General features: G+C 58.6%; 88 protein-coding genes, 3 tRNA genes, 1 pseudogene and 2 riboswitches (1 of these 94 running past the window's edge). Of the genes and pseudogenes, 57 read left to right on the forward strand and 35 right to left on the reverse strand.

Annotated features, from left to right (window positions below):
- The first annotated feature begins 176 nt into the window (after positions 1 to 176).
- Positions 177 to 524, forward strand: a complete 348-nt coding sequence (locus tag HMPREF2927_RS02175; RefSeq protein ID WP_070685138.1) for a hypothetical protein — start codon at positions 177 to 179, stop codon at positions 522 to 524.
- 88 nt (positions 525 to 612) lie between these two features.
- Here HMPREF2927_RS02175 and HMPREF2927_RS02180 read toward each other — a convergent pair whose 3' ends face one another.
- Positions 613 to 1,359 (reverse strand): hypothetical protein, encoded by a 747-nt coding sequence (locus HMPREF2927_RS02180; protein ID WP_070685139.1) that lies wholly within the window; start codon positions 1,357 to 1,359, stop codon positions 613 to 615.
- A 311-nt stretch (positions 1,360 to 1,670) separates the two neighbouring features.
- On the opposite strand from HMPREF2927_RS02180, the gene HMPREF2927_RS02185 reads away from it, so the two are divergent.
- Both HMPREF2927_RS02185 and HMPREF2927_RS02190 read left to right on the forward strand, forming a co-directional pair.
- A complete protein-coding gene (locus tag HMPREF2927_RS02185; RefSeq protein WP_070685140.1) occupies positions 1,671 to 2,234 on the forward strand; it encodes a hypothetical protein in 564 nt (187 codons plus the stop codon).
- 326 nt (positions 2,235 to 2,560) lie between these two features.
- Positions 2,561 to 3,226 (forward strand): hypothetical protein, encoded by a 666-nt coding sequence (locus HMPREF2927_RS02190; protein WP_070685142.1) that lies wholly within the window; start codon positions 2,561 to 2,563, stop codon positions 3,224 to 3,226.
- Positions 3,227 to 3,337: 111 nt separating this feature from the next.
- Here HMPREF2927_RS02190 and pdxT read toward each other — a convergent pair whose 3' ends face one another.
- Positions 3,338 to 3,976 carry a pyridoxal 5'-phosphate synthase glutaminase subunit PdxT gene (gene pdxT, locus HMPREF2927_RS02195; RefSeq protein ID WP_049350439.1) on the reverse strand — a complete coding sequence of 213 codons (639 nt, stop codon included), beginning with the start codon at positions 3,974 to 3,976 and terminating at the stop codon, positions 3,338 to 3,340.
- A gap of 108 nt (positions 3,977 to 4,084) precedes the next feature.
- The gene (gene pdxS, locus HMPREF2927_RS02200; protein WP_070685144.1) at positions 4,085 to 4,990 is read right to left on the reverse strand and encodes a pyridoxal 5'-phosphate synthase lyase subunit PdxS; all 906 of its coding nucleotides are present in this window, start codon (positions 4,988 to 4,990) and stop codon (positions 4,085 to 4,087) included.
- Between the two features lie 435 nt (positions 4,991 to 5,425).
- Between pdxS and HMPREF2927_RS02205 the strand changes: the two genes are divergently transcribed.
- Complete coding sequence (locus HMPREF2927_RS02205) at positions 5,426 to 7,066, forward strand: Na+/H+ antiporter (protein WP_070685146.1); 1,641 nt, start codon at positions 5,426 to 5,428, stop codon at positions 7,064 to 7,066.
- Positions 7,067 to 7,276: 210 nt separating this feature from the next.
- Positions 7,277 to 8,809 (forward strand): MATE family efflux transporter, encoded by a 1,533-nt coding sequence (locus HMPREF2927_RS02210; protein WP_070685148.1) that lies wholly within the window; start codon positions 7,277 to 7,279, stop codon positions 8,807 to 8,809.
- 89 nt (positions 8,810 to 8,898) lie between these two features.
- Here the strand turns inward: HMPREF2927_RS02210 and nadE are convergent, their stop codons facing one another.
- The gene (gene nadE, locus HMPREF2927_RS02215) at positions 8,899 to 9,732 is read right to left on the reverse strand and encodes an ammonia-dependent NAD(+) synthetase (protein ID WP_070685149.1); all 834 of its coding nucleotides are present in this window, start codon (positions 9,730 to 9,732) and stop codon (positions 8,899 to 8,901) included.
- A 288-nt stretch (positions 9,733 to 10,020) separates the two neighbouring features.
- Between nadE and HMPREF2927_RS02220 the strand changes: the two genes are divergently transcribed.
- Complete coding sequence (locus HMPREF2927_RS02220) at positions 10,021 to 10,323, forward strand: recombinase (protein WP_070685151.1); 303 nt, start codon at positions 10,021 to 10,023, stop codon at positions 10,321 to 10,323.
- A gap of 119 nt (positions 10,324 to 10,442) precedes the next feature.
- Here HMPREF2927_RS02220 and HMPREF2927_RS08890 read toward each other — a convergent pair whose 3' ends face one another.
- From HMPREF2927_RS08890 to HMPREF2927_RS02240, 5 genes are all read right to left on the reverse strand, one after another.
- A complete protein-coding gene (locus HMPREF2927_RS08890) occupies positions 10,443 to 10,838 on the reverse strand; it encodes a type II toxin-antitoxin system death-on-curing family toxin (RefSeq protein ID WP_083311145.1) in 396 nt (131 codons plus the stop codon).
- A complete protein-coding gene (locus HMPREF2927_RS02225; protein ID WP_070685154.1) occupies positions 10,838 to 11,101 on the reverse strand; it encodes a type II toxin-antitoxin system Phd/YefM family antitoxin in 264 nt (87 codons plus the stop codon). Before HMPREF2927_RS02225 ends, HMPREF2927_RS08890 begins: the two co-directional genes overlap by 1 nt.
- Positions 11,102 to 11,230: 129 nt before the next feature.
- Positions 11,231 to 15,271 (reverse strand): S8 family serine peptidase, encoded by a 4,041-nt coding sequence (locus HMPREF2927_RS02230; RefSeq protein ID WP_070685156.1) that lies wholly within the window; start codon positions 15,269 to 15,271, stop codon positions 11,231 to 11,233.
- A gap of 387 nt (positions 15,272 to 15,658) precedes the next feature.
- Positions 15,659 to 19,645 (reverse strand): S8 family serine peptidase, encoded by a 3,987-nt coding sequence (locus HMPREF2927_RS02235; RefSeq protein WP_070685161.1) that lies wholly within the window; start codon positions 19,643 to 19,645, stop codon positions 15,659 to 15,661.
- A gap of 245 nt (positions 19,646 to 19,890) precedes the next feature.
- The gene (locus tag HMPREF2927_RS02240; RefSeq protein ID WP_371441153.1) at positions 19,891 to 23,838 is read right to left on the reverse strand and encodes a S8 family serine peptidase; all 3,948 of its coding nucleotides are present in this window, start codon (positions 23,836 to 23,838) and stop codon (positions 19,891 to 19,893) included.
- A gap of 528 nt (positions 23,839 to 24,366) precedes the next feature.
- Here HMPREF2927_RS02240 and HMPREF2927_RS02245 point away from each other — a divergent pair.
- The 7 genes from HMPREF2927_RS02245 (at position 24,367) to HMPREF2927_RS02270 (ending at position 30,313) form a co-directional block, all read left to right on the forward strand.
- On the forward strand, positions 24,367 to 24,927 hold the full coding sequence (locus HMPREF2927_RS02245) for a hypothetical protein (protein ID WP_246827327.1): 561 nt from the start codon (positions 24,367 to 24,369) through the stop codon (positions 24,925 to 24,927).
- The gene (locus HMPREF2927_RS02250; protein WP_141754867.1) at positions 24,840 to 25,604 is read left to right on the forward strand and encodes a hypothetical protein; all 765 of its coding nucleotides are present in this window, start codon (positions 24,840 to 24,842) and stop codon (positions 25,602 to 25,604) included. The genes HMPREF2927_RS02245 and HMPREF2927_RS02250 overlap by 88 nt, the downstream gene beginning before the upstream one ends.
- A 151-nt stretch (positions 25,605 to 25,755) precedes the next feature.
- The gene (locus tag HMPREF2927_RS09205; protein ID WP_246827328.1) at positions 25,756 to 26,331 is read left to right on the forward strand and encodes a hypothetical protein; all 576 of its coding nucleotides are present in this window, start codon (positions 25,756 to 25,758) and stop codon (positions 26,329 to 26,331) included.
- Positions 26,332 to 26,363: 32 nt separating this feature from the next.
- Positions 26,364 to 26,828 carry a hypothetical protein gene (locus HMPREF2927_RS09210; protein WP_246827329.1) on the forward strand — a complete coding sequence of 155 codons (465 nt, stop codon included), beginning with the start codon at positions 26,364 to 26,366 and terminating at the stop codon, positions 26,826 to 26,828.
- A gap of 277 nt (positions 26,829 to 27,105) precedes the next feature.
- Entirely contained in the window at positions 27,106 to 27,576 is a 471-nt protein-coding gene (locus HMPREF2927_RS02260; protein WP_070685167.1) for a DUF4870 domain-containing protein, read from the forward strand.
- A 235-nt stretch (positions 27,577 to 27,811) separates the two neighbouring features.
- A complete protein-coding gene (locus HMPREF2927_RS02265; protein ID WP_070629267.1) occupies positions 27,812 to 29,104 on the forward strand; it encodes an adenylosuccinate synthase in 1,293 nt (430 codons plus the stop codon).
- A gap of 171 nt (positions 29,105 to 29,275) precedes the next feature.
- Positions 29,276 to 30,313, forward strand: a complete 1,038-nt coding sequence (locus tag HMPREF2927_RS02270) for a magnesium and cobalt transport protein CorA (protein ID WP_070685169.1) — start codon at positions 29,276 to 29,278, stop codon at positions 30,311 to 30,313.
- Between the two features lie 66 nt (positions 30,314 to 30,379).
- Here HMPREF2927_RS02270 and HMPREF2927_RS02275 read toward each other — a convergent pair whose 3' ends face one another.
- The 3 genes from HMPREF2927_RS02275 to HMPREF2927_RS02285 form a co-directional block, all read right to left on the reverse strand.
- Entirely contained in the window at positions 30,380 to 31,063 is a 684-nt protein-coding gene (locus HMPREF2927_RS02275; protein ID WP_070685172.1) for an integrase, read from the reverse strand.
- A gap of 263 nt (positions 31,064 to 31,326) precedes the next feature.
- Positions 31,327 to 32,355, reverse strand: coding sequence for a FecCD family ABC transporter permease (locus HMPREF2927_RS02280; RefSeq protein ID WP_070685338.1), 1,029 nt, complete (start codon positions 32,353 to 32,355; stop codon positions 31,327 to 31,329).
- Between the two features lie 34 nt (positions 32,356 to 32,389).
- Positions 32,390 to 33,697, reverse strand: a complete 1,308-nt coding sequence (locus tag HMPREF2927_RS02285) for a FecCD family ABC transporter permease (RefSeq protein ID WP_070685173.1) — start codon at positions 33,695 to 33,697, stop codon at positions 32,390 to 32,392.
- 123 nt (positions 33,698 to 33,820) lie between these two features.
- Here HMPREF2927_RS02285 and HMPREF2927_RS02290 point away from each other — a divergent pair, with 123 nt between their 5' ends.
- Entirely contained in the window at positions 33,821 to 34,840 is a 1,020-nt protein-coding gene (locus HMPREF2927_RS02290; RefSeq protein ID WP_070685340.1) for an ABC transporter substrate-binding protein, read from the forward strand.
- 281 nt (positions 34,841 to 35,121) lie between these two features.
- Positions 35,122 to 36,042: a YwqG family protein gene (locus HMPREF2927_RS02295; protein WP_070685175.1), complete on the forward strand. Its 921-nt coding sequence runs from the start codon at positions 35,122 to 35,124 to the stop codon at positions 36,040 to 36,042.
- A 94-nt stretch (positions 36,043 to 36,136) separates the two neighbouring features.
- On the opposite strand, the gene HMPREF2927_RS02300 is transcribed toward HMPREF2927_RS02295, so the two are convergent.
- Positions 36,137 to 37,738, reverse strand: coding sequence for an ATP-binding protein (locus HMPREF2927_RS02300; RefSeq protein ID WP_070685177.1), 1,602 nt, complete (start codon positions 37,736 to 37,738; stop codon positions 36,137 to 36,139).
- Positions 37,739 to 38,156: 418 nt separating this feature from the next.
- On the opposite strand from HMPREF2927_RS02300, the gene HMPREF2927_RS02305 reads away from it, so the two are divergent.
- From HMPREF2927_RS02305 to HMPREF2927_RS02345, 9 genes are all read left to right on the forward strand, one after another.
- A complete protein-coding gene (locus HMPREF2927_RS02305) occupies positions 38,157 to 39,617 on the forward strand; it encodes an O-acetylhomoserine aminocarboxypropyltransferase/cysteine synthase family protein (RefSeq protein WP_070685179.1) in 1,461 nt (486 codons plus the stop codon).
- A complete protein-coding gene (locus HMPREF2927_RS02310) occupies positions 39,617 to 40,123 on the forward strand; it encodes a CoA-binding protein (RefSeq protein ID WP_005509183.1) in 507 nt (168 codons plus the stop codon). The genes HMPREF2927_RS02305 and HMPREF2927_RS02310 overlap by 1 nt, the downstream gene beginning before the upstream one ends.
- A 297-nt stretch (positions 40,124 to 40,420) precedes the next feature.
- Positions 40,421 to 41,425 carry an Abi family protein gene (locus tag HMPREF2927_RS02315; protein WP_070685182.1) on the forward strand — a complete coding sequence of 335 codons (1,005 nt, stop codon included), beginning with the start codon at positions 40,421 to 40,423 and terminating at the stop codon, positions 41,423 to 41,425.
- 472 nt (positions 41,426 to 41,897) lie between these two features.
- Positions 41,898 to 43,049, forward strand: a complete 1,152-nt coding sequence (locus HMPREF2927_RS02320) for a trans-sulfuration enzyme family protein (RefSeq protein ID WP_070685184.1) — start codon at positions 41,898 to 41,900, stop codon at positions 43,047 to 43,049.
- Positions 43,050 to 43,359: 310 nt separating this feature from the next.
- Positions 43,360 to 44,520: a trans-sulfuration enzyme family protein gene (locus HMPREF2927_RS02325; RefSeq protein ID WP_070685185.1), complete on the forward strand. Its 1,161-nt coding sequence runs from the start codon at positions 43,360 to 43,362 to the stop codon at positions 44,518 to 44,520.
- A gap of 98 nt (positions 44,521 to 44,618) precedes the next feature.
- Complete coding sequence (locus HMPREF2927_RS02330; protein ID WP_070685186.1) at positions 44,619 to 45,464, forward strand: transporter substrate-binding domain-containing protein; 846 nt, start codon at positions 44,619 to 44,621, stop codon at positions 45,462 to 45,464.
- Positions 45,465 to 45,734: 270 nt separating this feature from the next.
- Positions 45,735 to 46,550: a transporter substrate-binding domain-containing protein gene (locus HMPREF2927_RS02335; RefSeq protein ID WP_070685187.1), complete on the forward strand. Its 816-nt coding sequence runs from the start codon at positions 45,735 to 45,737 to the stop codon at positions 46,548 to 46,550.
- A gap of 22 nt (positions 46,551 to 46,572) precedes the next feature.
- Entirely contained in the window at positions 46,573 to 47,247 is a 675-nt protein-coding gene (locus HMPREF2927_RS02340; RefSeq protein ID WP_070685189.1) for an amino acid ABC transporter permease, read from the forward strand.
- Entirely contained in the window at positions 47,240 to 47,989 is a 750-nt protein-coding gene (locus HMPREF2927_RS02345; RefSeq protein WP_070685191.1) for an amino acid ABC transporter ATP-binding protein, read from the forward strand. Before HMPREF2927_RS02340 ends, HMPREF2927_RS02345 begins: the two co-directional genes overlap by 8 nt.
- A gap of 99 nt (positions 47,990 to 48,088) precedes the next feature.
- Here the strand turns inward: HMPREF2927_RS02345 and HMPREF2927_RS02350 are convergent, their stop codons facing one another.
- From HMPREF2927_RS02350 to HMPREF2927_RS02365, 4 genes are all read right to left on the reverse strand, one after another.
- Positions 48,089 to 48,880, reverse strand: a complete 792-nt coding sequence (locus HMPREF2927_RS02350; RefSeq protein ID WP_070685193.1) for a trimeric intracellular cation channel family protein — start codon at positions 48,878 to 48,880, stop codon at positions 48,089 to 48,091.
- 259 nt (positions 48,881 to 49,139) lie between these two features.
- Positions 49,140 to 49,580, reverse strand: coding sequence for a GNAT family N-acetyltransferase (locus tag HMPREF2927_RS09215; protein ID WP_070685342.1), 441 nt, complete (start codon positions 49,578 to 49,580; stop codon positions 49,140 to 49,142).
- 146 nt (positions 49,581 to 49,726) lie between these two features.
- A complete protein-coding gene (locus HMPREF2927_RS02360) occupies positions 49,727 to 50,257 on the reverse strand; it encodes an alkylhydroperoxidase, AhpD family (RefSeq protein ID WP_070685194.1) in 531 nt (176 codons plus the stop codon).
- A gap of 3 nt (positions 50,258 to 50,260) precedes the next feature.
- Positions 50,261 to 50,842: a peroxiredoxin gene (locus tag HMPREF2927_RS02365; protein WP_070685197.1), complete on the reverse strand. Its 582-nt coding sequence runs from the start codon at positions 50,840 to 50,842 to the stop codon at positions 50,261 to 50,263.
- 263 nt (positions 50,843 to 51,105) lie between these two features.
- Here HMPREF2927_RS02365 and HMPREF2927_RS02370 point away from each other — a divergent pair, with 263 nt between their 5' ends.
- The gene (locus tag HMPREF2927_RS02370) at positions 51,106 to 51,738 is read left to right on the forward strand and encodes a GNAT family N-acetyltransferase (RefSeq protein WP_005507261.1); all 633 of its coding nucleotides are present in this window, start codon (positions 51,106 to 51,108) and stop codon (positions 51,736 to 51,738) included.
- A gap of 36 nt (positions 51,739 to 51,774) precedes the next feature.
- Here HMPREF2927_RS02370 and HMPREF2927_RS02375 read toward each other — a convergent pair whose 3' ends face one another.
- Complete coding sequence (locus tag HMPREF2927_RS02375; RefSeq protein ID WP_070685199.1) at positions 51,775 to 52,092, reverse strand: acylphosphatase; 318 nt, start codon at positions 52,090 to 52,092, stop codon at positions 51,775 to 51,777.
- Positions 52,093 to 52,360: 268 nt separating this feature from the next.
- Between HMPREF2927_RS02375 and HMPREF2927_RS02380 the strand changes: the two genes are divergently transcribed.
- Positions 52,361 to 53,944 (forward strand): DHA2 family efflux MFS transporter permease subunit, encoded by a 1,584-nt coding sequence (locus tag HMPREF2927_RS02380; RefSeq protein ID WP_070685201.1) that lies wholly within the window; start codon positions 52,361 to 52,363, stop codon positions 53,942 to 53,944.
- 142 nt (positions 53,945 to 54,086) lie between these two features.
- A pseudogene (locus tag HMPREF2927_RS02385) lies at positions 54,087 to 54,236 on the forward strand (C4-dicarboxylate ABC transporter substrate-binding protein); the annotation flags it as partial.
- A 175-nt stretch (positions 54,237 to 54,411) separates the two neighbouring features.
- Here HMPREF2927_RS02385 and HMPREF2927_RS02390 read toward each other — a convergent pair.
- Together HMPREF2927_RS02390 and HMPREF2927_RS02395 are read right to left on the reverse strand one after the other, a co-directional pair.
- The gene (locus HMPREF2927_RS02390; RefSeq protein WP_049340211.1) at positions 54,412 to 55,020 is read right to left on the reverse strand and encodes a DUF1269 domain-containing protein; all 609 of its coding nucleotides are present in this window, start codon (positions 55,018 to 55,020) and stop codon (positions 54,412 to 54,414) included.
- Positions 55,021 to 55,192: 172 nt separating this feature from the next.
- A complete protein-coding gene (locus HMPREF2927_RS02395) occupies positions 55,193 to 56,044 on the reverse strand; it encodes a transcriptional initiation protein Tat (RefSeq protein WP_070685203.1) in 852 nt (283 codons plus the stop codon).
- A gap of 233 nt (positions 56,045 to 56,277) precedes the next feature.
- Between HMPREF2927_RS02395 and HMPREF2927_RS02400 the strand changes: the two genes are divergently transcribed.
- Positions 56,278 to 57,366: a C4-dicarboxylate ABC transporter substrate-binding protein gene (locus HMPREF2927_RS02400; protein WP_070593578.1), complete on the forward strand. Its 1,089-nt coding sequence runs from the start codon at positions 56,278 to 56,280 to the stop codon at positions 57,364 to 57,366.
- Positions 57,367 to 57,534: 168 nt separating this feature from the next.
- Here HMPREF2927_RS02400 and HMPREF2927_RS02405 read toward each other — a convergent pair whose 3' ends face one another.
- The 4 genes from HMPREF2927_RS02405 to HMPREF2927_RS02420 form a co-directional block, all read right to left on the reverse strand.
- Entirely contained in the window at positions 57,535 to 59,658 is a 2,124-nt protein-coding gene (locus tag HMPREF2927_RS02405; RefSeq protein ID WP_070685205.1) for an AMP-binding protein, read from the reverse strand.
- A 444-nt stretch (positions 59,659 to 60,102) separates the two neighbouring features.
- Entirely contained in the window at positions 60,103 to 60,945 is an 843-nt protein-coding gene (locus HMPREF2927_RS02410) for an ABC transporter permease (RefSeq protein WP_049340216.1), read from the reverse strand.
- Positions 60,945 to 62,009, reverse strand: a complete 1,065-nt coding sequence (locus tag HMPREF2927_RS02415; protein WP_070685207.1) for an aliphatic sulfonate ABC transporter substrate-binding protein — start codon at positions 62,007 to 62,009, stop codon at positions 60,945 to 60,947. Before HMPREF2927_RS02415 ends, HMPREF2927_RS02410 begins: the two co-directional genes overlap by 1 nt.
- Positions 62,010 to 62,073: 64 nt before the next feature.
- Positions 62,074 to 62,910, reverse strand: coding sequence for an ABC transporter ATP-binding protein (locus HMPREF2927_RS02420; protein ID WP_070685210.1), 837 nt, complete (start codon positions 62,908 to 62,910; stop codon positions 62,074 to 62,076).
- A gap of 4 nt (positions 62,911 to 62,914) precedes the next feature.
- Positions 62,915 to 63,011, reverse strand: a riboswitch (SAM riboswitch).
- A 175-nt stretch (positions 63,012 to 63,186) separates the two neighbouring features.
- Positions 63,187 to 63,295, forward strand: a riboswitch (SAM riboswitch).
- Between the two features lie 114 nt (positions 63,296 to 63,409).
- Between HMPREF2927_RS02420 and HMPREF2927_RS02425 the strand changes: the two genes are divergently transcribed.
- Together HMPREF2927_RS02425 and HMPREF2927_RS02430 are read left to right on the forward strand one after the other, a co-directional pair.
- Positions 63,410 to 64,837: an LLM class flavin-dependent oxidoreductase gene (locus tag HMPREF2927_RS02425; protein WP_049327388.1), complete on the forward strand. Its 1,428-nt coding sequence runs from the start codon at positions 63,410 to 63,412 to the stop codon at positions 64,835 to 64,837.
- Positions 64,838 to 64,958: 121 nt separating this feature from the next.
- Positions 64,959 to 65,402 carry a YchJ family protein gene (locus tag HMPREF2927_RS02430; protein ID WP_070685211.1) on the forward strand — a complete coding sequence of 148 codons (444 nt, stop codon included), beginning with the start codon at positions 64,959 to 64,961 and terminating at the stop codon, positions 65,400 to 65,402.
- 137 nt (positions 65,403 to 65,539) lie between these two features.
- On the opposite strand, the gene HMPREF2927_RS02435 is transcribed toward HMPREF2927_RS02430, so the two are convergent.
- Both HMPREF2927_RS02435 and HMPREF2927_RS02440 read right to left on the reverse strand, forming a co-directional pair.
- Entirely contained in the window at positions 65,540 to 66,988 is a 1,449-nt protein-coding gene (locus HMPREF2927_RS02435; RefSeq protein ID WP_005507245.1) for an NCS2 family permease, read from the reverse strand.
- Between the two features lie 321 nt (positions 66,989 to 67,309).
- Positions 67,310 to 68,776, reverse strand: coding sequence for an NCS2 family permease (locus HMPREF2927_RS02440; RefSeq protein ID WP_070685216.1), 1,467 nt, complete (start codon positions 68,774 to 68,776; stop codon positions 67,310 to 67,312).
- Positions 68,777 to 69,123: 347 nt separating this feature from the next.
- Between HMPREF2927_RS02440 and HMPREF2927_RS02445 the strand changes: the two genes are divergently transcribed.
- The 5 genes from HMPREF2927_RS02445 to HMPREF2927_RS02465 all read left to right on the forward strand — a co-directional run bounded on the left by HMPREF2927_RS02445 (position 69,124) and on the right by HMPREF2927_RS02465 (position 74,559).
- Positions 69,124 to 71,094, forward strand: coding sequence for a hypothetical protein (locus HMPREF2927_RS02445; protein WP_070685218.1), 1,971 nt, complete (start codon positions 69,124 to 69,126; stop codon positions 71,092 to 71,094).
- Positions 71,095 to 71,100: 6 nt separating this feature from the next.
- Positions 71,101 to 71,850, forward strand: a complete 750-nt coding sequence (locus HMPREF2927_RS02450; protein WP_049358898.1) for an ABC transporter ATP-binding protein — start codon at positions 71,101 to 71,103, stop codon at positions 71,848 to 71,850.
- Positions 71,847 to 72,296 (forward strand): hypothetical protein, encoded by a 450-nt coding sequence (locus tag HMPREF2927_RS02455; RefSeq protein WP_049358901.1) that lies wholly within the window; start codon positions 71,847 to 71,849, stop codon positions 72,294 to 72,296. Before HMPREF2927_RS02450 ends, HMPREF2927_RS02455 begins: the two co-directional genes overlap by 4 nt.
- A gap of 180 nt (positions 72,297 to 72,476) precedes the next feature.
- On the forward strand, positions 72,477 to 72,842 hold the full coding sequence (locus tag HMPREF2927_RS02460) for a DUF2218 domain-containing protein (RefSeq protein WP_049358903.1): 366 nt from the start codon (positions 72,477 to 72,479) through the stop codon (positions 72,840 to 72,842).
- Positions 72,843 to 73,155: 313 nt separating this feature from the next.
- Entirely contained in the window at positions 73,156 to 74,559 is a 1,404-nt protein-coding gene (locus tag HMPREF2927_RS02465; RefSeq protein ID WP_044150832.1) for an FAD-dependent oxidoreductase, read from the forward strand.
- A 351-nt stretch (positions 74,560 to 74,910) separates the two neighbouring features.
- Here HMPREF2927_RS02465 and HMPREF2927_RS02470 read toward each other — a convergent pair whose 3' ends face one another.
- Complete coding sequence (locus HMPREF2927_RS02470) at positions 74,911 to 75,492, reverse strand: hypothetical protein (protein ID WP_070685220.1); 582 nt, start codon at positions 75,490 to 75,492, stop codon at positions 74,911 to 74,913.
- A gap of 949 nt (positions 75,493 to 76,441) precedes the next feature.
- Here HMPREF2927_RS02470 and HMPREF2927_RS02475 point away from each other — a divergent pair.
- The 7 genes from HMPREF2927_RS02475 (at position 76,442) to HMPREF2927_RS02505 (ending at position 80,388) form a co-directional block, all read left to right on the forward strand.
- A tRNA-Glu gene (locus tag HMPREF2927_RS02475) sits at positions 76,442 to 76,514 on the forward strand.
- Between the two features lie 68 nt (positions 76,515 to 76,582).
- Positions 76,583 to 76,656: transfer RNA gene (locus HMPREF2927_RS02480), tRNA-Asp, on the forward strand.
- 73 nt (positions 76,657 to 76,729) lie between these two features.
- Positions 76,730 to 76,802: transfer RNA gene (locus HMPREF2927_RS02485), tRNA-Phe, on the forward strand.
- 189 nt (positions 76,803 to 76,991) lie between these two features.
- Positions 76,992 to 77,939, forward strand: coding sequence for an ABC transporter ATP-binding protein (locus tag HMPREF2927_RS02490; protein WP_070685222.1), 948 nt, complete (start codon positions 76,992 to 76,994; stop codon positions 77,937 to 77,939).
- Positions 77,936 to 78,715 carry an ABC transporter permease gene (locus HMPREF2927_RS02495; RefSeq protein WP_070675417.1) on the forward strand — a complete coding sequence of 260 codons (780 nt, stop codon included), beginning with the start codon at positions 77,936 to 77,938 and terminating at the stop codon, positions 78,713 to 78,715. The genes HMPREF2927_RS02490 and HMPREF2927_RS02495 overlap by 4 nt, the downstream gene beginning before the upstream one ends.
- A 3-nt stretch (positions 78,716 to 78,718) precedes the next feature.
- Positions 78,719 to 79,417: an ABC transporter permease gene (locus tag HMPREF2927_RS02500; RefSeq protein ID WP_070685224.1), complete on the forward strand. Its 699-nt coding sequence runs from the start codon at positions 78,719 to 78,721 to the stop codon at positions 79,415 to 79,417.
- A gap of 5 nt (positions 79,418 to 79,422) precedes the next feature.
- Entirely contained in the window at positions 79,423 to 80,388 is a 966-nt protein-coding gene (locus tag HMPREF2927_RS02505) for an ABC transporter substrate-binding protein (protein WP_070685346.1), read from the forward strand.
- Positions 80,389 to 80,533: 145 nt separating this feature from the next.
- Here HMPREF2927_RS02505 and HMPREF2927_RS02510 read toward each other — a convergent pair whose 3' ends face one another.
- Entirely contained in the window at positions 80,534 to 82,366 is a 1,833-nt protein-coding gene (locus tag HMPREF2927_RS02510) for an alpha,alpha-phosphotrehalase (RefSeq protein ID WP_070685226.1), read from the reverse strand.
- Between the two features lie 414 nt (positions 82,367 to 82,780).
- Here HMPREF2927_RS02510 and ilvD point away from each other — a divergent pair, with 414 nt between their 5' ends.
- Positions 82,781 to 84,625 carry a dihydroxy-acid dehydratase gene (ilvD, locus tag HMPREF2927_RS02515; RefSeq protein ID WP_070685228.1) on the forward strand — a complete coding sequence of 615 codons (1,845 nt, stop codon included), beginning with the start codon at positions 82,781 to 82,783 and terminating at the stop codon, positions 84,623 to 84,625.
- 252 nt (positions 84,626 to 84,877) lie between these two features.
- Positions 84,878 to 85,912, forward strand: a complete 1,035-nt coding sequence (locus HMPREF2927_RS02520; RefSeq protein ID WP_070685230.1) for a 2-oxoglutarate dehydrogenase — start codon at positions 84,878 to 84,880, stop codon at positions 85,910 to 85,912.
- 114 nt (positions 85,913 to 86,026) lie between these two features.
- Here the strand turns inward: HMPREF2927_RS02520 and HMPREF2927_RS02525 are convergent, their stop codons facing one another.
- Positions 86,027 to 86,305: a putative quinol monooxygenase gene (locus HMPREF2927_RS02525; protein ID WP_070685231.1), complete on the reverse strand. Its 279-nt coding sequence runs from the start codon at positions 86,303 to 86,305 to the stop codon at positions 86,027 to 86,029.
- A 293-nt stretch (positions 86,306 to 86,598) separates the two neighbouring features.
- On the opposite strand from HMPREF2927_RS02525, the gene HMPREF2927_RS02530 reads away from it, so the two are divergent.
- Positions 86,599 to 87,795: an RNase H family protein gene (locus HMPREF2927_RS02530; protein ID WP_070685233.1), complete on the forward strand. Its 1,197-nt coding sequence runs from the start codon at positions 86,599 to 86,601 to the stop codon at positions 87,793 to 87,795.
- Between the two features lie 242 nt (positions 87,796 to 88,037).
- The gene (locus tag HMPREF2927_RS02535; RefSeq protein ID WP_246827333.1) at positions 88,038 to 89,138 is read left to right on the forward strand and encodes a YdcF family protein; all 1,101 of its coding nucleotides are present in this window, start codon (positions 88,038 to 88,040) and stop codon (positions 89,136 to 89,138) included.
- A 139-nt stretch (positions 89,139 to 89,277) separates the two neighbouring features.
- Here HMPREF2927_RS02535 and HMPREF2927_RS02540 read toward each other — a convergent pair whose 3' ends face one another.
- Complete coding sequence (locus HMPREF2927_RS02540) at positions 89,278 to 89,835, reverse strand: hypothetical protein (protein ID WP_049340248.1); 558 nt, start codon at positions 89,833 to 89,835, stop codon at positions 89,278 to 89,280.
- A 63-nt stretch (positions 89,836 to 89,898) separates the two neighbouring features.
- The gene (cls, locus tag HMPREF2927_RS02545) at positions 89,899 to 91,377 is read right to left on the reverse strand and encodes a cardiolipin synthase (RefSeq protein WP_005507224.1); all 1,479 of its coding nucleotides are present in this window, start codon (positions 91,375 to 91,377) and stop codon (positions 89,899 to 89,901) included.
- A 113-nt stretch (positions 91,378 to 91,490) separates the two neighbouring features.
- Here cls and HMPREF2927_RS02550 point away from each other — a divergent pair, with 113 nt between their 5' ends.
- From HMPREF2927_RS02550 to HMPREF2927_RS02600, 11 genes are all read left to right on the forward strand, one after another.
- The gene (locus HMPREF2927_RS02550; protein WP_236146160.1) at positions 91,491 to 92,162 is read left to right on the forward strand and encodes a TetR/AcrR family transcriptional regulator; all 672 of its coding nucleotides are present in this window, start codon (positions 91,491 to 91,493) and stop codon (positions 92,160 to 92,162) included.
- 130 nt (positions 92,163 to 92,292) lie between these two features.
- Entirely contained in the window at positions 92,293 to 94,035 is a 1,743-nt protein-coding gene (locus HMPREF2927_RS02555) for an MDR family MFS transporter (protein ID WP_070685239.1), read from the forward strand.
- 526 nt (positions 94,036 to 94,561) lie between these two features.
- Positions 94,562 to 95,557: an ABC transporter permease gene (locus HMPREF2927_RS02560; RefSeq protein WP_005507218.1), complete on the forward strand. Its 996-nt coding sequence runs from the start codon at positions 94,562 to 94,564 to the stop codon at positions 95,555 to 95,557.
- Positions 95,554 to 96,555: an ABC transporter permease gene (locus HMPREF2927_RS02565; protein WP_005507216.1), complete on the forward strand. Its 1,002-nt coding sequence runs from the start codon at positions 95,554 to 95,556 to the stop codon at positions 96,553 to 96,555. The genes HMPREF2927_RS02560 and HMPREF2927_RS02565 overlap by 4 nt, the downstream gene beginning before the upstream one ends.
- Entirely contained in the window at positions 96,555 to 98,648 is a 2,094-nt protein-coding gene (locus HMPREF2927_RS02570) for an ABC transporter ATP-binding protein (protein WP_070685241.1), read from the forward strand. Before HMPREF2927_RS02565 ends, HMPREF2927_RS02570 begins: the two co-directional genes overlap by 1 nt.
- A 429-nt stretch (positions 98,649 to 99,077) precedes the next feature.
- On the forward strand, positions 99,078 to 100,775 hold the full coding sequence (locus tag HMPREF2927_RS02575; protein ID WP_070483309.1) for an ABC transporter family substrate-binding protein: 1,698 nt from the start codon (positions 99,078 to 99,080) through the stop codon (positions 100,773 to 100,775).
- 368 nt (positions 100,776 to 101,143) lie between these two features.
- The gene (locus tag HMPREF2927_RS02580) at positions 101,144 to 102,874 is read left to right on the forward strand and encodes an ABC transporter family substrate-binding protein (RefSeq protein ID WP_070685243.1); all 1,731 of its coding nucleotides are present in this window, start codon (positions 101,144 to 101,146) and stop codon (positions 102,872 to 102,874) included.
- 408 nt (positions 102,875 to 103,282) lie between these two features.
- Positions 103,283 to 104,983, forward strand: coding sequence for an ABC transporter family substrate-binding protein (locus HMPREF2927_RS02585; RefSeq protein WP_070685245.1), 1,701 nt, complete (start codon positions 103,283 to 103,285; stop codon positions 104,981 to 104,983).
- Positions 104,984 to 105,424: 441 nt separating this feature from the next.
- Positions 105,425 to 107,134: an ABC transporter family substrate-binding protein gene (locus tag HMPREF2927_RS02590; RefSeq protein ID WP_070685247.1), complete on the forward strand. Its 1,710-nt coding sequence runs from the start codon at positions 105,425 to 105,427 to the stop codon at positions 107,132 to 107,134.
- Between the two features lie 332 nt (positions 107,135 to 107,466).
- Entirely contained in the window at positions 107,467 to 109,173 is a 1,707-nt protein-coding gene (locus HMPREF2927_RS02595) for an ABC transporter family substrate-binding protein (protein ID WP_070685249.1), read from the forward strand.
- A 249-nt stretch (positions 109,174 to 109,422) separates the two neighbouring features.
- Positions 109,423 to 111,126 (forward strand): ABC transporter family substrate-binding protein, encoded by a 1,704-nt coding sequence (locus tag HMPREF2927_RS02600; RefSeq protein WP_070685251.1) that lies wholly within the window; start codon positions 109,423 to 109,425, stop codon positions 111,124 to 111,126.
- A 187-nt stretch (positions 111,127 to 111,313) separates the two neighbouring features.
- Here HMPREF2927_RS02600 and HMPREF2927_RS02605 read toward each other — a convergent pair whose 3' ends face one another.
- The 4 genes from HMPREF2927_RS02605 to HMPREF2927_RS02615 form a co-directional block, all read right to left on the reverse strand.
- Complete coding sequence (locus HMPREF2927_RS02605) at positions 111,314 to 111,985, reverse strand: hypothetical protein (protein ID WP_246827335.1); 672 nt, start codon at positions 111,983 to 111,985, stop codon at positions 111,314 to 111,316.
- 43 nt (positions 111,986 to 112,028) lie between these two features.
- Positions 112,029 to 112,343 (reverse strand): hypothetical protein, encoded by a 315-nt coding sequence (locus HMPREF2927_RS09220; RefSeq protein ID WP_246827336.1) that lies wholly within the window; start codon positions 112,341 to 112,343, stop codon positions 112,029 to 112,031.
- Positions 112,344 to 112,571: 228 nt separating this feature from the next.
- The gene (locus tag HMPREF2927_RS02610; RefSeq protein ID WP_070685253.1) at positions 112,572 to 114,644 is read right to left on the reverse strand and encodes a glucose PTS transporter subunit IIA; all 2,073 of its coding nucleotides are present in this window, start codon (positions 114,642 to 114,644) and stop codon (positions 112,572 to 112,574) included.
- Between the two features lie 528 nt (positions 114,645 to 115,172).
- Positions 115,173 to 115,343, reverse strand: partial view of an HAD-IC family P-type ATPase gene (locus HMPREF2927_RS02615; RefSeq protein WP_070685255.1) — the end only. Its footprint extends 2,388 nt past the window's final position; only the last 171 of its 2,559 coding nucleotides appear in the window; its start codon lies off the right edge, out of view; the stop codon is at positions 115,173 to 115,175.

Consider the following 115,343-nt stretch of genomic DNA (forward strand, 5'->3'; position numbering starts at 1 on the left):
GGGGGGGGGGGAGCTGTTTACCTCTTGAATAGGTTCTATGTGTACTGTAAAGTAACCCACAATACGTTATACACGTGTTGCACACTACTTGTTTTTGGGAAGTTTTCACCAATGATGGTGCGCCATCAGCTCGTCACCGGCGTAGCGAGCGAACCCCAACATGAAAGGCGGTTCCCATGTTCTTCGATATTTCTCTGATTCCGCTGGCGGTTTTGATCATTGTGGGTCAGCTGAAAAAAGCACCACCAAGGTTGCTAAACAACCCTAGCTATCAAAAGGAGAGGGAGCAGGTGCTAAAGCACCGGCGCATCCTGGATATGCTCAGCCTGAGTTTTGCTCTTGCCCTGATGATTATTCAGTGGGGTGGCCCCCTGATGACGCTTGCCTATCGGGCAGTCGTTATTTGGTTGATTCCCAGCCAGCTGTATGATCTCTGGCAGAAGTTCAATGTGTCGCGTGGGGTACTCTTCGCGTGTGCTGTAGCCCTGATTGTTATTGAGTTTGGGTTGGCGCTCCTGCCCTAATCTGCACCCTATAACAGTTGTGGCGGTGACCGAATAACGGTCACCGCCACAACTATTTTTGAACAGACTCAGATTAGACGGGGTTCGATTAGACAGGGTTGTCGGGGCTGGGCAGGGTTACCACCTCAGACCAGCGAGTATCCTTAGCGGCCGCACGGTTCGCGTCGCTCTTCTGCTTCACATCGGCTGGCGCCTGCTGCGCCCACAACTCAAAAGCAACAATGTAGTTCTCGGGGTAGTTTGCCGCAAGCAACTCCTGTCGGGTCGGGAAGTACTCCTTACCCTCTCGAATATCGACGTAGTTGCTTGCCTTGTAGGGGTCGGCGCTCTGGATGTCAGTGCGCGGGCCGGAGGCTACCTTTCCGCTTGCCACGTTATTGTCATCGATAGCGCGAACCCACGCTGCGGCGTAGGCGTGATCGGCCTTGTTCTTCTCGTACAGTGCCAGGCACTCGGCTCCCGCTGATTCAGCTTCGGCGCGGGTGGGGAAGTTCGCCTGGTTGCGCACAACATGCCGCGCGGAGACGTAGGAGGGCAGTGCCGTACCGCGGTCGGCGCTAATGGCTTCCTGCTGCTTGAGGGTTTCAGCTTTCGCGGCTTCGTCAGGTTCAAGGCAGGGGGTAGAGCTCTTCTTCGCCGCGGAAGAGGAAGCAGACCCGGTGGAGGTTGCTGTTGACCGGGAGGAAGCCGCGGTCGTATTCGAGGGCGCGGGAGTATTGGACGCCGTGCTGGTGGAGCTACCGCAGGAGGCAAGAAATAGAGGAAGAATCGCCAGCGCGGCACTGCGTCGTAGACCGCTGGAACGGAACGAAAGAAAAACAGGGGTGTGGGTCATGAGGCCACCTCACAAGAGGGATGGAACGATATATTGCGTCTAAACATACCCGGATATTTGATATATGGTCAATGGAAAATACCATCTTAGTTTAAAACCAACACTCTAGACGCAAGATGCGCAACCCAGTAGTCTTAAGGTTCTGACCTGCTTAAACATGAGGTAGACGGGGTAAGAGTGCGGAGGCTTTGCGGGTCGCCTACCTATCCCAGTATTGGCTTTGAGGCTTAGTGGATAAGAAAAACAACATTGAGGCTATGTATTCAGTGTTGCGCTACTAGTGTTTTATGCTCTTGAAAGGAAATGACATCATGAATTCTACATATAAGATGTTTGCCGTAAATGAGAAAATAATTTTGTATATCTTATTTCTCATTATATTGCAATTTTTTTATATTTTCCCAACTGCCCTGTATGCAGATTTCGATAGATTTGTCTCGCCATGTGTTGGGTGGCAAAGCTATTTCTACTTGCCCTTCTTTGTGGTGGGAGTTGTATTAGCTAGCTTGTGGCAGATTTTTAGTATATGGCTGGGTGTCAAGCTTCGCATAGGCATTTTTTGGATTGCGTCGCTATATTTAGTTTTTAAAATGTATGGGACTTATGAAAGTGTAAAAGGCAATATCTTAAGTCCATGTAAAGTCCCTACAGAATATATGCATGGAATATTGTGGCCATATGATCTGCAAGCATTCATTCTCTGCGGTCCCGATATTGTCTCATGCATTATTTTTATAGCAGTTTTTATTGCATGCTCTAAGCGTAGCTACTGGGTGTCAGCCGCCGCAGCTATAGCCGCATTTGTTGCGCAGTGCGTCATCTCGCTACTGCTCTGGGAATACGTTAGGGGACTTATCTATTTCCTCCTGCAGTAGCGATGGACCGTTGAGGCGCAGGCTTTTACGGAGTTGGAGGTTGCACCATCGGCACCCTGACCGTGCTCCTCCGGGTATGTTGGCTTCTGCTGATTATTGGGCAAGTAGCAATATCTGATGCTGGTGTTTTAGTGACATGTTTGCCTCAAGAGCCCGGTAGTCTCCGTATTTACGCAGGTCAAGATGCTGAACAAACTTGTTTGTCGATTTTCTTTCGAGCTGTTGGTTTTTAAAAAATAAACATAATTTTCTCTTGACCATGTATCAAAACCGCCCGTATAGTGAAGGGCAATTCGGCATGTTCCAGCCCACAATGAGGTGACATTATGGCCCTGAATTCTAGGACCCCCAACCCCCGCTATAACGCACTGCGATACGGTGCCGCCCTCTTAACCCTGCCCCTGTTCCTTGCCGCCTGCGGTGGTGCAAACACCGCGGCAAGCAGCACCTCCTCACTCTCCACGGCGAGCACCTCAGCAACGGCAAGCACCACGCCAACCGTCAGCTGCTCCTCATACTCCGCCCAAGCTGTCGCATCAGCAGAAGCCACCAAGCCCGTCCCGCGCACCGATGAACAATACCCCGCGTACATCCAGTACCGGAACATCCTCGCAGACGGCGCCCACATCATTGAGCCCAGCGAAATCGACAGCAAGTGCCACGCCGCACTCAAAGCAGGGCGGAGCGCCCTCCCCGAATACGTTCAAAATATCGATGTCTACAACGCCCGCCCCAGCGTCGGACTCACCGACCCCTTCGCCGGTAGCGAGTACCGAGACATCAAGAACCGCAACGAATTCATCCCCCACCGCGCAGACCTGGAAGAAGCCGGCTACCCCGAGACGATTATTCGTCTCTACGAAAAGTGGTACGAGGCAGCCCCCGCAGACATCAAGACGCTCAGCGACGCGAACCGTGCACGATTCTTCGCCACGAGCGCCTACCAGCAGTGGAAGGCCCAGCCCCAAACCCCCAGCAGCTCCCGCCCATAAGTCCACTCACGCATAAACCCGCGCAAAAACAGTTGTGGCGGTGACCGAACAACGGTCATCGCCACAACTCTTTAAACGGTCATTACCGGGCTTATTTTTTTGGGGGAGGGGCTACTTGCCCTTCACCTCGCGTGCCAGAGCCAGTAGCTCCTCATGCACCGTCGTATCGCCCGTAACCTCCGGGTGGAAAGAAATACCGATTAGGTTGCCCGAACGCACACCCACAATCTTCCCCTCATGACGAGCCGTCACCTGCACACCCTCACCAGTGCCAGTCACAATCGGCGCACGAATAAACGCCGTATCAATAACCACTTCATCACCGGCAGGGGTCAGCCACGGCAGGCGCACCTCCGCAGAATCAACCTGCGAACCAAACGCGTTACGACCCACCGAAACATCCAAAACACCCAGCGACTGCTGACCCGGCGCCGGATCGTCAATACGCTCCGACAACATAATCAGGCCAGCGCACGTACCCAGAGTCGGCAGACCCGAAGAAATCGCCTCAATCAGCGGCTCACGCACACCAAAAATACGAGTCAAACGGTCAATCGTCGACGACTCACCACCCGGCAAAACCAGCGCATCCAGACCCTCAAGCTGCTCACCGGTACGCACCCAACGCACCTGAGCGCCCAAAGACTCCAGCATCTCCGCATGCTCACTCACGCCGCCCTGTAACGCCAAAACACCAACCGTAAAACCCTCACCCGGCAAAACACCGGTAGGCTGAACCTTCTCAACCATCACCGCTCCCTTCACAAAAACAACAAACACAAGGAGGGGTGGGACCCGCCTCAGCGAACCCCACCCCCTCATCAAACACTCACCCCGAATGCGGGGTGCGCGCACGAATTACCAGCCGCGCTCCGCCAGGCGGTGCGGTGCCGGAATGTCAGCAACGTTAATGCCGACCATAGCCTCACCCAGGCCGCGAGAAGCCTCAGCAACCTTCTCCGGGTCATCGTAGAAAGCAGTAGCCTTCACAATAGCCTTCGCACGAGCAACCGGGTCGCCCGACTTGAAAATACCGGAACCAACGAACACGCCGTCAGCACCCAGCTGCATCATCATCGCAGCGTCAGCGGGGGTAGCCACACCACCAGCGGTGAACATGACCACGGGCAGCTTGCCGGTCTGAGCAACCTCACGAACCAGCTCGTACGGTGCAGCCAGTTCCTTAGCCTTCACGTACAGCTCATCGGGCATGGTGTTGTACAGGCCCTGCAGCTCAGCAATCTGACGCTTAATGGTGCGGATGTGCTTAGTCGCCTCAGAGACGTCACCGGTGCCAGCCTCGCCCTTCGAACGGATCATAGCGGCACCCTCGGTGATACGGCGCAGAGCCTCACCCAGGTTGGTAGCACCGCACACGAAAGGCACCTTGAACTGGTGCTTATCAATGTGGTTCACGTAGTCAGCGGGGGAAAGAACCTCAGACTCGTCAATGTAGTCGACCTTCAGGGTCTCCAGGATCTGAGCCTCAACGAAGTGGCCGATGCGTGCCTTCGCCATGACCGGAATCGAAACAGCATCAATGATGCCCTCAATCATGTCCGGGTCAGACATACGAGCCACGCCGCCCTGCGCACGAATATCCGCGGGAACGCGCTCGAGAGCCATGACGGCAACAGCGCCAGCATCTTCAGCGATCTTAGCCTGTTCGGGGGTGACGACGTCCATGATGACGCCGCCCTTGAGCATGTCGGCCAGGCCGCGCTTAACAAGCGGGCTGCCGGTTACGGTGTTGTTATCAGTCATGACCTTATCTTCTCACGTTCTGAGTGTTCGCGCGCACTCACAGGGGCGGATTTTCTGTTCTCTGACACAGTACGACCCCAAGTTCACGTCAGAACGACACAAAACGTCATGAAAAGCGGTTAGAGTAGGGCGGTTCATGGGCTGAGCAGGCCCGGCTGAGCAGACCCGCCGGATGCACGCAGGTCGCCTCCCATAAACTCACATCCCGAGCGGCCATAAGGCAAGGTTTTGCTCAGGGTAAACATCCACCCACCCGCACTGAACAACGGTAAAATACAGAAGCTACGCCCGCACTCGTCCCCACGCGGAAGCCTCACGGCCCAGGGAACGAGCAAAACATTTTGGGCACCCTGGCACCCGCACACTCGCGGACATCAGCCGTCTATCAGACGCACACCATGAACCAGCCGCCACATCCAAAAGGAACACACCAAATTGCTTGAAGTCATCATTGCCCTATCGCTGGCAATTCTTCTGGGTAATATCCTCGCCCATAAAATACGGATAACCCCCGCCATTGTGCTGATATTCATTGGCCTGGCTATCGGCATTATGCCCGCCCACGAACTGCACGAAGTTCAGAGTATCGGCCTGCCGCCGCACGTCATCCTCGAAATCTTCCTGCCCATCATGCTCTTCTGGGAAGCCCGCAACACCTCCTGGCGTGAGGCGCGCGCTCGTCTGCGCGGCATTCTGCTCTCGGGCACGGTGCTCGTAATTTTCACGGCGTTCGTTATCGCCTGGGTGCTTCACACATTTATGGGCGTCTACCTGTGGCCTGTGGCGCTGATTATCGGTGTGGCGCTCGCCCCCACCGATGCTGTGGCCGTGGCAACGCTCAACGGCAAACTCCCCAAATCTTCCATCACCACCCTTAAAGCGGAAGCACTCATTAACGACGGCACCACCCTAGTTCTTTTCGCACTCGCCCTGCAGCTTGCGGGTGGTCATGAACTTACCCTGGGGACTGCATCCGGAATGTTCTTCTTCTCGTTCCTGATTGGAACTCTCGTTGGCCTGGCCGTCGGATGGGGTGTAGATAAGCTGCGTGCGCACATCGGCAACCCCATGAACTTCAGCGTGTTCATGTTTACCGTGCCGTTTATTGCTTTCTTCCTGGCTGAAGAGATCGAGCCTTTTGAGGGCATGAAAGGTTCCGGAGTGGTGGCTGTGGTGGTCGCCGCTTTCTACCTGACCTATCGCGGACCGGATACCATCAAACCCCAAAACCGTTTCTACGGTCTGCCCATCTGGTCGTTTGTCTCCTATGTCATGAACGGTGCGCTCTTCGTGCTCGTGGGTGTTCAGCTGCCCAGCGCCACAGCGCCTGTGGATGATGTTCTTCGTGAATACAACTATGCGTGGGCTTTGACGTTCGCCGTGATTGTGGTGGCATGGCTTGTTTCCATTGCGGCGCGTTTTATTTTCCTGCACGTCTCGATCGGTATTATTCGTGCCCTTGACCGTTCAGAAAAGCAGAAGCAGATGCGCACAACTTTCCGTGGCCGTGTAGTGAGTACCTTTGCGGGACTGCGCGGCGGTGTTTCCCTCGCGGTGGCTCTCTCCGTGCCGACTGATGTTCCCGCGCGTGACTTTATTATCTTTGTTGTTGCGGGCGTGGTTCTGCTGTCGATGGTGGTTCAGGGGATGCTCCTGCCGCTCGTTATTAGGTGGGCGAAAATTCCGGTTGATACCACCGAAGAAGATGAGATTAATGAAGCAATCCGCACGATCATTGCCGAGTCCTTCGACTCTGTGGCTGAGATCGGCCAGGAAATTGGTGCACCACAGTGGATTATCGACCGCATTGCCGACGAACAGATGTACAACGCGAGTATACACCGCAACCTGCACGCCGTTCGTAAAGACGGTGCGAATGCGCCGGAAGAAGCCCGCCGCATTATTGAAGCGGGCGACCTTGAGAAAGAGCTGCGCCTGCGGCATTTGGAGAAGCAACGCAGCGTGCTCAAGCGCCTGCGTAATGAGCGCATAATCGACACGAATGTGCTCCACGCGATTCAGGAAATCCTGGATATTGAGGAGGTTCGCGTGCTTGGTCCGGTTGAGCTCGAATAGCTCACACTCCTACATGCGATACGTATGAGGCGAGGCGCCCCACCCCTAAACGGGGAGGGGCGCCTCGTTGCTTTTTATGTCTAAACCTCTAGACCCACCACTACGTGGAGACGATACAATACACTAGCCCGTTTTTTCGCGCGGACCACGCCTCTCACCGCGTCATTCACCGCGCGCCGGACACGACACAGACCAGAACCACAGGAATCTATGGCACCTCAGCAGACTGAAAACAACGCGCCCAAAAACGGCGCACCCGCAGGACACGGCCCCCACGGCGGCCCCCACGGCCCCCACGGCGGCCCCCACGGCGCAAGCGAAGACCCGCAGAACATCTACCTGCTCAAAGACGCCCCCATCCTCAAGGCGCTCCTCTCCCTCGGCGTGCCCATGGCACTCGGCCTCGCCATCACCAGCATCTACAACGTGGTGAACTCCTACTTCGTCGGCCACTACGGCGGCACCGAAGACCTCGCCGCCACCAGCTACGGCGTGCCCGTCTTCGGCGTCATCATGGCGATTGCAGGCCTGTTCGGCCTGGGCTCCTCAACCCTCGCCTCCCGAAAGCTCGGTGAAGGTCAGCCCGCCCACGAAATTCACCGCGTTACCTCCTTCGCCCTCTACTCGGCGCTCGGTGCCGGTATCGTCGCGGCGGCTATCGGCTTCATCCTCGCTGACCCAATCACCAGCATCATGGGTGCATCCGGCGGCTCCTACGAACCGACCCGCATCTACGTGCACCTCATGTTCCTCGGCGCGCCCCTCGCTATCGGCATGTTCACCCTCGAACAGCTCGTCCGATCCGAAGGCTATGCCAAGCAGTCCATGTACGGCATCATCGTCGGCACCGTCGTCACCTGCATCTTCGACGTGCTGTTCATCGCCATCATGGGCATGGGCGTCGCCGGTGCTGGTTGGGCGATGCTACTGGCGAACGGCGCATCCATGCTGTACTACCTGCTGTTCCTGATGCGTCAGAGCGAGAATTTCTCCGCGAACATCCGCGACTTCTCCCTCGACCCCGCCATCATCAAGCCCGTGGTCGCGGTCGGTGCTGCTGAGCTCATTCAGAGCCTCAACCTGATCTTCGCCGCCCTGCTGCTGAACAACCTCGCCGCCTCCTACGGCGACGACACCGTCGCGGCGTTCGGCCTGGCAATGCGCCTGAACATGGTGCCCGAAATGCTGTGCATGGGCCTGTGCATGGGCGGTATCCCGCTGTACGCCTACGCGTACGGTGCCCGCAACGGCGCCCGCGTGAAGGAGGCGCTGCGCACCGCAACGATCCTGTCCGTGGCGACCTCTGCGATCATCACCATTCCGGTGCTGATTTTCCGCCGTGAACTGCTCGCCGTGGTTGGCGATGCAAGCCTCATCGACACCGGCGAAGAGGTCATGATCGCACTCATGCTCGCCGCCGTGTTCAACGCGGTCAGCATCGTGTTTGTGTCTTGGTTCCAGGCGTCCGGTAAGGGCAGCCCGGCAATGCTGATGACCATCGGTATTGCGTTGCTGTTCTTCCCCGCCGTGTACTTCGGCAACATGTGGTTTGGATTTAAGGGTCTGACCTGGGCGTTCCCCTTCACCCAGGTGCTCGCCTGCGCGCTGGGCCTGGTGCTGTTCCTCGCCACGGGTGGCGCGAAGGTACCGCCCACTGAAGCTGAGGTTGAGACTGAAGGTTCTGAGGATTCGGACGTTCAGGATGCTCAGGTCTCTGGCGCACAGCCCGAACAGAAGGCATAGTCCTCGGTCTGCAAAAGCATAGTAAAAGCCCCGAACTCCCACCAAAGGAGTTTGGGGCTTTTACGTTAGGTCATTTGCCGGTTGAGGCGCTAGTTCTTCCACCAGGAATCAAAAATCGTCACCGGAGTAGTGCGCTTATGGCGGCTACGCAGGTAAATCTGCTCCAGCTTCGCAGCTGCCGCCTCTTCGATTTCCTTACCCTCCAGGTAGTCATCAATCTGCGGGTAGGTCAGACCCAGCTCATCCTCATCGGTACGGCCGGGCACGCCGTCCAGCAGGTCAGCCGTCGGCGGCTTAGCCCACAGACGCTCAGACGCACCCAAAACACGCAGCAGCAGCTGGTTCTGGCGCTTATTCAGGCCGTACAGCGGCAGCAGGTCCGCGCCGCCGTCACCGAACTTCGTGAAGAAACCCGTAATGGACTCCGCCGCATGGTCGGTACCCACCACCAGGTAGCCGGGGCCGCCAGCAACCGCGTACTGGGCAATCATACGGGCGCGCGCCTTCACATTACCCTTGTTGAAGTCGCTGATCTGCTCGCCGGTTGCGTCAGTGTAGGCGGTGTCGAAACCGTCGACAGCCTCCGCAATGTTGAAGGTCAGGGAGCGGGTGGGCTGGATGAAACGCAGCGCCTCCTGCGCGTCCTCTTCGTCGTGCTGCACACGGTAGGGCAGGCGCACCGCCACGAACTCGGTGGTGCGGCCGCGCTCATTGAGGCGGTCCACCGCCAGCTGGCAGAGGCGACCCGCCAGGGTGGAGTCGATACCGCCGCTGATGCCCAGTACCAGGCCGCGGCTTCCGGTGGCTTCCAGGTAGTCGCAGATGAACTGGATGCGGCGCTCCACTTCTTCGCGTGCCTGCTCTTCGGTCATGTTGGGCTTGACGCCCATTTCACGGATGATTTGTGCCTGTAATTCACGCATGACTTAAGTGTACGCTCCACCTTATAGCCAGCGCGGTGAACCGCCGAGGGAGGCGAGGTAGTGTTCCACACGGTGCGTTCAGCGCGGCGTACGCGGCGGGTTCAGTATCGTTTCAGCCCTGAAAATACACAGCATACTCACCGGTAAAAACCCTGTGCGACAACCCGTGCGGCTGTTAGCATGAACATACGGTTCAAATACCGTTCAAAATAGCCGGTGATGAGGGAAAACGCCCCCACACCTGCTACGCCACAGAACACGTCAACCAAGGACGGTGAAGACAGCACCATGGCAAAAACAAAAACTGAACTCTACGACGAGCTCGTAGACATCGAAACCAGCCTCGAAAACCACCCGCTCACCTCCGGGAAAATAGCGGAGGCGGGCATCATCATCGAGCAGATGAAGGAGCAGGGCGCCACCCAGGAAGAAATCAATGAGACACTCATCCGGCAGGGGCTGCCTTCCCTCGTGGAGATCGGCAAGAGTACCTTGACGCAGTCTTTCAGCCTCTGGAAGCTGAGTCACCGCAAGTTAAAGGTGGAAGCCGCCATTGAGAAGCTCAACCGTAAAGAAGCCCGCCAGCGCTAACTAGCCCGCCTTAGGCAGGGCGAGGCAAGCAAATACCCCCGGCAGATGCGTACGGCATCCACCGGGGGTATTTCTTTTAAAAAGGTAGTTTTTTCATGCTCCTGGAAGCGGCAATGCGCTCACTCGAGACTGGAAGTGAGATGCGAATGAACGTATTGAGTAAACTCTTCAATACTGCAGACATGAGTGACTAATCCGATGACTTTGTTATAGAGATGAGTAGATTCATCTACTAAATAGAGACCGTGACACTCTAGAAGGGCACCAAGGAGCGCAACCGCTACACGTTTATTGCCGTCAACAAAAGGATGTTGACGAATAACCTCTACACAGAGATGAACAGCCTTATCTACAATGTGCGGATATAGCTCTTCTCCACCAAAAGTTTGGTAAGGGCTCTGAAGAATTCCTTCGAGAATATCAAGGTCTCGAACGCCTGCAGACCCTCCAAAGCGGTTGATAAGCAACTGGTGGATAGCTAAAGCAGTATCAACGGAGATATGTGCAGAGGACATCACTGGCTCAGACGTTCAAAGACGCTTTCGTAACGGTCAATGAAGCTAGTCGCTGCCCCTAAAATCTTCTCCTGATCGATAGTTTCAGAAGAAGTCTCCGCTACGGCTTCTTTGTTATCAGAAGTGGAATCTACTCCCAGAGGAACAATCTTGAAAGCAGGCTGATTGCGCTTAAATACAGTGATTTCTTCACCTTCCTGAATGACCTGATTAGTCACGGAAGTGAGGTTGGCACGTAGTTCAGAAAATCCAACGGTGAGCATAGTATCTTTCCTTTGTACTATTTCTTGTACAAATTTTAGCACTATATCTACTGATGAAGTCAGCCCACAGAAAAGGCCGTGCCGGGGCAGAAAACTCCACCCCGACACGGCCCTCACATCCGCATCCGATTAGCGGTTATTCAGCACGCGCACGTTATAGCGGTGCAAGAACGCCGCCATCGCGCCACGCTCAATCGGCTGAACCGGACGGAACGAACCATCAGCCCAACCCGTCGTAATACGCTGCTCAGCCAACCATGAAATCTCACGGTAGAACTGGCTACCGGCCGACACGTCGCTAAACGGCGACGCCACAGGAGCCGAATACGCCGGCGAACCCGCAAAACGATAGAAGAACGCCGCCATAGCATCACGATTCACCGCAGCATTAGGACGGAACGTACCATCCGACCAGCCGGTCGTAATACCGCGGGCACGCATCCACTCAATCTCCTTGAAGAACGGGTGATCACGCGGCACATCCTTAAAGCTCGGGGTGCTCGGCGCAGTGAACTGCGGCGAACCCGCCATACGGTAGAAGAACGCCGCCATCGCGCCGCGCTCCACCGAACCGTTCGGGCGGAACGTGCCGTCAGGGTAGCCGGTCGTAATACGACGCTGAGCCAGCCAGTTAATGTCATTCACGAACGGGTAATCCGCCGGAACATCCGTAAAGTGCGCGCTCGCGGCGGTAGCCTCAGAGTTCGACGAGACACGCAGAACCTGCGCACGCTCACCCGCAGAACCGTTCGTACCAGACAGGTCGCCGGTCGCATTGTGCATGTGCAGGAACAGCGCAGAAACGTTCTTCGCGTCGCCGTTACGGTGCGCCACCAGCTGAGTCTCCGGCGCATCCACGAACAGGTTCGGCACGCCCGCCGAATCGCCACTGAACCACAGCTTCGGTGCCGCATAGTTGAACACCACCGAATCAGTCGTATCAACCACAGTCGTAGCGGAGAACGCGCTCGAAGTGGTCACCGAGTACGAAATCTCGGTCGACTCAGCCTCGGGGTCCAGACCCAGAACGCTCAGCGGAACGGTCATCACCAGGGTGTTCGAATCCATGATGTTGGTGTCCGTATCACCCCAGGTGCCGTTCAGCGGGTACAGGGCGTTCTCAATGGCCTGCCACTTGCCGTTGCTGCGCTTAGAAACCTTCACCAGCGGGTAGTCCAGGCCCTTCTCACGCACCGTCTGCAGGCGGTAGTCGCTCGTGCCGTCCTTGTCGGTATCAATGAACACGTAGTAGGTGCCGCGCGGGGTCACCTCCTGCCAGTTACCCCAGGTGGAAATACCGAAGGACAGGCGCGCCTCGGAGGTGTCCGCACCGGCAGCCTTCAACGCCGCCACGTCCGAGGCGGCACCCACATACTGCAGGTCCATGCGGGAATCCGAACCCACACCCAGCTTCGCGGTCGGGATGCGCGGGCTCGAAGCGCCCAGCTCAAAGGCACCCAGCAGGGAGCGGTAACCGCCCTGATCCACCGCGGTACCCTGCAGGGTCAGGGTCTGCTCCAGGGCACCCACGCCGTTCGTGTCAAAGTGAATATCTGCACCGGCTACGCGCATTGCGGAGACCGGTTTCGGGGCCACATGCAGCGGCATGCGCAGGGTCTTCACCGCAGCCGACGAATCAGCGTCGGTCAGGATCAGGCGGCCCGAAGCGCTCGCAATGTACTGGCGGGCACCCGAAATGGTGACCGTACCGGTCGAGTAGTTCACCGAATCCTGGTTCGGGTACATGGACGGGTCGCGAGTCTTCTCCAGCTTCGACGGGTCAATGCGCACCGTCACGGTGAACGTTGCCTTCTGACCGGCACCCACAGATACGGACTGCGGGTAGGAGAACTCCACACCCGGGATGCTCGTGCTTCCCTCATAGTTCAGGGTGTAGGTGTGCGCCACCGAGTCGGTGTTCTCGACGCTCACGCGGTGCTGCAGGGTCTGCACACCGGCGTTCGGGGTGTACTCGAGCACGCCGAAAGTGTCCGAAACCTGTTCGGGGCGTGCCGCGTTGAACAGCATGACGCGGTCAGCCACCGCCGCACGCGTGTTGATGCGGCCGGTACCCACACGGTCCACCGCGTAAGGGTTGCCCCAGGCGTCCTGCATGTGGTGGTCGGCGGTGTTCATGATGACGGTCTTAAGCATGCGCGGACCGTACTCCGGGTGCGCCTGCATGATCAGCGCCGCAACACCGGCAACAAAGGGCGTGGACATGGACGTACCGGTCTTCACGCTCGAACCGGTGCCGCTACCAACCTCGATGGAGGAAATGTTCGTGCCCGGTGCCGCAACGTCCGGCTTGGTGATGCCGTGCGAACCGTGCATGCCTCGCGCGGTGGAGGTGTTCGCCTGATCCAGCTTGCCGTTGGGCACGCGGATCGAGTCGCGCAGGTTTTCGCCGAGCTGCAGGGTCAGCTCACCCGAATCAATCTGCGCGGAAAGGCGCTCCACCTGGCTCTTTGCCAGGCGCACGCCCGGAATGGAGGAGTTACCGCCGATAGCGGTGTCACCGACCTCAGTGTTCGAGGTGAGCACCACGCCGGTCGCGCCAGCCGCCTGCAGGTTGTCGAAGCGTACCTTCGAACCGCAGGGTGCGGTGCCGTCAGCGTCCGCCCAGTCGATGAGAGCCCACTTGCCCTTCAGGGCGGCGGCTTCCTCTTCGGTGAATGCCTCGCAGGCGTAGCGGTTGCGGGAGGCGGCACGCACCACGGTGCCGCGCAGCTGCTCCTCGGTCGCCTTCGAGTAGTCGAAGCTCACCGAGTAGTCGCCGTAGGTGTCCGCCTCATTCGCGGGGGCGAGAATCTTCACGCGGTCCACCAGCTGGGTCGAGCCGATGGAGTTCGCCACGGTCAGGCCGTAGGCGCTGGTGCCGGGGCCGCCCGAGTTGGAGTAGGTGTCGCCCACGGCGTTGTAGTTGTTGGCGTTACCCGCCGCGACCACGGAGAGGATGCCCTCGCGGTAGAGGGAGCCGACCGCGTAGTTCACGGTCTCATCGAACACGCCGAACTCGTTGCCGAGCGACAGGTTCGCGATGTCGGCGCGGTCGGAGAAGTCGCCGTCGTCGTTGGGGTCGAGCACACGGTCCAGGCCCTTGGGGACGAACGCGGTGGTGCCCTTACAACCGAAGATGCGCAGGCCAATCAGCTGGGCGTCCGGTGCGGAGCCGGGGCCGATCTTCATGTCCTTGAGCTGCTCTTCAGTGAGCTTGGAGTAGTCGCCGTGGAAGGTGCTGCCGTCCGCGTTCACACCGTAACCTGCCGCGGTGCCGGCAACGTGGCTGCCGTGGCCGCCGCAGTCGAGCGGGTTGTTATCAGGGTGGGGCGTGGAGGTTTCCTTCTTGCCGGAGTTATAGTCGTCGCCGACCAGGTCGTAGCCGCCAAGGAACTTCTTCGGATCGTAGGACCCCTCGGGAATCGTGTCGGAAGCCTTCGCCTTCTCGAAGGCTTCCTGCGTGCCGGGGCCACCCAAATCGGCGTGCGTGTAGTCGATACCGGTATCGAGCACGACAATCTTCACGCCCTTGCCGGTGTAGCCGGTGGAGGCGGGGTTCGCCGGGCTCTTCGCCCACACGGAGAGCGTGTCCGTATCAATGAGGGTGCCGCTGTTCTGCGGTGCCATGTCCTCAATGATGCTGATGCGTTCCACATCGTCGCGGTTCGCGAGCGCACGAATCTGCTCGACGTTACCGTAGAGCGCCACGCCGCGCATCGTGTTGTGGGTGGTGTACAGGACCTGCGCGCCGGATTCCTTCGCCGCGGAGGCGCCCTGCTGCTGCACGCTGGCGCGAATTGCCTGCACCTGTGCTTGCGCGTTGACGGGTGCCTGCGCGCGGGAGCGGACCGCGTCCGGCTGGGTCTGGGCGTACGCGCCCTGACCCTTGAATCGGACGAACACGGCGCGTTCGCCGGTGGCGCCGTCCAGGCTGGGGGAGAGAACTTCGTTGTTGTTCTCGCCGGTGCCGGTGTTCTGGTGGGGTGCGTCCCGGTCTGCGCCGCGCACTACGCCCGGTGCCGCGTAGGCGGCGGTACCGAACGGCAGGGCGGTCAACCCGAGGGTGAGCCCCAGGGTGAGTGCGCCGCAGCTGCGTGCCAGCTGCTTGAGGCGACCCGGCTGTGTGCGCCGGGCGGCTCGCGCGGGGGTAGCTTCAGGGAAGGTTGCCACTGAATGCTCCTTTTTAGTGATGGTGCGTTTCTTAGCGGTTTCTGCACCGAGGTTCTGCGCGAAGAGTTCTACTCGGAGAGCTGTACGGCAAGGGTTCTGCACCGAGAGTGCTACGGTGCGTCTGCACTGTGTTTCCAGTGCGCCTCCAGTGTGCCCATGCGGCGTGAACGTCAAGGTTCATGCCGATGGTGAAGAAACCTTCACTTATTGTCTCAACGATTCTTTATATAACCTAGTCAGAATCGTATAACGGAACATTACGCGTAAATAGAAAGCACCCGACCACAGAAAAAAGGGAGCCGCACCGCCGCAGATAAACTGCAACGGTACGGCTCCCTTGGTAGAACCTATAGGTTCTTAGATTCCGAAACCCTAGAATTCAGGTTTTTAGATTTCAGGGCTTTCCTTCAGCACACCCGTGCTGTAGCGGTACACGAACGCCGCCATAGCGTCGCGGTGCACCGGTTCCACGGGGCGGAACGAACCATCGGGCCAGCCGGTGGTTACGCCCTGCTCAGCCAGCCACGAAATCTCGCGGTAGAACTGCTTGTCGGTCGGAACGTCCGTGAAACGAGCCTGCGCGGGGGCAGTGTACTCGGGCGAACCCGCGTAACGGTAGAAGAACGCAGCCATCGCGTCACGGTTCACCGAACCCTCCGGGCGGTAGGTGCCATCGGGCCAGCCGGTCGTGATGCCCTGAGCCTTCATCCACTCAATCTCCTTGTAGTAGGGGTGGTTGAGCGGAACATCCGAGAAGCTCGGGGTGGACGGTGCGGTGTACTGCGGCGAGCCGCTCATACGGTAGAAGTACGCAGCCATGGTTGCGCGGTCCATATTGTTCAGCGGGCGGAAGGTGCCGTCCTGGTAACCGCGGTCAATCTGACGGGCAGCAATCCACGTGATTTCACGGTAGAACTGGTTATCCGCCGGAACGTCGGTGAAACGTGCATCGTGGATGGTACGAGCCACCTTCACGACCTGCGCACGGTCGCCAGCGGCAACACCGTTAGCGGTCTTACGGCCGCTCAGGTCACCGGTCGCGTTATGCATGTGCAGGAACAGAGCCTGACGCTCCTTGTTGTTGTTCTTGCGGTGAACGGTCAGCTGACCGCCGTCACGGTCCACGAACAGGCCGGGCACGCCCGACTCCTCACCGGTGAACCAAACACCGGGGTTGAAGGGGGAGTACTCGATAGCCGAGGTGGTGTCCACGTAGGGGTTGCCATCGTTGTACCAGGTGTCGGTCTGCACCGTGTACTTGATGCTCTGAGCCTTCTCAGCGGTCAGGCCCAGGTCCTTCAGCGGTACACCCAGAATCATGGTGTTGGTGTCCATGATGTTGGTGTCGGTGTCGCCCCAGGCGCTGTTCAGCGGGTAGCGAGCCACCACGGTGGATGCGTTACCGGAGATGGACCAGACCTTCACCAGCGGGTAGTCCAGACCCTTCTCACGGGTCACCTCCAGAACGTAATCTGCGGTGGAGTCGTTGTTCGTATCAATCTGCACCTGTACCTGACGGCCCCAGTGCATGCTGTCCCAGGTGCCCCAGGTCGAAATACCGAAGAACAGAGAACCATCGTTCGGGTTCTTGCCGGCAGCCTTCAACGCCGGAGCGTCCGAGGCGGCACCCACATACTGCAGGTCAACAGCCTGGTTCGACGGCAGCTTCAGCTGACCGGACGGAATACGGTCACTGACCGTACCCAGCTCAAACGCACCCAGCAGCGAACGGTAACCGCCCTGGTTCAGGGTCGTACCGCGCAGAGTCACCGTGGACTCCTTATCGGAGACGCCCTTGTAATCAATACGGGAGGCATCAACACGCATCTTCGAGACGGGCTTCGGTGCCACGTGAATCGACTGGCGGATCGCCTCGCGACCATTCTCAGAGAAAATCAGGCGACCAGAAGCGCTCGCAATGTACTGGCGCTTACCGGCAGCCAGAGTCTTACCGGTCGTCCAGTCCTGAGCGACCTGGTCGGCGCTCATCGCCGGGTCCATGGTCTTCTCCAGCTTGGACGGGTCAATACGCACGGTCACGGTCACGTTCTTACGCTCACCGGCACCCACGCTCACCTGCTGCGGGTAGGAGTACTCCACACCCGGGATGGTCGTGCTTGCCTCGTAGTTCAGAGTGTAGGTGTGAGCCTGCGAATCGGTGTTGTCCAGCACGATTTCACGCTGAACAGTCTGAATACCCGAATCGGGGGTGTACTCCAGTACACCGAACGCGGTCGAAACACGCTCGGGGGTCTTCGCATCGTACGCAATAACCTTCGCGTCCACGGCGGCGCGAGCATTCACCATGCCCGTACCCACACGATCCACCGCGTACTGCGTACCCTGCTCATTCTTGATCGGGGTGGACGCGCCGTTCATCAGCGCAGCCTTAATCATCTGCGGGTTGTAATCCTGATGCGCCTGCATCACCAGAGCGGCAACACCGGCAACATGCGGGGTCGCCATGGAGGTGCCGGTGAAGGAAACACCCTTATTGCCCGTGCCCACAGCGGCAGACACAATCTCAGTACCCGGTGCCGCAAGGTCAGGCTTAATGAAGCCATCAGAACCGTGCTGACCGCGAGCGCTCGAGGAATTCAGATCAAAAGCGTGCGAGTGAGGACCGCGGCCCGAAGCCTTGTAGTCCAGGTTCATCTCGACGGTCACCGGACCGGCAGCCAGGGCCTTCTCCAGGTCCTTCGTCGAAGAAGCAGTCAGACGCAGACCCGGAATGGTCGCATTACCACCAATGCCGATGGTGTAGCGCTCAGCCTTACCGGCCATCACCACACCAACACCGCCGGCAGCCTGAACGTTATCGAAACGCACCTTCGAACCGCACGGGAACGTCAAATCGTCCTGATCCCACTCGAAGTAAACCCACTTACCCTTCAAAGCCTTCGCCTCTTCAGCGGTGAAAGCCTCGCAAGCGTAACGGTTACGCTTCGGTGCGGCAACAACCTCGCCGCGCAGCTGATCAGCGGACGCCTTCGAATAATCGAAGTTCACAGAGTAATCACCCTGCAACCACTCCAAACCACTCTTCGTGGTCACGCGGGCACGGTCAATCGGCTGAGTGGAGCCGTAGGCGTTCGCCACCGACAGCGCCGCAGCAGCATTCGCCGGGCTACCCGAATCGGAGTAGGTGTCACCCACACCGTTGTAGTTATTGGCGTTACCGGCAGCAGCCACAGTGAACACACCCTGGCGCGCCATCGTATTAATCATGTACGACTCAGGGTCGTCAGCCGGGGCGAACTCGCCACCGAGAGACAGGTTCACAATGTCGGCGCGGTCAGAGAAATCACCGTCACCATTCGGGTCCATCACGGTATCAAGCGCCTTCATCACAACACTCGAATTGCCGTAGCAGCCGAACACACGAATCGCCAAAATCTGAGCATCGGGAGCAGTACCGGGGCCAATAGACATGCCCTTCAGCTGCTCCTCCGTCAGGTTCTTGTAATCGCCACGGTAAGTCGTACCGTTCGCCGTCACACCATAACCGGCGGCAGTACCCGCCACGTGGGTACCGTGACCGCCAGAACCGAAACCATCCGGGCGGCAATCCAGCGGGTTATTATCCGGCTGCGGAGTCGACTTCTCAGCCACCGACGCATTGTAGTCATCACCGACCAAGTCAATGCCGCCAATGAACTTATTACGATCAATCAGGCCCGAATCAGCGGACGGAAGCTCCGTCATCGCCTTAGCCTTCAGGTACGAATCCACCGTACCGGGGCCACCAAAATCAGCGTGCGTATAGTCAACACCGGAGTCAACAACCGCAATCTTCACGCCCTTACCCGTGTACCCCGTATTCTCACGAGTCCACGTGGCAAGAGTCTTCGTATCGATCTCGCTACCGGAGTTCATACGCTCCTTCGCGATAATCGGCGAAATACGCTCCACATCCGGGCGCTCCGCCAACGCACGAATCTGCGCAGCATCACCAGTAATTGCCGCACCACGCATCGCATTATGTGTGGTGTACATCAGCTTCGCGCCAGAAGCAGCCGCCACAGACTGAGCCTGCGACTGCACCTGGGCTGCAATAGCCTGCACCTGCGCCTGACGGTTTGCCGGCGCCTCCTTACGTGCCAGAACAGCCGCGGACTGGGTCTGCTCATACGCGCCCTTGCCCTTGAACTGCACATACACGGTGATTTGGCCTTCAGCCTTCTGCAGGCCAGGGCTGATACGCGAGGCAGCGTTACCGGATGCGCTCGCAGTGTTTCCTTCGACCTGCTGGGGGCTCTGAGCGTGAGCTGCAGAGAAAGTGGCGGGAACGCCGAGAGTAAGGGCAAGAGCTGCACTCAAACCGGTCGCACCGACAGCCTTCATTCTGCGGCGTGGCGCATGAGGCGTTGTCATGGAATCCTCCTTCGGATTTTCTATTTCTCGGTAATGCTGTGTGCTCTGTGGTTGTGTATCGGTGATGTGCGGAGGCGGCCCCACCGGCAGACGACGAGTGAGTGTATCCGCCGGTGAAACCGCCACCAAAACTTGAGAGGTTCCGCGGATTTCAGGCCCCGGACCCTGCCGGTTCCAGGTACCCCTCCCACCCCATGCAGGAGGTGGGAGAGGACCCGAACCGTTTGCTACCGGTTAGCTACCGTCTAGCGGCCGGCCTGGTTAGCAACCTTCTCGGTGTAGCGGTAGATGAATGCCGCCATTGCGTCGCGGGCAATGGGGGTCACCGGGCGGTAGGTGCCGTCCGGCCAGCCGGTGCTGATGCCCTTCGAAGCCAGCCACGTGATTTCACGGTAGAACTGGTTATCGGTGGAAACATCGCTGAAGTGGCTGGTTGCGGGCAGATCCACGTGCGGGGAACCCGCTGCACGGTAGAAGAACGCAGCCATGGCGTCACGGTTCACCGGTGCGGAGGGGCGGAACGTGCCGTCCGAGTAGCCGGTGGTGATGCCCTGAGCCTTCATCCACTCAATCTCCTTGTAGAAGGGGTGCGTGGTGGGAACATCCTTGAAGCTCGGAGTGGAGGGGGCAGTGAACTGCGGGAAACCCTGCATGCGGTAGAAGAACGCCGCCATTGCGCCACGTTCCACGGACTCCAGCGGGCGGTAGGTGCCGTCCGGGTAGCCGGTGGTGATGCCGCGCTGAGCCAACCAAGAGATCTCGGTGTAGAACTGGTCGGTGTTCTTCACATCGGTGAAGCGGGACGGAGTGATGTACTCAGTCTGCTGCTCCTTGATGCTCAGCACCTCGGCGCGGTTGCCCTTAGCGCCGTTGGTGCCGGAGAGATCGCCGGTGCCGTTGTGCAGGTGCAGCAGCAGCGCCTTGGCGGGGGTACCGGATTCGCCGAGCGCGGGGATTGCGTCAGCGGAGCGGTGCGCCGTCAGGGTGGTGGTGGGGGCATCCGGGTGGAGGCCAGCCACGGCGGAGGAGTCGCCGCTGAACCACAGCTTGGGGCTGAAGGGGCGGTACTTGATCCAGCCGGTTTCGCTGACGTTACCCCACTCGTACTGGGTGGTTGCGCTGACTCGGTACTGGATGTCCGGGTTGTTTGCACTGGTCAGGCCCAGATCCTTGAGGGGTGCACTCATGATGAGGGTGTTGGTGTCCATCATGTTGGTGTCCACATCACCCCAGGCGCCGTTGAGCGGGTAGTAGCCGAGTTCGACGAGGTTGCCGTTCTTGTAGCCGTAGAGGCGAACCAGCGGGTAGTCCAGGCCCTTAGCGCGGTCGGTGACCAGCTTGTAGTCGGTGCGGTTGTTGCCGTCAGTATCGATTTCTACGGTGAAGGTGTTCTCGTAGGAGACAACATCCCAGTTCGCCCAGGTGGAGATACCGAAGCGCAGGGTGCCGTCATCAGCGTTGCCGCCGGCTGCCTTCAGCGCGGGCGCATCCGAGGAAGCACCGACGTACTGCAGGTTCGCCTTAACGTTGCTGTTCAGCGACAGGGAGGTGGGAGCCACACGGTCCACGCTCGCACCGTACTCGAATGCGCCGAGCAGGGAGCGGTAGCCGCCCTGGTTGACCTCGGTGCCGTGCAGCGAGATCTGGGACTTGGTCCAGCCGGTGTCTGCCTTCTGTGCCTCGTCGCTGGAGGGCTTCTGGGTGAAGGTGACGGTGTCTTCGGCAGCGTGCATGGTGCTCACGGGCTTGGGGGTCACGTGAACGGGCAGGCGCAGTGCCTTGGTGCCGTCTTCGGTGAGGACGAGTCGGCCGGATGCGCTGGCAATGTACTGACGGTACTGCGCGGGAACGGTCTCGTTGCCGGTGTAGTAGTCAGTTGCGTTCTGGGTGGTGTCCATTGCTGCGTCGCGGGTCTTCTCCAGCTTGGACGGGTCGATGCGCACGGTGACTTCGAACTTCTTAGTTTCACCGGGTGCGAGGGTGACCGCGGAGGGGAAGGAGTATTCCACGCCGGGAATATTAGTGCTTTCAGCGTAGGACAGGGCGTAGGTGTGTGCCACGGAGTCGGTGTTCTCGACCGTCACCTCGCGGGTGAGGGTCTGAACGCCAGCATCCGGTGCGTACTCGAGTACACCGAAGCTCAGGGACACGGTACCGCTCTTGTCAGCGTTGTAGACGAGGGACTTCGACTGCACGGCAGCGAGGGTATCGAGTCGTCCGGCGCCCACACGGTCCACCGCGTATGGGTCACCGGATTCGGTGCGCACATCGTGGGTTGCGGTGTTCATGAGAGCGGACTTGACCTGTGCGGGGGTGTAGGTCGGGTGGCTCTGCATGACCAGGGCGGCGGAGCCGGTCACGTAGGGTGCCGCCATGGAGGTGCCGCTGAAGGTCACGGAGTTGTTACCGGTCGCCACTGCCGCGGAGGTGATGTACGAGCCGGGTGCCGCAATGTCGGGCTTGGTGTAGCCGTAGCTGCCGTGGAAGCCGCGGGCACTCATGGGGTTCAGCTGATCCAGCTTATCGGTGTCCACGCGCAGGGAGGACTTCAGCTCGTTGCCGAGGCGCACGGTCAGGGGCTTACCTGCCGCTTCTGCTGCGGTGATCTGTGCACGCAGGTCCTTAGCGGCGGATGCTGCCAGGCGGAAACCGGGCAGGGTATCGTTACCAGCAATACCCAGGCCGGGTTCTTCGTCATTGCCTGCAAGCAGCACGCCCTTGGCGCCTGCTGCCTCCAGGTTGTCGAAGCGCACCTTCGAGCCGCAGGCGAGTTCGCCGTCATCTTTAGCCCAGTCGATGAGCACCCACTTGCCCTTTACAGCTGCCGCTTCGGTGGCGCTGAGGGCGTTGCAGGCGTAGCGGTTGTTCTCGGAGATTGCGGTGAGTTCGCCGGTGAATTCCTTGGTGCCCGCCTGTGCCCAGGGGTAGGAGACGCTGTAGTCGCCGCGTACCTTGCGGGTGGTGCCGGTGGCGGGGTCGGTCAGCTCTGCCGCATCGACGGCGCGGGTGGAGCCGTAGGTGTTAGCTACGGTGATTGCGCTGGCTGCGGTGGCGGGGTGACCGGAGTTGGAATAGGTGTCGCCGCGCAGGCTGTAGTCGTTGGCGTTACCCGCAGAGATTACGGAGAGCACGCCGGCGCGGGTGAGCGCGTCAACGGCGTAGGCTTCGGGGTCGTCCTGCGGGGAGAACTCGCCGCCGAGGGACATGTTGACCACGTTCACGCGGTCGGAGAAGTCGCCGTCACCGTTGGGGTCGAGGGCACGGTCGAGCGCCTCAATAACGACGTTGGTGCTGCCGCTGCAACCGAAGACGCGGAAGGCGTAGATTTCAGCGTCGGGGGCGACGCCGGGGCCGATCTTCATAGTCTTGAGCTGCTCTGCGGTGAGCTTGCTGTAGTCGCCGGTGAAGGTGGCGCCGTCGGCGTTCACGCCGTAGCCTGCCGCGGTGCCCGCCACGTGGGTACCGTGGCCGCCGGTGGTGCAGTCGAGCGGGTTGCCGTCGGGGGTTGCGGTGTTGCTACCGTCGTAGGCGTCACCGACGAGGTCGTAGCCGCCAGCAACCTTGGTGCGGTTGATGAGTCCGGAGTCTGCGGAGGGCAGCTCGGTGAGCTTGGATGCCTTCTCGTAGTCTTCGAGCTTGCCGCTGCCGCCGAAGTCGGTGTGGGTGTAGTCGATGCCGGAGTCGATGACGGCGATCTTTACGCCCTTGCCGGTGTATCCGCCCGCGCCGGCGGGGTTGGTGGTGCCGGTCCATGTGGCGAGGGAGCCTGCGTCAATGGCGGCGCCCGCATTCTGGCGGTACTTGGGCAGGATGGGCGAGATCTTCTCTACGTCGGAGCGGTTGGCGAGTGCCTTGATGGACTCTGCATCACCGCGCACTGCCACGCCGCGTACTGCGTTGTGGGTGGTGTAGAGGACCTGCGCGCCGGACTGGCTGCTGACCTGCTGTGCCTGGCTCTGCACCTGGGAGGCGATTGCCTGCACCTGTGAGCTGGTGTTGACGGGTGCCTGCACGCCGGCGCGTACGCCTGCGGGCTGGGTCTGTTCAAAGGCGCCCTTACCCTTGAAGCGGACGAAGGCGGTGACGGTGCCGCTGGCGTTCTTCATGCTTTCGCTGAGTACTTGCTTGACGGCGTCGGGGTCTTCCGCGGCGTGGGCGGTGGTGCCCAGGGCTGCGAGGGGGCTCAGCGCCATGCTGAGGGTGAGTAGCCCGCTGCCGATTCGGCGTCGGTGCGACCGGCCGCGGGGGTTTGGGGAGGGGGTGTGTGTCACGGTGCTCCTTTGCTTGGCTCCCGGGGTGTTTCTGGGAGGCTTGTGGTGTTGTTCTGGTGGGTTCCAGCTGAACTTAAACACACTAGATGTGAACTAGGATACACCTCAAAATGGCTTGTGAAGCGTTTATTACTCCTAAATGCATCAAATTGTGGACATGTTCGACCCTTTTCTTTTTCACGCTTTTCATTTGCACTTGGGTTCAGGTTCTTTTCAAGTTCGGTTGTTAGTGTAAAACCATCTATTGAACATCTATCAAAAATGATGGGATAGGGAAGACCGAACCATGGTCAAACGACGCATTTCCCCGAAAGAGTCTGTCATGCACAGCTCCCACCTGCTGGCAGCCGGCGGCGTCCTGCGCCGTCTGCGCAGGCGGCGAACTTTTTCCCCTCGGCGACGGGTCATCCGGTGCTGAACCGGCGGCTGTATGGCCGCCCGGGCCCCACGATGCGCCGCATATCCCCCATGGGCACGGATGCTGCTGCATCTGCAAACCAGCAGGCGCCGTCCGCGTTCCCCTCCTGGTTGGGCGAGAAAGTAGAGGGTGCACCTCGACCTATCGGGTACATCCCTGCGGCACCGGTTGCGGGTAGGGTAAGCGGATTAGACCTGCGGAGGAAAGTATGGCCTGAGCTCATCGCCCTCTTCTTCATTGGTGTGGTGTTCAACCCCCTGACCTATATATCCTTGGCTTCTAGTACCGGGGTTTCTGGCGCTGGTGGGTATGTCTTCTACATCTTCATGATGATTACCACAGTGACTTTGGGTCTTCCCCTGTTCTTGTGGGTTGGTGCGCTGACTTATACGCTGGTCCGAGTGAGCCTAAAGTACCGGGCGCTGAAGTGGGAGGCTATGCCTCTCGGGTCGTTCTGGTTCTACCTGGTGTATGACCGCCTGCCTAGGGATGCTGAGGAGATGCAGTGGATTCTGGGTGCGGCGTCTTCGATGTCTTCCGCGGCGGCTCTGACTCCTCAGCCGCCGAACTCGAATATGGGCGGCGCATCATGACCGGCGGAGCGCAGGCGCAGAGCCCGCAGTGGCGTATGGATTCCTTCACAGTTGATGCCGCCCTGCCGGTGGCGACGGAACCTGTCTACGGTATTCCCGGCCCGAGCCTGCAGCCCATGCAACTACTGAGTGCGGTGTCGAAGGATGCCGGACCCACGCAGGTGGCTTCTGTGCGCTGGCAGAATCAGCCCGGCACCGCTGTGGCTCTTGCTGCACCGAGGGAAGACACCGGCGAAGCTCAGGTTGTTGGCTACATCCCTGCAAGTACACCGGAGGCCACCGTGGATTGGGCTAAGGCTCGTCTCGGGTACGCGTGGTGGCTGGTTTTGTGCGTAGTGTTGCAGGTGATTAACCCGTTCCTTCTGCTACCCCTGGTGTACATGGTGAATGAGCGGGTTGCCGGGGAGGTTCTTGGCGCCTATTTCTTTGTCTGGCTGTATTCGTTTTTCACGGTGCCCTTTATCTGGCTTGGCTTGATGATTTATTCGCTGGTGAAGCTCCACAGAAGCGGCGGGAGGCGGTGGCGAAGGCAACGACGTACGGTGCGTTCTGGTACCACCCGGTGTACGACCGCGCCCTGCAGGAGGGTGCCCACCCGGACGAAGCGGGGGAGCCCGAGGGATTGTCAGTGCCAGCGGAGTAGCTTCCCGCAAATGCCCCCAGTAGACCCCTGGTAACGTTGAACCCCCGGCAGTGTTAACACGTGCGTGTTGGAGCTTGTCGGGGGCTTTTTCTCAGCTTTTATCAGGCAGGTTTCAAGGGGCTGCCCAGCGCACGCTGGTACGGTGGTGCCACTAGGAGTATGTCTGGTAAGCAAAGGAGACGACCATGGCAGACCGACCCACTGAAAAGAAGGAAACTGCAAAGAAGGAAGAGACGTACCAGCCCCTCTGGGACACCGACCAGTCCATCCCGGAATACATGGCGCTACTCATGGACCAGCAGGCCTCAGAACAAGAAGGCGCTGAGCTGCACAAAGTCTCCGACAGCGAAGACTCCGACGGTAGCAACGAACCGGAAGACACCTCAGAAGATACTCACGAAAACGAAGTAGAAAACCACCCGGTAGCGCTCGCCTCTACCCAGCCCACCCAGTCCGCTGGCCAGCCTGTACTCTCTGCCCGTGAGCGGGCGCAGGCAATGCAGACTCAAACGATGCACGCCTACGGTGAATATGTTCGGCTAGAATCCCTCGGCTTGAGCCCGGGAGCTATTCTGCCGGTCATCCCCGACCCGCTCTTCGGCACCCCCGACTCGAAACTCATCGAAATGCGCCTGCTCGACCGCTCCCAGGATGAGTCCGCACCCATGCAGGCGTGCGCAGCCCACCTGAACCCGTCAAGGTTGAGGAGAACCCCATATCGCGGGCGGCAATGCTGCAACCGGTGGGCTATGTTCCAGTGAATAGGCCACCGACACAGTACAGCGTTGAAGACTTGAAGAAGGAGCTCGCCCTCACGAACATTTCGCTTGGTGTACTGCTGATGCTGAATCCCTTCGTGTTGGCGCCTCTTGCCAGCATCGTAGACCCCGAATACGGGTTGATGGTCGCGTTCATTTTCATAGTCATCGGTGTGGGGTCAATCTTTGTGGTTCCGATTCTGTGGATCATGGGCATTGTTCGCCTCTTCAAACGCCGGAATCAGATAAATGACCTCATCGAGGAGGGACAGGACCCGCCCACCGAGTTCTGGTACTACCTCGTGTACAACCGCCTGCCGGAAGGCTACACGGGCGTCAACGGCTTCACGAAGGAAGAAGAGGACTCTTTCTCGGTGTACGAGTTTTTGAAAAAGCAGGAACGCGCAAAGCTACACGAGGCTGTAGTACCGCGCGAGGCCTCCGCACTACAGAAGCCCGCCGCGCATCCTGCGCTCGCCGATGAAGAGAAACAGGACTAACCCCAAGCCAACCCATACCGTATAACAACCTGCCCCTCCACGCACGTAACACCACGTGGAGGGGCAGGGGCGTCTTTTTGTGTCATATTCGGGTTTCTTCGTCTGTTGTCCGGCGAGGGTTAATATTCCATTTACCTTGCCTTGATAGGGTGAAACCATCACGAGCGTTGAGACTAAGCAGAGCAAGGCGGGCACCCTCCAAGAACGGCGAGTTAGCCTGCCGCCGCACCTCAACGATTAGCTGTATCCACTCATCGATAGATTAAGGAAAAGAACGATGTCCCAGAACCCGAACCCTGAACAGTACAACCAGTACTCCCAGCAGGCACCCGCCTACTCGCAGGCGCCGGGTCAGCAGCCCAACGGTTACGTAGTCTCCTCCAAGGACGACCAGAACATGGCGATGCTCGCGCACCTGGCTTCTGCGATTCTGTCTCTGCTGTCCTTCGCAACCGCAAGTATTCTCGCGCCGCTGGTCATGTGGTTCATCTACAAGGACAAGCCCGGTTACGGTTTCACTAAGGAATCGGCACGCCGCGCGTTCAACTTCAACTTCTCCCTGTGGCTCGTCAGCATGGCTTCCTGGCTGCTGATGGTGGTGTCCCTCGGCATCCTGGGCATCATCCTGTGGGTTGTCCCGCTGGTTGTGGCTATCCTGATGGTTATCTTCCACAGCCTGGCTGCTATGGCCGCAAACCGCGGTGAGCAGTACACCTACCCGATGACCTTCATCGAGATCATCAAGTAGTCTTCATAAGCTCATACCGGTAGCGCCCCCGTCCGAATATCGGATGGGGGCGTTGCCGTGCCCGGTGAGGCTCACCGGCACCGTATCCGGCACGCCTACCGCCCCGTCACACGGGACTTAAAGGGGCGGGCACGGTATCATTAGAAGAGGTGTGCCTACCCGGATCATGAGGCGGTAGGTCGCCGCCGCGCCGTGAAATCCGGTGCGTATCTTCAAGGCTTTCAAGGAGCACAAAATGTCAGCTGTCGTGATTGTGGGCGCCCAGTGGGGCGATGAGGGTAAGGGTAAGGCAACCGACCTGCTCGGCCCCCGCGTAGACTACGTGGTCAAGCCCAACGGCGGTAACAACGCCGGTCACACCGTGGTGGTGAACGGCCAGAAGTTTGAGCTAAAGCTGCTGCCCGCGGGTATTCTGAGCGATAACGCCGTCCCCGTGATTGGTAACGGCGTGGTTGTTAACCCCGAGGCTCTTTTCGCTGAGATTGACGGCCTTGAGGCCCGCGGCGCTGACACCTCCCGCCTGAAGATTTCCGCTAACGCACACCTGGTCGCCCCCTACCACCAGACCATGGACAAGGTGACCGAGCGTTTCCTCGGCAAGCGCGCTATCGGCACCACCGGCCGCGGTATTGGCCCCGCCTACATGGATAAGGTTGGCCGCCTCGGCATCCGTGTTCAGGACATCCTGGACGAGTCGATCCTGCGTCAGAAGGTTGAAGGCGCACTGCGCCAGAAGAACGAACTGCTGGTGAAGGTCTACAACCGCCGCCACGTTGAGGTTGACGAGATCGTCGAGTACTTCATGTCCTACGCTGAGCGTCTGAAGCCGATGATTGTAGACACCACCCAGCTGCTGAATAAGGCACTGGACGAGGGTAAGACCCTGCTGATGGAAGGCGGCCAGGCAACCTTCCTGGACGTTGACCACGGCACCTACCCGTTCGTGACCTCCTCCAACCCGACCTCTGGCGGTGCGTGCGTCGGTTCGGGTGTGGGCCCGACCCGCATCTCCCGCGTAATCGGTATTCAGAAGGCGTACACCACCCGCGTGGGTGCTGGCCCCTTCCCGACCGAGCTGTTCGATGAGATGGGCGAGTTCCTGCGCACCACCGGCGGCGAGTTCGGCGTGAACACTGGCCGCCCGCGTCGTTGCGGCTGGTACGACGCCGTGCTGGCGCGTCAGGCTGTGCGCATCAACGGTTTCACCGACCTGTTCATCACCAAGCTGGACGTTCTGACCGGCCTGGATAAGATCCCGGTCTGCGTGGCTTACGACGTTGACGGTGTGCGCCACGACGAGATGCCGATGACTCAGACCGAGTTCCACCACGCTAAGCCGATTTTCGAGTACTACGACGGCTGGACCGAGAACATTTCGGATGCGAAGAGCCTGGATGAGCTGCCCGAGAACGCCCGCAAGTACGTGCTGAAGCTGGAAGAGATTTCTGGCTGCCGTATCTCCGCGATTGGTGTGGGCCCGGACCGCGACCAGACCATTGTGGTCCGCGACCTCATCAACGAAGACTAAGCGCAATAATTCAATACGTGAAAGCCCCCGGAGGCTACCTTACAGGTGCCTTCCGGGGGCTTTTCCTATGCCGGGTGCACGCGCGGTGCACATGACCAGGCGGGGCGTGTGCCGTATGCTGGAAAGAGCGCCTCGCACACGTGGCGCCAAAGCGTTCAGAGGAGTACAACGATGACCTACATTACCGGAGCCATCTACCCCAGCGGAGACCGCATCCGCGTAGGCACACCCGAAGAAGAAACCCTCAACGCCTACCAGCAGCCCAACACCGCCGTAGCCCTCGGATACGCCAACGCCAACATCCACGAACTACACGCCCTGCAAGAAACCTTCAACCTGCACGAACTCGCCATCGAAGACGCCGGACGAGGCCACCAGCGCGCCAAACTAGAACGATACGGCGACTCCCTCTTCACCGTCATCCGTCCCGCCATCTACCTCGACAAAGAAGAAGAAGTGCGCCTCAGCGAACTGCACCTCTTCACCGGCCCCCGCTACACCCTCGCACTCGTTCGCGACGAACAACGCAGCAACCAGCGCATCAACGACCAGTTCAACCTGCTCTACGCCACCCCCGATGCATCCCCCGCCCGACTGCTGCACCGCATCCTCGACAGCACCGTCGACGGGTACGCACCCGTGCTCGATGGCCTTGAAAACGACAGTGACGAAATCGAAGACATTCTCTTTTCCCACAGCGAGCGGCGCGAGGCCAACTCCCTCGCACAGCGCATCTACGAACTGCTCAACCAGGTTATCGACTTCCAGCGTGCCTGCCGACCCCTCGAATCCATGATCGGCCGCATCATCGAAGGGATGCGCACCGGCGCGCTCGACCCCTCACCCTACCCGGGCGTATCCGACGAAGAAAAGAACGAAGAAGCGGTCGAGCTTGCCCGGCAATTCCGCAACGTGCTCGACCACGTAACACAAACAAAAGAACGCCTCGAAGACCTTCGTAGCTCCCTCGAAAACGCCCTGCGCGTGCACGACACCCTGCTCGGTCAGCAGCAAAACGACGACACCAAGAAAATCTCCGCCTACGCGGCGCTACTCATGGTGCCCACCATCGTTGGCTCCGTCTACGGCATGAACTTTGAGGTCATGCCTGAACTCAAATGGGAGTTCGGCTACCCGGCGGCCCTGCTGCTGATGCTGGTCTCCTGTCTGCTCCTCTACTGGTTCTTCAAGAAGAATAAGTGGCTCTAACAGTCCACAAAACGGCACTGGCTAGGCCTTTAAACGCGTATGCCGCGCAGGGCATACACACATGCCTTACGCGGCGCGGTCGTACTGGGCACGCATTGCGCGGCGGCAATCGCGGCGCTCGCGCTTGAACTTCGTGCACATAGCCTTCGGATCGTCGAACATGGAGAAGTCCTTCGGCTCAGCCGCCAGACCCAAGGTCGACAGCTCAACCATCGTGAGCATTGCGTAGAACGTCTTGCGGCGCAGCTCAAAATTGCAGGCACCCGGAGCTGACTCCACCGCGAATACCGCATCGGTGCACTCCAGAGAACGCATGGCCCAGTGCTTGACCCACAGGTCACCATTGACCGGGCTCACGCCCATGCCGGTCAGCGCCAGACCGGTACCCTGCACACGCTCAAAGCGCAGGCACATCTCCAGGTCCTTCTCCAGGGGGAACACGAACAGCAGAGCGTTCTGTGCCGCCGCACGAAGCTCAGTCAGGTTCGCCTCGTAACCGGAAGCACCCTGAGTCAGCTGACGCATCACGCGGCCCATAGTGGAAGATACCGGCGCGGTACGGAAGCACGAACCTTCGGCAACCAGCTGTTCCAGAACGGTGCGGAACTCCTCCACCTCGAAGCGTTCCATACGCACCACGGTGCCGCACTGCATCAGCCAGTTGAACTCCTCATCACAGCGAAGCTGCTCATCGGCAGTGCAAGAAATCTGCGCCTGTGCGTGCTGGCCCTCGCGAGTGGTGTTGTCCATGACCGTTCCTTCCGTAGATGCTGAATCAATCCGCTGGCAACACCGCGGGAGGCGGTGTGCCCGGCCGGAAGGATCGTCCCTTCCAACACCTACACTCTATGAGCGACCCCTGACACGATAAGCAGTTTTTAATCTACCCCGGGGTAAAACTGAGAAAATTCTGAAAAATTCTGAAAACACCCGTGAAACCCCGTGAAACAGAGAAAACCGGGTGCCCCACAGTCGGAAACACCCGGTCACTCATACGGAATAAGACGGCACAACTAGCGCTGACGGTACAGCAACCACAGCATGTACACGCCACCCAACGCGCCCGTCACTAGGCCCACCGGAATCTGGAACGGCGCCAACGCACGAGCCGACACAAAATCAGCCAGTACCAAAATCACCGAACCCAGCAACGCCGAATGCCACATCGCCATACCCGGAGTGTTCCACAGGCGGCGCGCAATCTGCGGGGCAACCAGCGCCAAAAAACCAATCGGGCCCGCAACAGAAATCGCCACAGCCACCAGGAGCACGGCAGCCGCCACCAGCAGGTTCACGGTCCTCTTCACAGGCAAACCCAAACCCGCCGCTAAATCGTCGCCGAGCTCCAAGACGCGCAGGCGATGCGTCAGCATCAGCACCAGCGGAATCGCCACCAGCAGCAGCACCGCCTGCACCGACATCTGGTTCCACGACAGGGCATTTAGTGAACCGTGTTGCCAGGTCTTCGCCGCCTCCGCCTTCTCCAAATCACCGCGCGTAATCAGATAATCGTTCACGGAACTGAGCATCGCACTCACCGCAATACCGATCAGCACCATCTTCTGACCCATCGTCGCACCACCGCGCGCACCCGCCAGAAGCATCACCACAGCCGCCGTCGCAAAACCGCCAATAATAGCGCCCATACCCATACCCACGCCGGTAGAACTCAACGACCCAATCAGCACCACAGACAGTGCACCGGTTGCCGAACCCACCGTGAAGCCGATAATATCCGGCGAACCCAGAGCATTACGGGAAACCGATTGAAAAATAGCGCCCGACAAGCCCAAAGCCGCACCCACCACCACGGCGGCAAGCATACGCGGCAGACGCTGATTCAACACCAGCTGACGCTCAATCTCCGTGCCCTCACCCTGAAAAATCAGGCGAAACACCTGATCAGGGCTCATCTGATAACTACCAAACACCAGGGAGGCGACCGCCGCCACCACAAGCACCGCCACCACCAGCAGGGTACGCGGAATGGGGGTGCGATAACGCCCGGGAATATGCACAGACCCGGCTGCAGAACGAGACATAACGCTCACAATAAAACCTCTCAGAAACCGGGACCTACGAACCAGATACGCCAGATGAGCCAGCCGAACCAGTCGAGCCAGCCGAGCCGCGCACAACAGGGCGGTGAGCATGATGCGGACCGTGCTCCGACACGTGAGCCGGACCCGACGCATCGTGCGCCTGCGCCTTAGCGCCCATGCGGCTCTTCTTTGCACCGCGCGCACCGGTACTCAAATGCAGCACCAGAACCATCAGCACCGGGGCACCAATAAAGGCGGTCACAATACCCACCTCAAGCTCACTCGGCATGACCAGAACGCGACCCAAAATATCGGCGGCAAGCACCAACACCGGGCCGTACACCAGTGACAGCGGCAGCACACGCGCAATATCGGAACCCACCAGCAGGCGAACCACATGCGGCACGACCAGACCCACAAAACCAATCGGGCCCGCAATCGCGGTCGCCGCACCACACAGCGCCATAATCGCAATAATCGTCGCGCCACGCACCATCGTCACCGGCACACCCAGGCCGGCTGCCGCATCCTCACCGAGTGCCAGGGCACGCAGAGGGCCAATTAGCATGAACGACAGCACCATACCCAATGCCACAAAGGGCAGCGCAGACAGCACCTGCTCAAAGGTGCGGTTCTCCAGTGAACCCACCACCCAGAAACGGTGCGAATCAAAAGCCTTCGAATTAAACATCGTGATAATGCCGGTAATCGTGCCCAGGCAGGCATTCACCGCCACGCCTGTCAGTACCAGACGCGCCGTTGAATCCAGGTTCGGCTTAGAATCCACCAGGCCCATGACGAACACCAGTGCCGCCGCCAGACCCGAACCCAGTAGCGCCAGCCACAGCTGAACGAACGGGGACGACACCCCAAAAACGCCCACACCCACCACCACGGAGGCGGCAGCACCCGAGTTCACACCCAAAAGGCCCGGCTCAGCCAGCGGGTTGCGGCTCAACGCCTGCATGAGCACACCCGACACCGCCAACGCGGCACCCACCAGCAACGCCGCGGCGGTACGCGGGGCACGCTTCGCCCAAATCAGCTTCGACTCGATGGTGTTCGCCTCCGGGTGGAGGAAACCGTCAATGGAGCGGTCCAGGGTGAACAGGCGCGAACCCACCGCAAACGACAGGGCGCAGAGCAGCACCAGCAGAACACCGCCAATAATGAGCGCAACCGCCAGACGCGAGATAGACTTGCCGCCCTGACCGCCCGAGGATGCGCCAGATACGGCGTCCGAAGAAGCGGACAGGGCACGAATTTTCGCCAGGGAGGCAGCGCTGACGGTGGAGCCTTCGCTGACGGCGGGTCCGGAAGGGGTGGTGGTCTGTGGGGTCATATGCCTTGGAGGTGGTGGGGGAGCGGTGCGCTCCCGTGCGGACGGAGGATGCTTAACGTATCAATAGATGAGTATTAAGTATCGCATATGCATATATGAGGTTATCCTAATAAAATGGCAAATATGACGAATAAGATCACCCGCCGCTCCTTCGGCGCACTCGCACTCGGTTCCTTCGGTGCCCTCGCCCTGGCGGCATGCGGCTCCTCCAACACTTCCGGCTCTTCCTCCGCGTCTGCTTCTGCGACCGGTAAGAAGGTGGCACCCTCCACCCTGCCCTCCGGCATGGGCACCACCACCGTTGACGGCGAATTCCCCCGCACCGTCAAGCACTTCCGCGGTGAAACCACCATCAAATCCGCACCCTCCAAGGTCGTGATTCTCTCTACCGGTCAGCTCGACGGCGTGCTCTCCCTGGGCATCGTGCCCGTCGGCGCGGCAACCGCCGGTGATGCCGACCTGGTCCCCACCTACCTGAAGACCAAGTTCTCCGATAAGTCCGCAGAGCTCGACAAGATTGCCAAGGTCGGCAAGCGCACCGACCCGGACGTTGAGGCCATCGCAAACCTCAAGCCCGACCTTATCCTCATTAACAACACCAACAAGAAGGACGAGCTGTACGAGTCTCTCGCCAAGATCGCGCCGACCGTGGTCACCGAGGGTACCGGCGTCAACTGGAAGCAGGACTTCCTGCTGATTGCCGCCGCGCTGGGCACCACCGAGAAGGCTGAGAAGCTCATGGAGGAGTACAACACCAAGGCGAAGTCGGTCGGTCAGAAGGCTGGCAGCGAGAAGACCTTCTCCTTCCTGTACGCTTCCGCTGACCGCACCCGCATCTTCGCGAAGTCCTCATTCGTGGGCTCCATCTGCGCGGATGCGTCCCTGGCACGTCCCGTAGCTGCGCAGGTTGAGAAGACCTCCATCGACCTGAGCTCCGAGCAGCTTGACCAGGCTGACAGCGACTACCTGTTCTACGGTGTGCAGGGTGGCGACGAGTCCAAGCTGACCGGTGAGGCACTGTGGAGCACCCTCGAGGCTGTTACCGAGAAGCACGCGCACAGCGTGGATTCTGACATGTTCTTCCTGAACGCTGGCCCGGCTGCCGCGCTTGGTGTTCTGGAGACCATCGAGAAGGCGCTCTAAAGGTTCTAGCCTCTCGTAGAGATTCGTAGAGATTCGCCGGGAAGCCCCGCATTCTTACCTCTCATGCCCGCGCATGAGGGTGAGGAGGCGGGGCTTTCTGCACGCTTGGCACCTGCTTTCGCACCTGCTTCTTGCCAGCCGGATGCACTCGTGACCGGAATTGGTGCGCGCCCGCCCGAAATAGGGTCTAATGGGGGTAGAAGGCGCAGCGGTACCGTTGCCCGCGCCTGACACACTGAAACCTTACACACCGATTAATTCACCGACGAAACGAGCACGCAATGCCGAAGAACAAGCCGTTCAAGGACATCGAGAAGCAGGCGAAGCACGTTATTGACCTGCTCAACCAGGAGGGCGCCCGTAAGAAGGCTATCGCTCTGAAGCCCTTTGTTCCTGCCGAACCCTTGCCGCAGACCGCATCCAAGTTTGGTGGCCGACCGTACCTGCCTGCCGGGGAGTCTGCGCCGACCAATGAGAAGGGTGAGCCGCTGGGCATGATTGCGCAGATTAACTGCGCCGACCTGCCCGAGAATGACATTTACCCGGCGACCGGTATGTTGCAGTTCTGGATTAACCCGAACGATGAAGAGTGCTTGTGGGGCTTTGACTACGAGAACCCTCTCTCGCAGAAGAATCACCGCGTTGTCTACTACGAGACGTTGGGTGAGCCGAACCCGGATGCCCCGTTCCCCAACGTTGACTGGGACGAGGGCGGTTGGCCCATCGGTGGTTTCGACTGTGAGAGCGGCCCGCTCGAAATTGAGTACGGCATGACCTTTGAGGTGCGTGAGCAGGGTGTGACCGCCTCCGGCTACGACTACTACGACGTTTTTGGTGCGAAGTGGGATGAAACCTACCCGGATGAGTTGCTTCCCGAAGCGCACGAGAACCCGTATAAGAACCAGCCTCGCCGCGAAGCTCTCTACGAGTTGACGGAGCCTTTCGAATCGGAGGAAGAGTACTCCCACGTGGGCGGATACCCGTTCTTCGTGCAGAATGACCCGCGTGACGAGTTCAAGGAGCTGCGCGGCCACACGGTGAACCTGCTGACTATCGTCTCCGAATCGGAGAACGAGGAGAACGAAGACGAGGAGATTGAGATCATGTGGGGTGATGCCGGTGCGGCGAACTGGCTGATTACTCCGGAGGCGCTTGCCGCCCGCGACTTCTCGCAGGTCGTCTTTGAATGGGCTTGCGGCTAAACGTGGTTTTGGCTGAATAGTCGAAGGGGGAGGGAAATAGAGAATAACCGCTCTATTTCCCTCCCCTTTTTTGTGTACCTTTTATCGGGCACGTCTAAGCAGCGCGATACTTACGGTTCTTACTACGCGGCGGAGCTGTAGGAACAATCAGCTTCGCCTCCACAAGACGGCGCAGATCATTCGTAATGGAGGTACGTGAAGCGCCCCGACCCCAATGCTCTTGGATATACGCCGTGGAAACAGCCTCGCCCTGTGCACGCAGGCCGCGCACAATACCAGCCTGGCGTTCGCTGAGGCCGTCAAGCGACGCATCGGCGCCCGCCGGTTCGACGGTGTCGGCTGAATGTTTGCCCGCGGCATGGGTTGCGTGCTGAGTCTTATCCTCAGGCGCGGTCTTCTGTTCCGTAGAAGACACACCCTGCGGGGGCTGCATCAGAGTGACCTGCACATAGAGTAGACGGTCAGCAAATTGGGGAGCGGGTAGACCCGCCTCCTTCAGCGCGCGCAGAACCGTGGGAATACCGGAAGCCCTATTCTCTGCAATCAAACGCCCCGTACCCGGGTCGGGCAGATCAGTCAGAATGCTTGCCAAGTAGCTGTTGCGGGTTGAAGAAACACCGGGCTGACCGAAATCTCGGATAGTCACAGCACCGTAGATACCACCCGGGCTACGCACCACCAGGCGGTTGGTGTAGAGCTCAACCTGTACCTGTGAGCCGCGCGCACCCGGCGAGTAGTCGCGGTGCATGAGGGCGTTGACCAAGAGCTCGCGGATAGCCTCCAGCGGATACTCGTAGCGCTCAACCCGCCCGATACCGCTACTGTTGAGGCCCTCCATCGTGGACGTTTTGCGCATATTGCGAACCAAAACGCCCATAGCTTCATCCAACATGGAGGGGATAGGCCCGGTACAGCTGTGATTGTCCAGAAAACGTCGACCGTCCTCAGTGATCTCACCAAGCTCTTCACCGGGAAGAACAACAACGCTCATCATCAGCTGCGGGAAGAACGCCTGCGGGTAGGATCCCATGGCGAGAAGCGCCCCAAGAGTGGGCACTTCTCGGCCCTCAGAATCGATGCGTAGAATGCGTGCCTGCAGAAGAACCTCACGGTCAGAAAGCGCCGCAAAAACGCGAGGCTGCTCCTCGCGGAGGCGAGCGACATAGGCACTCACAAGGGTGGGGGAGAGGTCCTTGAAGCTTGCCTCGCTGACCAGCTCCTCGTCGTAGCGGGGCTGACTGCGGTTCTCTAGGAGGCGGTCAATCTCGTACTTGGTGAGGCGAATATCGGCCTCGCCGACGCGCTGGTAGGAGCCGTTATACATACCGTGTGCTTCGATGTAGTAGGGCTTCTGTGTCGGGTCGCCGGGGAGCACATCGATGCGCACGATACGGTGCTGCTCGTCTGCCGCCTCAATTTGAATATCTACCGGGGGTCGAGGTGTGATCTTGGAACGGATTGCCTCAACGGATGCGTCGTGGACTGCCTGTGCGTTGAAACCTTCAACTGGCTGTAGACCTTCTGCCGGGTCGGTGAGGCCAAGAAGAATGGTGCCACCGTCGCCGTTGGCGAAGGCACTAACGGTTTCAAGAACGGATTTGGGGAACCCGCCAGCTGCAGCTTTGACTTCTACTCGCCCGTTTTCAGCCTGGCTACGGCGTAGGTTTTCGATGAGTTCGGCGGTGTTTGTTTCCATGCATGCTCCCGATGGCTACTTCTTGGTGAACGTCATAGCAACGTCATAACAGCATCATAACAAGTTCTGCGATGATGTTGTTATGATCCTGCGATGATGTTGATATGATTCGCTGTCTTCATCATTCTTAGAATCTTAAAAACCCCGAAATTGCAGGCTAAAACTGGGCATTCCTGTCGGTCTCATTGACCGCGCATCATATCAGCTGTCATAACAACTTCTGTTATGACGGCTGATATGATGCCCCGCTAAGACCCGTACGGCAGTCCCCGCTCACCAAAATAGCCCCGTCATAATCCGCAATAAACGACATATAGGCACCCGCACTTGGTGCACCCCGCCGCCGGTGGCACAGTATAAAGTCGAGCCACTATCGACTCCCCGCACACAGGCGGGCAGATACACCAGGAGCAAACCAATGGCTGAACACACTTTCGGCTTCCGCACCCGCGCACTACACGCGGGCGGCACCCCCGACGCTGAACACGGTGCCCGCGCGGTCCCTATCTACCAGACTTCCTCCTTCGTTTTCAAAGACGCTGACGACGCCGCGAACCTCTTCTCCCTGCAGAAGTACGGCAACATCTACTCGCGCCTGTCCAACCCGACCGTCGCCGCGCTGGAGGAGCGCATCGCCTCCCTCGAAGGCGGCATCGGTGCGGTAGCGACCGCATCCGGCATGGCTGCCGAGTTCATCACCTTCGCGGCTCTGTGCCAGCAGGGCGACCACATTGTGGCATCTTCCCAGCTGTACGGCGGCACCGTCACCCAGCTGGACGTGTCTCTGCGCCGCTTCGGCATTGAGACCACCTTCGTGCCCGGCACCGACCCCGCCGACTACAAGGCGGCCCTGACCGAGAACACCAAGGCGATCTACACCGAGATCGTGGCGAACCCCTCCGGTGAGGTTGCCGACCTGGAAGGCCTCGCAGAGGTCGCCCACGAGGCGGGCATCCCCCTGGTCGTGGACGCAACCCTGTCCACCCCCTACCTGATCCGCCCCATCGAGCACGGCGCGGACATCGTCATTCACTCGGTCACCAAGTTCCTGGGCGGTCACGGCACCACCCTCGGCGGTATCGTCGTCGAGTCCGGTCGTTTCAACTGGGGTAACGGCAACTTCCCGTCCATGACCGAGCCGGTTCCCTCCTACAACGGCGTGTCCTGGTGGGGTAACTTCGGTGAGTTCGGTTTCCTGACTAAGCTGCGTTCTGAGCAGCTGCGTGACTTCGGCCCGTCGCTGAGCCCGCAGTCCGCGTTCAACCTGCTGCAGGGTGTTGAGACCCTGCCGCAGCGCATGGACGCGCACCTGGCGAACGCTAAGCAGGTTGTCGCATGGCTGGTTGAGGATCAGCGTATCGCCTACGTGAACTACGCCGGTCTGGAAGACCACCCGCACCACGAGCGTGCGAAGAAGCTTCTGCCGCTGGGCGTCGGTTCTGTGTTCTCCTTCGGTGTGAAGGCGACCGAGAAGGCTTCCGGCCGCCTGGTCGGCGGCGAGTTCATCGGTGCCCTGCAGCTGGCAAGCCACCTGGCGAACATCGGTGACGCCCGCACCCTGGTGCTGCACCCGGGTTCGACCACGCACCAGCAGCTGACCGCTGAGCAGCTGGCTGCTGGCGGTGTCGGTGAGGACCTGATCCGCATTTCCGTGGGTCTGGAAGATATTGAAGACATCATTTGGGACCTGGATCAGGCGCTGACCTACGCGACCGGCCTGAACCACGCCGGTGAGCGTGTGGGCGAGTCCAGCGCAGACAAGGTTGTGGAGGCTGAGGAGGCGGTTGCCGCCGCTAAGGCCGCCGAGGACGCTGCCGCCGCTGAGGCTGCTGCTGGCGCATCCTGCTCCCTGCCTACTACCACTCAGGAGGAAAAGTAATGACTGAGAAGCGTACCTGGGTGGGTCCTTCCGCCCCTGAGCGTCTGAACATTCTGCGTAATACCCGCACGATCGCGATTGTGGGTATGAGCGATAAGATTTCGCGTGCCTCGTACTTTGTGGCAACGTACCTGCAGTCGGCGTCGCCGTACAAGCTGTATTTTGTGAACCCGATTCTGGCGGCGAAGGGCAAGCTTGTGCTGGGTCAGCCGGTGTACCCGTCGCTGCAGGACCTGCCGGAGGTCCCGGATCTGGTGGAGATTTTCCGCCGTAATGAGGACCTGCCGGGCGTGGTTCAGGAGGCTGTAGATCTGGGCGCGAAGACCGTGTGGATGCAGCTGGGCTCCTGGAGTGAGGAGGCCGCCGCGATTGGTGAGGCTGCCGGCCTGAACGTGGTGATGGATAAGTGCGTGAAGATTGAGCACGCGCGTTTCCACGGTGGCCTGCACCTGGCTGGTTTCAACACGGGCGTGATTTCTTCGAAGCGTCAGGTGCTGTCGAAGTAAGCAACCTGTGCTGTATAAGCCGCTGTAGCTTGTAATTACAAAAAATCAGGCGCTCGTTAGCGTTTGAACGGAAGGGGCGTACCCGGGTGATTCCCGGGTGCGCCCCTCCTTCATTGAGGACGAAGTAGTGATATAAGCAACCATAAGATGACCAGGGAAAACACCCAGATTCCTTGAGCGCGTGTAGCTCCAATGTTATTGTTGTAGTAACAGTCCCCCCTCCGCCTCTGATTCAAGCGCATCTCGAGGGGGTCCTTTTTTATGTTCGGTTCTACGGCGAACCGAGTAAGGAGAGCAGTGGTTTTGCCCAAGGAATCGTGCGTATTTCTGCCTTCAATAGAGGACCAGAGGGAATACCTTGTTGCCAAGAGATATTTTCCTCAGGGAACGACCCTGAGCGATGATGACCGAGACATGCTTGCATGCTCTAATTTCCACTACCTTCTGGGATACTTTCGTAATTACAACAAGTACAAGAGCGAGGGGCTTCTACCCGAAAACTCAGGCATCTCGGATGTTTTAAATCTTGTGCGCATGGATGTGAAGGTCTCTTCCCTCCTGTACGGGTACATGAGGCAGAGCGAACAAGCGATTCGAGTTGCATGGGTGGACGTATTCTGCACTTATCGTAGTCCCCATGAGTATCTCAACCCGGATGCATATATCTGTATGGACCAGGACAGGCCAGTAGATGCCCTCATCAAAGATATGATGCGGCATATCCTGCGATACCGTGAACCGTACGTTCGTGAGCGTATTGAGGAGTGGTGGAAATCCTGCGCTAAAAGTTCCTCTAAAACCCCCTCTGAAAACCTGGATGACTGGGAAGACGTTGAGGAGCTTCGAGAGATGATGCAAAAAGAGCTTCCTCTGTGGTCTGTTGTTGATTCGTTTTCTCTGGGACTTCTCTCCCACGCAGTGGTCCAAAGTTATGCATCAGAAACCTCCACTGAGACTGGAGATCCTGAAAAGATGTTGCTCTATAAAAAGACCGCAGAGCGTATGGGGGTGAACCATAAGCACTTTGAGGGCCGTCTTAGGTCTCTGACCACTCTGAGGAACCGTGTAGCTCATGGTTCTCGCCTCTGGAGGATGCCGACGACTGATACCTCTGCAAAGCCCAAAATTTTTGCTAAGGACCTTCGCGAGGCAGACCCGAAAGGTATGTTGGTCAGCTTCGCTAACGTTGCTCTTTTGCAGGGAAACACCCGTCGTCAGAGGGCGGCGTGGAAAGCGATAAAAGCTTTAGTGGAGCAGGATGAAAGCTACTGCGTTGGCGTAGGTTCGCAGAAAATCTTCTAAAAACAGCGACAGTCCCGCAGCTACCTCGCATTATGATGCTGGCGTTCTCATGGGGTTAAGAGAGGGGCGTACCCGGGTGATTCCCGGGTGCGCCCCTCCTTCTATGCCCGGTGTAATACCCGGCAGGGCATCCGGCGTGTTGGGGCGAGATTGAGGGCGCAGCATCGCCCCTAGTGGAGGGCAGTTCAGCTTTAAGGTAAACCTACCCTTATGTTCTGGGGTGCTGAGCCGGTATCCTAGTGTGGAGCCCGGCGGCCGGTACTCAGCACACACGCGTACCGACCGCCGGGTCTTTTCACGCGCGAAATATGACGAAATATATGTCCAAAATGTCGAAATATAACGCTATTTTTCGGTCATAAAAAGTTACTCGGTCACAGAAAAGAAAAAACTAGTCAGCTCCCAAAAAGAGCCATAAGCTAGCAATATATTTATCCCCCGCATTTTATGCATAACCTTAGCCGAGGACAGCATGACCGGATTTACGACGAAGGCAATTCACACTACGGACCGCGACAACCCGTACGGCTCCATCCTGCCTCCGATCTACACGACCACCACCTACGCCCAGCCCTGTGACGGCACCGAAGGCCCCTACGACTACCAGCGCGGCGGCAACCCCACCCGCGCGGCCCTCGAAACCACGCTCGCAACCCTCGAAGGCGCCAAGCACGCCTTCGCCTACCCCTCCGGAATGGGCGCCACCGCTGCCGCCCTCGGCATCCTCAAGGAAGGCGAGACCCTGCTGCTGGGCATGCCCTCCTACGGCGGCACCTACCGCTTCGCGACCATCGAGCTGCCCGCCCGCGGCGTCAAGACCCGCTTCATCGGCGACTTCACGGCCCTCACCGACGAGGACTTCACCGACAACGTGACCATGGTGTTCCTGGAGAGCCCCTCCAACCCGCTACTGCGCGTGAGTGACATCGCCGCCATCGCCGAAATCGCGCACCGCAACGGCGCAATCGTGGTCGTCGACAACACCTTCATGACCCCGCTGCTGCAGAAGCCCCTCGACCTGGGTGCAGACATCAGCGTGCAGTCCGCCACCAAGTACCTGGGCGGCCACGCCGACCTACTCGGAGGCGTCGCCGCAACCAATGATGACGCGCTCGCTGAGCGCCTCTGGCACCTGCAGATGATTACCGGCGCAATGCTTTCGCCCACCGACTCCTACCGCCTGCTGCAGGAGGTCAAGACCCTCAAGCTACGCCTGACCCAGCAGCAGAAAAACACCATCGAGGTCATCAACTACCTGGAGGCGCACCCCGCCGTGAAGCGCGTGCTCTACGCGGGTTCGCACAGCGAGTATGAGGCGCAGGTGCACGCCCGCCAGGCGAACGGCCTGGGCGCGCTCATCTCCATGGAGCTGGTGGACGGCGCAGACCTGCCCGCGTTCCTCGAAGCCCTGAAGATTTTCAGCCATGCGGTGAGCCTGGGCGGTATCGAGTCGCTGGTGGTTCGTCCCGCGCTCATGGTGCAGGCCGCCTACACGCAGGCGCACCGCGACGAATATGGCGTGAGCGACAACCTCATCCGCCTGGCCATCGGCATCGAGGAGATTGAGGACATTATCGAGGATTTGGAGCGCGGCCTGACCGCAGCCCTGGCGCATCAGGCATAGTCCCTGAACATGAGGCGCCGCACGACCGTATCGCGTGATTCGAGGTGCCCTAAATACGCGGTGTAATGTCACCCATAATAATTACTCAAAATACCCGGATTAATGTATTTCTTTCAATGTAAAAGAATGTTTTTAATGCGGGTATTTTGTGTACCCTCACCGCATTTTTATATGACGTTGCGTGAACATATTAACCCCCGTGAAGTTTAGCTAGAACGGCATAAAAAATGCGGGTAGGGTAAATCTCAGATACACGACGACACACACAGCTACACCCGCGTTCGGGGTAGCCGGACGAAAGAGAACCACCATGAGCCAGCAGAACCAGCTCGAACCGACCGGGTTCACGACCTGCACCATCCACGCCGTGCACGATGCCCGCTACGATGCGTCCGTGCCGCCGGTCTACCTGGCTAGCGCCTTCGGTACCGCAGGTGAGGACACCACCTACATGTACCAGCGCGGCGCGAACCCCACCCGCGATAACCTGCAGGCGACCCTCGCCACGCTTGAGGGGGCCGAGCACGCCTACGCGTACCCCTCCGGCATGGCGGCAACCGCGGCGGCCCTCGGCGTTCTGGAGGCGGGCGACACCCTGCTACTGGGCATGCCGACCTACGGCGGCACCTACCGCTTCGCGACCACCGAGCTGACTAAACGCGCTGTGAAGACCCGCTTCATCAGCGACTTCACGACCCTGAGCGATGAGGACTTCACCCCGGACGTGAAGGTCGTCTTCCTTGAGACCCCCACGAACCCTACCTTGCAGGTCACCGACATTGCCGCGGTTGCGGAGCTGGTGCACCGCCACGGCGCCCTGCTGATCGTGGACAATACCTTCATGACGCCCTACCTGCAGCGTCCCCTGGAACTCGGCGCTGACATCACCGTGCAATCTGCCACCAAGTTCCTGGCCGGCCACGCCGACCTGCTCGCCGGTGTCGCAGCCACGAACGACCCCGACCTGGCCATTCTGCTGCACCGCGGTCAGCTCGTCAGCGGCGCGCTGCTGCCCCCGATTGACTCCTACCGCCTGCTACAGGACGTGAAGACCCTGGCCCTGCGCCTGGAACGCCAGCAGCAGAACGCCCGCGAGCTCATCGAGTTCCTCTCCGAGCGCCCCGAGGTCGAGAAGATTTTCTACGCCGGTAGCTCCTCCGAGGAACAGACGGAGGTGCAGTCCCGTCAGGCCCGCGGCATCGGCTCCGTCTTTTCGCTGCTGCTCAAGGACGGCGGCGACGCGCAGGCCTTCGCCCGCTCTCTGCCCATCTTCGTGAACGCCGTGAGTCTGGGTGGCATCGAATCGCTCGTGAGCCTGCCCGCGCACACTACGCACGGCGCCTACGCCCAGGAGCACCGCGACGAGTTCGGCGTGGATGACCGCCTCGTGCGCCTGGCAATCGGCATTGAGGATATTCAGGACCTCATCGCGGCCCTGGAGATTGGCTTGAAGGCCGCCTTCTCCGGCTAGGTTCGTGCCGCCGGTTCATACCGCTGGCGAACGTCGCCGGTACATACCGCAGATTTCAACTTTTACACCACACATCAACGTAGATTAAGGAACCAAGAATGACCGTTCTCAACACCTCCGCCGTGCTGAACCGACGCTCCCTGCTACTGGGCGCGGCCCTCGCCGGAACCGCCGGCCTGCTCGCCGCCTGCTCCGGCGGTAATGGCTCCAGCGCAGGCTCCGCACAGAGCTCCTCCAACCTGCTGGAGTCCATCAAGTCCGCGGGCAAGATCCGCATCGGCGTGGAGGGTACCTACCGCCCCTACACCTACCACGACGCCTCCGGTAAGCTCGCCGGCTTCGAGTACGACATCGCCGAGACCCTCGCCAAGGATCTGGGCGTGACCGCCGAGTACATCGAAACCCCCTGGGACTCGCTTATCGCCGGCGTGGACGCGGGCCGCTACGACATCGTGCTCAATAACGTGGCACCCACCGAGGAACGTAAGAAGAAGTACGATTTCTCCGTGCCCTACGCGCACTCCCGTGCCCGCGTGGGCGTGAAGAAGGACTCGAGCCTGAAGAACGCCTCCGAAATCTCCGGCCATAGCGCCGCCCAGAGCGCCACCAGCAACTACCGCAAGCTCGTGGAGGAACGCGGCGCCACCATCATCGAAGTCACCGGCTTTGACGAGGCTATCGAGCAGGTGCTCACCGGTCGCGCCGAGCTGACCGCCAACGACTCCGTGTCCTTCGCCGAGTACTTCAAGGAGCACCCGGACGCCAACCTGCGCCTGCTGGATGGTGAGGTCGGCCCCGGCACCAACGTCGCCGTTCTGTTGCCCAAGAACCAGACCGCGCTGAAGGATGCGATTGACGCCTCCATCAAGAAGCACCTGGGCAACGGCGACTTCAAAGCAATTTTCGAGAAGCATGTGAGCGAGGACTTGAGCCCCGCCTCCTAAGCTTTCGTGAAAGGCTCGGAAGGGGCCCGGAAAGGGTTCACCCGCCAGGACTTCTGAAATTGTGTCGTGGTTAATGTCTCTGCGGCTTATCCTGAACCGATGAGAGAATATGACGGAATGTTACGTTGAATTCTTTCCCACCGGGAATAGCTGTAGGATAGCCAGCGTTGCACCCGCAGAGAGGGGCACACCGCACGATGCCCCCGGGTTACCGCAGGGTGACAACCCGCAACTACAAGAGCATCAACCACCACACGAAAGAAGAACACTATGTCCGCAATGATTAACCGCCGCACCGTCCTCGCAGGCTCCGCGTTCACCGGCCTGGCTGCGCTACTCGCAGCGTGCGGTTCGTCCAGCAGCACCGCATCCAGCACCAACAAGCTGGAGGCTATTAAGTCTGCTGGCAAGATCCGTGTGGGCCTGGAGGGCACCTACCGCCCCTTCTCCTTCCACGACTCGAACGGAACCCTGGTCGGTTTCGAGAAGGAAATCATCGACCTGGTCGCTAAGGACCTGGGCGTGACCGCAGAGTTCACCGAAACCCCCTGGGATTCGCTGATCGCCGGCGTGGATGCTGACCGCTACGACATCGTCATCAACAACGTTTCTGCAACCGATGAGCGTAAGCAGAAGTACGACTTCTCCGTACCCTACCTCTACTCGGAGCCGAAGGTTGCCGTGAAGAAGGATTCTTCCCTGCAGAACGTGAGCGAGATTTCCGGGCACTCCTCGGCGCAGTCTGAGACCTCGAACTTCCGCAAGATGGTGGAGGCGAAGGGCGCCTCGATTGTGGTTGTTTCCGGTTTCGATGAGGCTATCGAACAGGTCCTCTCGGGCCGTGCAGAGATGACCGCGAACGACTCCGTGTCCTTCGCTGAGTACCTCAAGGAGCACCCGAACGCTAACCTGCGCCTGCTCTCCGGTGACCTGGGCACCGGAAGCAACTCCTCCATCCTGATGGCTAAGGGCCAGGACGCCCTGCGTAACGCTATCGACGAGTCGCTGAAGAAGCACCTGCAGAACGGTGACATCAAGGCGATTTACGAGAAGTACGTGGGCGAAGACCTCTCCCCGAAGAACTAATTAAAGGAGCTGAGTTCCGTTCATGGAACGCTACCTGAATCTTTGGGCTGAGTCCCTGCCCCAGCTGCTGGGTTCGACCCTGGCAGTGACCATTCCGCTGTCGTTGATTTCTTTCGCGGTGGCGCTGCTGGTGGGAATTGTTTCTGCTGGCGCGCGCACGAGCCGCTTCGCACCGGTGAACTGGCTGGCGTGGGTGTACATTTGGGTTTTCCGCGGCACCCCGCTGCTGGTGCAGCTGTTCATCGTCTTTTACGGCCTGCCGAAGATCGGTATTGCTCTGGACGTGTGGAGTGCCGCAATCATCACGATGAGCCTGCACACCGGCGCGTACGTGGCGGAGACTTTCCGTTCCGCGGTGGCGGCTATTCCACGCGGCCAGTTTGAGGCGGCGGCAACTCTGAACTTCACCCGCATGCAGACCCTGCGCCACGTGGTTATTCCGCAGGCGGTGCGTATTGCTCTGCCGAACCTGGGCAATAACTTCATTGACCTGATTAAGGGCACCTCGCTGGTGTCGGTCATTTCGATGGTTGACCTGTTCCAGACCGGTAAGCAGATCGCTTCGCGTACCTTCGAGCCGCTGGCAATGTACTCCGAGGTCGCCATCATTTACCTGGTGATTTTCACTCTGCTGACCGCCGCACAGTCGGCGCTGGAGAAGTACAGCAACCGTTACGTGAGGAGCAACAATGCTTAGCGTTGAATCCCTGTCGAAGAGCTTCGGTGAAACGCAGGTGCTCAAGAACATTAGCCTGGACATCCCCGACGGCGAGACCACGGTGATTCTGGGTCCCTCCGGTAGCGGTAAGTCGACTCTGCTGCGTTGCCTGAACCTGCTGGAGACCCCGCAGTCCGGCACGCTTACCATTGATGACGCGCAGGTGGATTACAGCCAGAAGCTCACCGACGCGCAGGTGCGTGATATTCGCTCCCGTTCGGCGATGGTGTTCCAACAGTTCAACCTGTTCCCGAACTATACGGCGTTGAAGAACGTGGCGCTCGCCCCGACCCTCAACGGCACCCTGAATGCTCAGCAGGCGCAGGAGCGTGCCCGCGAACTGCTGGCGAAGGTGGGTCTTGCCGACAAGGTGGATTCCTACCCGGACGCCCTCTCTGGCGGCCAGCAGCAGCGTGTGGCGATTGCCCGCGCCCTGGCACTGGAACCCTCCTACCTGCTCTTTGATGAGCCGACGAGTGCGCTGGATCCCGAGCTGGAGGCGGAAGTTATCCGCGTGCTGATGCAGCTGGCGAAGGAGGGCCGCTCCCTGGTCATCGTGACGCACAATATGGCGTTTGCGAAGAAGGTCGCGGATCGTATCGTGTTCCTGGAGAACGGTACCCTGCGTTATAACGGGGAGCCGACCGGTTTCTTTGTTTCGGATGATGAGCGTATCCGTAAGTTCTTGACCGTGTACGACAGCACCGAGTACACGATTTAGCTGTACTGTACATAGTAAATATGGGCTGGTTCCTGGCTGTCAGATAAGCATCTGACAAGCGGAAACCAGCCTATATTCTATATTCAGCATATATCGGTTTTATTCTGAAAGCCCCTTGGAGCGGCGGTACTCCTCCAGCTGCTCAGCATTAATTACCTCAAGCTGCTCAGTGAGCGGAGCACCAGGGGCCCAGCCCTCATTAGCAACGGCACGGTCCTCCTGCTTACCAAAAGTGAAGAGACGCGGGCGAGGCACACGCAGCTCAGCCGGGGTGGTCGGCAGCTGCCAATTCTTCATATGGGAGAGCACACCAAACACCAGACACAGGATGATAGACAGTGCCATCGCCAGGTTAGGGCGGTGGAACAAGCCGGTTACCAGAGCGGTTTCAGAAGCACCCACAAACGCGACCGTCGCGTACAGGGAATTACCACCAAAGATCGCCGGGATGCGATTGACCATAATGTCACGGATAACGCCGCCACCGACCGCGGTGGTCACACCCAGTGCAATAGCGGGTAGCCAGTGCAGGCCCAAGTTCAGGGACTTAATGGTGCCGGTTGCCGCCCACGCACCCATACCGATGAAGTCAATGATGAGCATGGTTCGGGTCGCCCAGCGGGCACTCAAATCGATGCTGTACGCAAGGATGGAAGATACGATAGCACCCACCCAGTAGCCGCCGTCGGTGAGAGCCACGGGCAGTCCGGAGTTCAGTAGGATGTCACGAATCATACCGCCGCCCATGCCACAGGCGACCGCGAGCAGTAGGAAGCCCACGATGTCGAATCGGAAGGCGCGCGCCACAGCACCGCCGAGCAGGCCGTTAGCGACAACGGCGGCAATGTCGACGATGCGGAATACCTGATCTGGGTCAAAGAGCTCGTGCATGGGCGTTCTCCTGCGTACGTGATGCGTGTGCTGTGGGTGTCGGTAGGGGAAGTGCGCGCAACGGGGGGGTCGGGTGACGACGTTATCACCGCATACGGCTCTGTTTGCCTGTGCGCGTACCTGAAATGGCACCGATTTATTGTAGACCCGCCGCCGCCTCTGCTCCTAGTTGAGAGACGCTTGTTTCAAGCTCTACGGCTTAGTGGTTTAGCCCAGTGCCTTAGCCAGCTTGAACGAGTCGAGCCGTATGAGAATTGCCTTATCGATAGCATGCAAGGGTGATGCATCCTGCCGCCTCTACGGGGGCGTAGCCGTAGCGTTTGTAGAGCGCAACGGCGTGTTCAGTACCGACGTCGGTAGTAATGAGTCGCTGTCGAATGTCTTCTCGGTCAAAGTCCTCAATGACACGCTTTAGAAGCGCAGAACCAATGCCCTGTCGTTGGGCGTGCGGATGCACTAGGAGGTCCTGAATGTAGGCGATAGAGTGTCCGTCCCCGACGGCGCGGACTAGCCCGACGAGCCGTCCCATTCCGTCCGTGATTGCCTCTCGTGCGGTGTAAAGATACCGCGATCCTTCCACCATCGGGATGAGACGTTCGGGTGTTTTGGTATAGGCACTCCAGCCGACAGAATCGTAAAGCTCTGTGAGTTCTTTCACGCTGGGATAGGGGCTAGTGGAGTCCAAAATACAGTACTGCATACAGGCATTGTATAGCGCCAAATCGGGGAAGTTTAGAAACTTCTGCCCAACACGTTGCTGGGCTTGAGGGCATAGAGGAAGCGGCGCATCCGACCCGTAAAGGGGTGGACGCGCCGCTTCTGTGTAAGCTCTAACGCTTAGTGGGTTTAGCCCAGTGCTTCAGCCAGCTGAATGCCCTGTGCCACGCCACCGAGGGTTGCAGCAATACGAATCAGGTCGTTGACCTGCTCCTTGGTTGCGCCCTCTTCACGCAGGGTGTGCTCGTGAGCCTCAACGCAGTGGGAGCAGCCGTTGACTGCGGACACTGCCAGAGCGAACATCTCGAAGTCCAGCTTCTCAATGCCACCGTTCTTGCCGATGATCTGCATACGCAGGTTTGCGCGCTGGTCATCGTATGCACCGTTCAGGAAGCCACGGGTGCGGTAGAAGATGTTGTTCATGCCCATGATGGATGCAGCACCCAGAGCAGCCTCGTAAGCGGTGTCGCTCAGGTGCTCCTTAGCCTCTGCAGCAATCTCAACAACGACAGAGTCAATCTTGGTTGCTGCTGCGGTTGCGAGGATTGCGCCCCAGAGCTGCTGCTCGGACAGGGAGGTGATGCGGGGCAGGGAGGACAGGTTGAGGTTCATGTCCTTCGCGTAGGAAGGCAGAGCCGAACGCAGGTTATCGATGCTCATGGATTACTTCATCTCCTTGAATGCGTCGATGGTCTCTGCACCCTTCTTCCAGTTGCATGCGCACAGCTCGTCGGACTGCAGTGCGTCCAGCTGGCGGAGCACCTCGTCGGTGTTACGGCCGACGGAGTCAGCGGTAATGGAGACCGACTGGATGGTGTTGTGGGGATCGATGATGAAGGTTGCGCGGTCTGCAACGCCGTCCTTGTTCAGGATGCCCAGTGCTGCGGTCAGTTCGCGCTTGAGGTCGGATGCCATGACGATGGGCAGGTCCACGAGCTCTTCGTGGGAGCGGCGCCATGCGTAGTGGGTGTACTCGTTGTCAACGGAAACACCGATTACCTGGGTGTCGCGTGCCTCGAACTCGTCAGCGAGCTTGCCGAATGCAGCAATCTCGGTGGGGCAAACGAAGGTGAAGTCCTTCGGCCAGAAGAAGACGACGCGCCAGGTGTCTTCGTCCAGACCCTCAGAGGAGACGGTGGTGAAGTAGTCTTCGGGCTTGGTTGCTTCGATGTCAGCCAGCTTACCGGGGACAACGCCGGTGAGCTCGTATGCGGGGAACTGGTCGCCGATGGTCAGAACTGCCATAGTGTTCTTCTTTCTGCTTTGTACCGCGCGGATTCGTTGCGCGGCGCTTATTTTTACTGCCCAGTGGGCGGGCTCGATAACTATTTTATTATGAATAATTCATAATAATCAAGTGGTGTTGGAATAAAACCCGAAGGTTTAACTATGATTTGCATCACCGAACATTCTGGGGTGTCCAAAAAGCTTCTCTACGTGCAAATCTCCCCCGTGCAAATATCCATGCGCAAATCCCACATGTAAACCCCAGGGTTTAAGCTCGAACCATGACCCCCGAACACAGCGACTTTTCTGAGCACAGCGAACACGTAGAGCCCAACCAGCCCGAACTCATTACCGAGCGCCTCACCCTCCGCCACCTGTGCGAGGCGGACATCCCCGACATCGTGGAATCCTGCCGCGACGAAGAAACCCTCCGCTACACCCGCCTCCCGTTGAACTACACGCGCGCCGACGCCGAAGACTACCTGCTCACCACCGCCCGCCAGATTGCCGCCGGGCAGATTCAGCGTTGGGCGATTGACGCCTCCGGCGTGTTTGCCGGGACCATTGAACTGCGCCTGCCCGAGGGCACCCCCGAAAGCCCCGGAACCCGCGCCGAACTGGGCTATTATGCCGCCCCGAAAGTGCGCGGCAAGGGCTACATGACCGAGGCGCTGCGTGCCGTCCTCGGCTACGCTTTCGACCCGCTTGGCTTGGGGCTTGAGAGTGTGCGCTGGACCGCCCTGGCGGGTAACGAGCCCTCCGAACGAGTGGCGGTTAAAGCGGGTTTCACCGGCATCTACGACGATATTGACCCGAGCTCCGGCCGCCCCGACGAGAACGGCCACCCGGTGCAGCATCGGGTGCGCCGCGCCGATATGACCCGCGCCCAGTTCGCGGCGCTCTGGTCTGACTAGCTCTGGGCTAGCTAAACCGCGCTACTTTAGTCCGCGCTACCTGATGCCGAAGCCGCGGAACGAGCCGGACGGCTCCTCCCACTCGACGAGCACCTCATCCACGCGGCCCGCGGTGTCGCCGCCGCGCAGAATATCTACCAGGCGAGCGCAGGAGACGGAGGTACCCTCCGCAACGACTTTCACGCGCCCGTCGTCAAGGTTTTCGGCGTAGCCGGTCAGGCCCATGGGCTTGGCGGTTCCGGCGCACCACCAGCGGAAGCCCACACCCTGCACTTTGCCGCTGACAAAAGCGACGAGGCGGATTTCGGCGGGTTCTGCCGGAGTGCGGTCGGTGAAGAAATCAAAGAAACCCATGGGTCCTCCCGGGGTCATCTCATTGGGGGTGGTCTGATGTGGGTGAGCGCCGGTGGTGGCGCTCTGATAGCTTCTATAGCTTCAGTCTAGAGGGTTCGGCCCGCGCCCGGCGAGGTGCCGCGCGCTCGCCGGTCAGCGGCTGCTAAGCGCTGATTAGGGTAGAGCAACCGGAGCCGCGCCCACAAGGGGAGTAAGATGGGGTGATATTTATCAGCGGCAACGCTGAACACACAGACTGTACCCGCAACGCTCATCCGCTGGAGGATCATTGAGTTCACGCCCCAAGAAAGCGCCTCTCGTCGGTAACCCGGCGAAGACACCCTACAAGCCCTGGCCTGCTCTCTGGTCCCTGGTTGTTGGCTTCTTCATGATCCTGGTGGATGGCAATATTGTCACCATCGCCCTGCCGCACATGCTGCAGGATTTGGATGCGTCGCTGTCGGCGGGCATGTGGGTGACGAGCGCCTACCTGCTGGCGTATGCGGTGCCGCTGCTCATTACCGGCCGTATGGGTGACCGCTTCGGTCAGAAGAACCTGTACATGATCGGTATGGCTATTTTTACGCTTGCTTCCTTGTGGTGTGGTCTGGCACCGAACGTTGAATCGCTGATTACTGCCCGCGTGGTGCAGGGCCTGGGTGCGTCGCTGATGACCCCGCAGACCATGTCTCTGATTACGCTGATGTTCCCGCCGAATGCGCGCGGTGTTGCGATGAGTATTTGGGGTGCGACGGCGGGTGTCGCCTCGCTGGTTGGCCCGATTCTGGGCGGCGTGCTCGTGGATGCCCTGAATTGGAGCTGGATTTTCTTCGTGAACATTCCGGTGGGTTTGGTCGGTCTGTTCTTGGCGTGGCGTAACGTGCCGGTGTTTGAGCAGAAGAAGCACAGCTTCGACTGGTTGGGCGTGGTGCTTTCGGCGGTCGGTCTGTTCCTGCTAGTTTTCGGTATTCAGGAAGGTGCCACCTACGACTGGGGCACCATGACCGATTCGTTCCTGGGCACCGGTATTGCGGTGAGCGTGTGGGGTCTGATTATTGCCGGCATTCTGGTGCTGGGTCTGTTCATTGGTTGGCAGGCTATTAACCCGCGTGAGCCGCTGGTTCCGCTGAGCCTGTTCAGTGACCGTAACTTCTCCGTGTCGAATGTGGCTATCTCCGCTATGGGTGTGGTCGCTATCAGCATGGCATTCCCGCTGACCCTGTACCTGCAGCAGGTGGAGGGCCTGGACCCGACCCAGGCTGCGCTGATGACCGCCCCGATGGCGTTGTTCTCGGGCGCGTTGGCGCCGGTGGTGGGTGCGCGTCTGAACCGTAACGACCCGAAGTGGATTGCCGTGATTGGCTTTACGCTGATGGTTGTTGGTTTTGCTCTGCTCCGCCCGACGATGGTTGCGGAAGGCAACCTGTGGCTGATGGTTGGTCCGATGATTATTCTGGGTGCGGCGAACGCCTGCATTTGGGGTCCGCTGTCGGTGTCTGCGACCCGTAACCTGCCGCCGCAGCGTGCCGGTGCCGGTTCGGGCGTGTACAACGAGACCCGCCAGATGGCGTCGGTGCTGGGTTCGGCTGCGATTACGACGATTATGGCTTCTGCGATTACCTCGCACCTGTCCGCGTTGGGTCCGGCTGCCGCAGCGGGCGGTAGCTCTCACGGCAGCGCTGCTGGAGGCGTGCTTCCGCAGGTCCTGCGTGAACCCTACGCGGCGGCAATGGCTGATTCCATGATGCTGCCCCTGGTTGCCGCGGCGGTGGGCGCGGTCGTGTGCCTGTTCTATGCCTCCATGAAGACCTCCGAGGCGAAGGGCGCCGCACAGAACGCTGAGGTGGAGACTGAGGCAGAAAACACTAAATAGAGGCTTATCAGAGCGCTTTTACGTAATGTTCGCCATCTCAACGCGAATACGGTGCGTACACCGGGACAAGGCATGTAAGCGCTGTGTATGATGAAGCGGGTTATTGTTGCCCTGAGGTGTTGAAACCTCGTGAGAGCGCAATAACCCGCTGAAGAAGGACATCTTCGTCGAGATGGATTACATGCCTGGCCTGCTCGCTAGCGAGGATGAGCTGGACCGTATCACCGAATCTTTCGCCCAGCTTCCCCTCCGCAACCCGAACGGCACCACCGGCGTGAACATCCACCTGGAGAAAGAGAGATGGCTAAAATCCCCACCTTGAGTTTGGTATTTTTGCCATTGTCTTCCTTGATTTGTTCAAGATCTTGAGCCAAAATCCTCACTTCCTCTTTCTAAAATCTAGTTTTTAAAAAAATAGGCTATCTACCAGAAGTAGATAGCCTATTTTTTATGAGATGCTTGGGTGCTTACGCTTTCAATTTGTCAAACTTTGCTTTGACATTCGCCTTGAATTCTTCAAGCTTAGCCTTGCGTTCGGCTTTACGTTCAGCCTTCATCTGTGCACGCGCCTGGTTGTAGAGGTCTTCTTGGACTTGCAGAGCTGCTTCGATTTCGGCTACGACGGTTGCTACATCCCAACGCATGATTTGGGTGTCGTACTTGGTGAAGTAAGCATCGATGACTGCTTCGTTGTCTTCTTGCACCAAGGCAACAACGGCTGTTTCACCGTTAGTCAATTTCTGAGAAACAACGTCAATCAGGCCAGTTTCTGCCGTATCAACGGTAGCACCAGCAGCCAAACCATAGAGGCTACCCATACCATAACCAAACAAGACGCCGATAGGACCACCCAAAAGCCCGATAACTGCACCGAGCAAGCCACCTTTTAGGGTTGCATCCGTCGTTGAATCTTCAAAGTCATAGCGTTCTTTTTCAACGATATGACCGTTTTCATTTTTGACCAGGGCGATTTGAGCAACCTTGGTCGTCTGAGTTTGGCGGAAAGCCTTCAAATCTGCAAAGGACTGATAAGCTTCGCTTTCGGTGTTAAAGACTGAAATTACTAGGTTTTCCATAGTTGGTACCTCGTTCCTAAAGACTATATATACATTGTAATACAGTTCTCTTTTTTTGGGAACTACTTTTTGCGACAATTTACCTCGGCGGCAGCCGGTAGGCTGAGTCCTAAAGCAGAGAGGGGCCCGGCATCCAGTATGGATGCCGGGCCCCTCTCTGCTTGCTGTGGCGTTAGCGGCTGATGGTTGCCGAAGCGCGCAAACCAGCCAGATCCTTGAAGGTGTACTCGCCACCCTCGGTCAGCTGCATTGCGACGCTACCGCTGGTGATCTGAGCGGTGGTGGTCAGGGTGTAGCTGGAGGTCACCTTGGTAAAGTACACCGGAACCAGCGAAGCCAGCACCTGCGCGTAGCTCACGCCGTCCTTCGCGGTGGCTTCCAGGTAGTCGGAGGTGCGGATATCCAGCACGCCGGTCCAGACGTTGTCCTCGATGACCGGCTCGTAGAACTTCGCAGTGTATGCGATGCCGTTGAACGCCGCCACGGCGGGGTTGTTGGTCTTTGCGCCGCCCGCACTCTTGGCGAGTGCCGGGATCTCAACGTCGTTATCGACATCCCACAGCAGCGGGTCGGTGACATCCTCGGCGGTGGGGAAAGTGAACTCGAAGGTCACCTGCAGATGCGCCTGAGGGTACAGCCAGGAGCTGCCCTGGAACTCGCCCTTGGAGTTGATGGGTGCGGAAATCCACAGACCCGCGCCACCGTACAGGCCGGCACCGACGCTACCTCCGGGGGTGAAGGTGCCGCCGCCGCGGCTCTGCGGGGTGGTGGAGGTTGCGCTGATGTTGGGAACCTGCACGGTGTAGGAGTCCAGACCGTAGCGGGTATCAAAGTCGTTGGAGGGGTTCGAGTTGAACGCCTGGGTGAAGACACCGAACTTCAGGGTCGGGGTTTCCTGCGCGTCGGTGGATGCCGCGTAGGCGGGTACCGCTGCGGCGGTTGCGATGACGGGGGTGCTCCATGCGGCACCCTTGATGAGTGCGCGGCGGTTCAGACCGTTAGTGGTGTTCGAGGAAGAAGTCATGGGATCTCTCTTGTTGTGAAAAATGTGGTGATGCATGTGATTTGAATTACTGATACTCTAATGTAATTCAGCTCATCTTCAAAATTATCTCAACTTTTACTTCAATGTATGAACATTGCGGCACCCAGCTCACCTAATACGTGAAACGGGAGCATCATGGAAACCGTGGAGAACGCCCTCCCGGAAAACTCCACAGAAACACCACCGGTCACCACACACTGAAGGAACACAACATGGCATTTATGAAGAGTGCACGCGTCACGCTTGCCTCCCTCGCAGTGCTCTGCCTGGGCACTATCGCAGCCCCCGCAGCAAACGCCTACAGCCCCGATATTGACGGCGACGGCATCCCCAACACCTGGGAAATGAAGGGCTACGACGCTGACGGCGACGGCAAAATCGACGTCGACTTCCCCGCAATGGGCGCAGACCCCAACCACAAGGACATCTTCGTTGAGATGGACTACATGGCAGGTCTGCTGCCCAGCGAAGACGAACTGGACCGCATCACCAAGATTTATGCCGACCTGCCCCTGCGCAACCCCGACGGCACTACCGGCGTGAACATCCACCTGGACGCCGGTAGCGCCCGCAGCGCCAAGTACAACCTGGGCGGCGGCAACGAAATCAGCTACCAGGCACTCGACAGCGAATTCAAGGCGCTCCACCGAATCAAGGCAACCGAAGGTAAGTTCAACCCCGCCCGCGAAGGCACCTTCCACTACATGATCTGGGGCGACTACTACGACAACAGCTACTCCTCCGGTATCGCTAACTTTGGCGGTCGTAACTTTATGGTCACCGTCGGCCCGACCTTCTGGGGCGAGGCAAGCAGCAACATCCGCGTGGCAGTGTTCGTGCACGAGCTCGGCCACAACCTCGCACTGAGCCACGGCGGCTGGGACGAAATCAACTACAAGCCCAACTACTACAGCGTCATGAACTACCAGTACACCCTCACCGGCGTGCCCATGGCTGACGGTAGCCGCTACTTCGGCTACTCCACCGCCGAATACCGCATGCTCAACGAGGCGAAGCTGTACGAGGCGCGTGGCTTCGGTCCCCGCGCGGCTGGCTTCCTGTACAAGGGCAAGCCCGCCAACCAGCCGATTGACTTCAACGGCAACGGCAAAATCGACACCGAGCCGGTGTCCGTGGACCTGAACGGTGACGGCATGATCACGAACCTGGGTGCCGCAAACGATGTGAAGATGATCCGCTTCCAGGCGACCGAGCACCCCGAGAAGGACAAGGGCCCCGAGCACATTGAGCCGAGCGGTATTACCGCCGAACACGCTCGTTCGCTGGGCCTGATTAAGTAGGCTGAATAGGTGGCGCAACGCCAACAGAGAGCCTTGTCAGCTCAGTAAAATGGCATAGCAAAAGGTGCGGATACCGAATCATCATTCGGTATCCGCACCTTTACTCTATGTAGCTTTCAGCTCAGCGCAGCGTGCAGCTCGGCACAGTGCTCAGCTCAGCAACAGAGCCTAGACAGCCTCGCTCACGCGGCCGGTATCCACCAGCACCTGCGCAATGTGGCCCAGCGCCTCCTCATTCTGCAGCGAAGAAACATCACCCAAAGAACGGCCCTGGTACAGCTCACCGAGCAGACGGCGAGTAATCTTACCCGAACGGGTCTTCGGGATATCGGCAACCGCCACAACGTCCTTCGGCTTAGCAATCGGGCCAATGTGCTCACGCACGTGTGCGGTCAGCGCCGCCTTCAGCTCATCCTCAGTCAGGCCCTTACCCTCATCGGTGAGCGTCACGTAAGCGACCGCCTGGTGACCGGTCAGCTCATCCTCCACGGGGCAGACACCAGCCTCAACCACAGCCGGGTGAGTCACCAGTGCCGACTCAATCTCAATGGTGGACAGGCGGTGACCCGAAATGTTAATCACGTCATCAATACGGCCGAGGATGTACACGTTACCCTCTTCGTCTTCCTTCGCTCCGTCGCCAGCGAGGAACCAGCCGCGCTCGCCGTAGTGGCGCCAGTAGGAATCCAGGTAACGCTGCGGGTTCTGCCACACGGCACGAGCCATCGAGGGGCCAATCTTATCGACCACGATGAAGCCCTGCTTGCCGGGTTCGACCGGGTCGCCGTGCTCATCCACCACGCGGGTGGACACGCCGGGAACGGCGCGGGTAGCGCAACCGGGCAGGGGAGTGCAGTGCGGGGTGCCCTCCGGGTAGGTGCCCTCGGGCGCGAACGCGGGGTCGTGCGGGCGCGGGGAGCACACGGTCGAACCGGTCTCTGACTGCCACCAGGTGTCGATGAACGCCGCGGTGCCGCCGCCCACGTGCTGACGCAGCCAACGCCACGCCTCCGGGTTAATGGATTCACCCACCGAACCGAGCAGACGCACGGTCGAGAAGTCGTACTTACCGGGCTCTGGGCCGTTCGGGAACGCACCCATGAGGGAACGAATCAGGGTCGGGGCGGTGTAGTAGTTGGTCACGCCGTAGCGTTCGATGACCTCAAAGTGGCGACCGTAGTGCGGGGTGTTCGGGGTGCCCTCGTAAATCACCTCGGAGACACCGTTAACCAGCGGGCCGTAGATTTCGTAGGTGTGTGCGGTCACCCAAGCGAGGTCGGCGGTGCACCAGTGAACGGTGGACTCAACCTTCTCGGGGTCGTTGACCGCGGACAGCTCGTCGGGGCGCAGCACGCCGTTCTCGTCCACGTAATCCGGCAGCAGATCGTACAGCAGCGCGTGAGTGTACGCGGTCTGCACCAGGTAGCCGCCCATCGTGTGCACCAGGCCCTTGGGCTTACCGGTCGTGCCGGAGGTGTAAATAATGAACAGCGGGTCTTCTGCGTCGTGCAGTTCGTAGGCGTGAGTATCCGGCTGATCGTCAACCAGGTCGTGGTACCAGACGTCGCGGCCCTCAGTCCACGGCACAGCGGCGTGCTCTACAGGGTCAGAGGCGCTGGTGCGGTCCACCACGATGACGTGCTCGATGTTGTTCTCACCGGAGCATGCCTCGTCGGCGTTGACCTTCACGGGAACGACCTTGCCGCGGCGGTTCTGGCCGTCGGTGGTGATGAGGACCTTCGCGCCGGTGTCTTCCACACGGAACTTCAGCGCCTCAGCGGAGAAGCCACCGAAGACGAGGGAATGGATCGCGCCAATACGCGCGCAGGCGAGGGTGAAAATAATGGTTTCGGGGATGACGGGCAGGTAGATGACCACACGGTCACCCTTGCGCACACCCAGAGACAGCAGGCCGTTCGCTGCCTTCGCAATGCGGCGCTGCAGCTCTGCGTAGGTGATGGCTTCGCGGTCGCCGGGTTCACCTTCAAAGTAGAGGGCTACCTTGTCGCCGCGGCCCGCCTCGACGTGGCGGTCTACACAGTTGTAGGCGACGTTGAGCTTACCGCCCTCGAACCACTTAATTTCGGGGATGTTGAACTGTTCGATGCCGTCCTCGTCGAAGCCGAGGGACTTCGGCTTCTCGAAGCGGTGCGCGGTGTGCCAGGGCTCAGCCCAGGTGAGTCGCTGCGCCTGCTTCTCCCAGAACGCGACGCGCGCCTCGTCAGATTCGTGGGCGGGGTTCGGGGTGGGGCTCAGCGGGTCGGTGAACGAGTAGGGGGTGGGCAGTCCCATTATTCTCCCATCGGTTGCTGGCATTAGCACCCTTGCTCACCGTGCCGCTGTCTGTGTGACCGTGGGGTCTGTGTGTGCGTTGGCGAGGGGGTTGCTGCGACGTCGTTGAGCCAGGTCTCTCGGTCGCTCTGGATGGTTTGCCTTCTTAGTAAAGCGCGCTCGAGGGGGTGGACGCAAAGGGGACCGTCATATTCGGAATGGTGAGTACCAGTTCGTAATATTCCGAAATATTTAAAGACCCCGCCCCGCGCTCACTGCTGTGGGGCGCGGGGCGGGGCACATCATCATCATTCAGTAGGCGACAGGTTTCCCCGCCGACTTCTTTCTCCGGCGCGTAGCGATGATTAGCTCACCTTTGGGGAGCAGCCACGCGGCGGACATCTCTCCTAAAACTCAGCGCGTGCTGAGTGTTGCGTTTAGCTGTGGTGCTAGTTACTGGTGGCGTTAGTTGCTGGGGTACTTCGCCTTCACCCAGCGCTCGAAAACACCCACCAGGGCGTCGGTAATCTTACCGAGCACCGCCAGCGCCACAATAGCCAGCAGCAGGCGGTCGGTGCGACCGTTGTTCTGCGAGTCGGTCAGGAGGTAACCCAGGCCCATGGATGCACCCAGCAGCTCAGCGGCGACCAGGAACAGCCACGCCTGAGCCAGCGCCAGACGCAGACCCGAAACGACCGACGGCAGAACCGCGGGAAGCTGAACCGTGGTGAACAGGCGCAGACCCTTCAGACCGAAGGCGCGTGCCGCCTCCACAAGCTTGGGGTCAACGTGCGCCAGAGCCGCAGAAACCGTGGTGTACACCGGGAAGAATGCACCAATAGCAACCAGGGTCACCTTGGAATTCTCGCCGATACCGATCCACAGCAGAAGCAGCGGAACCCATGCCAGGGACGGCACGGCACGCAGCGCACCAATGGTCGGTGCGGCAATCAGACGCACCGGCGCAGACAAGCCAATCAGCGCACCCAGCACCAGGCCGAGCACGGCACCAATACCGAAACCAATCAGCACACGCTGAGTAGAAATCGCCACGTGGCGGCCCAACTCGCCGCGCTGTGCCAGCTCAACACCGGCGCTGACCACACGGTCAGGGGAGGGCAGCTGAACCTGGGTGAACACGCCGTTCGTGCTCAGAATGTACCAGAGGGCAATCAGCGCCAGGGGAAGAATCAGGCCCAGGTACTGCTTACCGGCGAACGGGTTCGACGGCAGCTTCACGGAAGAGACACGCTTCTCGGCACGCTCAGCGCGAGCGCTGGAGGCGGCGGTAACCGTTGCGGCGGTCATTACTTCTCAACCACCTTTGCGATCTTCTCGACGGCTGCGCTGTCAGCCTTCTTTGCGAACTGGTCGTCCACAATGCTGTTCAGTGCCTTGTCCACGTCGGACTGGGAGGGAACGTCGCCGGACTCGACCAGAATCGGGCCGACACCCTTGAGAACCTCAACCTGCTTAGCGCCCGGAACCGGGTCGATGTCCAGGTGGGTGCGCTCCATGACGACCTGGGCGGTCTCGTGCTTAATGCCGGACTCCTCCTCGACAATCTTCACAGCCTCTTCGGGGTTCTTCTTAGCCCAGGCACGAGCGTACTCGTACACGTCCACGATGGTCTGTGCGGCGGTCGGGTTGGACTGAATGAACTTCTCGGTCGCGTTCAGGAATCCGTAGGTGTTGAAGTTCAGGTTGCGGTAGAAGAGCACGTCGCCGCTTTCCACCTCGGCAGCAGCCATGATCGGGTCCAGGCCGCTCCACGCGTTGACCTGACCGTTATCCAGGGCGGTGCGGCCGTCGGCGTGCTGCAGGTTCTGAATGGTCAGGTCCGAAGCGGAAATACCCTCCTGCTTGAGTGCCTGCAGCAGCAGGAAGTACGGGTCGGTACCCTTGGTCACGGCAACGGTCTTACCCTTCAGGTCCGCAACCTTAGTGATGCCCGAATCCTTGCGGGTCACCAGCGCCGACCATTCCGGCTGCGAGTAGAGGCTAATGACCTTGATGGGGGAACCATTAGCGCGTGCCAGCAGCGCCGCCGAACCGGCGGTCGAGCCAACATCAATATTGCCGCTACGCAGCGCCTCATTCGCCTTGTTCGAACCGGCCGACTTGACCCACTCAACCTTCTTACCCTCGGCGGCGAGGGCGGTTTCAAGCCAACCCTTCTTGCGGATAATCAGGGACAGCGGGTTGTAGGTCGCGTAGTCAATGGTCACGGTGTTCTGATCGCCACCACCGGCAGCGCCGGAGGCGTTAGCGGAACCGGAACCTTCACCGGCGCAGGCACTGAGCAGAGTAGCAAAAGCGGCGGCTGCGGCAAGGGACTTGAGGGTGGTACGGCGAGACGGGGAGTAAGTCATGATGAAATCTTTTCGCTTCTGAAGATGATGATGTGATGTGTGAGAAATGTGTTGCGTGGCGGCTTTAGGCGTTATCTTCCACGCCGAGCTCAGCCAACAGTTCGCTACGCAGCGCCGTGATCTCTGCATCGGCGCGGTCACGCGGGTGAGAACGGTCAACGGTCACAATGCGCTGGATGGTGGCGGGCGCCTCCGGGGTGTCCTTACCGAGGACGATCACCCGGTCAGAGAGGTACAGCGCCTCTTCCACATCGTGGGTGACCAGCAGAATCGTAGTCGGGTCTTGACGGTGCACGTCCAACAGCAAATCCTGCATGTTGATGCGGGTCAGCGCGTCCAGAGCACCGAAGGGCTCGTCGAGCAGCAGCACGCCGGGGTTGCGTGCGAGCGCTCGCGCCAGGGAAACGCGCTGAGCCATACCGCCTGAAATTTCCTTGGGACGGTGGGTTGCGTATTCGCCCAGGCCGACCAGGTCGAGCAGACGCGCTACGGATGCTGCGCCTTCAGATTTTTTGGTGCCCTGCGGCAGTCCGAGCGCCACGTTGTCGGCGACGGTGCGCCAGGGGAGCAGGCGCGGTTCCTGAAAGCCGATAGCTACGCGGGGGTCGAGGCCGGTCACTGCCTTCTCGCCGATACGCACGGTACCTGCGGTGATGCGGTTCAGGCCTGCTGCTGCACGCAGGAGGGTAGATTTGCCGCATCCGGAGGAGCCGATGACGGAGATAATCTCGCCGGGGGCTGCGGTGAAGGAGACTCCGCGAAGAACTTCGTGGGTTCCGCCGGGCACGGGGAAAGATTGTCCGACGCCTTCAAAGCTCAAGGGGACGGCGGCGGTGGATACGGCGTGGTGGCCGTTCTTTTCACTGGTGGGTACGTCAGTTACTGCACTGTTGAGTGTCATGTCACTTCCATCGTTCCTGGCGTTAGCACCGGGGGCGGAAGAATCCGTGCCGGTTGCTGCGACGTCGTGGAGCCAGGTCTCTCAGTCGCTCTGGATGGTTTGCTTCTCCCACCCTATGGGCTGTGGCGTGCCTCAATCAACCCGGCGGGCGCGTATGAATTTCTATGACCGTATATTTCGCATTTATCACGAAATATTTCGGTTCCACGTCACAAAAAGATTTTTTCGTCACAAACGTGACCTCCCTCCCGCGCGCCCCGTACACTCAAACCACGAGATCATGAGTCCCGGCGCGAAGCTCTGGCTAGCCGGGCGGCAACCCTCTCCCGTAGCGGGGTGCCCCAGATGATGATCTGGCCTCAACGAAAAGAGGCAAGTACGGCGCGAACGCGCCACCTGCACGAAGGCCACCACCGAACGCAGAAGGCAAGAAGGAGGCGGCGCGCGGGGTGCAGGGTACAAACCCGATCGTCCCCGATCATTCGCGAAAGGAAAATCGATGGCTGAGCAGAAGAAGCGCATCGTAGTTAACGCATTCGAGATGACCTGCATTGGTCACCAGAGCTTCGACCTCTGGCGTCACCCGCGCTCCCGCGCAACCGAGTACAACACCATCAAGTACTGGACTGACCTGGCTAAGACCCTTGAGCGCGGCCTGTTCGACGCCGTGTTCATCGCTGACGTGGTCGGCATCTACGACGTGTACAAGAACTCTGCCGCTCCCGCCATTGAGGGTGCCGCTCAGGTTCCCGTGAATGACCCCGCAACCCAGATTTCTGCAATGGCTGCAGTGACCGAGCACCTCGGCTTCGGTGTGACTGCTGCCGCTACTTTCGAGCAGCCCTACACCCTGGCTCGCCGCTACGCCTCCCTTGACCACCTCACTGAGGGCCGCGTCGGCTTCAACGTGGTGACTTCTTACCTGCCTTCGGCTGCTGAGAACCAGGGTCTGCCCACCCAGATCCCGCACGACGAGCGTTATGAAATCGCTGACGAGTTCCTGGACGTCTGCTACAAGCTGTGGGAAGGCTCCTGGGAAGACGGCGCAGTCATCAAGGACCGCGAGCGCGGCATCTACGCTGACCCCTCCAAGGTTCACCCGATTGGCCACAAGGGCAAGTACTTCTCCGTGCCCGGCATCTCCCTGACTGAGCCGAGCCCGCAGCGCACCCCCGTGATCTTCCAGGCTGGCGCATCCAGCCGTGGCCAGCAGTTCTCCGGCAAGCACGCTGAGGCTGTGTTCATCAGCGCCCTGCGTCCCGACCTGACTCGCGTTGTGACCGACCGTATTCGTGCCGCTGCCGAGGAGCAGGGCCGTAGCCGCGACGACGTCAAGATCCTCGCAATGCTCTCCGTCATTGTGGATGAGACCGAAGAGAAGGCAAAGGCAAAGTACGAGGAGTACAAGAAGTACATCAACCTCGACTCTGCACAGGCTATCATCGGCGGCTGGTCCGGTGTTGACCTGTCCCAGTTCGACGAGGACGAGGTCCTGAACTACGTGCAGACCGAGTCGATTCAGTCCTTCCTGACCCCCTTCACTCTGCAGGCGAAGGACAAGAAGTGGACCCGCAAGGCCATCGCTGAGCACACCACCCTCGGCGGCATGGGCGATGTCATTGTTGGTGACCCGGTTCAGGTTGCTGACGAGCTGGAGCGCTGGATCGACGAGGGTGGCCTGGACGGCATCAACCTGGCGTACCACGTCTCCCCGGGTTCCTTCGAGGACTTCATCGAGTACGTTGTTCCCGAGCTGCAGAAGCGTGGCCGCTACCGCACCGAGTACGAGGGCAACACCCTGCGTGAGAACATCTTCGGTAAGGGCCACACCAAGGTTGCTGACTCCCACCCGGCTGCTAAGTACCGCGGCGCATACGTGGGCAAGCCTTCGGCTGCTGACACCCCGGCTCGCGCAATCGCTGAATAAGCGTTGCCGCTGATGCGCACCGTGTAGGTTCGCTCAAACTTAACGATTGAAAACAAGAACGCCCGTTCTGCTGGAGGATTTGTATCCCCGGCAGAGCGGGCGTTTCTTTATACTGGGTGGCATGACTGAACTGAACCAGGTTGAACTTAACCATGATGACCGCTGCCCCTGCTCGAGCGGCGAGGTGTACGGCGCCTGCTGTGGCAGGTTCCTGGGCGAGTTTGCCGCCTCCGGCACGTTGACTGCTCCCGCGTCGGAGCAGCTGATGCGCTCGCGTTTTACCGCGTTTGCGACCGGGGATGCGGCGTACCTGCTGGCGAGCTGGCATCCGAGTACTCGCCCGGCGACGCTGGAGTTGGAGGATGATATCCGCTGGTATCGTCTGGACATTCTGGGTGCTTCGGGTGGCCCGTTTGATGTGTCCGGTACGGTGGAGTTTGTTGCGTATTACCGTTCGGTGCCGGGTGTTCCTGCGGAGGAGCGGGTGAAGGGCAGCATGCATGAGCTGTCGCGCTTTGAGAAGGTGGGCGGCACCTGGTTCTATGTGGATGGAGACGTCCGCTAAATCTCGTAACTTTCCCTGCCTCTCGTACGTGCAGAGTGTGGGCATGGAAGAAATGGCAGAATCATTCCGAAAACGGAACGATTCTGCCATTCTTTGTTGATGCCTCTCAACGAGGCTAACTATTGGGACTGTCGGACTTAGCTAGTCCAGCCGTTAATGATGCCCATACCGAAGTAGATCACGAACACCGCGGACACCAGGTACATCAGCCAGTGCACGTCCTTACCGCGGCCCTGCACCAGGCGAATGAAAGTGTACGCCACGAAGCCGGCACCAATACCGTTCGCAATTGAGTACGACAGCGGCATGAAAATAATGGTCAAGAATGCCGGAATACCCAGACCCCAGTCGGTCCAGTCAATATTCACGGCCTGGCGAATCATCAGGAAGCCGACCACGACCAGCGCCGGAGCAACCGCCTCGAAAGGAACGATGGTGACCAGCGGCGAAATGAAAATCGCCAGTAGGAACAGCACACCGGTCACAATGTTCGCAAAGCCGGTGCGTGCACCCGCACCAATACCGGTAGCGGACTCCACGAAAATCTGGTTCGCCGAACCGGACGCGCCACCACCAACAACGGAACCAAAAGCGTCCACGAGCAGGACCTTGTCGATGTCCTCAACCTTGCCGTCCTTCATGGTGCCAGCCTCGGCGGCAAGACCAACCGAAACGCCCATCGCGTCGAAGAACACGGACAGCAGAATGGTGAACACCAGCAGCGAAGCAGCCAGCGGACCGATATGGGTGAACGCGCCGAACAGGTCAGCGGAACCGATGAGGGAGAAGTTCGGGGTGGTGAACTTCATGTCCGCCAGGGAAGGCACGTTCAGGGACCAGCCGGTCGCCGCCTCCTTCACGGAACCGGAGGGGACAACCGCCTCCAGAATCAGGGACAGCGCGGTGGAGGCGAGCACGCCCCACAGGATCGCACCCTTCACGTTACGGATGAACAGGGCGATGGTGAAGAACAAGCCGAAGAGGAAGACGAGGGTGGGCCAGCCGAGCAGGTGACCGCCCGCGCCGAGGCTCACCGGAACGGTGGTGCCGGCTGCGTCAGGCATGCGGCGGATAATGCCGGAGTCGACCAGACCGATAAAGGAAATGAAGAAGCCGATACCGACCACAATCGCGGTCTTGAGCGACTCAGGGACCGCCTCAAACACCGCGGTACGGAAGCCGGTGAGCACCAGAACGGTCATGATTAGACCGGCAAGAACGACCAGGCCCATGATGTCTGCCCAGGTCAGGTTCGGGGTGGTGGCAATGGTGGAGGCGAGCAGCGCGTTCACGCCCAGGCCAGCCGCCATGGCGAAGGGCTGCTTGGCGATAACGCCCATGAGGATGGTCATCACGCCAGCAACCAGCGCGGTCACAGCCGCGACGGGTGCGATACCGAGAGTGCGTTCGGAGGCGTCAGCACCGGTACCGATGACGAGGGGGTTCAGCACCACGATGTAGCTCATGGCGAAGAATGCGGCGAGGCCGCCGCGGAATTCTGCGGCGATGGAGGAGCCGCGTTCGGAAATCTTGAAGTAGCGGTCGAGTGCGCTGGTGGGCGCTGCCGCCTTCTGGGGTTCAGACATGTGAGGATCCGTTGATGTTGTTCGGTGTGTACTGTTGCGCCGCCGGTTTCGAGGGTAAAGCTCGCGGGTAAGTCCCGGGTTGGGCGCCACAATGGTTCAACTATTGTAGGCGCCGCCGCTTAGCTTGTGCCGTTGAAACGCGTTGTGTGCGGCGGTTCAGTCGGTGATGTGGTGTTTCCCCGACCCCTGCAACCCAGAATTGGGTAGTTGGGGTAGAGGGAAGAATAGCGCAGGGCGGGGTACCGGCAACCCGAAGGTGCCGATACCCCGCCCTGATGGTGCCCGCGCCTCCACGTGTGGAGGGTGAGGCACCTGATGTATTTAGTGCATCCAGCCGGTAATCAGGCCGTTAGCGAAGAAGATGAGGAACACTGCGGAAACCACGTACATGAGCCAGTGAACTTCCTTGCCGCGACCCTGCACCAAGCGGATGAAGACGTAGGACAGGAAGCCTGCGCCGATACCGTCCGCGATGGAGTATGCCAGCGGCATGAAGATGATGGTCATGAACGCGGGGATACCCAGACCCCAGTCGTTCCAGTCGATGTTCACTGCTTGGCGGATCATCAGGAAGCCAACGAACACCATTGCGGGTGCAACAGCTTCGAAGGGCACGATGGTGACCAGCGGGGACAGGAAGATTGCGACGAGGAACAGTGCGCCGGTGACGATGTTCGCGAAGCCGGTGCGTGCGCCCGCGCCGATACCGGTTGCGGACTCCACGAAGATCTGGCTTGCGGAGGAGGAGGTGCCACCGCCGGCTACGGAGCCGAGGGCGTCCACGAGCAGGACCTTGTCGACGTTCTCGATCTGGCCGTCCTTGATGGTGCCTGCTTCGGTTGCGAGACCGACGGAGGTGCCCATTGCGTCGAAGAACGCGGAGATGAGGATGGTGAAGATCAGCAGAACTGCAGCCATGCCGCCGAGGGTGCCGAAGGCGCCAAACAGGTCAGCGGAGCCGAACAGGGAGAAGTCGGGCAGCTTGCTGGTGTTGGAGTCCCAGACGGGGACGTTCAGAGACCAGCCGGTGGGGGACTGAAGCGAGCTGCCGGAGGGCACGACCTTCTCCAGGATGATGGAGAGGGCGGTGGAGGCGAGCACACCGTAGAGGATTGCACCCTTCACATTACGGATGAACAGCGCAATGGTGAGGAACAGGCCGAACAGGAAGACCAGGGTGGGCCAGCCGAGCAGGTGGCCGCTCACGCCGAAGGAGACGGGCACGGTGGTGCCGGCTGCGTCGGGCATGCGGCGGATGATGCCTGCGTTAACGAGGCCGATGAAGGCGATGAAGAAGCCGATACCGACGACGATTGCAACCTTGAGCGATTCGGGAACCGCGTTGAACACTGCGGTGCGGAAGCCGGTCAGCACGAGGATGGTCATCAGCACACCAGCCCAGACGACGAGGCCCATGATGGCGGGCCAGGTCAGGTTGGGGGTGGAGGCGATGGTGGTTGCCAGCAGCGCGTTCACGCCGAGGCCTGCCGCCATGGCGAAGGGCTGCTTGGCGATGACGCCCATGAGGATGGTCATGACGCCTGCGACCAGTGCGGTCATTGCTGCGACCTGCGGTACGCCGAGGGCGTTGCCGGATGCGTCCTTGCCGAGGCCGATGATGAGGGGGTTCAGCACGACGATGTAGCTCATCGCGAAGAAGGTGGCGAGGCCGCCGCGGAATTCTGCGGCGATGGTGGAGCCTCGCTCAGTGATCTTGAAGTAACGGTCCAGTGCGCCCTTGGCTTCTGCCTTGGGGCTCTGGGGAGCCGCGGTGTTCTCAGAAGACATTCGTGAAAATCCGTAGATACTCATAGTCGGGGCGGGGTTCGGGGTTCCGATCCCGCATAAAAAAGTGCCACTTCCCGGTGTGTTGGGGAGGTGACACTGTTGTTACCGAAATATTCTACGGTTAAAGTTTCTCTAAGCGTTAATCCAGGAAATTCCCAGCTTTCGTTCAGAAAGCCTGAAAAGGCACTGTAGAAACTATAAAATCCGCTGACTAGTAAAAAAATATATGTTTTGAATCTAAATAATTCGAAAATCTATACCATTTAGGTTGTGAAGGTGGTAGTCTTCTAGCACCAGGCCTGCGGTGGTGAAGTTTAGACCCACCCGCTACAGACGGGGATTCAACGATGAAAAATGCTCTGAGAGTGTGCGCAGTATTGTGCACAGTTCTGACCTTTCTGCTGGGTAGCGCCCTCATCTCTGTCCTGGAGACGCAGACTCCTCTGGGTACCAATGCGCAGGCACAGCTTTCTCTCCGTGCTTCGCAACAGTCTAAGTCTGAGCTGATTCAGAACTTTGATACTCTGGTGGATCGCTACGCTGCCGATGGTGCCCAGCTACTCAAGGTGGTCGCCGACCCCGAAGATTTTTGGCACGGAAAATCCGTCTACGTGTTTGGGGCGAATTCACTGAGCTCTGACGGTGAAACTATCGATTGGTTCGACCCGGATAAGCACGGGAAAAAATATCCGTCACGAGCACTTGGGGATTCTTCGCTTGACGGCCAATACGCGCTAGCGGGTAGCCAAGAATTTGTGCGTGCTTTTGAAAACCTTGCCCGTGAACAAGGCATGGATGTTAAAGTTACCTCCGTTAACCCGGTGCGTGTTGTCTACGGGGCAGTTACTTCTTCGGGCTCTCTGACGAGCCTTATCTGCCTCGCTGTGCTCTTCTGTACCGCAATCATGGGGTGGTTGTCGGTCCGTTCGCGAACTCAGAATATTCTGCTTCTGAACGGATACTCCCCGCAGCGTCTGCAGCGAAGGGATGCACAAGACCTCCTGCTCCTGGCGCTACCTCCTGCAGCGGTAACAGCATTGTGCATGGGATGCGTAGAGGGGTTCGTGTATGGTGTGGCGCATCTTCCTCAACTGTTGGGGGTTACGGCGCTGATTTTTGCCGTGTTTACCGTTCTCATGCTGGTTGCTCTACTGCTGATCAACCTCATGACTTGGCCGAGTATTACTGCTGTGGGACGTAGGGAACCGGCGTATCGACGTTTTACAGTTCCGAGTGCAATCGCTAAGTATGCTGTGGTGGTTTTAGTGGCGTGCACTATTCCGGGTCTGGTCTCAAGCGCTCAAGTGAGTTTGGGTAGGAGCGATTCGGCGGCTGGCTGGTCTCTTCTTTCTGACCAGTACACCTTACGGGTGAACGTGCCTGAAGCGACGATACGGGATGAACAGGCGCTCGCCTCCTACGACCAGGCTACAGTGCGTGCTTTAGGTTCTCTTGAATCACGGAACGGTGTCCTCTTGTCCTATGCGTTGGAAAACGTTAAGGGTTTGGAGGGTAGCGGATACGATGGTGCTCTTATGGTGAACCGCGCCTATGTGGACCTTCTTCAGCAGCGTCTTGGCTTGTCGTTCAAGAACGTTGAGGATAGCAACTTCCCTGGATCTCAGTCTTTGCGTGCAGAGTATTCTTTCCACCAGAAGGACCGGGAGGATCGCGGATTTACTCTGCTCACTGTGGAGGATAAAACCAACTCGTCGGGGGTAAAGGTGCCTGCTTTGAGCTCTCAGGATTCACGGCTTCTGAACTATAAAAAGCCTGTTCTTGTGGTAACCGAATCGGCGACGCAGAATCTACAACCTTCCTTTATTTCTGCGGCCTTGACTACCGGTAACGTCATGGTCTCTCAGCCTGCGTCTGTACGGGCTGCCTACAACGCTGAGGAAATTGGGCAGACCCTACTTTCTGTGGACCGCGCGGGAGAAGAACACCTTTACATCGCGCAGCTGGAACGTAACCAGTATGTTGCGCATCTTGTGGGCCTAGCAATTCTCTGTGCGGCACTCATTATTGGCACAGCAATTAATACGTACATTACCCTTGCGGCTCGTGCTCGTAATGATTTTGTTTTACGTACTGCTGGTCTGCCTCTTAGAACAATTTTTAGTGGGTACCTTCTGAAAGAAACCTGCATTGTGTGCCTTTGCTCTGCTGCTGGGTTGGTACTTCTTCTGGTGCAGGGAGCAGAGTACGCTTTTTCAGCGATGACGGCACCGCTGTTGTACGGCACTATTCTGGCGTTGGTGCTGAGACTGAGTTTTAACCGTATCTTCTCCGCGACGGTTCACCGTCGTCACGTATAGGAGTGAATGATGAGGAATACTGTTTATCCCTCTGGCAATGTGGAACACCCTGAGGTAACTATCGCCTCCCGCAACATTGTGGTGTATGCGCAGGGGCAGCCCATTCTCCAGAGTCCTCACTTTGAGGCATATGCGGGGGAAGTAACTGGCATTGTGGGTCCGAGCGGATGCGGTAAAACGACGCTTTTGAATGTGTTGGGTCTGCTGATGCCGCCTCATGAGGGTGAGGTTGTTATTGGGGGCCGGCATATGGAACGTGCTCGCGAGAAGGAGCGTCTTGCGTTCTGGGCTGATGAAGCTTCCTTCGTTTTTCAGGATTACGGAATTATTGAGGAATGGAGCGTTATCGAGAATATTCTGCTTGATCGTAAGACCTTTGGTCGTGCTCGTATTACGGATGAGAGCCGCGAGCTTCTGAGTGTCATTGGTCTTGAGGGGAAGGAACGTACTTCGGCTGCCCTGCTGAGTGGTGGTGAGAAGCAGAGGGTGGGTATCGCTCGGGCAATCCATAAGGGTGTGCGCTACATTTTTGCGGATGAGCCGACGGCAAGTCTCGATGCTGAGAACCGGGCATTGGTTGTTGAGCTGTTGAGCTCTGCTGCTCGGCGTGGAGCCACAGTTATCGTGGCGACTCATGACGCGGATATGATGGCCGCCTGCGATAGGCTATGCCGTCTTGAAAGCCCTACCAGAATTCCCGATTCGGGATTAGTGGATGTAAATGTAAATTCTCATCGGAAGGAGAACGGATCATGACGACAAGGAGCCCTCTAGCTCGTGATGAGTATGATCGTGCGCCGGAAAATTCAGGAAGCGATGCCCCTCGAAAAAACGGATTGCGGCACCTGCCGCGAAAAGTGGTGGGCGTTCTAGTATCTTGCGTGGTGTTTGTTGGCGCTCTTCTGTGCCTGTACTGGGGCGGGGCTTTTGAGCCATGGCTGAATGAGTATTCGACCACTACACCAGCCTGTGCAACAGCTTCTTCACCGGAGGATGTACAGCAAGCTCTTGCGCGGACTGAAGAGCTTAATGCTATTCGTTCGGCTGCGAAGAATGTTGAGTTCTCCCAGACTCTTCTGTGCGATGGGCAGAAGGCTGTTTTGACGATTACGTACACTGACCGGTCGGATTTTAAGCGTTTGAATGATGCGGTCACTTCGGCACATTTGGGTGCTGCTGCTGAGATTAAGCTCAAGAGGTAGGCGTGTAAAGAACGGTGGTTGTTTATCGCCCCTGCGCGAACAATGATAGTTTGTTAGGTTAGTAGACCCTAAGTTTCTGCTATATTCGAGGTGAAACATGCGTCGCCGGATGCCAGGTTCCGTGTGGTGAGCCTTTTTCGGCATAGATGAGAATTCGGCATAGATGAGAAGGAGCCCACCGTGACTGAAACTCCCCAAGAAAACACCGCTGAGAACTATCCCGCCGCGGAATCCCTGCCGGTACGCCAGCGCGCCGTCGTAGCAACCGACCGCCCCGCCCGATACATCAAGCAGCTCGGTTCGCACATGGGCCGCAAGCTCGGCACCGCAGAACTACCCGACGGTCTGCGCCTCACCTTCAACCGCGATGGTATTTTCCGCGGCTACGGTGACCTGCGCGAAATCGACGGTGCCCTCGTCATGGAGGTACGCGCCGAAAACGACGAGTTGGCTGCTGGTCTGGCGGATGTGCTGGACCGCCACCTGGTCCGCTTCGGCGAACGCGACGAACTGGTCGTGACCTTTGAGGCGGTACCCGCCTCCTAGTCCCTGCTTTCTAGTCTTCGTTACCCTGCCCCGCCCTCCTGCACCTCGGAGGGTGGGGCAGTTCTATGCCCGCTGCGTGCGGAGGTGCCCGGGGTCGGATGCGCCGCCCTGCCCGGATTAGGCGACCCCTCCTGAATTAGGTGACCCCGCCCGGATTAGGTGACAGAAAATTATCCTATTTAGTGGGCGAAGACATATAAGCCACCGAACACCCGTCAATCCCCGGTAAAATAGGCAAGAAGTGAACACTAAGCTCACCGCCTGTTCGCGCCGCACCGGGCGCCGGACGGTGAACTTCGAAAGGAAGATTTTCGTGTCTGAAGCAGCACGCCCCCTGCGCGTCGCCGTTATTGGTGCAGGTCCCGCCGGTATTTACACCGCCGACATCCTCACCAAGTCTGAAGAGGTCCGCACCGGCGCCGTCGAGGTCGCCATCGACATCTTCGACCGCTACCCCGCCCCCTTCGGCCTGATCCGCTACGGTGTGGCACCGGATCACCCCCGCATCAAGGGCATCATCACCGCACTGCACAAGGTCCTGGACCGCGGCGACATCCGTTTCTTCGGCAACGTTGAATACGGCAAGGACCTGACCCTCGCCGACCTGCGCGAACACTACGACGCCATCATCTTCGCAACCGGCGCGATTTTTGATGCACCCCTGAACATTAAGGGCATCGACCTGGACGGCTCCTACGGCGCAGCAGACTTCGTCTCCTGGTACGACGGCCACCCCGACTACCCCCGCACCTGGCCGCTCGAAGCTGAGCAGGTTGCAGTGCTCGGTAACGGCAACGTCGCTCTGGACGTCTCCCGCATCCTCTCCAAGCACGCTGACGACCTGCTCGTCACCGAAATCCCCGACAACGTCTACGAGGGTCTGAAGGCTTCCCCCGTGACCGACGTGCACGTCTTCGGTCGCCGCGGCCCCGCACAGATGAAGTTCACCCCGCTCGAGCTGCGCGAACTCGCACACTCCCGCGACGTGGACATCGTCCTGTACGAAGAGGACTTCCAGTTCGACGCTGCTTCCGAAGAAGCAATGGAGAAGAACGCACAGACCAAGGTCATGATGAAGACCCTGCGCGGCTGGCTGGAAGACCAGAAGACCAACGAGCAGACCGCATCCCGCCGCCTGCACCTACACTTCCTGCAGTCCCCGCACGAGATTCTCGGCGAAGACGGCAAGGTCGTGGGCCTGCGCATGGAACGCAACAAGCTCGACGGCAACGGCGGCATCATCGGCACCGGCGAGTACGTGGACTACCCCGTACAGGCTGTCTACCGCGCAATCGGCTACTTCGGTTCCGAACTGCCCGAAATCGGTTACGACGACAAGCGCGGCGTCATCACCAACGTTGAGGGTCGCGTCGTGGACGAGAACGGCGAGGTCGTTCCCGGCCTGTACGCATCCGGTTGGATTAAGCGCGGCCCTGTCGGCCTGATCGGCTCCACCAAGTCTGACGCGCTCGAAACCATCACCCACCTGCTCGAGGACCGCGAGAACCTCTACACCGCACCCGAGCCGGAGGCAGAGGCATTCAGCGCCTACCTGGACTCCAAGGGCATCAAGTACACCACCTGGGAAGGCTGGCACCGCCTGGACGACCACGAGAAGGCACTGGGCGCCGCATCCAAGGATGCAGCCGGTGAGCCTCGCGCCCGCGTGAAGGTTGTGGACCGCGACGAGATGGTCAACATCTCCCGCGGCGAGTAATCCTTACCTCTAGCACGTAGAGCATAGAAATCGACCCCGTACCGTGAACCGGTGCGGGGTCGATTTTTGTCTATATATAAGGAAGCGGGGGAGTAGGGGGCTCTCGGAAAGTGCTCGCCCGGAAGAGTTATCGAAAGAGCGGTTAAAGAAACCCACCCCGCACCATGAGGTCATGCGGGGTGGGCTGGGTAGGTGCCGAAGACACTCGAGGACATACCCTCCGGCTACCCGGACGCGCAGCGAGCCCATGCAGTGACTCCACGTGCGGCGCATCCCTTAACGGGGTCTAGAAAGCTAAAGAAACACCAAGATTAGCTCTCTAAACAAGCGCATAGCCGTACGGTGTGTAGACTATGCACACTTTTTGAGGACGTCTTCAATGCCCAAAATGGCCTTGAGTACGGTTTCAGTTTCAGTACCCAGCTTCTTGCGGGCTTCACCAGAAATGACGGCCTTCACGATGTTCTTGAAGGTCTTCCACTGCTTGAAGGCGTTAACGAGTGCCTTAATAAGCTTGTAAATGGCGATGCCCAGCTGAATGACAAACTTTGCAATACTGACAACGCAGGCAATAACACCAACGGGGGAGAGCGCTACGTGGGCGCGTCCATCAGACTTACGAACAGCGGCCTTAGCGCTTGCAATCTGACGGCCTGCGTCAGTGCCCTGGACGGTGGTCAGGTTGCCCAGTGCGCTCTCAATGCCGCTATTAACGCGGTTGGAGGATCCAGGCTTCGCATACTTCAAACGGGCAGGTACCTGCTCTAGGCGGCGCAGAATCAGCTTGAGCTGCTGGTCGGCAGTCATTGCCTTCTGCGGGTGCGCCATCTGCTGTGCCTGCGCTGCAGGTGCAGCTGCACAGCCGAGAGCGATGGTTGCGGTGCCTACGCCGAGTGCACGGAATGCCGTGCGGCGATTCATCGTTGCGGACACTGGATCCCCCTTTGGATCTCTATGCGGTTTATCGGTGCTGTAATGTGCGGTGACTTTACGTCTGGGGCTCCGGAAGTGGCCCCGTGCAAGGTCCGGAAGTGACCTCACGCCCTCTATAGTACGGTGCTCAAAGAGGGGGCTTCAAGCTATTTCAGGGGGTATTTTCAGCCGGCTTTCATCTCTCCTTGTCAATCGCTAGAGGTTTATCAAATCTTTATATTTCTGAGTCGTCATAATTGCGTAGATATCTGCACTGAGAGAAAAATAAGCGTCTGACAAGCCGGTTTATTGTATTCCCAAGAGTGAATATTTGCATCTACGTGCATTCTGGCCTGTAGTTGCTTTGCGCGGCACATTTTTGAGGGCTCCGGGGAGGCTGGGGTGAACCCTCTAGAGAGGTGTTGCTGTGCACTCTCTTGCAGATATTTGCACCCAGGGTAGCGTCTTGCCTGCATGTCCTATATAAGCGCGTAGAAAGTTGTCGAAAAATTTTTGGAGATATTGTGGAGTTTTTTGGCCGCTGCGATGCGCATAAGAGGGGTGTATAAGAGATGTGAAGGTGGGTTTTCGGAATTCTTGCGGGATTGATTCCGACATCTTCGAAACAAAATTTCGGAGGAGTTTCGGAGGAGTTTGTAGAAAATCTGTAGAAATCAGAGCGGGAAATAGGGCTTCTTCGAGGCCTCTGCAGGCACCCAAAAGTCGCTAAAACCCCTCCAAAAGCTCCTGATATGGGGTGTTGTGAAGAAATTTTAAAATTTTTTGAAGTTTTTCTGAATCGTCATTGACAAGCTTAAACACATATGTGCCAGGCTATAAATGGTCGAAAATGGGGGTCAAAATCGGGTAAAATCGAACAAAACGGTTTGCACGCCTCCGCAAATCTGTCATAGACTAGTGGAGGTTCGAACGACGGGATGAAGAAAACGGAACCTGTTCGATCGACTAGGCCCCCATCGTCTAGCGGCCTAGGACGCCGCCCTTTCACGGCGGTAGCACGGGTTCAAATCCCGTTGGGGGTACTTGCAAATCTCACGATTTGCAAAGCCAAGTTAGATGATATAGAGTTTACTTCTGTTGATTCCAACAAGGCCCCGTAGCGCAGTTGGTTAGCGCGCCGCCCTGTCACGGCGGAGGTCGCGGGTTCAAGTCCCGTCGGGGTCGCTCTGGCCGCGTAAGTTCAGATGATTATTCATCCGAAGACGCGGTCATTGCGTATCTAAAAGTAAATACGCAAGGCTCTGTAGCTCAGTTGGTAGAGCGTACGACTGAAAATCGTAAGGTCACCGGATCGACGCCGGTCGGAGCCACGAAATCCGCCTCCAGGCTTCTACAGTGGGGCGGGTTTTGTTTTTAAAAAACTTTGCGGTTGCAGATACTGCAAAGCCGTCGAAAAGGCGGCATCTTGGGAATAAAACCCTCAGATGCCGCCTTTTTGTATATAGATTGTATACAGAGACACCTACCCTATAGCCACTGCAGAAAGCACCAACGCACCCATGACTGCCCAAAATTCAGCCGCCCAAAATTCAACCCACCAACGCCTAGAGGACTCACCTCAAATTCCGTGGGCAAAAAATGCTGCTGTCGATAGTGCGCAGGCGGGCGGAATCCGCTTCGAGAACATCACCAAAAGCTACCCGAGCCGAACCGGTGAACCCACCACAGTGCTGCAGAACCTGAACCTGCATATTCCCGCCGGGCAGATTACCGTGTTCGTCGGACCCTCCGGCTGCGGTAAAACCACTAGTCTACGCATGATTAACCGCATGGTTGAACCCAATAATGGCACCATCACCATTGACGGCGTGAACGTGCACGAGAAGAACCCCTACGAGCTGCGCCGCGGCATTGGCTACGTGATGCAGCAGGGCGGGCTCATGCCGCACCGTACCGTCGCGCAGAATATTGCCACCGTGCCGCGTCTGCTCGGTGCCTCCCGCAAGGAGGCGCAAGCTCGCGCCCTCGAACTGCTCGACGTGGTCGGTCTGGATTCTTCGTACGCCAAGCGCTACCCCTCCCAGCTTTCGGGCGGTCAGGTGCAGCGCGTTGGTGTGGCACGTGCTCTCGCCGCCGATGCGCCCGTCCTGCTGATGGACGAGCCGTTCTCCGCAGTGGATCCGGTAGTGCGCACCGACCTGCAGAAAGAGCTGCTACGCCTACAGGGGGAACTCGCCAAGACGATTGTGTTCGTCACCCACGACATTGATGAGGCGCTTCTGCTCGGCGATACAATCGCCGTCTTCGCGGAGGGCGGCCGCCTCGCACAGTTCGGTACTCCAGAAGAGATTCTCTACAGCCCCGCCGATGATTTTGTGCGCTCCTTCGTGAGCCGCTCCGTTGCCGGTCTGCTGGATGAGCAGACGGTGCGCCAGGCGCGCGCACGCCGACTTGCCGCCTCCCGAAAAGCGCAGAACGGTGCGGTAGAAGGCGAGAAAAGCGAATGAGTCTTCTAGAAAATATTGTGCTCGCGGCACCACCTCTCGCCGCGCAGCCCCTAGTGGTATCACCCCTCGCCGCAAGCGATATGCACTGGGAATGGGTAGCCACCAATAGTCAGCGCATCCTAGAGCTGACCCTCAGCCACCTCTACCAGGGCGTCGTACCCGTCGCGATTGGCGCTCTCGTCGCGCTGCCGGTCGCCTACTACGCGAGCCGTCGCCGTGACCGCGGTTCCGAACGCCGCATCGGTGCACGAACCCTCATGCAGCTCTCCTCGCTGCTCTACACCATCCCCTCCATCGCACTGTTCGTGCTGATGCCGCTCATTCTGGGAACCTCCATTATTTCCCCGCTGAACGTGCTCGTCGCCCTGAGCGTCTACTCCTTCTCGCTCATGGTGCGCTCCGGTGTGGATGCCTTCGACTCCGTACCCGATAGCGTGCACGAATCTGCACGCGCCCTCGGATACACGCCCCGACAGGCGCTGATGGAGCTCTACCTGCCCCTTGCTACACCCGTCATTATGTCGGGAATCCGTGTGGCAACCGTGGCAAATATTGCGATGGTGTCCGTGGGTGCCCTCATCGGTGTGCCCTCGCTCGGTACGCTTTTCACCGATGGACTCGCGCGCAATATCCCTTCGGAGATCCTGGCTGGCGTAATCCTTAGCCTGCTGCTGGCACTGGTCCTCGACCTGCTCCTTATCCTTCTGACGAGGGCACTTACGCCCTGGCAGGCGGCTACGGTTACGAACCGCCACAGCCCCGAAAGGAAGGCATAACCCGTGAACGTCATAGAACGAACCTTCGCCTACCTCATGGACGGCTCCAATTGGCAGGGAAGCGGCGGAATCCTCGTGCGTCTGCTCGAACACCTGAGCGTCACCGCCCTCGCCACCGCCTGCGCGGCACTCATCGTCGTGCCCCTCGGCCTCTGGGCTGGGCACCACCGCCCCTCCGACGGCACTAACCGTCGCCGCAGCAACCTGCTCATGAGCACCGTAGCCGCCACCCGCGCGCTACCCGCGCTCGGTCTGCTCACCATTCTGGCGCTCTGGCTGGGTGTCTCAACCCTGCCCGCCCTCATCGTGCTCATTATTATTGCGGCAGCACCCCTGCTCGCCGGAGTTCTTGAAGGCCTCGCCGCCGTACCCGAAGACCTCGTGGACGCAGCCCGCGCCCAAGGCCTGCCCGAATGGCAGATTCTGACCCGCCTCGAAATCCCGCTCGCCGCCAACATGATGCTCGGCGGGCTCCGCTCCGCACTCGTGCAGGTCATTGCAACCGCGACCATCGTCGCCTACCTGAGCGGCGGAACCCTCGGCAGGTACCTCTTCGATGGGCTCGCTGTGCGCGATTACCCGCGCATGCTCGTCGCAACCCTGCTCGTGGCGCTTCTCGCCTTCGCTGTGGACGCGCTCATGGGCCTTGTGCAGCGTGCGCTCACCCCCACGGGGCTCACCATCAACCGGAAGAAGGCATGAACCCGATGAATCAGACGCCTCAAACCTTCGCACGCCGTACCGTATCTCGTCGCACTGCCCTCACCGCAGCCGGAGCGCTCGGCATGGCGGGTATTCTTAGCGCCTGCGGGCTCAGTGGCGACAAAGTTTTCAGCGGCGAACACGAAGGAATCATCGTTGGCTCAGCGGCCTTCGCCGAATCCCAAATCCTTGCCGAAATCTACGCTGGATCCCTCACCCGGGCGGGATTCAATGCCCGCACCCAGCTGAGCATCGGTGCCCGTGAGGCGTATCTGGGGGCACTCGCCTCCGGTGCGGTGGACGTTATCCCGGACTACTCCGGAAACCTGCTGCTTTACCTTGACCCGAAGGCTACAGCTAACACTGCGCAGGAGATTCTGCAGGCGCTACCCGCCGCCCTCAGAACCCTTGCCACGGGTGGCTCCGGGGCTGAAATCCGCGCCCTCAACGCCTCCGAGGCGGAGGATAAGGATTCGCTGGTCGTTACCGCGCAGACCGCCCAGAAGTACGGTCTGCGAAGCCTTGAAGACCTCGCCTCCCGCTGCACGAATCTGAAGCTTGGCGCCGCCCCGGAGTTTGCCGAGCGCGCCTACGGCATCCCGGGTCTGAAAGAGAAGTACGGATGCATCCCCGCCGAGTTTGTGCCCCTCTCGGATGGCGGCGGCGCGCTGACCGTTAAGGCTCTGCTGGATGACACCGTGCAGGTGGTTGACCTCTACTCGACCACCCCCGCAATTGAGCAGAATCAGCTGGTGGTGCTGGAGGATCCGAAGAACATGATTCTGGCTCAGCAGGTGCTGCCCATTATCAATACGTCGCGAGTTCCCGACTCTGCGGCGGAGGTTCTGAACCGCGTTTCGGCGAAGCTCACTACCGCTGATTTGCGTACTTTGAATGACCGTGTTTCGGGTACCTCTAAGCAGGAGCCCGCGCAGGCGGCGGCTACCTGGCTGAACGAGCACGGCTTCTAAGATTCTTCCTGATATTCCATATTAATTCCTCTATAGGAATGTCTATAAACAAAACCGACCTGGGAATATTCTAGAAATAGAATATTGCCAGGTCGGTTTATATTGCCCTTATCCCACACGTTAGGGGAGGGGCATATAGTAGCTTTTAGCCCTCAATCAGCAACGCCAGAGCCTCGTAGGGGCGCAGGCTCAGCGTCACCGTCTCAGCTGAATCAGATACAGCAGAATCCGCCGCAGCGGAATCGACCGTAGAATTCTTGTAATTACACACCAGCACGCGACCGGAACGAACAAATTCAGCCGGAACCTCAACCTCGGTCGGCTCACCGTAGAAGTTCGTCAGTACCAGCAGGCGCTGCGCCGGGCTACCGTTCTCAGCACTAGCCTCAGCGGGCAGCTCACGCAAGTACGCAAACACCCGCTCGTGATCCAGCGCGTAGGGCGCGTACGAACCCGCAGAGATGACCGGGTACTGCTTACGCAGGGCAATCAGGTTGCGGTAGTAGGGCAGAATCACGCCGTCGCGTTCCTCATCCTCCACCGAAATGCCGGCACCGGTCGCCGCGTCACGCACCGGGGCGGGAACCAGCCACGGCGACGTGGAACCAAAACCGGCAGTCGCCGAATCCGCGGTCCACTGCATCGGCACACGCGAATTATCGCGAGCCTTCGAGGCTACAATCTCCAGGGCCTGCTGCTCGCTCAGACCGCGCTCACGCAGCATCGCGTAGGCGTTGTGCGCCTCCACATCCACATACTGCTCGATTGAGGAGTAGACCGGGTCAATCATGCCGATTTCCTCGCCCTGGTACACGTACGGGGTGCCGCGCAGCAGGTGAATTACGGTCGCTAGCATGGTCGCCGACTCGGCACGGTAACGCTCAACGTCACCAAAACGGTTCAGCGCGCGCGGCTGGTCGTGGTTATTCCAGAACAGCGCGTTCCAGCCGCCGCCGGCCTGCATACCCAGCGCCCAATCGTTCAGGATTTGCTTCAACTCGGCAAAACGGAACGGCACCTTCGACCACTTCTCGCCGTTCTCGTAGTCCACCTTCAGGTGGTGGAAGCTGAACACCATGTCCAGCTCGTGGTTTACCGGGTTGGAGTAGCCCACGCAGTTTTCGATGCTGGTCGAGGACATTTCGCCCACGGTCACGGTGTCATCATGCTGACCGAATGAGGCGCGGTTCAGTTGCTGAATGCGGGTGTGCACAATCGGGGTGTCGGTGTATTGTGCCTTGTCCACGGTGCCTTCGGGGGCGTCGAGCAGCTCTTCGTCCTTACCGATGACGTTAATGACGTCAAAACGGAAACCGCGCACACCCTTCTCGTACCAGAAATTCACGACCTTAAACAGTTCGTCGCGCACAGTCGGGTTGTACCAGTTCACGTCCGCCTGGGTGCGGTCGTACAGGTGCATATAGAACAGGGGAGTGCCGTGCTCATCCGTGTACTCGCCAAAGCGGGACCAGCAGGAGCCGCCGAACTTCGACTCCCAGTTGGTCGGTTCGCGCAGCTGACCGTCCTCGGTGTATTTGCCGGGGCGAATGTAGAAGTAATCCCAGTACTCGCGTTCACCGGCGAGCGCACGCTGGAACCACTCGTGCTCGGTCGAAACATGGTTGAGCACCATATCGAACATGACGCCCACACCGTGCTCGGCGAGGGCAGCAATCATCTCTTCGACGTCCTCCATGGTGCCAAGGTCGGGGTTAATGGCGTAGTAGTCGGAGATGTCGTAGCCGTTGTCGTTCTGCGGGGAGGCGAAGAACGGGTTGAACCACACCATATCCACACCCAGGGAAGCAATGTAGGGCACCTTCTCGATGACGCCGCGCAGGTCGCCGTAGACGCCACCCGCCGAGGAGTAGAAGGACTTGGGGTACACCTGGTAGATGACGGAGGACGCGAAATCTTTACCGCCTGCCGGGCTGGTTACCGGCGTGAGGGTGAGCGATGCGGTGGGTGCCTGTGTCATAGAAACCTTCTGAAATGTATGCAGCGTTCAGTGTGTATAAAAGCGTGTATAAATCAGTGTGTTGGAAACGAACCGCGCCGGTGCTACATGTGGTGCTACGTATGCGCAGCGAGGCCCGTACGCGGCAGGCACGGCAGCCCGCCGCCTCCCGGTGCGTTCGCCGACTGAATATCGCCGCCCGCAACCTGGGCTCATTCCAGATTAGGGGGCATAATGGGGTGATGTCCCCCATCTACCCCAAAGGGGGCAATTCTGCCGCAGATCCGGCACAACCCCGTGGCCTCAACACTCCCACCGATAGGCGGTTGCAGGCTCGTGCGCGTTTCGATGCATGAAACCAAAGTGACCCTGAGCTGAAGAGCGTTGGACGCCGCGCGTAAAATCAGTACTTGCATCACTACGGAAGGTAAAACAATGCCAGAACTGCGTTCACGTACTTCAACTCACGGCCGTAACATGGCTGGTGCCCGCGCCCTGTGGCGTGCCACCGGCATGGGCGATGACGACTTCGGCAAGCCCATTATTGCTATCGCGAACTCTTTCACCCAGTTCGTGCCCGGCCACGTGCACCTGAAGGACATGGGTGAGCTGGTCGCCGGCGCGATTCGTGAGGCTGGCGGCGTCGCCAAGGAATTTAACACCATCGCTGTTGATGACGGTATTGCGATGGGCCACGACGGTATGCTCTACTCGCTGCCTTCCCGCGATCTGATCGCTGACTCGGTCGAGTACATGGTCAACGCGCACCGTGCCGACGCGCTGGTCTGCATCTCTAACTGTGACAAGATCACCCCCGGTATGCTTCTGGCGGCTATGCGCCTGAACATCCCCACCATCTTTGTCTCTGGCGGCCCCATGGAGTCCGGCGAGGGCATTGAGGGTATTGTTGAGCACCGCCTCGACCTGATTGACGCCATGGTGATGGCTGTTGACGATAGCGTCAGTGACGCTGCGCTCGCTCAGGTTGAAAAGAATGCGTGCCCGACCTGCGGTTCGTGTGCGGGTATGTTCACCGCGAACTCCATGAACTGCCTGAATGAGGCGATTGGTCTGGCTCTGCCCGGTAACGGCACCACCCTGGCTACTCAGGTTGCTCGTAAGGAGCTGTTCCTGGACGCTGGCCGCCGCATCGTTGAGCTGGCTAAGCGCTACTACGAGCAGGATGACGAGTCGGTTCTGCCCCGCTCTATCGCGACCAAGGAGGCGTTCGAGAACGCTATGGCGCTGGATGTGGCGATGGGCGGTTCAACCAACACTGTGCTGCACACCCTGGCGATTGCTCACGAGGCGGGCGCTGACTTCACTCTGGATGACATTGACCGTATTTCGCGTCAGGTTCCCTGCCTGGCGAAGGTTGCCCCGAACTCCACTAAGTACCACATTGAGCATGTGCACCGTGCCGGCGGTATCCCCGCCCTGCTGGGTGAGCTGAACCGTGCCGGCCTGCTGCATAAGAACGTTCATTCTGTTCATGCTGACTCGCTGGACGAGTGGCTGGATGAGTGGGATATCCGCGGTGGCAAGGCGAGTGAGAAGGCGAAGGAACTGTTCCTCGCGGCTCCCGGTGGCGTGCGCACCACTCAGGCGTTCTCTACCGCGAACAAGTACGAGTCCCACGAGACTGACTCCGAGAATGGTTGCATCCGCGCTGTGGAGCACGCGTACACCAAGGATGGCGGTCTGGCGGTCCTGTACGGCAACATCGCCCAGAACGGTGCGATCATTAAGTCCGCTGGTATTGATGAGGAACTGTTCCACTTCAAGGGTCGCGCCTTCGTGGTCGAGTCTCAGGATGAGGCTGTGTACGAGATCCTGTCGAAAAACGTGAAGGAAGGCGACGTTGTCGTCATCCAGTACGAGGGTCCGAAGGGCGGCCCGGGTATGCAGGAGATGCTGTACCCGACCTCCTACCTGAAGGGTTTGGGTTTGGGCAAGAAGTGTGCTCTGATCACTGACGGTCGTTTCTCCGGTGGTACTTCCGGTATTTCAATCGGTCACGTCTCCCCGGAGGCTGCTGCTGGCGGCGCAATCGGCCTGGTGCAGACCGGCGACGAGATTGAGATCGACGTGAACAACCGCATCCTGCGTGTGAACGTTTCGGATGAGGAGCTTGCTGCTCGCCGCGAGGCGAAGGGTGCTGCACCGTGGCGTCCGACTAAGCCGCGTGAGCGTCAGGTATCGAACGCTCTGAAGGTGTACGGCATGTTGGCTGCTTCGGCTGATAAGGGTGGCGTGCGCATCCTGCCCGAGGACGTATAAGCCCCTCACGTATCGTGTGAGAATTTAATATCTTGCCCTGATGGGCTGGCGCCCCGTTCCGCGGTTTTTCTGCGGGCGGGGCGCTGTTCTTTGTCCGCGTCTTTGTCTGCCGTCGTGGGATACCCGGTGCGGCGTATTGCCTTGTCAGTTGCGGTGCAGTAGGGTGTAAGAAGGTATTTAGGTACCCGCTTCACCGACTCAGCACAACCACTCAAACACAACGCAATTCGCAACCCTCACAAGGACGTATTCATGGTTACCTTGCCCGCACGCGCACAGCGTGCTTTTACTCGTCGTGCCCTGACGGCTCTTGCCTGCATCGGTGCGCTCGCTTTGAGCTCTTGCTCTGCTCAGCCGCAGGCTGAGGAGTCTGAAACCACCCCGATGATGGTGGCGACTTCCTCGGCGTCCGTTGATGCGAAGACCCTGTTTAAATCGGCGGATGGCTCCTGGAAGCCGAATACTGTGCAGATCTCTGCCGGCCTGGACGCGCCGGCAACTTTCGATGCTGTAGCAACCCCGACCGATGAGCCGAGCACCGACGCCGAGTACGAGGCGGCATACGCCTCGGCGAGTGGTTCCGCGAACACTATTGATGCGGGCACCCGCTGCGGTGTGACGAGCCTGCTGGGTGGTTCCGCCGGTATTTACGTGTATGACGGTTCGGATTGTGCGAAGGCTCAGGAGGCGGTGCGTCTGTTCAACAGCCGCAAGAACCAGGACGGTTCGGCGAGTGTTGAGTGGTACCAGTGCGCTACGAAGGTGCAGGGTCGCGACTACATTACGGGTGCCTGCTTCACGCAGGGTGGTGGCGTTGAGAAGCCGCGCCTGGCGTTGATTCCGGCGCAGACCCGCATGCTCTCGGGTACGCTGACTTTCGCTGAAGTCTACGGCGGCGGAACTTTCGGTCAGGGCGATTCAGCGAAGACTGTTGAGGCGCTGCGTTTCACCAGCCCGGACTCTAAGGTCGCGTGCTCGGTGACCCCGTCGGGTGTGGATTGCCAGGCGCTGGTGGGTGTGACCCTGGAGGGCTGGGATGCCGCCTCCGGTAAGGCGCAGCAGCGCGTGCACATGGTGCAGGGTCAGGCTCCCGAGGCGAGCCTGGTCGGTCAGAGCGCCACCCCGGAACCGGTGAAGACCGAGGGCATTACTGCGCTGCCGGCTGGTCAGGTGGTGACTGCGTACGGTTATACCTGCAAGTCGGTGAATACCGGTAAGGTGCATTGCGTGAGCGCGACGAGTGGTTTCACTCTTGATTCGGTGGAGGTCGGCATAGAGCGCCGCTAAACCGAGAATGAAGGCGCGCTGCGAGTAGCCGCGCTCGCCTCCATAACTGACATGCGAAGGTGCCCGGCACCCCCTCAGTGAGGGGGTGCCGGGCACCTCGGTCTTTAACGTTGCTTAGCGGAAGTTGACGATGCGAACGTCCAGCTCGGAGGAGAGCAGCGGCTCCCATGCGGCGACACCCTTCTGGAAGTGTTCGGTGCCCATGTGCTTTTCGAGCAGTTCCTGGGATTCCCAACGCTCGATGAATGCGAAGTCGGTGTCGGAGACGGCACCGAAGTCGTAGCTGACGTTGCCTTCGTCCTGGCGGCTTGCGGTCACGAGCGGTTCGATGGTCTTGAGGAATTCTTCGACGTGCTCGGGCTTGACGGATACTCCGGCGTAGACACCAATCATGGGGCTCTCCTTGTGGGGTGGTGCGGCGGTTGCCGCGTCGTATATGACTCTTTTACCGTACACCTTCACCCCTACGGCGGGGAGGTATGCGCGGGGGTTTCTCGCGCTGTGTTCTGTGCTGGGTTTTGTGTTGTGCCGGTGCGTGAGAGGAGTTGCGGTTATTCCATTCGCTAACTGTAAAAAAGGTGTTTTATATTTGCGTGCCCCTTTCTTTTCGACCTATAAAAGAATGAGGACGATACACCGCATGAATGGAAGGAGACGCGGTATGGCACACATGGGGGGTGACACTCATGGGATTTTCACCGGCGCATATCAAACGATGCACCCTGACCTGGGAGGCGCCCGACTATAGCGCCTCGTACCCTGCCGGGTACACGGATCAGGGCGTTGCTGTGATTGCGGTGGCTCAGGAGCATCGTAAGGCGCAGGGTTTTTGTTATTCCGCCTTGTCAACGGTGGTTTTTATTTCAAAGCAGGACGGCACCCGCACCGTGGTGAATGAGGAGCAGATGCTCTCTACCCACGTCCATTCCCTCATGGAGTGTTGCGATGAGGTGCATCCGCGTCTGCTGGGTCGCGCCGTGCTTTCTGCGTGGGATATGGTTCCGGAGCAGTACCGCCAGAACCTGGTGACGATTGCTGCTGACCGTAAGAATTTGAAGCAGCTTTTCCGTGATTGCGACCAGTTGAAGGCGATCATGGAGTACCGCGCCTTTGAGAAGGTGCTGGACCCGTACGATAACCATTCTTTGGGTGAAGTGCATGTGAAGCTTGCCGGCACGCCCGCGTATGAGCGGGTGCAGGCTGAGGTGTGTGCGGCACGTACCGCCGTGGATGAGATGGTGGAGGAGGCGCTGACCCCTCGACCGCTGGATCAGCTGCAGGACTATAGCGTTTTCACGGATTGTTCGTTCCGTTCGACTCACAATAAGAAGTATCAGCGTGGCGGCCGGATGGGCATCGCCGGCGTGAGTGAGGACGGCTTCTATTTTCATGCCCACTATGATGGCGTGAATATTATGACCGGTGAGCTATCTGCAATGTTGGCGGCTTATACGGTGTTCCATAGCGGTTCGCGCCGCCTGATTATTCATACGGATTCTTTGGGTGCGTTGACGTTTGTGTTGCGTTTGGCGCATAGCCGTTGGGCTTTTGAGGCGTGGGTTTCTGAGGGTATTCAGGATGAGCGTGTGGTGTCTCAGATGCGTGCTTTGACGGAGGCTATCCGCGAGAAGCGTGTGCTGGTGAAGCATGTTCCGGGCCATACGGGCCACGGTTTGCAGGAGAGTAGCGACTCTGTGTCGAAGATGCATCGCCATTTTCCGGGGCAGATTGTGGATAAGCGTCATCAGAGCGAGTTTAATCAGCGTTGCGAGTCGATTATTACTGCTTTGTCGGGTTGTGCGAAGGCTGTTCGCCTGCTTGCGCCGGAGTGGTTGCAGATTAAACCTTCTTCAATCCACACGGGAAACCGTTTATGGCGCTAAACTAGTCCAGGGTAGAAATGAACGCGCGATGCATTCGCCGCATACGAAGTTATGCGATGTCGGAGGTGTCGCGTGTTTCTTTTTGCCCTTTTGCCTTTTTCTGTGTGTACTTGTTCTATGTGTGCTCGTGTACGGCAGGTCTGTAGTGATAGATGCACAGCGGTGGGGATAGAATTGTGTGAAAACTTTTTCGATTCTCCCGATTTTTAGCGGGCGCACACTATCTTTTGGGGACCCAATTTATGCAGTTTCTTCCTCCTCCCGACTCTCCTCTATATATTCCGCTGGTGATGCTGTATGCGCTGACGACGCTTTCGCCGGTGCTTTTTATCTGCCTCTACCTGCGGGAACGCCGTAGCGTGTTTGTCGGCTGGCTACTGATTGTGACCGTGGGGTTGCTGGGTACGAGCCTGGGCGCAATGGCGGTTGTGTCAGAGAACCAGATTTTGCTGGTGCTGGCGCTCCTCATTGTTATCATTCCGGTGATTCTTTCGCTTTTTACGCCTCTGGGTTTGACCGGTCTGTTCCTTTATAGCGGTGTGCGCCTTATTGCTCGTGAGGGTTTTTCGCTCACTAATTCTTTGGCATTGGCTGCCGGTGTCGCTCTTATTGTGGGGCCGTTCTTTGTTCCCGGTTCGGTGGAGAATGTTCCGTTTGGCGGCGTGTGGGGCACTATTTATTTCTATTTTTCGCTGGTGCTGACCTATTTCACTATCTACGCGGTGGGCTTTACTGTGGCGGCAGCGTTGAACCTGGTAAATTTCCGCCAGCAGGCTGACTATGTGGTGGTGCTTGGTTCGGGTCTTATTGGTGACCAGGTGACTCCGCTGTTGGCGGGTCGTATCGATCGCGGCATTGAAATTTACCGTAAGAACCCCGGCTCGAAGCTGATTATGTCTGGCGGTCAGGGCGCGGATGAGGAGGTGCCCGAGGGCGTGGCGATGACTCGCTACGCTGTATCCCGCGGCATTCCCGAGGCGGACATTATTGTGGAGGACCGCGCGGTGAACACCCGCGAGAACCTGCTCTTCTCTTACGCCTTGATGCCGGAGGTTGCCGAGGGTAAAACCCCGAAAGTTGCTGTGGTAACAACCAGCTACCACCTGTTCCGTGCGTTGCTGTTGGCACGTTCGCTGGGTCTGGAATGCTGGGGTGCGGGGGCTCGTACGAAGCTGTATTTTGCGGTGAATGCTTTTATCCGTGAGTTTATTGGGTATTTGAGTATTACTCGCCGTCGCCACATCATCACTTTGAGCCTGTGCACGGTTCTCTACATTGCAGTGGCGCTCTTCGTGTGGTATTTGTACTCCGCCGATTTGAAGGGCCCGGGCGAACCGATGTAGCATCCAGCTGCGGCTCTAGCCGGTAGCCCCGTCCTAATGTATAGCGCTGCTCTAGCATGTGGCCCGGCGCATCCCAGCGATGGTGCATACAAAAGCTCCCCTGATCTCGGTTAATCTGAGCTTCAGGGGAGCTTTGAGGTTATTTACCAGCGTGAGTGAACATAATCTTCACAATCGCGAGAACAATAACGGCGAAGGTGAGCCACACAGCGCTTCGGAAGGTACGCCAGCAGAGCGGTTCGCCGCGGTAGCGAGCAATCGCGAAGTTGAGGCTAAAAATACGCCACACCACGGTCGCAAGACAGAGGAGAATAGTGTAGTCAAAAATGATCTCGTAGGTGGCGCCGGGCGGTAGGATTGCCGCCAGAATCAGCAACAGCACGGGGTATACGGTCGTACCCAGAATCGGGCTTGCGTTGCCCAGCGCGTGCTTGACGAATTCTCGCGGCGGGGTGCCGCCGTGCAGTACCCGGTACTCCTGCATTTCTGCGATGACGTGGGCAATGTAGGTGGTCAGACCGGTACCCGTAATGTAGAGAATCGCGGTGCCGTCAAAGATAGCGTTCGCGTCGTAGACGCTCAGCAGAGCCGCCAGCACCAAGAAATTACCGTAGGTGTACGCGGAGATGCGGTGGGCTACATCGTGTGCATCGAGTTCAGCGAATTTGCGCCGTGCTTTACGAATTAGAAGGGGCAACCGATAGTCCTTTGGCGAGTGCGGGGATGAAAACTCAGACCCTGCGAGTGTGCGAAAAATAGTTTAGAGGAGCGATGACCACAGTCGGCAGAGGTTCTCCGTCATCTTGATGCGGCGCGGGCGCTCCGCCCACTGGGTGTACAGCAGCTCGGTGCAGACCTGCTCGTATTCGGCGCATACTTCATCCAGCATCGCGACCATGCCGCGGTCAATGACGAACGTTGACACTTCCATGTTCAGTGAGAAGGAACGCGGGTCCATATTGGACGAGCCAATGAACGTAATTTCGTCGTCGACCATCATGAACTTGGAGTGCAACACGGTCGGGCTGGGGTACTGCAGAATACGCACACCCGCCTGCAGCAGCTGCTCGTAGTAGGAACGCTGCGCCATGTTCGGCAGGAACTGGTCGCCCTTCTCGCACACAATCACGGTGGTTTCAATACCGGAGTAGGCGGCGTTCGTGAGTGCCTGCAGTAGGGTCTCTTCGGGCACGAAGTAGGGCGAGCAGATGGTAATACGCCGCTCGGCGTTGTAGATCAGGTAGTTAATGAGGCGCAGGTTGTTTTCGGTTTCAAAACCGGGGCCGGAGGGCACAACCTGGGCGCGCATCCCATCCTTGTAGTAGGGGATATTGGTGTTAATTTCTGCCAGGATCAGCTGGTTCGTTTCGGAGTACCAGTCGGAGACGAAAACGGCGTTGAGCTCTTCAACGATGGGGCCGGTGCAGGAGAAGGTCAGGTCCTTCCACTCCAAGCCCTTCTTAATGTTTTCGGGCATGTCGTAGGAGCGGTGAATAGCGTTCTGCGAACCGGAGAACGCGACGCGTCCGTCCACGACGAGGACCTTGCGGTGGTTACGCAGGTCGGGTCGCTGCCACTTGAGTTTCCACGGTTTGAGCGGCAGCATGAGGCGCCACTGCATACCCGAGTCGTTGAGCATTTTCACGAGTTTCTTATAGGACGGGTATTTGCGGGAGCCGATGTGGTCGAGGAGTACGCGCACCTGTACACCGCGTTCGTGGGCTGCGAAGAGGGCGTCCCAGAGGACTGCGCTCGCCTCGTCGTAGGCGGTGATGTAGAACTCGAAGTGCACGTATTTGGTGGCGCGGTCGACTTCTTCCGCCATGGCGACCATTGCCTCGTGGTTGTCGGTGTGGAGGGTGAATTGGTTGCCGCCGACCAGGGGGAGCGAGCCCAGGGTGTAGTTGAGCTGGCTGGCTGCCTTTGCGGGGTCGGAGAGGTCGTCGGTGCGGGTGAGGAAGGGCTTGTTCTCGCTGACTTCGCGGATCAAGTCGTTCATGGCGTGTTGGCGTGCGCGGCGGTAGGCGGGCAGGCGCGAGGAGCCGAAGACGAGGAATGCGATGAACCCTACGAAGGGGATGAAGAAGATGGCCATGAGCCAGCCCAGGGCAACCACGGGTTTGCGGTTGTAGGGGAGCCAACAGAGGGCTGCGAGTCGGATGAGGATATCGGCGATGCCGAGTGCGAGGCGTAGCCAGTCTGGCAGGAAATCGAGATAGGCGGGGGCAAACAAGTTCATCCCTCTATTATGCCGATGTTTTGTGTGGGGGTGGAGCTTAGCTGGCTATGCTGTGGGCCTTAACGCCAAAAATGCACTTGAGCATTGTGTGCAGTGATGAAATAATTGCAGTTATGCAGAAAAAGGAACAGAGCCTTCGCGAACGCCGCCGCGAACAAACCTGGACGGCAATCCACGAAGCAGCCCTCAAACGCGTCCGCGAACACGGGATGCGCGGAACCACCGTTGAAGAAATCGCCCAGGAGGCGGGCGTCTCCCCGCGTACCTTCTTCAACTACTTCCCCTCCAAAGAGGATGCCGTCCTGGGTCTGCGCGAACCGGTGGTCAGCGAAGAAATCCTCGAAACAGACCGCGCCCACGAGGATGACAACACGATTATTCGTGTAACCCATCTTCTCTGGGAGGTCATTTTCCAGAGCTTCCACTACGCCAAGGGCAAGGACCCTCGAGCTCCCTATCAGGAGTTCCCCGAGTCCGCGAAGCGAATGAAAATGCACTACATGAAGTGCGAACAGGTGCTCACCGAGTACCTGAACACCATCGACTGGGTGGCTTTTGATGCTGCTGGTCGCCGCGGCCCCTTCCCGCGCCGAAACCCGGCTGACCCGCTGACCGATCACTTCCGCGAGCGATCGCGCGCAAAGGTCCAGCTTGCCTCCGCGGTGCTTCGTCAGCTGGAGTTTGCCCGCAACCTGGAGGACAAAGAGGATATCGCCCGCGGTATTCGCCAGACGGTGAAGACCTTCCAGTTCCTGCTTTTTGAGCAGAGTCGACCTGCAATCTAGCGGCGGTTCACTGCTACAAACTACAAAAGCCCGCCGGAAACCGAATCGGAGGCCCCGAATCGAGGCAACCGAATCCAGAGCCCGGCGGACACTCACAACAGACATATAGAACGTAACTAAGGATTAAACGATGAGTACAGAGGAAAAGAATCTACCTCAGCCGCCAGCCGGTGAGGCTAAGCAGGAAAGTAAAAACCGCATCCGCGCCATGTTCCTGGGCCTGGTCATTGTGATGCTCATGTCCTCGCTGAACCAGACGATTCTGGCGCCGTCGCTGCCCACGATCGTTGGTGAGCTTCATGGCGTGGAGCACATGAGCTGGGTGATTACCATTTTCATCCTGCTTTCGACGATTACGATGCCGGTCTACGGCAAGCTTTCTGACCAGTTTGGACGCAAGCCCTTCCTGATTTTTGCGATTGTTGCTTTCATGGCGGGTTCGATTGTTGGTGCGCTCGCTCAGGACATGAACTGGCTGATTTTTGCTCGTGCCCTGCAGGGTCTGGGCGGCGGCGGTCTGATGATTCTTTCTCAGGCTGTGATTGCTGATGTGATTCCTCCCCGCGACCGTGGCCGCTACATGGGTATTATCGGTGGCGTTTTCGCGTTCTCGTCGGTGGCTGGTCCGCTGATTGGTGGCTGGATTACTGAGGGCCCGGGTTGGCGTTGGGCGTTCTGGCTGAACCTGCCGTTGGCTATCCTGTCGATTCTTGCGGTGATTTTCTTGCTGCCGCACCGCCCGTTCCGTGAGCGTGAGAAGCACAGCATCGACTACCTTGGTTCGCTGATTCTGATGGCGGGTACGAGTGCGCTGGTGCTTGCCACGATTTGGGGCGGTAACCAGTACGAGTGGGCTTCGCCGCAGATTATTGGTCTGCTGATTTTCTCGGTGGTTGCTGCGCTGGTGTTCATCCCGGTGGAGAACCGTGCGGCTGAGCCGGTCATGCCCATGTACCTGTTCAAGAACCGTAACTTCTTGCTGACTCTGGGCGCTTCGCTGGCGCTGGGTGTGGCAATGTTTGGTGCGGTGGAGTATATCCCGACTTATCTGCAGATGGCGCTGGGTGTGAGCGCTACGGTTGCCGGTCTGCTGATGATCCCGATGATGGGTGTCATGCTGGTGGTGTCCATTGTGACGGGCCGCGTGGTATCGAAGAGCGGTCGCTACAAGCGTTACGTGACGAGCGGTACCGCGATTGTGGCGCTGGGCCTGTTCCTGCTGTCGACCGTGGCTATTGAGACTCCGACCTGGCTGTTCTGTGTGTACCTCGCGGTGATGGGTGCCGGTCTGGGTATGTCTATGCAGTTTTTGACTCTGATTGTTCAGAATGCGTTCTCGGTGAGCGTGGTTGGTACCGCGACGGCGTCGAATAACTTCTTCCGTCAGGTGGGTGCTACTGTGGGTGCCTCGCTGGTGGGTGGTCTGTTTACCTCGCGTCTGACCTCGCTGATTTCTGAGCGTATGCCGCAGCAGGCGCTGCAGTCTTCGGGTAGCCATGCGTCTTCGTCCCTGACTCCTGAGCTGGTGGCGTCTTTGCCGGAGCCGGTGCACGGCATCATTGTGAATGCGTATAACGATGCGCTGATTCCGCTGTTCCTGTACCTGGTGCCGCTGGGCCTGGTGTCTACGCTGCTTCTGTTCTTCATTCGTGAGGATGCGCTGGCGACGACCCTGGAGACTGAGCCGGCTGTTGATATTGCCCGTGCGGCGACCGGTGCGATTCCGGTGATTACTCCGGAGATGGCGGCGAAGGATGCGCAGGCTCTGAAGAGCATGCAGGGTCCTAACCGCAGGACGATTGCTGAGTCAGTGAGCTCGGATGCTTCGCATGAGGCGGGCTCTTCGGAGGATGGCGGCTCCTCGCGTTCCTAGAACGAGGGATAACGAAAAGGTGCGCGCCGGAGGCGTTGCCTTCCTATATAAGCGGCGCCCCGGTGCGAGTCGTGTGCTCGTGCCGGGGCGCCGCTTTTGGCTGAGTTGCCTTAACCAGTGCGCTTAAGAGGTGTGCCTTAGTGCTTGGTTTAGGGGTTGGAAGTGTTGGTTTAGTCCCTTAAATAGTGGGTTTACGTGGTGTTTTGCCCCATTAAAGCGCTTATCGAAAAGGTTATTACGTCCCTATGTCGAGAGAATTGTTTCCGATGTAAAATTTTCGTAAAAATTGTTAATCCGCCCCTTTTCCCCGGTATTCCGGGGCATTTTTTTACCCAGCTCCCTTTTAGCTTGCATACAGGCTGTTCTAAGGGGTGAAAGTGCCCAATGTGGGTTTGGTGGAAGTGTTACAGGCTATATAAGATAAAGTACATATGCTCCTAGTGACAGTCATCACGAAGCAGTGCGCTAGGACAGCATGACACACATGCCTTAACACCGACATCTACACAAGGAGGGGAACCGTCCCATGTTTAGGTACATCCTCCAGCGATCGCTGACGTACCTCGTCATGGTCTTTATTACGACCACGATGGGTTACTTTGCAGCGGTTACTGCCCTGAAGCCTGCCCTCTTGGAGCAGGAAAAGGTTCCGAAGCCTAGCCCCGAGCAGGTGAACCGTAACTTCGCATCCCTGGGTCTCGATCCCGAAATGAACCCCTGGGACCGCTACGTTCAGTGGCTGACCAATGTGGTCACCAAGTTCGATTGGGGCCGTAGCCCCAACGGCGCGTACATTAACCAGGAATTTGGCCAGCGCGTGTGGGTTTCTACCCGCCTGCTGCTGGTGGCTACCATTCTCTCGATTGTGATTGGTATTGCCCTGGGTGTGTACTCGGCAGCTCGCCAGTACAAGTTCTCTGACCGTGTTATCACCGGTTACTCCTACCTGGTCTACATCATCCCCGCTCCCGTTGCTTACTTCGTGGTGCAGCAGGGCGCGACCACTATCAACAACATCGCCGTTGCTAATGGTGGAGAGAAGATTTTCTATGTGACCGGTATTTCGACTCCGGGTCTGACCGGATTCTGGGAAATCACCATGGATATGGCGGCGCACTACGTCGTGCCGACCTTCTGTATGACCATCTTCGGTTGGGCTGGTTACCAGATTGCACAGCGTCAGTACCTGCTCGATAACGTGAACGCTGACTTCGTGCGTACCGCTCGTGCTAAGGGCTTGACCCGTAACCAGGCGATTACTCGCCACGCACTGCGCGTCTCCTTCATCCCCGTGGCACAGTCCATCGCGTACCAGATTCCGATGATTTTTGCGGGTGCATTCTTCGCCGAGACCGTCTTTGCATGGCCCGGTATCGGTAAGTGGTCGATTGACTCCATTTCCGCGCAGGACGTGAACGCTGCGACCGTGACCCTCGCGTACGGTTCTGCACTGTTCGCTGTCGGTGCGATCATCGCTGATATCGCTACCACCATCGTCGACCCCCGAGTGAGGATCTCATGAGTCAGGTAACTGCAACTTCCTCCGTACCGGTGGTACAGGAGAACGGTGACTTCAAGGTCATCAACAAGAGCGTTATTATTCTGCGCCGCTTCCTGCGTAACAAGGCTGCAGTCTTCGGTCTGTGCGTGTTCATCGGCATGGGTCTGTTCGGTCTGTTCGGTAAGTACCTGACCAAGTACAAGCCCAACGACATTGACTACATGGCGCTGGGTGAAGGCCCCTCGGCCGAGCACTGGTTCGGTACCACCATCGCGGGTAATGACGTGTTCGCCATGATGTCTGAGGCCGTCTGGACCTCTCTCCAGATTGGTGTGGTCGTCGGTTTGGCCACTGTGTTCATCTCCGCAGTTTACGGTTGTGTGATGGCGTACTTCGGTGGCTGGATTGACAAGATTATGCTGTTCATCCTCGAGACCCTGATCATGGTTCCCTCGCTGCTGATTCTGGCAATTCTGATCAACGGTCAGGTTGGTAAGCAGATTCAGAAGAGCGTCCCCACCTGGGTTCTGCTCTCTGCAGTGCTGATTGCCTTCGGCTGGATGGGTAGCGCCCGTGTTATTCGTGCAATGGCGCAGTCCCTCATCAACCGCGACTTCGTGAAGGCTGCACGCTACATGGGTGTGCACCCCTTCAAGATTGTGATGCGCCACCTGGTTCCGAACATTGGCTCCCTGCTGGTTCTGAACTTCACCAGCGGCATCATGGGCGCTGTGCTCTCTGAGGTCGCTTACTCCTTCATCGGCATCGGTATTAAGTACCCCAACTACTCGCTGGGCTCGCTGATTTCGGATGCTTCGCAGCAGATTAACACCCTGCCGCACATGTTCTGGTTCCCGGTTCTGTTCTTCTTCCTGCTGGTTGGTCCGCTGGCCCTCATGAACGACGGTCTGCGTGACGCATTCGACCCGACTTCGATGTCGGTCGGTAAGATCAAGAAGTCCAAGAAGAACGAGAAGGCAGAGGCACCCGCTGCCGCTGCAAAGGAGGCGAAGAACTAATGAGTACCTCTCCCGTTCTGAGCGTTAAGGACCTCAACGTCCGCTTCAACACTGAGAATGGCGTCGTGCACGCTGTTCGCGGTGTGAACTTTGACCTGTACCCCGGTAAGACCCTGGGTATCGTGGGTGAGTCCGGTTCCGGTAAGTCCGTTGCCTCCATGGCGATTATGGGCCTGCACCCGACCACCGCTGACATCACCGGCTCGATTAAGTACAACGGTACCGAGCTGCTGGGTCTGAGCGATAAGGAAATGTGCGCATACCGCGGCAAGGAGATCTCCATGGTCTTCCAGGATCCGCTGTCCTCCCTGACCCCCGTGTACACCATTGGTGATCAGATCGCTGAGGTGCTCAAGGTCCACAACAAGGGCATGAGCAAGCAGGCTATCAAGGACCGTTCCATCGAGCTGATGCGTATGGTGGGTATTCCTTCGCCGGCTGACCGCCTGCGTTCCTTCCCGCACGAGTTCTCCGGTGGTATGCGTCAGCGCATCATGATCGCTATGGCGATTGCGAATGACCCCCGCGTGCTCATCGCCGATGAGCCCACCACCGCGCTGGATGTGACCATTCAGGCGCAGGTGCTGGAGGTTATGCAGAAGGCTCAGGAAGAGACCGGCGCAGCGACCATCATGATTACCCACGACCTCGGTGTTGTGGCTGGTATGGCTGACGACATTCTGGTGATGTACGCCGGTAAGCCGGTGGAGATTGCGAAGGCAGAAGACCTGTACAAGCATCCCTCCCACCCGTACACCATCGGTCTGCTGGGTGCGGTCCCGCGTGTGGACCGTTCCGAGAAGGTCTCCCTGGTTCCGATTGAGGGTACCCCTCCGAACCTGATTAACCCGGTGACCGCGTGCTCCTTCCGCCCGCGTTGCCCCATCGCTAAGAGCGGTGGCCAGTGCTGCCAGGACTCCAACGGCGAGCCCGATCTGCAGCTGCTGGAAGGCGTTGGCGAGGGTCACTACTCCTCCTGCACCATCTCTCAGGAGCTGGTCGGTAAGACCGCTGACGAGCTGTACCCGGTTCCGGAACCCCCGGTATCGAAGTACGACGGTATTCCGCGTGAGGAGCGTGCCCCCGTCCTGGAGGTCCGCAACGTCAAGAAGCACTTCCCGCTCATGAAGGGTGCACTGATTAAGCGCCGCGTGGGCACTGTGAAGGCTGTGAACGGCCTGTCCTTCGATATTCGTGAGGGCGAGTGCTTCTCCATTGTGGGTGAGTCCGGTTGTGGTAAGACCACCACCCTGCTGGAAATCATGGAGTTCAATAAGAACACCGACGGTGAGATTCTGATTAACGGAACCTCCACCAAGGACGGCAAGTCCGCAGGTGAGATTCTTGAGCTGCGTAAGAACCAGCAGATGGTGTTCCAGGACCCCACCGGTGCTCTGGATCCGCGCTTTACCGTTTACGAGGTGCTGGCTGAGCCCCTGGAAAACCAGGGCATGAACAAGGCAGACATCAAGAAGCGCGTCATCGAGCTGATGCACATTGTGGGTCTGCAGCCTGACCACGTGAACCGCTTCCCGAACCAGTTCTCTGGTGGTCAGCGTCAGCGTATCGGTATTGCTCGTGCGCTTGCTGTGAACCCCAAGCTCGTGGTTCTGGATGAGCCGGTGTCCGCACTGGACGTGTCCGTCCAGGCTGGTGTGATCAACCTTCTGGAGGAGCTGCGTGCAAACCTGGGTCTGAGCTACCTGATGGTTGCTCACGACCTCGCGGTGATTCGCCACGCATCCGACCGCGTTGCAGTGATGTACCTGGGTCGTATTGTTGAGATCGGTGACGTCGACCAGGTGTTCGACAACCCGATTCACCCGTACACCCGTGCACTGCTCTCGGCGATTCCGGTTCCGGACCCCGAGGTTGAGGCAAAGCGCCACCGCATTATGCTTGAGGGCGACCTGCCCACTCCGGTGAACGCGCCTAAGGGCTGTGGCTTCTCGAGCCGTTGCCCGGTCTTCAAGCTTCTGCCTGAGGACAAGAAGCGTCGTTGCTTGGAGGAGATGCCGGAACTGACCCCCGTTGAGGGCCAGGATCACGGTTATGCTTGCTACTACCCTGAGGCTGAGGCCGCTACGGTGTAGCTCTAGAGTCGGCTGAATAAGTCGCATGTGTGCCGAGGGGCGAATATTCGTTGAATATTCGCCCCTCGGGTTTTTTATGCCCGGTATTGGTGGGCTGTACGTTGTTCGAGATTGTCACCTAGTGAGACGGTGCGAGCCGCAGAATGTGGCGCTAGGCACTGAAATCCTCCAGGAAACAGATAAAACTGCACTGACTAGGTATAACCTTTCTCACCATTCAAGATATGAATATTTATGGAAGGGCTTTCCTGCCGGCAGTAAGCCATAATTAAGCCTGTGGGTGCGCCGCTAGGGGCGTACCTCAAGGAACACATTCATAGACCGGCACTAATTCATCGCTCACCGCAGCCTATTGCGGCGCATGAGCAGGGAACCCTTGACGCTTTCCTGCAGGATTATTGAGGGTCAAACGTATAAGAGGACACTCTCATGGAGAAGAATTTCATCCTGAACCGTCGTACCGTTCTCGGTGGCGCTGCAGCACTGGGTACCGCGGGCGTACTGGCTGCGTGCGGCTCGTCCAAGGACTCCAAGGCAACCACCCAGGGAGCAACCGCGGGTACCGATGCCAAGGAACTTTACGACATTGCTGAGACCGCTGTTTCGGACCTGAAGCAGGGCGGTACCCTGCGCCTGTCTGTGACTGCACTGGGTCCGAACTTCAACCTCTTCGGCACCGGTGTTACCTCCTACACCCAGGCTGCTCTGAGCCCCATGTACTACAGCGGTCTCTGGCAGGCTAACCCCATGGGTAAGCGCACCCTGTCTACCGACTTTGCAAAGAGCTTCGAAATCGCTGAGGAAAACGGTCTGCCCGTTGTCTCCATTGAGCTGAACCCCCAGGCTAAGTTCAACGACGGTACCCCCATCGACTACAAGGCGCTGCAGGCTACCTGGAACATCCTCAAGAGCGTCGATGGCGACTACAAGATTGAGACCAGCGGTATCTACAGCAGCGTTGGCTCCGTTGAGCGCGACGGTGATGACTTCAAGGTCAAGGTCACTTTCGCAAAGCCGTACTACCCCCTGAACATCCTCTTCGGTGAAATTCTGCACCCGGCTCTGCTGGATAAGAACCTCTTCAACGAAGGCTTCGTGGACAACCCGCACCCCGAATACGCTACTGGTCCCTTCACTGTAGCTGAGGGCGGCTGGAACTCCTCCGAGAAGACCCTGACCCTGACCCGCAATGACAAGTGGTGGGGCGAGAAGCCTGTTCTGGAGCGCATCGTCTTCCGTCAGATGGATTCCGCTGCTGAGCGTGCGGCGTTCAAGAACGATGAAATTGACGCTGCTCCCGCTACCGCTGCTGCAAGCTACAAGGAGCTGAAGGAAATTGCTAACACCGAGATGCGTCGCGGTGTTCGCCTCTTCTCCGGCGGCATGGTCATGAACCCCGCCCGCATGCAGGACGTTGCTCTGCGCCGCGCTGTGGTCGCTGGCATGAACCGTGAGGCAATTGCCAAGGTTCGTTTCCAGGGTCTGGATTACGAAGAGAAGCAGCCCGGTTCGATGATTCACATGCCCTTCTCCGAGTACTACCAGGATGTCTACCCGACCCCGAACAACGATGCAGCTGCTGCATCGAAGATTCTGGAAGAGGCAGGTTACACCAAGAACGGCGAGTTCTACGAGAAGGACGGCAAGCAGGCTGCCTTCAAGTACTCCGTCTTCGGCGAGGACCCCACCTCCAAGGCTGTTGCTCAGACCGTTGTTCAGCAGCTCAAGGCTGTCGGCATTAATGTTGAGCTCGAATCCCGCGCTGCAAGCGAATTCGGTAAGGCAATGCAGGCTAAGGACTACGACGCAACTGCATCGGGCTACGCTCTGAGTGACCCGGATGCTACCCAGGCTACCCAGCAGTTCTACCTGCGTGAGAAGCCCGAGGACGCTGGCACCGACGAAATCAATGAGATGATCGAGAAGATGAAGCTCATTGCTGACGACAAGGAACGCAACCTGGCATGTAACGAGATTGAGAAGAAGCACCTCTCTGAGATTGCTGTGCTGGTTCCGCTCTTCAATGGTCCCGAGTACAAGTTCGTCAAGAAGGGTCTGCGCAACTACGGCGTTTCCCTCTACCAGGGCAATGGTATTCACTGGGAGAAGGTCGGTTGGGCTAAGTAAGTCCTCTTCCCTTCACCTACTAGGTGAATAGCCTGGAGCTATATGAAAGTGTCCACCCGGATCATCCGGGTGGACACTTTTTGCATATCTGGAGGGGTGCTTTGGGTGCTTTTGTATATCGATGTAGGGGAGCGGTGGTATAGCTATCCGGAAAAATCCGAAAAATTCGCACAAAAACAGGGTATTCATGGTATGAATATTCAGAAAATACGATAAATATTAAGAAATATTGTGAAAATGCTTGGTTTCCGCTCCCGAGGTGCGCTACAGTGGAGTCATACAAAGTTATGCAGTGCTCTGTATAAATAATCATTACTTCGGGGATACGGGATAAACCCGCCCGCACAAGACAGAAGGAAACCACTCCCATGACCGCCAACACCGCATACACCGCGAGCAGCCACGAAGCGACCAAGAACAGCTTCAGCCGCCGCGCCCTCATTGGCGGCACCGCGGCTCTGGGAGCTGTAGGTCTGCTCAGTGCCTGCGGCAACGGCAGCGCAAGCTCTGAGAAGACCAAGGCAGCCGGCGCCGGTGCCAATATCGAAGACCTCTACAACATCAACGCTCAGGACGTGAACAGCCTGAAGAAGGGCGGCACCCTGCGCCTGCCCGCCGGATCCATCGGTCCGAACTTCAATTTCTACACCCAGAGCGGTAACACCAGCGATAACGTCAACGTTATGAGCACCATCAGCCAGGCCGGCATGTGGAACCTCGACTTTGACGGCACCTACAAGCTGAACACCGACTTCGCTGTCTCCTTCGAGCACAGCAAGAAGGACGATAAGATTCAGGTTGCCGTCAAGCTCAACCCCAAGGCTGTCTTCAACGATGGCACCCCCATCACCTACAAGGCGCTCCAGTCCACCTGGAACATCTTCAAGAGCCTGGATAACGGCTACAACATCGTCACCAGCGGCATCTACGAATTCGTTGAATCCGTAGAAAAGGGCGAAGACGACTACAGCGCAACCGTCACTTTCTCCAAGCCCTTCTACCCGCTGCAGAGCCTCTTCTCTGAGATTCTGCACCCCGCACTGGAAGACGTCGAGCTCTTCAACAACGGCTTCGTGGATGAGCCCCACCCCGAGTACTGGGCTGGCCCCTTCACCCTGGCGGATAAGGGCTGGGACTCCACCGCGAAGACCTTCAGTGTTGTGCCCAATGACAAGTGGTGGGGCACCAAGCCCCTGCTGGACAAGATTGTCTTTACCCAGATGGAGTCCAGCGCTGCACGTGCCGCGTTCAAGAACGATGAAATTGACGCTATCGGTGCGAGCACCTCCTCCACCTATGCCGAGGTGAAGAACATTGCGGGTACCGAACTGCGTAAGGGCACCCGCCTCTACGCCGGTGGCCTGGATATCAATCCCCGCCGCGTCAAGGATGCTGCCCTGCGTAAGGCAATCTTCGTCGGCACCAACCGTGAAGCACTCGCAAAGATTCAGTTCCAGGGTCTGCCCTACGAGGAAGCTATCCCCGGTTCGATGATTCATATGCCCTTCTCGCCCTACTACCAGGATTCTTACCCGACCCCGAATAATAGTGTTTCGGAGGCGCAGAAGATTCTGGAGGCCGCCGGCTACACCAAGAACGGCGACTACTACGAGAAGGACGGCACGAAGGCTGGCTGCGCAGTGGTGGTCTTCGGTGACGATCCGACCAACAAGGGTAAGGCTCAGACCTTCACTCAGCAGATGAAGGATGTCGGTATCGAGATCCGGATTGATCAGCACGCCGATAGCGAGTTCGCCACCATTCTGGGCAACTGGGACTACGATATTTCCTTCAGCGGCTACTCGGTCTCTGCTGACGCGACCGAGAGTACCAAACAGTTCTACTACTCCGAGAACAACGAAGGTATCGGCAGCAAGGAAATCGATGCCCTCATCGACGCCATGACCCTCATTGAGGACGACAAGGAACGTAACCTCGCCTGCAACGAGATTGAGAAGAAGCACATGGCGGAGTTCGCCTTCCTGGGCACCATTACGAACGGTCCTGACTTTGTGATGGTCAAGAAGACTCTGGCTAACTACGGTCCGCGCCTGTACAAGTCGATGGACTGGACTGCTGTGGGCTGGATGAACTCCTAAAAGGTGCCTGTCTTGCGAGCGGGTCGAATGCGTGTGTGCGCGTTCGTCCCGCTTTGCTGTGCCCGTTGGCTATTTCTGGAGGTGGGGGAGGGATGTTGCGCGAAGGGTGGTGGGGTTGTGCCGATGTGGATTTAGACCCGTTGCATTAGGGCTGGGCGTAATAATTGAGAAATATTTATCGTGTTGCGCACCTGTAGTGATTTATGTGGTGTACACTACTAAAAATATTAAATGTGGCTTAGAACATAGCTTTAGGTCACATTATTTTGCATGGCTTGACCTGCCCGCCCATCACCGCAGATAGCAGGCGCTCCTACAGGCGGAAACCCCGCCTCCAGAGCACGCGAGCCACCCACTCTACACTGCAAACACTGTATCAGCGCAGTCCACACCCACAAGGAGCCCATCATGAGCCCCCACCCCATCCCCTCCCTCTCCGGATTCAACCCGATCATGAGCCGCCGCGTACTGTTCGGCGGCGCAACCGCCGTCGCTGCTGCCGGCGTACTGAGCGCTTGTGGCTCCTCATCCTCCAAGACTGAGCACAAGGCAAGCGAAACCCCGTTCTATGAAATCAACGAGCAGGATGCCTCGAAGCTCAAGCAGGGCGGTACCCTGAACCTGAGCACTTACTCCCTTGGTCCGGACTTCAACCGCTTCTCCCAGAACGGCTCGAGCACCTCCGTCTCCGAAACCATGGGCATTATCGCCGGTGCCGGCATCTGGCGCAGCACCTTCAAGGGCGAAGATGAGCTCGACCCCAACTACTGCCTCGGCTTCGAAGCTAAGGAAGTAGACGGCAAGATCACCGCAGAGGTTCGCCTGAACCCCAAGGCAGTCTTCAACGATGGCACCCCCATCGACATCGACGCTCTCAAGGCAACCTGGCAGATTCAGCGTGACCCCGAGGGCGCGTACAAGATTGGCGCTGCAGGTATCTACGAGTTCATCGAAAGCGTTGAAGCTATCGATGGCGACCGCTACCACGCACGCGTTGTCCTCAAGACCGCCCACAACCCCGTCAAGGGTCTGCTCTTCGGCGGAATCCTGCACCCGGCAATGCTCGACGTCACCCTCTTCAATGAAGGCTTCGTGGACAACCCCCACCCCGAGCTCGGTTGCGGCCCCTTCACCCTGGCACCCAACGGCTGGAATTCCTCCGAGAAGACCTTCACTGCTGTGCCCAACGACAAGTGGTGGGGTGAGAAGCCCAAGCTGGACCGCATCGTCGTGCGTGAAATGGCAGACGCCGCAGCTCGCGCCGCCTACAAGAACGGCGAACTGGACGTCGTGGAATCACGTACCCTCAGCGCCTACAACGAGATGAAGGACGTTGCGAACTCTGAAATCCGCCGCGGTCGCCGCCTCTTCGCCGGTGGTATGAACCTGAACGCACAGCACATCACCGATGTTGCTGTCCGTAAGGCAATCTTCCTGGGTATCGACCGTGGTGCTCTGGCAAAGATTCGCTTCCAGGGTCTGCCTTACGAAGAGGAAGTTCCCGGCTCGATGCTTCTGTTGGGTTACTCCCAGTACTACCGCGACAACTACCCGGCACGTAACCCGGAGGAAGCACGCAAGGTCCTGGAGAAGGCAGGCTACACCAAGTCCGGCGACTTCTACGCGAAGGACGGCAAGACCATCACCCTGAAGCTGACCACCTTTGGTGATGACGCCACCACCAAGGGCCAGGCACAGACCTTCATTCAGAGCATGAAGGAAATCGGCATTAACTTCGAGCTCGATTCGCGTGCACAGTCTGAATTCTCGAAGGTTGTTGGTAACCGTGAGTACGACGTAAGCATTTCGGGCTTTGGCGTAGGCTCCGAGCCGACCAGTGCAGCCGAGTACTTCTACCACTCCAAGAACTGGGACGGCGTCGGCACCCCCGAAATTGACGCTATGGTCGACGAGATGGTCACCATCCTCGATGACGCTAAGCGCGCCGAGAAGTGCAACGAAATTGAGAAGAAGCACATGAGCGAGGTTTGCCTCTTCATCCCCTTCCTCAATGGCCCGGACTTCAAGGCATGCCGCCCGAAGCTCGCTAACTACGGTGCGTTCCTCTTCAAGAGCCTCGACTGGTCTACCGTCGGCTGGATGGCATAAGCCGCAGTTTTAAGCTCCCCGCCCCTATACGTTTTCGCAGTGTCGTATAGGGGTGGGGAGCTTTTTCTTTTGGAGGGTTCAAGGCGCTTTAGCTGCCCATCGATGTGCTTTTAACGTGTAATGATTCTCAAAGCATCGGATGTGACGCGCTCGCGCGCCAATGCGACATAATATTTCATTTTTTAGTTTTCGCACGTGGCTTCCGCGTGATGATGCGGTTTCAGCCGCTGAACCCGTGATTTTTAGACGGTGTATAGTTCTTCCACGGATTGGACTGTGGTCTGCGTCGCTTCTTTTGGGGGTATACTGTGTTTCAACCACAAACAATGTGGGGGCTCTCACAAAGGTGACGGGCGGGAGCTTCGGCGCTCCCGAAAAATCGGCGCACAACACGGTGCGCTTATCGAATAGCACCTGAGCCCTCCGGCATGAGGAGAATACATGACTCATCTACGTATTAATCGCCGTACCCTGCTGACCGGCACCGTTGCCCTGGGTACCGTCGGCCTGCTCGCTGCCTGCGGCGGCGGCTCTGACAAGAAGATCAGCGGTAAGGCTGCTTCGAGCACCGAGGAAATCGTCAAGAACCTCGAAATTAACAAGCAGGACCGCTCCTCCCTCAAGCAGGGTGGCGAGTTCCGCGGTAGCGTCTCCGCTGTCGGCCCGAACTTCAACATTCTGACCCAGAGCGGCTACACCACCGAGAATCTCAGCGCATTCGGTGGCGCCTGCAACATCCCCTCCGCTATCGGCTTCACCTCCCTGAGCCCCGCCGGCGAATACAGCCTCAATGACGACTACGTCAGCGACTACAAGGCTGAGACCGTTGACGGCGTTCAGACCATCACCTTCAAGCTCAACTCCAAGGCTGTCTTCAACGACGGCACCCCCGTTGACGTTGAGGCAATCCGCGCCGCGTGGACCGTCTACCGCAACCCCGATGACGGCTACAACGTTATCGCCGCTCCCTTCTGGCAGCAGGTGGCGTCCATCGACCCCGTGGATGGCGACAAGACCCGCGTCAAGATCGTTATGTCCAAGCCCCTGTACCCCGCTGAGACCCTCGGCCTGCTCGGTCTGCACCCCGCACTGACCGACAAGGAGCTCTTCAACAACGGCTTCGTGAACAAGCCCATGGATCAGTACTGGTCCGGCCCCTTCAAGATTGGCGAGTGGAACTCTTCGGCTAAGACCCTCACGCTCGTGCCCAACGACAAGTGGTGGGGCGAGAAGCCGCTGCTGGACCGCATTATCTGGCGTGAAATGGGCGATGAGGCAGAGCGCGCAGCGTTCAAGAATGGTGAGCTGGACAGCATCGGCTTTGCTGGCCTGGCAACCTACAACGCCGTCAAGGGTCAGCCCGGTGTCCAGATTCGCTCCGGCCAGAGCGTCGGCGTGATCAACCTGCAGTTCAACCCGACCCGCGTGACCGACACCGCCCTGCGCCGTGCAGTCTTCGCCGCGGTTGACCGCTCTCAGCTGGCTAAGGTCAAGTTCGGCCAGATCAACTGGGAAGAGCCTCTGACCGGCTCCCTGATTGCTATGCCCTTCCAGAAGGGCTACCAGGACGCTATGCCCACCAACCCCGGCCCCGAGGCTGCGGCAAAGATCCTGGAAGCAGCAGGCTACTCCAAGAATGGCGACTACTACGCCAAGGACGGTAAGACTGCAGGCTTCTCCATCACCTACTTCGGTTCGGATGCAACCTCCCTGGCTCAGTTCCAGAACCTCGAGCAGCAGCTCAAGGCAGCAGGTATTAAGCTCGAGCAGGACAACCAGCCGCAGTCCCAGTTCAACTCCGTGATGGGCTCTAAGCAGTACGACTGCGCCTTCTCCGGCTGGGGTATTGGTGCTGACCCCGCAGACAGTGTTCAGTACTTCTACACCAGCGAAATCAACGAAGGTGTGGGCGATCCCGAGCTGGATAAGTTCATCGCGTCTATTTACGAGAAGGAATCCCACGAGGAGCAGTTGAAGATGGCTGCTGAGGCTGAGAAGCAGCACATGGAGAAGGTCGCTATTTACTTCCCCTACGCTAACGGCCCCAGCTACGCAGCTGTGAAGGAGAAGCTGGCTAACTACGGTCCTTCCCTCTTCGCAACCAGCTACACCGACCCCAAGCGCTGGGTCAATGTGGGTTGGCAGAACTAAAGCCACAGGTTAATTTTCTGGATTTCTATTCGGTAGTTTCTGAATTTTTGGAGGCGCCGGCATAAGACTCCGGAAGGGTAAAGTCCCGCGGTATTCCGCCTTAGAGGCGGGGTGCTGCGGGACTTTTCTGCGTTTTTGATGGGTGGTTCTGTGGTGGGGTGGTTTCGGGAATGAGCTGAAATATTTCCCCTAAAACGGTGAACTGGGTCATAGTGGGTGGGAAATGTGTGTATACTATTGCCAATGCAAAATGTGCGTGCTGTCACAAAGGTGTGCGGGTTGTGTTCCCCCGCGTACAGCAAAGCAGCATCCCACCTAACTGAGGAAAACTAATGACCACTTTCACCCTCAACCGTCGTACCCTGCTCACCGGCACCGTTGCCCTGGGCACCGTCGGCCTGCTCGCAGCCTGCGGCGGCAACTCCTCCAAGAACGAGAACAGCGCTCTCTCCGCCGGCGACGACCTGTCCAAGGCAGTCTCCTACAACGAGAAGGACCGCTCCGCCCTCAAGGACGGCGGCGAGCTACGACTGAGCGCTGACGGCATTGGCCCGAACTTCAACATCCTCAACACCAACGGCTACACCGCCGGCAACCTGAACATTCAGGCAGCCATCAACTCCGCCTTCACCGGCGGCTTCTACGCCGACTTCCGCGGCGAGTCGCACATGAACGAGGACTACGTCACCGAATACAAGGCGCAGACCGTTGACGGCGTGCAGACCGTGACCTTCAAGATCAACCCGAAGGCAGCCTTCAACGACGGTACCCCCATCGACGTGAACGCCGTCAAGAGCTACCAGACCATCTACACCGCCGCGGCATCCGGTTCGGACTACCAGATTACCCCCTCGCCCATCTGGGAACAGGTCGCAAGCGTCGAGGCTGTGGACGGCGATACCCGCCACGTGAAGGTCACCATGTCCAAGCCCTGGTACCCCATCGAAGGCAGCTTCACCTCGTTCCTGCACCCGGCATTCGCCGATCCCAAATTCTTCAACGACGGCCTGAACGACAAGCCCCTCGACCAGTACTGGGCAGGTCCCTTCAAGGTCGGCGAGTGGAACTCCTCCTCCAAGGTGCTCACCGTCGTCCGCAACGAGAAGTGGTGGGGCCAGAAGCCCGCTCTTGAGCGCATCACCTGGCGTGAAATGAGCTCCCAGGCAGAGCAGGCAGCTTACAAGAACGGCGAAATCGACTACGTGGATGCCAGCACCCTCAGCTCCTACAACGAGCTCTCCGGCGTGGCAAACACCGACATTCGCAAGGGTAGCGCTCTCAGCGTGGGCAACTACGAAATCAACCCCGAAAAGGTGCCCCTGCCCGTCCGCCGCGCATTCGTTGCAGCCCTCAACCGTGAGCAGCTGCAGAAGCTGCGCTACGAGAAGCTCGGCTGGAAGGAAACCCTGCCCGGCTCCATGTGCATGCTGCCCATGCAGGAAGGCTACCAGGACAACTACCCGACCAAGCTCGGCAAGGACGTCGCTACCAAGATCCTTGAGGACGCAGGCTACACCAAGTCCGGTGACTACTACACCAAGGACGGCGCTAAGGTCTCCTACCCGGTCATCACCTTCGGTAGCGACCCGGTTGTCAGCTCCACCGCGCAGTTCCTCGTCCAGCAGATGAAGGAAATCGGCGTTGAACTGACCATCGAGAACCACGGTGCCTCTGAAATGTCGAGCATCATCTCCTCGAAGAACTTCGCGATTAAGACCGGTGGCTACGGCATCACCACCTCCCCGGTGGATGCGGCGAACTACTTCTACATCTCCGAGACCAACAACGGTCACGGTAAGGATCTGGACTCGCTGGCAGCAACCATGATGTCCACCGAGGACCCGAAGGAACAGCTCAAGATCATGAACGAGCTGGAGAAGCGCCACCTGGACGAGGTCGCCATCTACGTGCCCACCCACAACGGCCCGAACTTCAAGGCGTGCCGTAAGGGCCTGGCGAACTACGGCCCCATGCTCTTCGGCCTGCCCTACTACAACCCGAACGTATGGATCAACGTCGGTTGGGAGAAGCAAAACTAAGCGTTGAGCACCGCTCACACACTCCATAAGGGGTAAAAGCGCTACAGCGGCGTGTTACAAAAGGATTAAAACCTTCTGTAGCACGCCGCTTTCCCGTTCCTAAGAGAGTCGCACGGATATACTTAAAACAAATGTGGGCATTCTGCCCGCAACCCCGGCAGAGACTGTCCTCCCGCCGGGTTGGAGTGTGGGTTACGCACCGTTCGCGTACCGCCTCCACAACACTGCGAATACTCTAGGAGAAATTCCATGAAGAGCATGTCTGTCTCTCGCCGTACCCTCCTGACCGGCACCGTTGCCCTCGGCACCGTTGGTCTACTGGCTGCCTGCGGCAGCTCGAAGGAAAAGGTTGGCGGTAGCGCCGCTAACAACGCTGAAGATATTCTGAAGAACCTTCAGGTCAACAAGCAGGACCGTTCCTCCCTCAAGCAGGGTGGCACCCTGACCCTCGCGGCTACCGCCCTGGGCCCCAACTTCAACCTGCAGACCCAGAGCGGCTACACCTCCAGCAACCTGGACGCTCTGGCACCCTGCAACATTCCCGCCGTGATGGGCTTCTACACCATGAGCCCCGAAGGCGAAGGTACCCTCAACCCCGAGTTCTGCACCGAGCACAAGACCGAGACCGTCAATGGCGTGCAGACCGCGACCTTCAAGATCAACCCCAAGGCTACCTTCAACGACGGCACCCCCATGGACGTGAACGCTGTTCGCGCCGTGTGGAAGGTCTACCGCGCAACCACCGACAACCCCTACCACATCACCGATAACACCATGTGGCAGCAGGTTGAGAGCATCGAGGCTGTGGACGGAGACAACTTCCACGTCAAGGTCACCATGAAGGCTCCGTACTACCCCTCCGAGGGTCTGTGCGCCTTCGCAATCCACCCCGCACTGGAAGACGTCAACCTCTTCAACGAAGGCTTCGTTGACAAGCCCCTCGACCAGTACTGGGCTGGCCCCTTCAAGGTTGGCGAGTGGAACTCCTCCCAGAAGGTTCTCACCCTGGTCAAGAACGACAAGTGGTGGGGCGAGAAGCCGGTGCTGGACCGCATCATCTGGCGTCAGATGGACTCCGAAGCAATCCGTGCAAGCTTCAAGAACGGCGAACTGGACGCCTTTACCTTCGTGGGCGCAACCAGCTACAACGCTGTGAAGGGCCAGGCAGGCACCGAGATTCGCCAGAGCCAGAACACCAACGTCAACATCATTCAGCTGAACCCCAAGCGCATCGAGGACCTGGCACTGCGCCGCGCAATCCTCGCTTCTGTGGACCGCGAGCAGATTGCTAAGGCATACTTCTCGCAGCTCGGCTGGACCGAGCCGCTGCCCGGCTCCATCATCGCAATGCCGTTCCAGAAGGGCTACCAGAACAACTACGCTGGTGACACCGGTGCACAGGCAGCTGGCAAGATTCTGGAGGCCGCAGGCTACTCCAAGTCCGGCGACTACTACGCTAAGAACGGCAAGGTTGCTGGCTTCGCTCTGACCTCCTTCGGTTCCGAGGCTGTCTACCAGGCGGTCTACCAGATTCTGGAGCAGCAGCTGAAGTCCGCAGGTATCCGCCTGAGCGCTGACAACCAGCCGCAGTCGAACTCCAACTCCGTGCTTGGCCAGAAGAGCTACGAAGCAATCTTCACCGGTTGGGGCGTTCTGCCCGACCTGGCTTCCTCGGCACCCTACTTCTTCACCACCGAGGTGTTCGGAGTCGGTGACCCCGAAGTTGATAAGCTCATCGAGAAGCTGCAGAACACCGAGAAGGAAGACGAGCGCATCAAGATCGCTAACGAGGCGGAGAAGCTCTACTACGAGAAGGTCGCAGTGTACCTGCCCTACGCAAACGGCCCGATGTACGCCGCTGTCAAGGCTAAGGTTGCGAACTACGGTCCGTCCCTGTTCAAGCAGAGCTACACCAGTGCTGACTACTGGGTCAACGTTGGCTGGCAGGAGTAGTACCGCTTGCGGTAACGCTCTAGCCGTCCTGTAGGACAACAGAATCCCGGGTGCTCTCATACAGAGAGTGCCCGGGATTTTTCTGTCCCGCTTGTTCTGCGTCCTTTAGCTGGATACATTAGCGGGATATGTAATTACAAAAAAGAAGGGGAGGGGAACACCGCCCTAATACCGCCCTAACCGGTTGCTACCACTCACCCAGGTACAGGGCGCGCTCCTGCAGGTACCTCAACATCTTCGGGTTCTGCCGCAGATAGAAGATACGGTAAATGCCGCCTCCAGCAACGATGAAAGCCAGCGGGAACCCCAAAATCACGAGCACACGGCTCATATTAGCGGACAGGTCAAAAGGATCACCGCTGGTTGCCACCAGCACAATCCAGAGAGAATAGCCCACGCAGGCGAGCAGAGTGCCCCACATGCCGCGCACGAGCCAACTCACCAGCGTTACCGCAATGACCCACGCCAGTGCCAACGTGAACTGGTGCCGCTCCGCCTGAGCCCATGGGAGCGCCCCCACGTAAATAATTGCGGGGATGCCCAGGTACCCGGGGATATTCAGCGAGGCAAGAATGTTCACACAAAAATAGCCCAAGAAAATAGCGCTCAACGACGAGGACAGGAACAGGTGCAGGGGAATCATGCCGTCACCGCTATAGACGGCGGTCGGGCCAGCGTACACGGTTTCAAACATGAGGGTCAGCGGAGTCATCATGTACTCAATCCAGATGGCCAGCGCAAAGGCACCGAAAATGCCCAGAGCCTGCATCAGAGCAATCAACCGTGAACGCGCATCGTGAGGAATGGTGAAGCTCTGACCCTTCGCCTTGACGCCGCAGAGATGAACGACAGCTACCATTGCCGCGATGCACAGTATCCAGCGCACGAGGACCCCAGGCAGCTCAGGAAGACCTCTCATAAGCCCTCGTAGCGGGGTCACCCCAGGCTCCGGGGAGCAGTGTAATAGCGTGAGTACCCTCGGGGAGGCTGGTGGAGGAAGCAAGCCGGTGCGGCTCGTAGATAACCCACCACAGAAGGCAGGCTGGAATCAGCGCGGAGAGCTTACGCAGCAGAACCGGGAACGGCGCTGACTCGTAGACGAGCGCCTCAAGATTGAGCCGGCGCATCAGCCGCCGAACAGGAGAAAGAGCGCGTAGCTCTTTTTGCTGCTCTTCCCACACCTCGGTATCCCATGTCCTAGTATCAGAAGACATCATCGTATTCCCTATCACTTGAGAACTTCCTTGTTGGGCGTATTCTTACACTAGCATAAATACCCCCCCCGGCTAGTGCCTAAACCCCAGCAAACCCGGTCTAGCAAACCCTGTCCAAAGAACCAGCACATCAGGAAACAGGACATAAGGGAAAGGGGGTATAGAGGAAAGGGAGCATAAGGAAAGGGACCCCACCACAATGGTGGGGCCCCTTAGAGCTTAGAAAGCGAACTACTTAGTGGTCACCTTCAGGACAGTGCTCAGGTTCTGGTGAGCAACGCCCGGCAGACCCTTAACCTCAGCGAACTTGCGGGTGTTGGTCACAATAACCGGGGTAATCAGCGGGTAACCCGCCTCCTTGATAACCTCAGGATCGAACTCAATCAGAGCGTCGCCAGCAGCAACAACATCGCCCTTAGCAACCTTCACGCTGAAGCCCTTACCGTCCAGGTTCACGGTATCCAGACCAACGTGAATCAGCAGCTCAATGCCGTTCTCCAGCTTCAGACCCACAGCGTGGCCCGAGGGGTAGGTTGCAGCAACCTTACCGGCTGCGGGAGCAACAACAGTGGTACCGGTCGGCTCAATAGCCACACCCTCGCCCAGCTTGCCAGCAGCGAAAATCGGGTCCGGAACATCAGACAGAGCAACAGCAGTACCCTCAATGGGAGCGTGCAGCTCAATGACCTCACCGGCGGAAGCAGCGGGTGCAGCAGCGGCGGTCGCAGTAGCGGCAGCAGCCGGAGCAGCCTTAGCGGCAACAGCCTCAGCCTTGGGAGCGGCCTCAGCATCCTCAGCCTTACGCTCCGCAGCGTGCCTTACAGCGTCAGCCTTCGACTCGTAACCGAACAGCAGAACACCGGTCATAGCGCCGAAGAACGCAATAGCCAGACCAATCACGTACAGGTAGGAAGGCTGCATAGCCGGAATCGACAGCAGCGAAGTGAACGCGAACGCGTAGGACTTAACGCCCAGGAAGGAAATGGTAGCGCCACCAATAACAGCGGGAACCAGAATAATCGGAATCACGCGCTTGTAACGGAGCACAACACCGTACAGGGACGGCTCAGAAATACCACCGAGCAGACCGGACATCGACGCACCAACAGCGGTCTGGCGCAGCTCGCGGTCGTGCTTAGCCTTAATAGCCACACCTGTCACAACACCGAACACAGCGAAGTTGTATGCACCCATCGGGGACTGAATGAAGTCAGTACCCATGGTCTGCAGGTTGTTAATCATGACAGCGTTCAGCGGCCAGTGCAGACCCAGCGGAACCATGAACAGGTACAGGCCAGCAATCAGAGCACCAACCAGAGCCGGAGCAACATCGTTAATCATCTTCAGGAAGTCAGAGATGCCCATAGCCACACCGATACCGATGGGGCCAACCAGGAACGCGGTCACCGGAACCAGAATCATGACCGAAATCATCGGCACGAACACCATCTGCAGCATCGAAGGAATAACCTTCTTCAGGAAGCGCTCAAGCGGAGCCAGCAGAGCAACAGCTAGCAGCGGGGGGAAGACCTGGCCGGTGTAGCTGAATGCGTACAGCGGCAGATCCAGACCGAAGAACGGAACGTTCAGAACCTTGGTGGTCTTGTCAGCCAGAGCAGTCAGATCGGTGAAAGTACCGGTCATCAGTGCAGCGGGGATAGCCGCACCAACCCACATGTTCGCGCCCAGACGCTTAGCAGCGGTAGCACCCAGCATGATGGGCATGAAGTTCAGAACCGACAGCGAAGCAGCCTTCAGAATGTACCAGAAAGCGAACTGCTGCATCCACTGGGTGTTCAGAGCCTTAGCAGCCTCCGGGTCAGCCACACGAGCACCGTTAATGATGTCGATGTTCACGCTTTGACCGGTCAAGTCAGTGTACTGGCCGAAGAAGCCCAGCTGCTGCAGGAACACAATCAGGGTCAGAATCATCGAGGTACCCAGAAGTGCCCACAGCAGAGGACGGAAGGAGTCAGACAGAACGTCGAAGACGTTGGTAAGCCAGCCGGACTTCTTGCCCTCAGCCTCAACCTTGGTGTCACCCTCAGCGTGGCCGGACATAGAAGGCAGAGCGTTGATTTCGTTGTACACAGCCTCAACGCGATCGCCCAGAACAACCTGAGTCTGGCCGGACTGCTCAATCACAGAGAGAACGCCGGGCAGGCCCTCAATCTTCTTGTTCTGCACTGCATCGTTAGACACAGGAGTGACACGAAGGCGGGTTGCACAGTGAGTAATGTGCGCGATGTTCTCGGGGCCACCCAGGCCGTCAAGAATCTTCTCGCCAAGTTCGCGGTTATTCACGATACTTCCTTAGATATGCGGTCAATGTCTATACGGTTGCTGCCGGAGGCTGTGCCTACCTGACGTTGCGGTAGCCGAGAAAGCCCCGGAAAACACGTCCAGAAAACACAAAAGACCCGAGTCTCTCGACCACCGGAAGCACTACACTCGTGCCCACTATGGAGCTTCGGTACAGCAAATAGAGGGGATTCTCGGCAGATATATGCTGCCGTCCCATACGGTGTTGAGTAACTCAGGTCTTGCCTGCCAAACCAGTAACAACCCTGAAGAAGGTTTCCCTTCTCAAATAGTTCCCTGTAACTCTAAGGGTTTTCCCAGGTTAAGAGCAAGGTGAGAGGCAAAAGCTATCAGAAGCTGTTAAATATTTCACCCAAGTGATAGATGGGACACACCCTCGGTGCTGCTAGTAGGAGTACTCCGGCTGGTTCCGGAACACTACGGAGGGGATGCTTGCGAAGACACGAAAGGGCCCCGCATCCACAGGATACGGGGCCCACACGCTACCGAAGCAGCTACCTTTCCGACTAGCTACTTAGTCGGGAAGAAATTTAGCGGAGCAACCTCCAGCTCAGGGTAATTACGCTTCTGCCAACGGCGATTACGATGCGCATTCACCTCAATCAGCGCGGCACCCAGAGCACCGGCACCCAGAGACGTCCACAGCAGATGCGGAAGCACAGTAACGAACTGGTGGTACTC

It is taken from the genome of Rothia sp. HMSC061E04, assembly GCF_001813685.1.
GTDB lineage: Bacteria > Actinomycetota > Actinomycetes > Actinomycetales > Micrococcaceae > Rothia > Rothia mucilaginosa.

Coding starts and splice junctions, on each gene's coding strand:
- HMPREF2927_RS02175 (WP_070685138.1), top strand. CDS start 177: ATGTTCTTCGATATTTCTCTGATTCCGCTGGCGGTTTTGATCATTGTG.
- HMPREF2927_RS02180 (WP_070685139.1), bottom strand. CDS start 1,359: ATGACCCACACCCCTGTTTTTCTTTCGTTCCGTTCCAGCGGTCTACGA.
- HMPREF2927_RS02185 (WP_070685140.1), top strand. CDS start 1,671: ATGAATTCTACATATAAGATGTTTGCCGTAAATGAGAAAATAATTTTG.
- HMPREF2927_RS02190 (WP_070685142.1), top strand. CDS start 2,561: ATGGCCCTGAATTCTAGGACCCCCAACCCCCGCTATAACGCACTGCGA.
- pdxT (WP_049350439.1), bottom strand. CDS start 3,976: ATGGTTGAGAAGGTTCAGCCTACCGGTGTTTTGCCGGGTGAGGGTTTT.
- pdxS (WP_070685144.1), bottom strand. CDS start 4,990: ATGACTGATAACAACACCGTAACCGGCAGCCCGCTTGTTAAGCGCGGC.
- HMPREF2927_RS02210 (WP_070685148.1), top strand. CDS start 7,277: ATGGCACCTCAGCAGACTGAAAACAACGCGCCCAAAAACGGCGCACCC.
- nadE (WP_070685149.1), bottom strand. CDS start 9,732: ATGCGTGAATTACAGGCACAAATCATCCGTGAAATGGGCGTCAAGCCC.
- HMPREF2927_RS02220 (WP_070685151.1), top strand. CDS start 10,021: ATGGCAAAAACAAAAACTGAACTCTACGACGAGCTCGTAGACATCGAA.
- HMPREF2927_RS08890 (WP_083311145.1), bottom strand. CDS start 10,838: ATGTCCTCTGCACATATCTCCGTTGATACTGCTTTAGCTATCCACCAG.
- HMPREF2927_RS02225 (WP_070685154.1), bottom strand. CDS start 11,101: ATGCTCACCGTTGGATTTTCTGAACTACGTGCCAACCTCACTTCCGTG.
- HMPREF2927_RS02235 (WP_070685161.1), bottom strand. CDS start 19,645: ATGACAACGCCTCATGCGCCACGCCGCAGAATGAAGGCTGTCGGTGCG.
- HMPREF2927_RS02240 (WP_371441153.1), bottom strand. CDS start 23,838: ATGGCGCTGAGCCCCCTCGCAGCCCTGGGCACCACCGCCCACGCCGCG.
- HMPREF2927_RS02245 (WP_246827327.1), top strand. CDS start 24,367: ATGCGCCGCATATCCCCCATGGGCACGGATGCTGCTGCATCTGCAAAC.
- HMPREF2927_RS09205 (WP_246827328.1), top strand. CDS start 25,756: ATGGCAGACCGACCCACTGAAAAGAAGGAAACTGCAAAGAAGGAAGAG.
- HMPREF2927_RS02260 (WP_070685167.1), top strand. CDS start 27,106: ATGTCCCAGAACCCGAACCCTGAACAGTACAACCAGTACTCCCAGCAG.
- HMPREF2927_RS02265 (WP_070629267.1), top strand. CDS start 27,812: ATGTCAGCTGTCGTGATTGTGGGCGCCCAGTGGGGCGATGAGGGTAAG.
- HMPREF2927_RS02270 (WP_070685169.1), top strand. CDS start 29,276: ATGACCTACATTACCGGAGCCATCTACCCCAGCGGAGACCGCATCCGC.
- HMPREF2927_RS02275 (WP_070685172.1), bottom strand. CDS start 31,063: ATGGACAACACCACTCGCGAGGGCCAGCACGCACAGGCGCAGATTTCT.
- HMPREF2927_RS02280 (WP_070685338.1), bottom strand. CDS start 32,355: ATGTCTCGTTCTGCAGCCGGGTCTGTGCATATTCCCGGGCGTTATCGC.
- HMPREF2927_RS02285 (WP_070685173.1), bottom strand. CDS start 33,697: ATGACCCCACAGACCACCACCCCTTCCGGACCCGCCGTCAGCGAAGGC.
- HMPREF2927_RS02290 (WP_070685340.1), top strand. CDS start 33,821: ATGACGAATAAGATCACCCGCCGCTCCTTCGGCGCACTCGCACTCGGT.
- HMPREF2927_RS02295 (WP_070685175.1), top strand. CDS start 35,122: ATGCCGAAGAACAAGCCGTTCAAGGACATCGAGAAGCAGGCGAAGCAC.
- HMPREF2927_RS02300 (WP_070685177.1), bottom strand. CDS start 37,738: ATGGAAACAAACACCGCCGAACTCATCGAAAACCTACGCCGTAGCCAG.
- HMPREF2927_RS02305 (WP_070685179.1), top strand. CDS start 38,157: ATGGCTGAACACACTTTCGGCTTCCGCACCCGCGCACTACACGCGGGC.
- HMPREF2927_RS02310 (WP_005509183.1), top strand. CDS start 39,617: ATGACTGAGAAGCGTACCTGGGTGGGTCCTTCCGCCCCTGAGCGTCTG.
- HMPREF2927_RS02320 (WP_070685184.1), top strand. CDS start 41,898: ATGACCGGATTTACGACGAAGGCAATTCACACTACGGACCGCGACAAC.
- HMPREF2927_RS02325 (WP_070685185.1), top strand. CDS start 43,360: ATGAGCCAGCAGAACCAGCTCGAACCGACCGGGTTCACGACCTGCACC.
- HMPREF2927_RS02330 (WP_070685186.1), top strand. CDS start 44,619: ATGACCGTTCTCAACACCTCCGCCGTGCTGAACCGACGCTCCCTGCTA.
- HMPREF2927_RS02335 (WP_070685187.1), top strand. CDS start 45,735: ATGTCCGCAATGATTAACCGCCGCACCGTCCTCGCAGGCTCCGCGTTC.
- HMPREF2927_RS02340 (WP_070685189.1), top strand. CDS start 46,573: ATGGAACGCTACCTGAATCTTTGGGCTGAGTCCCTGCCCCAGCTGCTG.
- HMPREF2927_RS02345 (WP_070685191.1), top strand. CDS start 47,240: ATGCTTAGCGTTGAATCCCTGTCGAAGAGCTTCGGTGAAACGCAGGTG.
- HMPREF2927_RS02350 (WP_070685193.1), bottom strand. CDS start 48,880: ATGCACGAGCTCTTTGACCCAGATCAGGTATTCCGCATCGTCGACATT.
- HMPREF2927_RS09215 (WP_070685342.1), bottom strand. CDS start 49,580: ATGCAGTACTGTATTTTGGACTCCACTAGCCCCTATCCCAGCGTGAAA.
- HMPREF2927_RS02360 (WP_070685194.1), bottom strand. CDS start 50,257: ATGAGCATCGATAACCTGCGTTCGGCTCTGCCTTCCTACGCGAAGGAC.
- HMPREF2927_RS02365 (WP_070685197.1), bottom strand. CDS start 50,842: ATGGCAGTTCTGACCATCGGCGACCAGTTCCCCGCATACGAGCTCACC.
- HMPREF2927_RS02370 (WP_005507261.1), top strand. CDS start 51,106: ATGACCCCCGAACACAGCGACTTTTCTGAGCACAGCGAACACGTAGAG.
- HMPREF2927_RS02375 (WP_070685199.1), bottom strand. CDS start 52,092: ATGGGTTTCTTTGATTTCTTCACCGACCGCACTCCGGCAGAACCCGCC.
- HMPREF2927_RS02390 (WP_049340211.1), bottom strand. CDS start 55,020: ATGGAAAACCTAGTAATTTCAGTCTTTAACACCGAAAGCGAAGCTTAT.
- HMPREF2927_RS02395 (WP_070685203.1), bottom strand. CDS start 56,044: ATGACTTCTTCCTCGAACACCACTAACGGTCTGAACCGCCGCGCACTC.
- HMPREF2927_RS02400 (WP_070593578.1), top strand. CDS start 56,278: ATGGCATTTATGAAGAGTGCACGCGTCACGCTTGCCTCCCTCGCAGTG.
- HMPREF2927_RS02405 (WP_070685205.1), bottom strand. CDS start 59,658: ATGGGACTGCCCACCCCCTACTCGTTCACCGACCCGCTGAGCCCCACC.
- HMPREF2927_RS02410 (WP_049340216.1), bottom strand. CDS start 60,945: ATGACCGCCGCAACGGTTACCGCCGCCTCCAGCGCTCGCGCTGAGCGT.
- HMPREF2927_RS02415 (WP_070685207.1), bottom strand. CDS start 62,009: ATGACTTACTCCCCGTCTCGCCGTACCACCCTCAAGTCCCTTGCCGCA.
- HMPREF2927_RS02420 (WP_070685210.1), bottom strand. CDS start 62,910: ATGACACTCAACAGTGCAGTAACTGACGTACCCACCAGTGAAAAGAAC.
- HMPREF2927_RS02425 (WP_049327388.1), top strand. CDS start 63,410: ATGGCTGAGCAGAAGAAGCGCATCGTAGTTAACGCATTCGAGATGACC.
- HMPREF2927_RS02430 (WP_070685211.1), top strand. CDS start 64,959: ATGACTGAACTGAACCAGGTTGAACTTAACCATGATGACCGCTGCCCC.
- HMPREF2927_RS02435 (WP_005507245.1), bottom strand. CDS start 66,988: ATGTCTGAACCCCAGAAGGCGGCAGCGCCCACCAGCGCACTCGACCGC.
- HMPREF2927_RS02440 (WP_070685216.1), bottom strand. CDS start 68,776: ATGTCTTCTGAGAACACCGCGGCTCCCCAGAGCCCCAAGGCAGAAGCC.
- HMPREF2927_RS02445 (WP_070685218.1), top strand. CDS start 69,124: ATGAAAAATGCTCTGAGAGTGTGCGCAGTATTGTGCACAGTTCTGACC.
- HMPREF2927_RS02450 (WP_049358898.1), top strand. CDS start 71,101: ATGATGAGGAATACTGTTTATCCCTCTGGCAATGTGGAACACCCTGAG.
- HMPREF2927_RS02455 (WP_049358901.1), top strand. CDS start 71,847: ATGACGACAAGGAGCCCTCTAGCTCGTGATGAGTATGATCGTGCGCCG.
- HMPREF2927_RS02490 (WP_070685222.1), top strand. CDS start 76,992: ATGACTGCCCAAAATTCAGCCGCCCAAAATTCAACCCACCAACGCCTA.
- HMPREF2927_RS02495 (WP_070675417.1), top strand. CDS start 77,936: ATGAGTCTTCTAGAAAATATTGTGCTCGCGGCACCACCTCTCGCCGCG.
- HMPREF2927_RS02505 (WP_070685346.1), top strand. CDS start 79,423: ATGAATCAGACGCCTCAAACCTTCGCACGCCGTACCGTATCTCGTCGC.
- HMPREF2927_RS02510 (WP_070685226.1), bottom strand. CDS start 82,366: ATGACACAGGCACCCACCGCATCGCTCACCCTCACGCCGGTAACCAGC.
- ilvD (WP_070685228.1), top strand. CDS start 82,781: ATGCCAGAACTGCGTTCACGTACTTCAACTCACGGCCGTAACATGGCT.
- HMPREF2927_RS02520 (WP_070685230.1), top strand. CDS start 84,878: ATGGTTACCTTGCCCGCACGCGCACAGCGTGCTTTTACTCGTCGTGCC.
- HMPREF2927_RS02525 (WP_070685231.1), bottom strand. CDS start 86,305: ATGATTGGTGTCTACGCCGGAGTATCCGTCAAGCCCGAGCACGTCGAA.
- HMPREF2927_RS02530 (WP_070685233.1), top strand. CDS start 86,599: ATGGGATTTTCACCGGCGCATATCAAACGATGCACCCTGACCTGGGAG.
- HMPREF2927_RS02535 (WP_246827333.1), top strand. CDS start 88,038: ATGCAGTTTCTTCCTCCTCCCGACTCTCCTCTATATATTCCGCTGGTG.
- cls (WP_005507224.1), bottom strand. CDS start 91,377: ATGAACTTGTTTGCCCCCGCCTATCTCGATTTCCTGCCAGACTGGCTA.
- HMPREF2927_RS02550 (WP_236146160.1), top strand. CDS start 91,491: ATGCAGAAAAAGGAACAGAGCCTTCGCGAACGCCGCCGCGAACAAACC.
- HMPREF2927_RS02555 (WP_070685239.1), top strand. CDS start 92,293: ATGAGTACAGAGGAAAAGAATCTACCTCAGCCGCCAGCCGGTGAGGCT.
- HMPREF2927_RS02560 (WP_005507218.1), top strand. CDS start 94,562: ATGTTTAGGTACATCCTCCAGCGATCGCTGACGTACCTCGTCATGGTC.
- HMPREF2927_RS02565 (WP_005507216.1), top strand. CDS start 95,554: ATGAGTCAGGTAACTGCAACTTCCTCCGTACCGGTGGTACAGGAGAAC.
- HMPREF2927_RS02570 (WP_070685241.1), top strand. CDS start 96,555: ATGAGTACCTCTCCCGTTCTGAGCGTTAAGGACCTCAACGTCCGCTTC.
- HMPREF2927_RS02575 (WP_070483309.1), top strand. CDS start 99,078: ATGGAGAAGAATTTCATCCTGAACCGTCGTACCGTTCTCGGTGGCGCT.
- HMPREF2927_RS02580 (WP_070685243.1), top strand. CDS start 101,144: ATGACCGCCAACACCGCATACACCGCGAGCAGCCACGAAGCGACCAAG.
- HMPREF2927_RS02585 (WP_070685245.1), top strand. CDS start 103,283: ATGAGCCCCCACCCCATCCCCTCCCTCTCCGGATTCAACCCGATCATG.
- HMPREF2927_RS02590 (WP_070685247.1), top strand. CDS start 105,425: ATGACTCATCTACGTATTAATCGCCGTACCCTGCTGACCGGCACCGTT.
- HMPREF2927_RS02595 (WP_070685249.1), top strand. CDS start 107,467: ATGACCACTTTCACCCTCAACCGTCGTACCCTGCTCACCGGCACCGTT.
- HMPREF2927_RS02600 (WP_070685251.1), top strand. CDS start 109,423: ATGAAGAGCATGTCTGTCTCTCGCCGTACCCTCCTGACCGGCACCGTT.
- HMPREF2927_RS02605 (WP_246827335.1), bottom strand. CDS start 111,985: ATGGTAGCTGTCGTTCATCTCTGCGGCGTCAAGGCGAAGGGTCAGAGC.
- HMPREF2927_RS09220 (WP_246827336.1), bottom strand. CDS start 112,343: ATGATGTCTTCTGATACTAGGACATGGGATACCGAGGTGTGGGAAGAG.